The following is a 112,486-nucleotide window of genomic DNA, read 5'->3' on the forward strand; positions in this document are numbered from 1 at the left end:
GCCTTGGGCGGCGCGGGCGCAGGGCGCGGGCCGGGCGGCGGCGCTTCCTTCTTCTTTTCCTCGGACGGGGCCGGCGCTGGGCCGCCCTGCACCGCCTGCGCGAGCAGCATCGGCGCGGACGCGCTCTCGGCCGCCGCGGGATGACCGATCAGCGACCCGAGCGTCAGCGCCGTGGTCGCGAGCAGTGCAACATTTAGCTTCGTCATCAAACAGACCCTCAATGGAGCAGGCGGATGTCGCGCGACGCAGTCGAGCGGTGATCCGCCGTGTTCCGATGAACGACAAGGCGTGAGGCTCAATTGTGGCAACCGGCTTCAGCCGAGAAGAAAAAATTCCGCCGCGTGCGAGGCTCGAACGCGGCGGTATTCATCACGAGTTCAGGACTGGGATGAGCAGTACGGCGACAGGCGACTCGTTGGTACGCAGCGTACTAACACGCACGCAGTGACGGCCTGACGATTAGCGAGCGCCGACCTCACGCCACGCCAGGATTGGGAGCGCCGGGACCGGGAGGCGATCGCACCGGCAGTTCGTCCGGCATCTGTCCAGGGAGTTCATCCGGCTGCGGCGGCGCGCCCGGCTCAGTGATCGGCGGTGGGATATCCGGATTTGGATTTCCCGGCGGCTGCTCCAGCGGCGGCTCGGTCGGCGTACCGGGCGTGCTCGGCGGCACCTCCGGCGGAGGCGTCGCGGGTCCGGGATTGTTCGGGACTTCCTGAGGCTCGCCGGGCGCCATTTAGATCGCCACCTTGGCGTTTTCGCCGAGATCGGGCCGACCGCCGGTCGCAGCCGCCACCATCATCTTGGCGTAGCTCACCAGGGTGCCGGGCGAATCCCAATACTCGGCTTCCTCCGGCGTCACCTTGAGCACACGGATGTTTGGATCATCCGGGCTGTCCCACCACGCCTTGGCCTCGGTGCCGAACAGCTCCTTGATCTTGGCGCGGTCGTTGCTAATCGCCGCATATCCGGTGACCGAAACGTACTTTTGCGCGCTGGCGTTGGCGAAGCCGAGATTGACGTGGTGATCCTGCGCGATCTCCTCATCCTTGTGGCGACGGACGTCGGTGAGGAAATAGATCGCGCCTTCTTCGGGCCTCACATAGGCGGCCATCGGGCGCGAGCGGATCTTTTCGCCGTCGCGCGTCGCCAGCATCGCGAAGGTGATCTTCTTCATCAGATCCCAGGCATGCTGCGCATTGCCTTCGTTCATCGTCGCCGCCATCTCGCTCTCCCTTGTTCGTCAGCGGCGATAACGATCGCTTTGCGGCGATGTTCCGCGGGGGCGAGGCGACGAGGCTGCGCCGTCATTGCGAAGAGGCGAAGCCGACGAAGCAATCCAGAAGCCTCTTGCAAGGGGCTGGATTGCTTCGCTTCGCTCGCCATGACGACGGAGAGATCCGCGATCAAAACAAAACGGCCGGGCTTTGGCCCGGCCGTTGGTATCGACGATAACTTGCGCGCGTCAGATCTGGCGTTCGACCAGCTTGAGCTTGAGATTGGCGATCGCTTCCGACGGGTTGAGACCCTTCGGGCACGCCTTGGCGCAGTTCATGATGGTGTGGCAGCGATAGATCCGGAACGGATCTTCGAGGTTGTCGAGGCGCTCGCCGGTGGCTTCGTCGCGGCTGTCTTCGACCCAGCGGGTCGCCTGCAGCAGCGCGGCCGGGCCAAGGAAGCGGTCCGAGTTCCACCAGTAGCTCGGGCACGAGGTCGAGCAGCATGCGCACAGTATGCACTCGTACAGGCCGTCGAGCTTCTCGCGGTCGGAATGGCTCTGCCGCCATTCCTTCTGCGGGGTCGGCGTCACGGTCTGCAGCCAGGGCTGGATCGAGGCGTACTGCGCGTAGAAATTGGTCAGGTCGGGAACCAGATCCTTCACCACCGGCTGATGCGGCAGCGGATTGATCTTCACCGCATCGTCGCGAACGTCGTCCATCGCCTTGGTGCAGGCCAGCGTGTTCTCGCCGTCGATGTTCATCGCGCACGAGCCGCACACGCCTTCGCGGCAAGAGCGGCGGAAGGTCAGGGTCGGGTCGATGTTGTTCTTGATCCAGATCAGGCCGTCGAGAACCATCGGGCCGCAGTCGTGCTTGTCGACGTAGTAAGTATCGACGCTCGGGTTCTTGCCGTCGTCCGGATTCCAGCGATAGACGCGGAATTCACGAACCTCGGTCGCGCCTTCCGGCTTCGGCCAGGTCTTGCCGCCGACAATCTTCGAATTCTTCGGAAGTGCGAATTCAACCATCTCGTTGCCTCTGGCTCTGCGCGTCATTGCCGGGGTTGACCCGGCAATCCATCTTCTTGCGAAGATGATGGATGCCCGGGTCAAGCCCGGGCATGACAGTTCGTTCTCTGGCGATCAATACACCCGCGGCTTCGGCGGAATGTACTGAACGTCGTTGGTCATCGTGTAGTCGTGCACCGGCCGGTAATCGATCGTCACTTCGCCCTTATCACCGATCCAGGCCAGCGTGTGCTTCATCCAGTTGGCGTCGTCGCGATCCGGGAAGTCTTCGCGGGCGTGGGCGCCGCGGCTCTCGGTGCGGTTGGCGGCCGAGTTCATCGTCACCACCGCCTGGACGATCAGGTTGTCGAATTCCAGGGTCTCGACGAGATCCGAATTCCACACCAGCGAGCGATCCGACACGCCGACATCGCCGACGCTGCCATGGACGTTGGCGATCAGTTCCTTGCCCTCGGCGAGGACTTCACCGGTACGGAACACCGCGCAGTTGTTCTGCATCACGTGCTGCATCCGCTCGCGCAGCTTGGCGGTCGGGGTGCCGCCCTTGGCGTAGCGATACTTGTCGAGCCGCGACAGCGACATGTCGGCGGAGCTCGCCGGCAGCTCCGGCTGCTTGCCGTTCGGCACCAGCTTCTCGGCGCAGCGCAGCGCAGCGGCGCGGCCGAACACCACGAGGTCGATCAGCGAGTTGGAGCCGAGGCGGTTGGCGCCATGCACCGACACGCAGGCGGCTTCGCCGATCGCCATCAGGCCCGGCACCACCGCGTTGTCGTCGCCGTCCTTCTTGGTGACGACTTCGCCGTGGAAGTTCGTCGGGATGCCACCCATGTTGTAGTGCACGGTCGGCAGGATCGGGATCGGCTCGCGGGTGACGTCGACGCCGGCGAAGATCCGCGCCGACTCCGAGATGCCCGGCAGCCGCTCGTGCAGCACTTCCGGCGCCAGATGGTCGAGGTGCAGGAAGATGTGGTCCTTCTTCTTGCCGACGCCGCGACCTTCGCGCATTTCGATCGTCATCGCGCGCGAAACCACGTCGCGCGAGGCGAGATCCTTGGCCGACGGCGCGTAGCGCTCCATGAAGCGCTCGCCCTCGGAGTTGACCAGATAGCCGCCTTCACCGCGGGCGCCTTCGGTCACCAGACAGCCCGAACCGTAGATGCCGGTCGGGTGGAACTGAACGAACTCCATGTCCTGCAGCGGCAGGCCGGCGCGCAGCGCCATCGCGCCGCCGTCGCCGGTGCAGGTGTGCGCCGACGTGCAGGAGGCGTAAGCGCGGCCGTAGCCGCCGGTCGCCAGGATGGTGGTCTGCGCCTTGAAGCGATGGATGGTGCCGTCGTCGAGCTTCAGCGCCACGACGCCGCGGCAGCACCCCTGATCGTCCATGATCAGGTCGATGGCGAAGAACTCGATGTAGAACTCGGCCGAATGGCGCAGCGCCTGGCCGTACATCGTGTGCAGCATGGCGTGGCCGGTGCGGTCGGCGGCTGCGCAGGTGCGCTGCGCCTGACCCTTGCCGAAATCCATCGTCATGCCGCCGAACGGGCGCTGATAGATCTTGCCGTCTTCGGTGCGCGAGAACGGCACGCCCCAATGCTCGAGCTCGTACACGGCTTCCGGCGCGTTGCGGACCATGTACTCGATCGAGTCCTGGTCGCCGAGCCAGTCCGACCCCTTCACGGTGTCGTACATGTGCCAACGCCAGTCGTCCTTGTGCATGTTGCCGAGCGAGGCCGAGATGCCGCCCTGCGCCGCCACGGTGTGCGAGCGGGTCGGGAACACCTTGGTGATGCAGGCGGTGCGGAGGCCCGCCTCGCTGCAGCCGACCACCGCGCGCAGGCCCGCGCCGCCGGCGCCGACCACCACGACGTCATAGGTGTGGTCCTCGATCGGATAGGCGTAGCCGCCCGCCGCCGGGGCGCCGTTGACGTTCGCCGCCATGCCTTAAACTCCGGATGCCATTTTGAAGATCGCAAAGATCGCGGCCAGCGCCACGGCGATCGAGAAGAAGTTGTTGGCCATGATGGTGACCAACTTGAGCTTTTCGTTCTGGACGTAGTCTTCGATCACCACCTGCATGCCGATCTTCATGTGGATCGCGGAGGCAATGATGAAGAGGATCATGATCAGCGAGATCAGCGGCGAGCCGAGGATCTGCGCGGCGGCGGCTTGGTTGCGGCCGAGCAGCATCATGATCACCACGATGGTCGGCAGGATCAGCAGCGTCATGGCGACGCCGGTGATGCGCTGACGCCAGAAGTCCGAGGTTCCGGAACCGGCCGGGCCGAACTTGCGGACCTTGCCGATCGGGGTGCGCATCGAGGACGGCGTGCGCGCGCCGTGTGCGTCGCCGCTCATCGGGCCACCCCCATCGAATAGGCAATCACCCAGAGCAGAACGGTCAGCACGATGCCGCCGATCAGCGCCGCCCAGGTCAGCCACTCGCGGTCGGCGGTCTTGAAGCCGTAGCCGAGGTCCCAGACGAAATGGCGGACGCCGCTGAGCATGTGGTGCATCAGCGACCAAGTGTAGCCGAACACGATCAGCCGGCCGATCCAGGAGCCGGTAAAGGCCTGGACATTGGCGTAGGCGGTCGGGCCGGCGGCGCAGGCGATCAGCCACCACGCCAGCAACAAAGTTCCAGAATACAGGGCAACGCCGGTGGCACGATGGACGATGGACATCGTCATCGTCAGGCTCCAGCGGTAGGCCTGCATGTGAGGCGAAAGCGGTCGTTCGATCCTGGCGGTCATCGGCTCAATCGGTTGGCGGCGAGCGGACAGGGCCCCGGGGAGAGGCTCGCGAAGGTGCCTCTATTTACGGAGCTCATTGATTGAGCGCAACGATGAAATGACATCCACAGAATTTCAGTTCATTTTTTGAAGTCGCGTCGATGCAAGGCCCTGGCTGCCCTCCACAGGTGCCCAGGTGGTTCGAGCGCTGAAGGTCGATTCACAACCCGAGACCGGCGCCGAGTTGCCACGGCGAGCCAGCTGCTCGGCGCAAACTGGACGAATTCTGATCGGCAGCTTGCGAGCCCGCTTTCGCGACCAGCCGCCGCATGCGACAGTTTGGCCATCATCGCCGGGATTTCCCTGTCCCGCAGCACCGCGTTCAGTCTGCATGAGCCACGATCATCATCACCATCACGGGCCCGGTGCCGCACACGGCGCCGGCGGTCACAGCCACGCGCCACAAGATTTCGGCCGCGCCTTTGCGATCGGTATCACCCTGAATCTGGTGTTCGTGGTTGCCGAAGCGGCATTCGGTTACTTCAGCAACTCGATGGCGCTGATCGCCGACGCCGGCCACAATCTGTCCGATGTCGCCGGACTGGTGGTGGCGTGGATCGCGGCCGGGCTGGCGAAGCGACCGCCGTCGGCGCGTTATACCTATGGGCTACGCGGCTCCTCGATTCTCGCAGCGCTGTTCAACGCCGTCTTCCTGCTGCTCGCAGTCGGTGCGATCGGCTGGGAAGCGGTGGTGCGTCTGTTCACGCCCGAGCCCGTCGCAGGTATCACCGTGATGGTGGTGGCTGGCATCGGCATTGTCATCAATGCCGTCACCGCCTGGCTGTTCGCATCGGGCCGGCACAGCGACCTCAATATCCGCGGCGCTTACTTGCACATGGCAGCCGATGCGGCGGTGTCAGCGGCCGTGCTGGTGGCCGGCGTGATCATCCTGTTCACCGGCTGGTACTGGATCGATCCGGCCGTCAGCCTGGTGGTCGCGGTGGTGATCGTGTGGGGAACGTGGGGCCTGTTACGCGACTCCACCGCGCTGTCGCTCGCCGCGGTACCGCGCGGCATCGACCCGACGGCAGTTCGAGCGTTCCTGTCGAAATTGCCCGGCGTCACCCAGGTGCACGACCTGCACATCTGGGGGATGTCGACCACCGAAGTCGCGCTGACCTGCCATCTGGTGATGCCCGGCGGCTCACCGGGCGATCCGTTCCTGGTCGACCTCGCCCACGAACTCCAGCATGATTTCGGCATCGCGCACACCACCGTGCAGATCGAGACCGACCCCAACACCGTGTGCGCCCTGGCGCCGGATCACGTGGTGTAGGTGAGCTTCTGCTTCGCTCAGCCGACCTCCCGCACTGGGGAGGGCTTTAACGAGCCTCTCGCACCATCAAAGCCGTAGTTAGTTCGGCCGCCCCATCTACCGTCATTCCGGGGCGCTCGCGCCAGCGAGCGAACCCGGAATCTCGACGTGGTGGAAACGACTTGGTGCGCAACAGTCTCGGGATTCCGGGTTCGCGCTACGCGCGCCCCGGAATGACGGCGCGAGTTGTTACTTGTAGATGTCCTTGTAGGTCTCGCGCAGGACGTTCTTCTGGACCTTGCCCATCGTGTTGCGCGGCAGGTCGTCGACGAAGATCACCTTCTTCGGCATCTTGAACTTGGCGAGCTGGCCGTCGAGGCCCTTGATCACCTGCGCCTCGTCGATGCTGGCGCCCTTGTCGCGCACCACCACGGCGGTGACGCCTTCGCCGAAATCGGCGTGCGGCACGCCGATCACCGCGGACTCGACCACGCCCGGCATCGCGTCGATCTCGCTCTCGATTTCCTTCGGATAGACGTTGAAGCCGCCGGTGATGACCAGATCCTTGCCGCGGCCGAGGATGTGAACGTAGCCGCGCTCGTCGATCTTGCCGAGGTCGCCGGTGATGAAGAAGCCGTCGCCGCGGAATTCCGACTTCGTCTTCTCCGGCATCCGCCAATAACCCTTGAACACGTTCGGGCCCTTCACCTCGATCATGCCGATCTCGCCGCGCGGCAGCTCCTTGCCGGTTTCCGGATCGGTCACCCGCGCCGATACGCCGGGCAGTGCCGGCCCGACCGCGCCGGGGACGCGGTCGCCGTCATACGGATTCGAGGTGTTCATGTTGGTCTCGGTCATGCCGTAGCGTTCAAGCACGGCGTGACCGGTCTTTGCCGCCCATTCGCGGTGGGTATCGGCGAGCAGCGGCGCCGAGCCGGAGATGAACAGCCGCATATGGCTGGTCGTCTCCTTGGTCAGCCGCGGGCTCTGCAGCAGCCGCGTGTAGAACGTCGGCACGCCCATCAGCACGGTGGCGCGTGCCATCAGGTCCAGAATCTTGTCGGGATCGAACTTCGGCAGGAAGATCATCGATCCACGCGCGAACAGCGTGACGTTGCTGGCCACGAACAATCCATGCGTGTGATAGATCGGCAGAGCGTGAATCAGCACGTCGTCCGGCGTGAAGCGCCAGAACTCCACCAGCGTCAGTGAATTCGACGCGAGATTGTCGTGGCTCAGCATCGCGCCTTTGGAGCGGCCGGTGGTGCCCGACGTGTACAGGATCGCCGCCAGATCATCGGCGCCGCGTTCGACCGTGGCAAACGCCTCGTCGGCCTGCGCGGCCGCGTCGGTCAGCGAGCCCTGGCCGTCCGGTCCGAGCGTTTCGACCGTGGCGCCGACCTTGGCGGCGATCGCCGCGATGCCGTCGCGCTTGGAGGGATCGCATACTACGATCTTCGGCTCGGCATCGGTGATGAAGTAATCGAGCTCATGCAGCGTATAGGCGGTGTTGAGCGGCAGATACACGCCGCCGGCCCGTACCGTGGCGAGATACAGCACCAGTGCCTCGACCGACTTCTCGGTTTGCGCCGCAACACGGTCGCCGAGCTTCAACCCCCGCGCCACCAGCACGTTGGCGACGCGCCCTGCCCGCGCCACCAGATCGGCGTAGCTGATCTTGTCGCCTGCCGCGGTTTCGATCGCGAGTTTGTGCGGGTCGTCGAGCTTATCGAACAGGCGGGCGAACAGGTTGGCGTTCATGTCGATGTTCCGGTCGCGTCAGGTTGTCGGGAAAGCGCCGTTGATTAGCAAGAACGCTCCGACCAGCGCAACGCCAGAACCGGTCCGTGGCGCGCCTAAACGAACAAAGTCGCGTTCGGTTTCAGCCTGCGACAAAAAAGAATTCCTGAAACGGCGCTGAAAACCTCCCGTAGCTCGCCGCGACGAGGCGCCGAGCCCTTGAAGGTGCACGCCAGCGTCACTCAACCCGCCCGCGGCGATCGCGGGCTGCCATCACTCTCGGGAGACGAACCATGACGAAGCGAATTGCTCTGCTGACCGCCGCCGCCTTCAGCGCTCTGGCGCTCGCCGCCACTGTGAGCGTCCCGGCCTCCGCCGAATCCGGCAAGATGATGAAGAGCTCCGGCGACACCGTGATGGTCGGCGGCGCGCCGATGTATCCGTCGAAGAACATCGTCGAGAACGCCGTCAAGTCCAAGGATCACACCACGCTGGTCGCCGCCGTGAAGGCCGCCGGCCTGGTCAAGACGCTGGAGGGCAAGGGCCCGTTCACCGTGTTCGCGCCGACCAACATGGCGTTCGACAAGCTGCCGGCCGGCACCGTCGATACGCTGGTGAAGCCGGAGAACAAGAAGCAGCTCACCAAGATCCTCACCTATCACGTGGTACCCGGCAAGCTCGAAGCCGCGGACCTCACCGACGGCAAGAAGCTGAAGACGGTGGAAGGCGAGACGCTGACCGTGAAACGGATGGGCGATCAGGTGATGCTGATCGACGCCAAGGGCGGCAGCTCGACCGTGACCATCCCGAACGTCAACCAGTCCAACGGCGTGATCCACGTGATCGATACCGTGCTGCTGCCGTCGTAATCGCGGGCTCACCTCCGCGGCGCATGATGTCCCCCTGGCGCCGCGGAGGCTGCGGCAAGCTGCCGCGAGCGAGGGCGCGGGCCGGGCAACCGGCTCGCGCTTTCGTGATCCTGCTCGCGCGCGAAGCCGCAATGATCGATAATCGGCAGTAACGAAATCGGCGCATTGCCCGTAATGTCCGGTGCAACCGCTGGCTTCCAGGAATAGGGCCGATGTCTACCACCATCCTGAATGAACCTGCCCCGACCACCACCGCGATCGCCGAGCCCCGCGCCACCCTGCAGCCGGTGTGGGTGCGGGTGATGCATTGGATCAACGCCGCCGCGATGCTGGCGATGATCCTGTCCGGCTGGCAAATCTACAACGCCGCGCCGCTGTTCGACTTTCAGTTCACGCGGGCGCTGACGCTCGGCGGCTGGCTCGGCGGCGGACTGCTGTGGCACTTCGCAGCGATGTGGGTGCTGGTGATCAATGGCGTGCTGTATGTCATTCTCGGCTTCGCCACTGGCAGATTCCGGCGCAAGCTGTGGCCGATCACGTTGTCTGGCATCACCTCCGATTTGTCACAGGCAATCCGGCTGCGGCTCTCCCACGACGACCTCAGCCGCTACAACACGGTGCAGAAGCTGCTCTATGTCGGTGTCCTGATCGTCGGCGCGCTGTCGGTCGCATCGGGCCTCGCGATCTGGAAGCCGGTGCAATTCCATTCACTCACCGCGCTGCTCGGCGGCTACGACACCGCGCGCTACGTGCATTTCGGTGCGATGAGCGCCATCGTCGCGTTCTCGGCCATCCATATCCTGCTCGCCGCCCTGGTGCCGAAGGCGCTGCGGGCGATGATTATCGGGCGCTGACCACGAAGCCGTTTCTCCGTTATGACGAGTGCGGCGAAGAAGCCAGAACACGGTGCACTTCGCTCCGCCCACTGACGCCAAGAGGACAAGGATATGCTGCGCATCAACAAACTGCTGATCCCTGGCGTCGACAAGAAGCTGCTGGTCCGCGATGCCGCCAAGCTGATGCCTGACGTGTCGCGGCGGCGCTTCCTCGCCGGCGGCGCCAGCCTCGGGGCGCTGACGCTACTGACCGGCTGCGACGTGGTCGACGGCGCCTCGGCCGAAACGCTATTGGCCAAGGTGTCGAAGTTCAACGATGCGGTGCAGGCGGCGATCTTCAACCCGAACACGCTGGCGCCGACCTTCAGCGAGAAGGACATCACGCGGCCGTTTCCGTTCAACGCCTACTACTCGCTCGACGAGGCACCGACGATCGACAGCAGCGACTGGAAACTGGAGGTGTCGGGCCTGGTCCAGAACAAGAAGAGCTGGACGCTGCAGGAACTGACGCAGCTGCCCGAGGTGTCGCAGATCACCCGGCATGTCTGCGTCGAAGGCTGGAGCGCGATCGGCCATTGGAGCGGCGTGCGACTGCGCGACTTCCTCGAGCTGATTGGTGCCGACACCAAGGCGAACTACGTCTGGTTCCGCTGCGCCGACGACTACACCTCGCCGATCGACATGCCGACCGCCCTGCATCCGCAGACCCAGATGACCTTCAAATTCGGCGGCGAGGTGCTGCCCCGCGCCTACGGCTATCCGATGAAGATCCGGATTCCGACCAAGCTCGGCTTCAAGAATCCCAAATACGTCGTGTCGATGGAAGTCACCAACGACTACAAAGGCGGCTATTGGGAAGACCAGGGCTACAACTCGTTCAGCGGGTTGTAGTCGCCCTCGCACGTCGCGATTCCGGGTTCGCTCGCTGACGCGAGCGCCCCGGAATGACTCGTGGAAGTTCTGTCACGTCCCAACAGTCACAAATGGTTCCCGGCCTGATCCGCGGCCAATCGCGTGTTGGCGTCGCGGCGGCCGCGATGTTAGCGTCGCGCATCACGTTTCAGAACACGTCACGGGAGGTCCTGATGATCCTGCAAGCTTTGTTGTGCACCGGCGCGCTGCTCGGCGTCACCACGGCGGCGATGGCGGCAGACAGCGCCAAGGCGACGCTGAAGAATGCCGAAGGCGCCGAGGTCGGCACCGCACTGCTGACCGAGGGCAGCAAGGGCGTCACCATCAAGCTGGCGCTGAAGGGCCTGCCGCCGGGCGAACACGCTTTCCACATTCACGCGGTCGGCAAATGCGAGCCGCCGTTCACCTCGGCGGGCGGCCATTTCAATCCGGACAACAAGAAGCACGGCAAGATGGCCGAGGGCGGCGCCCATGCGGGCGACATGCCGAACCTCGATGTGCCGGCCTCCGGCGCGCTGAGCATCGACGTCGTCAACGACGCGGTGACGCTCGCCAAGGGCAAACCGAACTCGGTGTTCAAGGACGGCGGCACCGCACTGGTGATCCACGCCAAGGCCGACGACTACAAAACCGACCCCGCCGGCAACGCCGGCGACCGCATCGCCTGCGGCGTGATCGAACAGTAGCAGCCCGCACCGTCATCCCGGGGCGCGCGTAGCGCGAACCCGGGATCTCGATGTTCAGGGCACGCACCCAAGAGACCACGGCACAATAACATCGTCATTCCGGGTTCGCGCTGCGCGCCGCGGAATGACGATGTTAGTTACTTCCCTGCAGCGGCCGTTGAAAGGCCGACAGCAAGGCCCCGAGTGCCAAGGTCGCGGCCGACACCGCTAGCGCCGAGGACAGCGAGCCGATCGCGTCGGTGATGGCGCCAACCACCAGCGGGCCGAGCGTCTGGCCGATACCGAACGCGATGGTCATCGCGGCGATCGCACCGGGCCAGGAGGCCTGCGGATAGTTGAAGCGGACGAACGCGGTCGTCGAGGCCACCACCGCGAAGAACGACACCCCGAACACCAGCGCCGAGGTCGCCAGCATCACGGGCGACAGGCTGAACAGCGGCAGCACGGCGCCGACTGCATTGACGGCCAGGATGATGGTGGTCGACAGCCCGCCGCGATGCAGCGCCATCACCCGGCGCCAGACCCAGGGCGTGACGAAGGCGCTGATCCCGATCAGGCACCAGAACGCGCTCTGCGCCGCGGCGCCGCCGCCGGCGTCGCGCACATAGGCGATCATGAAGGTCATGTAGGCGATGTAGCCGGCGCCGAACATGAAGTAGCCGGCCAGATAGATCAGCACCGGGGCGATCCGGAACGGCGCGGCGCGGCCGCCGCCGAGCCCGGCATCGACCCCGATCGGCGCCAGCAGCACCGGCAGCGCCATCGCGGCCGATAGCGCCGCGAGCACCAGCCAGCCCAGCCACCACGAGCCCGGGCCGGCGGCCTGCAGCAGGAATGGCGCGATCAGCCCCGACGACAGGATGCCGATGCCGGGGCCGGCATAGAACAGGCTGAGCAGAAACGCCGACCGCGCCGGCTGCGCCTGGGCGATCGTGGTGGCGAGCGCCCCGCCGGCCACGAATGCCAGCGCCGCGCCGATGCCGGCAATCAGCCGGGCGGCGGACAGCAGCGCGAAATTGCCGGAGATCGCGCACAGCACCAGCGAGGCGACGCAGGCCAGCGTGCCGACCCGCACGATCGCCGCCATGCCGAACCGGGCGACCAGCCGGGACGTCACCAGCGCGCCGGCCAGATAGCCGGCCGCATTGATGGTGTTCATGAATCCGGCCGCCGAATACGACCAGCCGAGGCTGTCGCGCATGTCCGGCAACAGCAGCGAATAGGCGAAACGGCCGATGCCGAGCCCCACGGTCGGCGCGAGCGACAGGATCAGGATCAGGCGCGCGGGATGAGCGGGCGCCGCCTCGGTGCGGTCGAGCAGGGTCAAGGAAGGTCTCCGGCGCGGTCATTGTGACAGCGAATGCGCCCCACCCGCAACACGCACCGGCGGCAACACTGTCTTGCCAAGCCCGCACCGGCGATCTAGCACTCGGCCCGCGAATTCATTTCTTCCTGTCATGCCCGGGCTTGACCCGGGCATCCATCCTTCTCGAAACGATGGATCGCCGGGTCGAGCCCGGCGATGACGCTTGCAAGGACCCGATCATGGCAACGCACAAACTGCTTCTTCTTCCCGGCGACGGCATCGGCACCGAAGTGATGGCCGAGGTCAGCCGGCTGATCGACTGGCTCAACAAGGCCGGCATTGCCAGCTTCGAGACCGAGCACGGCCTGGTCGGCGGCGCCGCCTATGACGCCGACAAGGTCGCGATCACCGACGCCACCATGGCGCTGGCGCTGGCCTCCGACGCGGTGATCTTCGGCGCGGTCGGCGGCCCGAAGTGGGACGGCGTGCCGTACGACGCCCGCCCCGAAGCCGGCCTGCTGCGGCTGCGCAAGGATCTCGGCCTGTTCGCCAATCTGCGGCCGGCGGTGTGCTACCCGGCGCTGGCGGATTCCTCGAGCCTGAAGCGCGACGTGGTCGAAGGCCTCGACATCATGATCGTCCGCGAGCTAACCGGCGGCGTGTATTTCGGCGAGCCGAAGACCATCACCGACCTCGGCAACGGCCAGAAGCGCGCGGTCGACACCCAGGTGTACGACACCTACGAGATCGAGCGGATCGGCCGGGTCGCGTTCGACCTCGCCCGCAAGCGCCGCAACAAGGTCACCTCGATGGAGAAGCGCAACGTCATGAAGACGGGCGTGCTCTGGAACGAAGTGATCACCGCCGTGCACGACCGCGAATACAAGGACGTCCAGCTCGACCACCAGCTCGCCGACTCGGGCGGCATGAACCTCGTCAAGTGGCCGAAGCAGTTCGACGTCATCGTCACCGACAACCTGTTCGGCGACATGCTGTCCGACATCGCCGCGATGCTGACCGGCTCGCTCGGCATGCTGCCGTCGGCGTCGCTCGGCGAAGTCGACGCCAAGACCGGCAAGCGCAAGTCGATGTACGAGCCGGTGCATGGCTCGGCGCCCGACATCGCCGGCAAGGGCATGGCCAATCCGGTGGCGATGCTGGCCTCGTTCGGCATGGCGCTGCGCTACTCGCTCGACATGGGCGCGCTCGCCGACAAGCTCGACGAAGCGATCGCCGCGGTGCTGGCCAAGGGCCTGCGCACCGCCGACATCAAGAGCGAAGGCACCACGGTGATCTCGACCTCGCAAATGGGCGAAGCGATCGTCACCGAACTGCAGGCGCTGCACGCCTGACGGTCTCACTCGCGGGCATGGTCCGCGAAGCCGTCTTCAAGAAATCCGATGGACCGCCGGGCCAGCCCCGGCGGGGACGTCGAGCAAAACAAAAAACGCCCGCCGGATCCGGCGGGCGTTGTCGTTTCTGGCGCTGTCGCGGGCGGCGGCGGGTGCCGCGGGCCGATCAGTACAGCGGGAAACCGGTCGGAGAGCCGCCGAGATCGGAGGCCGGATTGAGCGGCCAACGGTCGAGCGGGCGCTGGCCGTTCTCGCGGGCGAACGAGTAGCCCGGCGGGAAAGCGTAGTCGGAGAAGTGGCGTTCGCCCGGCTGCACTTCGGTGCCGGCGTCGAGCCAGGACCGCTTGGTGACGTACACACGGGTGCGGGGGCCGGCCTGATAGACCACGTTCGGGCCGCGGGAGCCGTAGCGGATCTGGTCGGAGGTGCCGTAAACCCGCTTCTTCTTCGGCGCGGCATCGGCATTGCTGACGCCGATCACGGCGACAGCGGCTGCCGCGAGCAGCACCGGCAACAGTCTGGCGGCAGTGGATTTCACGAACATCGGGGTCCCCATCGGCAGGCGCATTCCAGGTTCGTCCTTTGTAGCCGCCGCCGCACACCGGCCACAAGATCAATCCGGCAACACCGGCCGACAATCATTCAATCCGGCCGTCGCCAAAATGTTGCATCAACTCCAGGACGTTACGCCGCCCCGGCAGGTCTCCAGCTCATAGCCGGCCGCGCAGCGACGGGTCCTGCGGACCGGTCAGCCAGTCGGCGGACGCCGCTGAAGCCGCGGACTGATTCGGCCCGCAGCTGCCGCGCCGCAGCTCGGCCTCGGCAAACGCGGCGGCCGTCGCCGCATCGCCGCTCAGCAACACCAGCCGGTCGAGCAGACAGGCCACCGCGGCCCGACGCTGCGGCGCGGTGTCGCCGCGGCAGGAGAAGCCGGAAATCCGCAAGCTTGCGGCGTCGATCGTTTTGACGAAGCCCAGACAGGAGCCGGACGGACGGTCGCTGCCCGCAAGGCTGAACAGCGGCACCGGGCCGAACTTGGTGTCGATCACGCCGGCGGTCTCGATCGTCGCGGTCCCGCTCGGGTCCATCCGGGCCGCCAGGGCGGCTTCGGCCGTGGCGCGGGACGTCTCGCTGCCGACCCGGTAGATCTCGATCTCGGCCGCCACCGGCTCGCCTGGCGTAGCGAGGCGCAGGATGTCTTTGCGGCCGCCATCCGGGTGACGCAGGATTTCGGTGGTCTCGGTCTTGCCCGGCCAATCGAGCTGACTGAGCGCGTAGGCCGGCTGCGACCGCGTCGCCACGCTCCAGCCCGGTCCGGCCTCGGCGGTGGTCGCCGCGGTGATCGCGGCGTCGGTCAGCGGATTGGCGGTGTAGAATACAATCAGGCTGATCAGCGCCAGCGCGCCCACATAGGCCATCACCCGCAATACCGCGTCACGGCACTCGTTAGCGAAGCTGTCCAGCGCCGGATGAATCCGGTGCCGGGAGGCTGCGGCGCGGAGGGCTGGGCTGCTTCGCATTGCGTGGGCTCGAACGGGTATTACGTTGTGTCCGAGGCGTTTCTCGCATAGAAGCGCTGACTTCTCCTTGCTGCGGCATGCCGCAGCGGAGCAAATTCCTTCGGAGAGTGAACGATGGGTTACAAAGTCGCGGTAGTGGGTGCGACCGGCAATGTCGGGCGTGAAATGCTCGCCATTCTGGACGAACGCAAGTTCCCGGCCGACGAGGTGGTGGCGCTGGCATCGCGCCGCTCGGTCGGCGTCGAGGTGAGCTACGGCGACAAAACCCTGAAATGCAAGGCGCTCGAGCACTACGACTTCAGCGACGTCGACATCTGCCTGATGTCGGCGGGCGGCAGCGTGTCGACCGAATGGTCGCCGAAGATCGGTGCGCAGGGCGCGGTGGTGATCGATAATTCCAGCGCGTGGCGGATGGATCCGGACGTGCCGCTGATCGTTCCGGAAGTGAACGCCGCGGCCGCCGCCGGCTTCACCAAGAAGAACATCATCGCCAATCCGAACTGCTCGACTGCGCAGCTCGTCGTGGCGCTGAAGCCGCTGCACGACGCCGCCAAGATCAAGCGCGTCGTGGTGTCGACCTATCAGTCGGTGTCGGGCGCCGGCAAGGATGCGATGGACGAGCTGTTCTCGCAGACCAAGGCCGTCTACACCAACGACGAGCTGGTGAATAAGAAATTCCCCAAGCGCATCGCCTTCAACCTCATCCCGCAGATCGACGTCTTCATGGAAGACGGCTTTACCAAGGAAGAGTGGAAGATGGTGGTCGAGACCAAGAAGATCCTCGACCCCAAGATCAAACTGACCGCGACCTGCGTGCGCGTGCCGGTGTTCGTCAGCCATTCCGAAGCGGTCAACATCGAGTTCGAGAACCCGATCACTGCCGACGAGGCGCGCGAAATCCTGCGCAAGGCGCCGGGCTGCCTGGTGATCGACAAGCACGAGCCAGGCGGCTACGTCACGCCGTACGAAGCCGCCGGTGAGGACGCCACCTACATCAGCCGCATCCGCGAGGATGCGACGGTGGACAACGGCCTGGTGCTGTGGTGCGTCTCCGACAACCTGCGCAAGGGCGCGGCGCTAAACGCGATCCAGATCGCCGAAGTGCTGATCAACCGCAAGCTGATCACCGCCAAGAAGCAGGCGGCGTAACATCGCCAGTCAGCACGAACCGCGCAGTTCGCTTTGCTCGAAATCAACAATGGCCGGGGCTCACCCCGGCCATTCGCGTATCAGGGCCATGATCGGTACTGACGAAGTCACGGCGAGACGCTAGGCTGGTTTCCGCTTCACCAGCCTTGATGCGTGCCATGACCGATCAACCTCATCCTGCAAGATCCCGCGCGCCCGGCAGCCGGGTCGAGCGCGGCTTCGAGACCGTGCTGTTCAACAGCCGCTGGCTGATGGCGCCGTTCTATTTCGGCCTCGTCATCAGCCTCGCGGTGCTGCTCTACAAATTCGTGATGCTGCTGTACGAATTCATCGTGCATGCCACGATCGCCAAGGAAGCCGATATCATCCTCGGCGTGCTCAGCCTGATCGACGTGTCGCTGACCGGCAATCTGGTGCTGATCGTGGTGTTCTCCGGCTACGAGAACTTCGTGTCGCGGATCGATCCCGGCAATCACCCGGACTGGCCGGAGTGGATGACCAAGGTCGATTTCGCCGGACTGAAGCAGAAGCTGCTGGCTTCGATCGTGGCGATCTCGGCGATCCAGGTGCTGAAAGCGTTCATGAACATCGACAGCTACGACCAGACCAAGCTCGCCTGGCTGGTCGGCATCCATCTGGTGTTCGTCGCCTCGACGCTGATCCTTGCGCTGTCGGACCGGCTCGGTCATCACGGCGACGACAAAGGCGGCCATTAGCCGCCTTCCGCTAGGCTCCTTCCGACACAGCGTCATGCGCGGGCCTGACCCGCGCATCCATCCCGCGCGCAGCGCGGTGAAGAGAGCTGAGAGCTCTTACGACGCGACGGATTGCCGAGCCGAGACCGGCGATGGCGTTGCATCCGCCTCACACCACCTTTACGGCCGGCACGAACTGCTTGCTCTCCTGATCGAGCACGAACAGATCGCCGTCGGCGACGCCGAAATAGGCGCCGTGGAGTTGCAGCTTGCCGCGCTCGACCAGAATCTTGACGCAGGGAAACGTCATCAGGTTCTCGATGCTGCGGAACACCGCGGCCTTTTCGATCCGGGTGCGGAAGTCCTGCACGGTTTCGTGGTCGCGCTTTTCGACCACTTCGCCCGGCTTGGTGAACATCTGCATCCAGCGGCCGATGAAGTCGCTTTCGGTCAGCGGCGGGGTCTTGTCGGTGAACGCCTTGATGCCGCCGCACAGCGCGTGCCCAAGCACCACGATGTGCTTCACCCTCAGCACCTGCACGGCGAACTCCAGCGCCGCCGAGACGCCGTGGGCGCCGCCGTCCGGCTCGTACACCGGCACCAGATTGGCGACATTGCGCACCACGAACATTTCGCCCGGTCCGGCGTCGAAGATCACCTCCGGCGAGACGCGGCTGTCGCAGCAGCCGATCAGCATCACTTCCGGCGACTGACCGCGCTCGGAGAGTTCGCGGAAGCGGCTCTGCTCGGTCGGCAGCCGCTGCGTCCGGAACGCCTCGTAACCGTCGATCAGTGACTTCGGAAAGGATGTCATCGGCGCAGTTCCCTCCTTCGGGGTGCGGGGGTGAGGCGCGTCAGCGAACGATACCGCCGTCACAGCGCGCGCGGCCAGATGCCGCTCGCATAATCACAGGACGGCGCCGCGAACAAGCCTTCCGACCGGATGATCCAGATGCTATCGGCTCGGACGTTTTTGTGACGCCGAAGGGGGAACCATGATTCGACCGCGCCGCAGCCTGTTGTTCATGCCGGGATCGAACGCGCGGGCGCTTGAAAAGGCCCGGCTGCTGCCCGCCGACGGCCTGATCCTGGACCTCGAAGACGCGGTGGCGCCGGACGCCAAGGATACGGCGCGCGATCAGATCGCCACGGCGGTGGCCGCCAAGGGCTACGGCAAGCGCGAGATCCTGGTGCGGATCAACGCACTCGACACCGCGTGGTGGCAGGACGACATCGCGATGGCGGCGAAGGCCGGGCCGGACGGCATTCTGGTGCCGAAGGTCTCGACCATCGAAGACATCGCCACTGTCGGCAACAAGCTCGCCGAGCTCGGCGCCGATCCATCGATCCGGGTCTGGATCATGATCGAGACCGCGCGCGGTGTGCTGCACGCCGAAGAGCTGGCGGCGCAGAAGCAAGATGCCAAGTCGCGCCTGGAAGGCTTCGTGTTCGGCCCGAACGACATTTCCCGCGAGACCGGGATCCGGATGCTGCCCGGCCGCTCCACCATGCTGTCGATGATCACGCATTGCGTGCTCGCCGCCCGCGTCCACGGCCTGATCGCGCTCGACGGTCCCTATAGCGACATCGGCAATGTCGACGGCCTCGCCGAGGAATGCGCCCAGGCCCGCGACCTCGGCTTCGACGGCAAGACGCTGATCCACCCCGGCCAGATCGACGCCTGCAACGCGGCCTTCACGCCGCCGCCCGAGGACATCGCCCAGGCCCGCAAGATCCTCGCGGCGTTCGAGCGGCCGGAGAACCAGGGCCGCGGCGCGATCCAGCTCGACGGCCGTATGGTCGAACGCCTGCATGCCGAAATCGCCAAGAAGACGATCGCGATCGCCGACGCGATCGAAACGGCGGGCCACTAAGCGCCACGGACATCACTCAGTCGGGAGTCATTCCGGGGCGCGAGCGATAGCTCGCGAACCCGGAATCCCGAGATTTTTGTGCGACCGGCGGTGCTTTGAACGTCGAGATTCCGGGTCCGCCGCTTCGCGGCGTCCCGGAATGACGGAGCTTGGGCCTAAGCCTTCCGATCAGGCCGCCCGCACTGACGCCAGGAAATTGCCGACCTCGGCGCGGAGGCGGCTGCTCTCGCTCGACAGCGATTTGGCGGCAGACAATACCTGCACCGAGGCAGCGCCGGTCTCGCGCGCGCCGGCCTGGACGCGGGCGATGTCCTCGTCGACCTGCGAAGTGCCATGGGCGGCGTGCTGGATGTTGACCGCGATGTCCTGGGTGGCCATGCCCTGCTCTTCGACCGCGGAGGCGATCGAGGAGGAGATCTCCGACATCTGGCCGATGATCGAGCAGATCTCCTTGATGGCCGCCACCGACTCGCCGGTCGCCGCCTGAATGCCGGTGATCTGCTGGCCGATCTCGCCGGTGGCCTTGCCGGTCTGCTCCGCCAGCGCCTTCACCTCCGACGCCACCACGGCGAAGCCGCGGCCTGCTTCGCCGGCGCGCGCGGCTTCGATCGTCGCGTTCAGCGCCAGCAGATTGGTTTGGCCTGCGATATTGCTGATCAGCTCGACGACGTCCCCGATCCGGGCCGCAGCGGCCGACAATTCGCTGACGCGTTCATTGGTCCGGCGCGCCTGATCGGCCGCCTCGTTCGCCACGTTCGCGGAGGTCTGCACCTGCCGGCCGATCTCGTGCACCGACGCGGTCAATTCCTCGCTGGCGGACGCCACCGACTGCACGCCGGCTGACGCCTCCTGCGACGACGAGGCGACGCCCACCGCCAATTCGAGCGAGCGCGCCGCGGTCGAGGACAGCGAGTGCGCGGCGGCTTCCAATTCGTTGGCGGCCGACGACACGGTCTTGATGATCTCGCCGACTGCGTCTTCGAAGCCATCGGCGAGCCGCGCCATATCGGCCTTGCGCTGCTCGGCGGCAAGATGCTCCTGCCGGCTCTTCTCGGCGGCCTCGTGGTTCGCCTTCTCCTCGGCGTTGGCCTTGATCGCGGTGATCGCCTTGGCCATGCCGCCGATCTCATCGCTGCGGCCAGCCCCCGGGATCACCACGTCGAGCATGCCGGCGGCCATCGCCTGCATGGCGGCTGTGAGCCGTACCAGCGGACGGACCATTCCGACTGCAAGGCCCGCGACGCCGAGCGCGATCAGCAGCGCCGCAAAGCCCGACAAAATCCACACGATGGTCGAGTAGCTGCCGACCTGACGTGCGGCTTCGGTTTCGAGTTCGGCGTTCTCGGCGTTGGCGCGTTTGACGATGTCGTCGATGATGGCACGGTGCGCCGCATAGCTTGAATCGAGCTTGGTGTAGGCGGCTTCGGCCGCCGCTTGGTCACCTGCGCTCAAGGCCGGGATCAGCTCCTGTTCGGCTGCTTTCCAAAACTTCTGCACCGCCGCGTCGGAGTCGACGGTCAGCCGCGTCTTCAAAGCCGGATCGAGTTGGGAGCCCGACCAGTATTTCTGCCGATCGAGATAGTCGCGGTGCAGCTGTCCGAGCTTTGCCGCATGGGCGCGCCATTCGGACGGACGGCGCAACGCCAGCGTCGCTTCCAGATAGGCTTCGATTACATAGGCCGGTGGCGGCAGGATGTCGGCGACCAGATCGTTGCCAAGCTTGATCTGCGAATACAAGGGCCCGCCGACCCGCAATTGATTGAGCGCCATGATGTTGGTGGTCAGCATCGCCGTGAGGCTCACCAAAACAACCACGGCGAAAGCGACGATCATCGATGTGATCGAAAGACGAATTTTCATGACGTTTAGTCTCGGGTGGATCAGTTTCGATCTGATTAGTTCCACCGACTTAAGACGACGTTACGCCACGGGAGAATCCGTATCCAAAGATCGTAATCACACGAGGCGAAAACGACATACTCCCGTCATTCAACAATCACGCGAAGGCACGATTCTACGCAACGCAGAACCGCTTTTAGATTACTTCCAATCAGATGAATCCGCGTCACATCTGCGTCGTTAGTTCGAGACGGGCGGGGTGCAGACAGCCGTCGTTACGAACGCAAATTTCGAGACGCGTAGCACGCATGCATTGCGACGATGCGGCGCGCGAGTCCATACGACCATCGTGGCAGGGTCGCGGATCGGATCCACGCCACGCTTGGCACCGTCATTGCTAACGATCAAAATCGAGGCAGCGCCTCAATCCGATGCAAGCGTCGGCATTGCGGGTTGAGAAGCTTGAAGTAAGCGGAGACGCAATTGCGTGGTCGCATAGCGCGCTTCATCGATGGATCGAAGCCACCGCTCCGCGGAGCCCGCGATGCCGAACGTCTGCTCTCGCCGCGTCACGCGCGGGCAATCCGAAAATCCACGCCTCGAGGCCGACGTGACGCCAAAAACGCAAATGGCCGGGTCGAACCCGGCCATCACGTAGCTTGATCAGCGAACCGTCCGACTGAGCAAAAGCAGCGACATTCATTCGCCGCTTGTCTCCCCGCGCCGGACCAGGAGGCCGGGGCGTTACGCCCAGGCGCGCTCGGTCTTCAGCTTGGTCTCGTAGGCGTCGATCGACGGCTTCTTTTCCAGCGTCAGGCCGATGTCGTCGAGACCGTTGATCAGGCAGTGCTTCCGGAACGGGTCGATCTCGAACTTGATCACGCCGCCGTCCGGACCGCGGATTTCCTGCGCCGGCAGGTCGATCGTCAGCGTGGCGTTGGAGCCGCGCTCGGCATCGTCGAACAGCTTGTCGAGCTCGGCCTGCGACACGCGGATCGGCAGCACGCCGTTCTTGAAGCAGTTATTGTAGAAAATGTCGCCGAACGAGGTCGAGATCACGCAGCGGATGCCGAAATCGAGCAGCGCCCAGGGGGCGTGCTCACGGCTCGAACCGCAGCCGAAATTATCGCCGGCAACCAGGATCTTGGCGCTGCGATAGGCCGGCTTGTTGAGGATGAAATCCGGGTTCTCGCTGCCGTCGTCCTTGTAGCGCTGCTCCGAGAACAGGCCCTTGCCGAGACCGGTACGCTTGATGGTCTTCAGGTACTGCTTGGGAATGATCATGTCGGTGTCGACATTGATGATCTTCAGCGGCGCCGCGACGCCTTCCAGCGTGGTGAACTTGTCCATCGTCAGGTCTCCGGGGTTTCAAATGGTCTTAACGCCCCTTGGCCGGCGGTCAAGCCGGCAAACTGCAGGGCCGCGCGCGGCAGGCTCAATCCTCGACCGGCTCGTCGGCTTTGGCCTCGATCGCTTCCATATCGTCGTCCGACAGGCCGAAATGGTGGCCGATCTCGTGCACCAGGACATGGCGGACGATTTCGCCCAGGCTGTCGTCGTGCTCGGCCCAATAGTCGAGGATCGGCCGGCGATATAGCCAGATCATATTGGGCATCGGGGCGACGTCCTGGCTGGAGCGCTGCGGCAGGCCGATGCCCTGAAACAGCCCGAGCACGTCGAATTCGGTCTCGGCCCCGAGCTCGTCGAGCACCTCCTCGGTGGCGAAATCGTCGACCCGGATGATGACGTCCTCACACAGCGACCGGAACTCGCCCGGCAGGCGGGCGAACATCTCGTGTGCCATCTGTTCGAGCTCGGCGAGGGAGGGGGCTTTGGCATTGATCCACATACCGGCCGTTGTACGCGATCGGGTGGGGGCGGCAAGCGGCTTGCGGTTGACGACGGCGCCGTGATCGGGGACGTTGCCGCGGGGCTTTGAAGGGGCGGATGGCATGGACCAGCGCAGCAAGGGGCGGATCACGATCGCAGCGGCAACGCTGGGACTGGGGCTGGCTGTCAGCCTGCCGGCGACCGTGCCGGCTGGGGCCCAGCAGGCGGTGGCGACCACCTCGCGCCCAGCGGCTGATCGCCTCACCGACGTGTCGTCGCAGGAGCGGGTTCGCCGGGCGCCGCGGCGAGTGCCGGTCTATCCGCGCGACGAGGGCGACGACGTCATCCCGCGCTACAACCCGGGCCCGAACGCGGTCCGTGACTGTACCGCCAGCTACGTCCAGGAATATCGCCCGAGCGGCACCGTGATCGTGCCGCGGATGAATTGCTTCTGGCGGCGCGGCTGAGCCTCGCCTCCGCCTGAAAGCTTCGCAGCGACGCCGCGTTGGTACGCCAAGTACCAAGCAAATCCGAGGTCTTTCCGGAACTTCGCGCGCTGATCGCGCATTGCTGTGCGGCGAGTGGCGCATTCACTCCGCATTCACGTCGTGCCCGTCAGCCTGATTGTCAGGGGGTCATGCCGAGCGGCCCGCCGACCGCCAGCAAGCGGCCGGACGCGCGTCGCCAACCAAGGAGCTGTTGGATGAAGATTCTGAAATGGTCGGGCCTGGCTGCGATCGCCGGTCTGTTGCTGATCGCTGCCCCCGGCGAACGCGCCGAGGCGGCGCCGCTGTCGACCCCGGGTATCGCCGCCGCGGTCCAGCGGGACGCCATCCCGCAGGCGACCGAGGTGCAGTACCGGCATCACCGGCACATGCACCGCCATCACTACCGTGGGCACCGTCACCACCACATTCGTCGGCACTACGGCCACCGGCACCACCATCATCATTACCGGCATCATCATCACCGCCACTGGCGCTGATACGGATCGGTTACCAACGGGCCCGCAAACGCGGGCCCGTTTTCGTTGCGGCGGTTGCATTTCGACGGCTTACGCCGACATGATGGCCAGCAACAGCCGATGGAGGTGACGATGCGGACATGGATCGGAGCGGCCATTGTGGCGACGGCGCTCGGCGCCGCCGGTCCCGCGGGCGCAACTCCTGTGAGCGCCGCCCAGACACCCAGGGTGACGGCACCCAGCGTGACGACACTGCAGGCGACCGATATCAGCGCGCGGCAGCGCAAGCCGCAGGCCAGACATCGCCACGTCCGGCGGCATCATTCGGCGCCACACCGCACCTATGTGTATGGGCCGCGCGGCAGCTACGACTACGACGCCCGCCCGCATTGGTACCGGCCCGATCCGGTGTCGCCGTTCTTCCCGTTCAGCTACGGCTGGGGCCTCGGGCCGTCGTGGTAAGCGCCGCGGTGCTGCCGCTGCAGGCGGCCTTCGGCGCATTCATCACGCGTTCAGTCAGCCAGCCCTAGCGTCGCACTCCTGGTGCAACGACAATGCGCCGCCTGCGGCGCAGGGAGAGGCGAGATGGCGGATCTGCGCGTGATCCATTTGCCCGCAACTCAATCCTTGCGACCTGCGCCCGGTCCTCTGCGGCTGGTTCGCCGGATCGGTGCGGCGGCGCTGATGGCAGCCGCGGCGCTTTCGATTTCGGCAATCACACCGCGTCCGGCCCTGGCGCTGTCCCCTGCTACTCCCGCGACCAAATCCATCAGCTCTGCTGCTGCAACACAGCCGATCCAGGTGCAGCATCATTTCGGCCATGGCGGCGGTCCCCGCGTCGGCGGATTCCATGGCGGCGGATTCCGCGGCGGTCATTTCCGGGGAGGACCTGCATTCCATGGCGGCCTCCGCGGCGGGCCGGCGGTTGGACCACGGTTCTATGGCGGCGGACGGCATCTCTACGGCGGCCCGCGGGTCTATGGCGCACCGCGCTTCTACGGACGGCCGCGCTATTTCGGCGCTCGTCACTACGGCTTCCACCGCCGTTACTACCGGCCGCGCGTGTACGGCTATTACGGGCCGGCCTATTACGGCTCCGCCTACTACTACCCTGCCTATTACGGCTACTACCGGCCGCGGGTCTGCCGCGTGGTGTGGACCTATTACGGCCCGCGCCGGGTCTGCCACGTCCGACATTGGCGGCACCACTGGCACCGGCACTGGCGGCATCATCACCGCCACCATCATCACCATCGCCACTGGCGCGTTTACTGACCGATCTCAAAAGCAAAACAGGCGCCCCGGGGGGCGCCTGTTTCGTTGTTAGTTCGACCGGTGCTCAGTGCCAGTCGCGGATGTCGACGAAGTGGCCGGCGATCGCGGCGGCGGCGGCCATCGCGGGCGACACCAGATGGGTGCGGCCCTTGAAGCCCTGACGGCCCTCGAAGTTGCGGTTTGAGGTCGAGGCGCAGCGCTCTTCCGGCGCCAGCTTGTCGGGGTTCATCGCGAGGCACATCGAGCAGCCCGGCTCGCGCCATTCGAAGCCCGCCTTGATGAAGATCTTGTCCAGCCCCTCGGCCTCGGCCTGCTCCTTCACCAGGCCGGAGCCCGGCACGATGATGGCGTTGACGTTGGCGTTGACGGTCTTGCCCTCGGCGACCTTGGCGGCGGCGCGCAGGTCTTCGATGCGGCCGTTGGTGCAGGAGCCGATGAACATCCGGTCGATCTTGATGTCGGTGATCTTGGTGCCGGGCGTCAGGCCCATATAGGCCAGCGCGCGCTCCTTGGAGAGTCGCTTGGCCTCATCGGCGATGTCGGCCGGGTTCGGCACGCGGCCGGTGACCGAGATCACGTCCTCGGGGCTGGTGCCCCAGGTGACGATCGGCGGCAATGCAGCGGCGTCGAGCTTCAGCTCGTGATCGAAATGCGCCCCGTCGTCGGAGCGCAGCGTCTCCCAATAGCGCAGCGCGGCGTCCCAGGCGGCGCCCTTGGGCGCCAGCGGACGGCCCTTCAGGAATTCGTAGGCGCGCTCGTCCGGCGCAATCAAGCCGGCGCGGGCGCCGCCTTCGATCGACATGTTGCAGACCGTCATGCGGCCTTCCATCGACAGCGACCGGATCGCGTCGCCGGCGTATTCCAGCACGTAGCCGGTGCCGCCCGCGGTGCCGATTTCGCCGATGATCGCCAGGATCACGTCCTTGGCGGTGACGCCGTCCGGCAGCTTGCCATCGACGGTCACGCGCATGTTCTTGGCTTTCTTCTGGATCAGCGTCTGGGTCGCCAGCACGTGCTCGACCTCGGAGGTGCCGATGCCGTGCGCCAGCGCGCCGAACGCACCGTGTGTCGAGGTGTGGCTGTCACCGCAGACGATGGTGGTGCCGGGCAGCGTGAAGCCCTGCTCCGGGCCGATGACGTGGACCACGCCCTGACGCTTGTCGAACTCGTTGTAGTAGGTGATGCCGAAGTCGCGGGCGTTCTCGGCCAGCGCGGCGATCTGCTCGGCGCTTTCCGGATCCGGATTCGGCTTGGAGCGATCCGTGGTCGGCACGTTGTGATCGACCACCGCCAGCGTCTTCTCCGGCGCGTGCACCTTGCGGCCGGCGGTGCGCAGACCTTCGAACGCCTGCGGCGAAGTCACTTCGTGCACCAGATGGCGGTCGATATACAGCAGGCAGGTGCCGTCTTCGGCCTCGTGGACCAGATGGTCGTTCCAGATCTTGTCGTACAGCGTGGTGGGCTTAGCGGACATGGTGTCGGTCCTTCGGAAGGATCTTTGATTTGTCGAAGTGAGTAGGATCGCGCGGCGCCAATGCGCCGTCGGCTGATCAGCTAATCAGCGCGGCCGTGGTCAGCCGGCCGAAGAACCGCCACGGCAGGCGGCTGCGGTCGTCGAGCACAATCTTCGAGGCGCGGCGGCGGTTTGGAAACATTCCATCCATATAGCACGTCGCGGCAGGGCCACAACGCTTCGCCGAGCAGACAGGCGCACAGCGCAGGCGCAACAAAAAAGCGCGACCCGAAGGCCGCGCTTTCGAAATCCGAAATATCGAAGCGCCGATTACTCGGCCGCAGCAACCGCAGCGGTGCGGTCCTGCTTCTTCTCGACGATGCGGGCCGACTTGCCGCGCAGGTTGCGCAGGTAGTACAGCTTGGCGCGACGCACCTTGCCGCGGCGCACAACCTTGATCGAGTCGATCATCGGCGACAGCAGCGGGAACACGCGCTCCACGCCCTCGCCGTACGAGATCTTGCGCACGGTGAAGCTCTCGTTGATGCCGCCGCCCGAGCGGCCGATGCAGACGCCTTCGTAGGCCTGCACGCGCGAACGCTCGCCTTCGACGACCTTCACGTTGACGATCACGGTGTCACCGGGACCGAACTCCGGAATCGTCTTGCCGGCCGACAGCTTGTCGAACTGCTCTTTTTCGAGCGTCTGAATCAGGTTCATCGATAATTCTCCATCGGCGGCGCGCCCGACCATCCCGGCGCGGGCTGCGCAAAGATCCATTGTCCTGCCATTGCACGGATTTGGCGGTGCTATACGGCAATCTTGGGGGTTTGTCACCCGTCCGTCTTGTTTTTTGGCGATTTTTGCGATTCGCCCTTTGCCCGAATGGTTTGCGCCGGCTTAGCAGCCCACAAATCCGGTCGCCGGGCCTTGGTCAGGGCCTCCGCTTCGCCCAGACGCCACGCCGCGACCTTGCCGTGATCGCCCGACAGCAGCACCTCGGGGATCAGCCGGCCCTCGAACGTCTGCGGCCGAGTGTATTGCGGATATTCCAACAGACCGGCCGAAAAGCTCTCGTCGGTCGAGGATTCCAGCTTGCCCATCACGCCCGGCAGCAGCCGGACGCAGGCATCGATCAGCGCCATCGCGGCGATCTCGCCGCCTGACAGCACGTAATCGCCGATCGAGACCTCCTCCAGCCCCCGCGCGTCGATCACCCGCTGGTCGATGCCTTCGAACCGGCCGCAGACGATCAGCGGCCCGGGGCCGGCCGCCAGCTCGGCAACGCGTGCCTGGGTCAATGGCCGACCGCGCGGGCTCATCACCAAACGCGGACGGTCCGCGGATGCGTCCACGGCGTCGATTGCGGCCGCCAGCACGTCCGCCCGCAGCACCATGCCGGGGCCGCCGCCCGCCGGCGTGTCGTCGACGCTGCGGTGTCGGTCAGTGGCCGAGTCCCGGATATCGCGCGCCTCCAGGCCCCACAGCCCGGACGCCAGCGCCCGCCCCGCCAGGCTGACGCCGAGCGGGCCGGGAAACATCTCCGGAAACAGGGTGAGGACAGTGGCGCGCCAGGTCATGCAGGGCCTGCAACAGGTGAGGCGTCATGCGCGGGCTTGACCCGCGCATCCATCATCTTCGCGAGACGATGGATCGCCGGGTCAAGCCCGGCGATGACCACAGAGAATGTAGCAGCGTTCGGCCGGACCGATCGACGCGCCTTCACGCCTCCGGATGGTTCGGCGTGTCGCCTTCGATCTCGTTCGGCGGCTCGATCACCACCTGGCCGACGGCGAGGTCGACGGTCGGCACCACGGCGTTGGTGAACGGCAGCAGCAGCGTCGGACCTGACGGCGGCGCGATTTCGATGATGTCGCCGGCGCCGAAATTATGGATCGCCACCACCTTGCCGAGGGGATCGCCCGTCGTGGTGACCGCGGCGAGTCCGATCAGGTCGGCGTGGTAGTACTCGTCGGCCTCGGTCGGCGGCAGCTTGTCGCGTGCCACATAGAGCTCGACGCCGTTGAGCCGTTCGGCCTCATCACGCGTGGTGACGCCTTTCAGCGTCACCACCAGATGGCTCTTGGCCTCGCGCGCGCTCGCGATCTCGAACTGGCGCGCGCCGTCCTTGGTCACGAGCGGACCGTAGTCGCTCACGGCGAACGGATCGGCGGTGAAGCTCCACAGCCGCACCGCACCGCGCACGCCATGCGGCGCGCCGATCCGGGCGACGCAGATGAGCCCGGACGGCATCAGCCGCCCCGCTTACTTGCCGTCAGCGGCCTTGCGCTCCTTGCGCGGCACCGCCTTCTCGGGGTTGTTGCGGGCTTCACGCTTGCGGACACCGGCGGTGTCGAGGAAGCGGGCCACGCGGTCCGACGGCTGCGCGCCCTTGGCGAGCCAATCCTTGACCTTGTCGAGGTCGAGCTTGAGGCGGGCTTCGTTGTCCTTCGCCATCAGCGGATTGAAGTAGCCGAGACGCTCGATGAAGCGGCCATCGCGCGGGAAGCGCGAATCGGCGACGACGACGTGATAGAACGGGCGCTTCTTGGTACCAGCGCGCGCGAGGCGGATGACGACGGACATTGCGGATCTCCTAGGTGGGGGTTCGTGTGTGTTGGTATTTCTAAAGTCGTCAGCTCGTCATTCCGGGGCGCGCGCTAAGCGCGCGAACCCGGAATCCCGAGGTGTTCTGGAAGCCGAGATTCCGGGTTCGCGAGCTGACGCTCGCGCCCCGGAATGACGACGAAAGCAAAATCCCGCGGCTCATTTCTTCTTCCCGAGGAAGCCGCCGAGTCCCGGCAGCGTCGGCTTGCCGGACAGGCCGGTGAGGCCGGGCAGATTGGGCATGCCGCCGCGCAGCGACGCCGGCAGATCCTTCGGCAGCTCCGGCAGCCCTTCGGGCATGTCGCCGCTCTTCATCTTTTCCTGCATCGCCTTGATCTCGTCCGGCGAGGGCAGGCCGCCGCCGAAGCCCATCGCCTTGGCGAAGCCGGCCATCGGGCCGCCCTTGCCGCGACCCACGGCCTTCATCATGTCGGCCATGTTGCGATGCATCTTCAGCAGCTTGTTGACGTCCTCGACCTTGATGCCGGCGCCGGCGGCGATGCGCTTCTTGCGGCTGGCCTTGAGGATGTCGGGGTTCTTGCGCTCCTCGCGGGTCATCGAATCGATGATCGCAACCTGGCGCTTGAGCACCTTGTCGTCGATCCCGGCAGCCGCGATCTGGTTCTTCATCTTCGAGATGCCGGGCATCAGGCCCATCAGGCCGCCGATGCCGCCCATCTTGGTCATCTGCAGCAGCTGATCGCGCAAGTCCGTCAGATCGAACTTGCCCTTGCGCATCTTCTCGGCGACGGCGGCAGCCTTTTCGGCATCCAGTGTCGCAGCAGCCTTTTCGACCAGCGAGACGATGTCGCCCATGCCGAGGATGCGGCTGGCGATCCGGCTCGGATGGAAGTCTTCCAGCGCATCGGTCTTTTCGCCGGTGCCCATCAGCTTGATCGGCTTGCCGGTGACGGCACGCATCGACAGCGCGGCACCGCCGCGGCCGTCGCCGTCGATACGGGTCAGCACGATGCCGGTGAGGCCGACGCGCTGATCGAACGCGCGCGCGAGATTGACGGCGTCCTGACCGGTCAAGCTATCAGCGACCAGCAGCACTTCGTGCGGATTGGCGGCGGCTTTGATCTCGGCCGCCTCGGTCATCATCTCTTCGTCGAGCGTGGTGCGGCCGGCGGTGTCGAGCAGCACCACGTCGTAGCCGCCGAGCTTGCCGGCTTCCATCGCACGCCGGGCGATATCCGGCGGCTGCTGACCGGCGACGATCGGCAGCGTGTCGATCGAAAGATCGCGGCCGAGCACCGCGAGCTGCTCCATGGCGGCCGGACGATAGACGTCGAGCGAAGCCATCAGCACCTTGCGCTTGTCGCGCTCGGTCATGCGGCGCGCCAGCTTGGCGGTGGTGGTAGTCTTACCGGAGCCCTGCAGACCGACCATCATGATCGGCACCGGCGGCACGGCGTTGAGGTCGATCGACTGAACTTCGGACCCCAGCGTGGCGATCAGCTCGTCATTGACGATCTTGACCACCATCTGGCCGGGCTTGACCGACTTGACGACGGTGGCGCCGACCGCCTGCTCGCGGACCCGCTCGGTGAACGAGCGCACCACTTCGAGCGCGACGTCGGCTTCCAGCAGCGCGCGACGGATTTCGCGCATCGCCGCATCGACATCGGCCTCGCTGAGCGCACCGCGCCCGGTCAGCCGATCGAGAATGCCACCCAGCTTTTCCGACAGATTGTCGAACATCGGCCCAATTCCAGCGACGGCCTTCCGGCGAAAGGCCTACAAAACCAAACACTTATGGCGCCCGAGGGCGCATCGCGCTGTCGGACGTTGACCTCCGGCCTCTTAGGACCGGGCGGCGGATCGAAAGACAAGCCTTTCGAGAATTTGGCGATCCATACGCGCTCGACGGGCGAAGCGCAAGGCTGGTCCGCCGGCGCGCGGTTTCGGTCGCACGCAGGGCACCGGTGCGCAAGGCAGAAAGCTCGCTCGACGACGGTATTATTCTGCAGGCTAGCGACCTCCGGGTCCCATCGCGTGACAGGCAGGTCGAATTCGCAAGGTCCGCTTAAGGCGAATTTCGGCAAGTCGGCGCCCACGCCGCCGCTCCCCGTAGTTCTACAAGCTCCCGGACCTCGGGACGGCTGCTATAGGGCCGCCCCGCTCCGAAGTTGCTGCTTTCCGGTTAATCTCGACATGAAATTCGTGAAGCTTGCAGATGCCCGCGCCGCGATCGAGCAGCTGCTCGACGAGGTCGAACGCGGTGAGACGATCATCATCACCCGCGGCGTCCTGCCGCGCCGCAAAGCCGGCGAGCCGCAGGAGCAATGGCGGACCGCGATGCAGGACCTGCGCGATCTGAAGAAGGGTGCCGGCCTCGCCTCGATTGAAGACCTGCTGCAATGGCGCGAGGAACAGCGAAAGGCTGCCCGCAGCCGGCGGACCGCGCCGATCCGGTGGATCTGACGCCCGGTAAACCTTGCCGTACGAGCGACCGCGCTTAGATGACCAGTCCACACACGGGTCAAGCGTGATGAACCTTCGCAAGGCAGCCGGAACAACCGGCGCCAATCCTGACTTCTCCCTCCATCAGCCCTTGACGATCGTTTGCCTGCCGGACCGGGCTCCGTGATGCGCTTGGCGAAGCTTCACAAACTCGCGGCTCGGTTGATCGGCGCGTGACTGTATGACGTTGATCACGCGCCGCCGCCTGCTGGCGACCGCTGCCGGCCTTGCCGCCACGGCCGGGCTTTCCTCCCTCTGGATCTCCCGCATGAGCTATTACCAAGGCCCGGTCACCGATCACTTCGATGGCACGCGCTTCTTCGATCCCGATGGGGCGCCGCCGAAGAGCTTCTGGGAGGTGATGCGCTGGCGATTCAGCCACAAGCCGGCGCAATGGCCCGAATGGGCTCCGAGCCCGTTCGCCGACACGCCGCCGCCGCGTGTCGACGGCGCCGGCGTCAGGCTGGTTTATGTCGGCCATGCGAGCTGGCTGATCCAGACCGCCGGACTGAACATCCTGATAGACCCGGTATGGTCGGAGCGGGTGTCGCCGGTCAGCTTCGCCGGGCCCAAACGGCACAACGATCCGGGCATCGCGTTCGACCGCCTGCCGAAGATCGACGTGGTGCTGGTGTCGCACGGCCACTACGACCATCTCGACCTCGCTACGCTGTCGCGGCTTGCTGCCGCGCATGCGCCGCGGGTGATCACGCCGCTCGGCAACGATCTGACCATGACGGCGCACGATGCCACGATCCGCGCCGAAGCTTATGACTGGAGCGACCGCGTCGAACTGAATGATCGCGTCGCGGTGACGCTGGTGCCGACCCGGCATTGGACGGCGCGCGGCCTGTTCGACCGCAACCGCGCACTGTGGGCCAGCTTCGTGCTCGAAACGCCCGCCGGCAAGATCTACGTGGTGTGCGATTCCGGCTATGGTGATGGCCGGCACTTCCGCCGCGTCCGCGACGCCCATGCGCCGCTGAAGCTGGCGATCCTGCCGATCGGCGCGTACGAGCCGCGCTGGTTCATGCAGGATCAGCACATGAATCCGGCTGACGCCGTGAAGGCGCTGGCCGATTGCGGCGCCGAGCGGGCGCTCGCCAATCACCACGGCACCTTCCAGCTCACCGACGAGGCGATCGACGCACCCGAGCAGGCGCTGTATGCGGCGCTCGATGCCGGGGGCGTCCCGCGCGAGCGGTTTCCGGTGCTGAAGCCCGGGCAGGTGTTCGAGCTGTGAGCGCCGCGCTTACTGCGCCTTGATACCCCAGTTCACCGTGACCGACACGTTCAAGGTCTGCTCGCCCGGCGCAACCTGAGCGCCGGTCGACAGATCGGCAGCCATCTTGCGCATCGGCACCATGCCGGGGGCGGAATCTTCGGCAATCGACAGCGGCGCACCGAGCGTGAGACCGGCGGCGCGCGCGTAAATCTCGGCCTTGCGGCGCGCATCGGCGACCGCTGCGGTCCGCGCTTCGTCGAGCAGCTTGGATGCATCGCTGACGGTGAAGCTGATGCCGCGCACCTCATTGGCGCCCGCCACCATCAGCCGATCGAGAATCCCCGCCACCGCCGCGATGTCGCGCACCCGCACCGACACGATGTTCTTGGCGACGTAGCCGGTGACTTCGCTTGGACCGGGGCGGTCGGCATATTGCGGCTGCAGCGACAATTGCGAGGTCTGGATATCCTTGCCGTCGATGCCGGCGTTCTTCAACTCCAGCAGCACTTTGCCCATTGCCAGATTGGTAGCTTCCGCCGCCGCGCGGGCCGACTTGGCGAAGTTCGACACCCCGGCTTCGATCATGGCGGTGTCGGGCGCGACCGACTTCTGCGCTTCGCCGCGCACGACGATACCCGGCGGCGGGGCGTCCTGGGCACGCGCCGGCAGCGCGACGAGCAGGCAGCAAGCGGCAGCAACGGAAACAGAGCGGAGCATGTTCATTTCATCGGCACGTAAACGTTGATCACCAGCTTGTCTTCGGCGGTCTTCAGCGGGTCGGTGATGTATTCCTCGATGAAGGTGTCCTTGGCCTCGAGCTTCTTGTCGTCGAGGAAATTGGTGATCGCCTCGTAGGTGTTGTCCATGTTGTCGTAGGAGCCGCGATGGACGAACTTGAGCGCCTTGCCGTCGGGCGACTTGCCGATGCTCATCGACTTGGCGAGGTTCTTCGGCTCCTGCGGCACCGGCACCTGGGCCTGGAAGGTGAAGCCGGTATCGTCGGTCGAGGTGTAGACAATCATCGGGTTGCCGTTCGGCGCGATGCCCTGCTTGTCGAGCAGCGCGGTCAGCGACTTGAACGCGTCCATCAAACTGTCGAACGCGTTATCCCAGTTCGCCTTGCCCTTCAGGATCACCACCGTCTTCGGCTCCAGCGTGGTCTCCTCGCCGAACGGATCGGCGGTCTGCACCGGCGCGGGCGTGGACGGCGCCGCGGGGGTCTGGGCCGCTGACGGGGGCGTGGCGGGAGCCGGCGTCGCAGCCGGTGTTTCGCTCGCCGTCGGCGGCGTCGCTGGGGCAGAGGTCGACGGCGCAGAGGTCGACGGATTTGCCGGGGTGGCAGGCGCAGGCGTCGCCTGAGCCGGCGCCGGTTGGGTCGGCGCAGTCTGAGCTGGCGTCGGTGCTGCGGCTGCCGGCTTGTCCTTGGCGTCCTTGCTGGCGTCGGGGGCGGTCTGGGCTGATGCGCCGGCGATGCCGAGCGTCAGCACCAGCGCCGGCATCAGCCCGACGCGCGTCACACCAAACAGGCAGGGGCGTTCCATTCCATCTCTCCCAAGGCCACCGCGAACGTCGCCCGACCTTCCCGGGTGGCGCAGCATCGGACTTGCGCCAGTCACCGAGTCGAGCGGCTCCTCATAACATCCGATCCGCGATTTCGTCCCGTCCTGGCGAGCCATGCGATGGCGGTGTGGCTTCCCTGTGGCCGCGCGCCGCTGCGGGCGGCAGACTGGCCAAACCGGGCCGGGTTCGCCATATAGGCGCGGCGAGGACGAGAGCATGAGCGCGCTGGACAACCGCCTGTTCGCCAAGATGAACGGCATCGGCAACGAAATCGTGGTGGTCGACCTGCGCGACCAGCCGGCGCCGGTGACGCCGGCCGATGCGCGGGCGGTGGCGGCTCACGTGCCCTACGATCAGTTGATGCTGCTGCAGCCGGCCCGGCTGTCCGGCACCGAAGCCTTCGTCCGGATTTACAACAATGACGGCTCCGAATCCGGCGCCTGCGGCAACGGCATGCGCTGTGTCGCGCGGCAGATGTTTGCCGGCAGCGACCAGAACGGTCTGACCTTCGAGACCCGCGCCGGCCTGCTCAATTGCTGGCGCGGCCCGGCCGATGGCCTCTACACCGTCGACATGGGCGAGCCGAAGTTTGGCTGGCAGGACATTCCGCTCGCCGAGGAATTCCGCGACACCCGGATGATCGAATTGCAGATCGGCCCGATCGACGCGCCAGTGCTGCACACGCCGTCGGTCGTCAGCATGGGCAATCCGCACGCGATCTTCTGGGTCGACGATGTGAACGCCTATGATCTCGGCCGGTTCGGACCATTGCTCGAGAACCATCCGATCTTCCCGGAGCGCGCCAACATCACGCTCGCCCATATCGTCGATCGCCAGCACATCACGATGCGGACCTGGGAGCGCGGCGCCGGGCTGACCAAGGCGTGCGGGTCGGCCGCCTGTGCGACCGCGGTCGCGGCCGCGCGGCTGAAGCGCACCGAGCGGACGGTCGACATGACGCTGCCGGGCGGCCAGCTCACCATCGAGTGGCGCGAGAGCGACAACCACGTGCTGATGACCGGCGGCGCCGAATTCGAGTTCGAAGGCCGGTTCGATCCGGCGCTATTCGCCGGCGCACTCGACCCGACCGGCGCCTGATGGCCGTCGAGGTCGTCACCTTCGGCTGCCGCCTCAACGCGTTCGAGTCCGAGCTGATCCGGCGCGAGGCTGAAGGCGCCGGCCTCGCTGACACCATCGTGGTCAACAGCTGCGCGGTGACCAACGAGGCGGTGGCCCAGGCGCGGCAGCAGATCCGCAAGCTGAAACGCGCGCGCCCCGAGGCCCGGATCATCGTCACCGGCTGCGCGGCGCAGACCGAGCCGGCGACATTCGCCGCGATGGCCGAAGTCGACCGGGTGATCGGCAATGATGATAAGACCCGCAGCGAGGCCTGGCACGCCGCCAAGGGCGCGCTGAAGGCCGGCCCGAGCTTCGGGCTCGACACCGAGCAGAAGATCGCGGTCGCCGACATCATGGCGGTGCGCGAGATGGCGCCGCATCTGCTGGACGGGTACCAGAGCGGACTGCCGCGGGTGTTCGTGCAGGTGCAGAACGGCTGCGACCATCGCTGCACCTTTTGCATCATCCCGTATGGCCGTGGGAATTCCCGCTCGGTGCCGGTCGGCGCAGTGGTCGAGCAGGTGCGGCGGTTGGCCGAGCGCGGCCACGTCGAGATCGTGCTGACGGGGGTCGACCTCACCAGCTACGGCGCCGACCTGCCGGGTACGCCGAAGCTCGGCACCCTGGTTAAGAAAGTGTTACGGCACGTGCCGGAGCTGCAGCGGCTGCGGATCTCGTCGATCGATCAGGTCGAGGCCGACCGCGAGCTGATCGATGCGCTCGCTACCGAACCGCGGCTGATGCCGCATCTGCACCTGTCGCTACAGGCCGGCGACGATTTGATCCTCAAACGGATGAAGCGCCGGCATGCGCGCGCCGACGCGGTCGCGTTCTGCAGGGAGGCCCGGCGGCTGCGGCCGGACATCGCGCTCGGCGCCGATCTGATCGCCGGGTTTCCGACCGAGACCGACGAGATGTTTCAGCGCTCGCTCGACCTGGTCGAGGAATGCGGCCTGACGTTTCTGCATGTGTTTCCGTATTCGCCGCGGCCCGGCACGCCGGCCGCGCGGATGCCGCAGCTCGATGGTCGCGTGATCCGCGATCGCGCCGCCCGGCTGCGCGCAGCCGGCGATGCAGCGCTGCAGCGGCGGCTGGCCGCCGAGATCGGCACGACCCGCGCGGTGCTGATCGAGAGCCCGACGCAGGGCCGCACCGAGCACTTCCTCCTGGTCGCGATCTCGGGCGCGACGCCCGCAGATGTGCAGACCCTGCGGATCACCGGGCACGACGGCGCGCGGCTGACCGTATAGCGGCGCCAATTACTTCAGCGTCCACACGCCGGTGTGTTTGATTTCGGAATCTTCCAATTCGCGCGTCACCGGGACGCTATAGCTCGCAAGCTTCACGAGTTGATCTTTCGGCAAGTAGTAGCGTCCAGGATCGCCGATCAGCACCTGCGCGCCCTGTGCTGCACGGCCTTGCAGGAAGGTGAAGGCAAGCCCGGCGATGTCCTGCTGATAGAAGATATCGCCAGCCAGCACGGCTTGCGCCGGCAGCGGATGCGGCCCAGCGAGCAGATCGTCGCCGCAGACCTCGATCACGACGCCATTGGCCGCAGCATTGACCAGGATCGCCTCGCGCGCAAACCCATCGATATCGAACGCGGTGACCTTGCGCGCGCCGGCCTTCATCGCCGCGATCGCCACCAGCCCGGAGCCGGAGGCCAGATCGATCACCTCTTTGCCGGCGACGTCCTGCGGATGATCCAGCACATAGCGCGCCAGCGCCTGCCCGCCGGCCCAGGCGAACGCCCAGAACGGCGGCGGCAACCCGGCTTCGCCAAGCTCTTCTTCAGTCTTGCTCCACAGCGGCAGCGCCTCGTCGGCGACATGCAGCATCACCTCCGGCACGAGCGGCACCTCGCGCAGCCGGGTATTGGCATGGATGAAGGCGATGGGATCAGTAATGGCGGAGCTGCTCATCGCGCGGTGATGGGCGAGCGGTGGAGAGATGTAAAGCGATCACCATCCTCATCCTTCGAGACGCGGCCAAATGGCCGCTCCTCAGGATGAGGTGCCTAGGCTCCAGGCAAGGCCCTCATGGTGAGGAGCCCGGCGGAGCCGGGCGTCTCGAACCATGATCTGTCCTGCTGTCCGTCCCCTAAAGCCCACCCATCTTGCAGACCAGTTTCCATTCCTCAGCGGTGACCGGCTGCACTGACAGGCGCGAGTATTTCAGCAGCGCCATTTCGGCGAGGCGGGGCTCGGCCTTGATGGCGGCAAGGGTCACCGGCGTCTTCAAGGGCTTCTCGGCCTTGAGATCGACGCAGACGAATTTGCCGCTGGCATCGGTCGGATCTGGGTAGGCTTCGCGGATAATCTCGGCGATGCCGACGATCTCTTTGCCCTCGTTGGAGTGATAGTAGAACGCGCGGTCGCCGCGCCGCATCGCCACCATGTGCAACTTGGCGGAGTGATTGCGTACGCCGGTCCAGGCTTCGCCCTCGGCACCCTTGGCGACCTGCTGGTCCCACGACCACACCGACGGCTCAGATTTCACCAGCCAATACGCCACCTCTATTCCTCCGCCTTGAGCGGCCGCGTCAGCAGCCCTTCGATCGCGGCATCGACGCTGAGCTTGCCGCTGAGCACCGCCGCCACCGCGGTCGAGATCGGCATGTCGATGTCCTTGGCCTGCGCCATCTCCAGCAGCACCGGCGCGGTGTAGTAGCCTTCGGCGAGCTTGCCATGCGCGGCGGTCTCGATCTGCTCGCCGCGGCCGAGCGCCATGCCGAACGAGAAATTGCGCGACTGCGGCGTCGAGCAGCACATCGTCAGATCGCCGAGCCCCGACAGGCCGTGCATGGTTTCGATTCGCGCCCCATAGGCCTTGCCGAACCGCACCAGCTCGACGAAACCGCGCGTGGTCATCGCCGCCCGCGCGGACGCGCCAAGCTGGCGGCCCTCGACGATGCCGGCGGCGATCGCCAGCACGTTCTTGGTGGCGCCGCCGAGTTCGACGCCACGCACATCGGTCGAATGATACGGGCGGAAGCTGCCGGAATTCATCGCCTGGGCCAGCGCCTGCGCGCAGGCCGCATCGGTGGCGGCGATCGTCACCGCGGTCGGCAGCCCGCGCGCCACGTCCGCCGCAAAGCTTGGACCCGACAGGATCGCCGGGATCGCAGCCGGTGCCGCTTCGGCAACGATCTCGGTCATGAACCGGTGGGTGCCGTGCTCGATGCCCTTGGCGCAGGCGACCAGCGGGGTTCGCGGCGCGATCAGCGGCTGCAGCGACGTCACCACTTGGCGCAGCACCTGTGCCGGCACGACCAGCAACAGCGCGTCGGCGCGCGCCGCCTCGGCGAGGTCGCGCGTCACCTGGATCGAGGGTTCGAGCCGCACGCCGGGCAGGAAGCGGCTCTCACGCGCCGCAATCAGATGCTCGGCATTGCCGGCATCATGCTCCCACAGCGTCACGTTTCGGCCAGCCCGCGCGGCGGTCTGCGCCAGCGCCGTGCCCCAGGCTCCGCCTCCGAGCACGGCAATCGAATTCAACGAACTCATCGCAATATCATCCAAGCCACCGACTTGAGCCCGGCCTTAGAACCCGGCGCGCGTGTTGGCAAATTTGGCCGGCGCGGTGGCGTTGGCGTCGAGCAGCCAGCGCGCGCGCGGCGCGGTATCCATCGTGTCGGTGAGGCCGAGCGCCAGCCGTTCGGCGCCGGCCCAGGCGATCATCGCGCCGTTATCGGTACACAGCGCCGGCGGCGGCACGATCAGCGTGGTCTGCGCTTTCGCCGCGACCTCGCGCAGCATCCGCCGGATCGCCTGATTGGCGGCGACGCCGCCGGCCGCAACCAGCGCTTTCGGCGGACCGAACCGTTCCTTGAACAGCCGCAGGCCGGCGCCGAGCCGGTCAGCCACCGACTCCAGCACCGCCGCCTGGAAGCCGGCGCATAGATCGGCAATGTCCTGCGGATCGAGCGGCGTCAGCTTGCCGGCCTCGTTGCGCACCGCGGTCTTCAGGCCGGACAGCGAAAAATTGGCATCCTGGCGGCCGAGCATCGGGCGGGGGAATGCGAACCGGTTGGGATCGCCGGCTTCGGCCGCGCGTTCGACCTGTGGGCCGCCAGGGTAGGGCAGGCCGAGCATCTTGGCGATCTTGTCGAACGCCTCGCCGACCGCGTCGTCGACCGTCGTTCCCAGCCGGACGTAGTTACCGACGCCGAGCACGGCGACGATCTGGGTGTGGCCGCCGGAGGCGAGGAACAGGCAGTAAGGAAACTCCACCGCATCGGTCAGCCGCGGCGTCAGCGCGTGGGCTTCGAGGTGATTGACCGCAATCAGCGGCGTGCCGTGCACCAGCGCAATCGCCTTGGCGGTGGTCAGCCCGACAATCACGCCGCCGATCAGTCCGGGCCCAGCGGCCGCAGCGACGCCCGACAGTCCGGCGAATGCCACGCCAGCTTCGTTCATCGCAGCTGCAATAATGCCGTCGAGCACGTCGACATGGGCGCGCGCGGCGATCTCAGGGACGACGCCACCAAACGGGGCGTGTTCGTCGGTCTGGGAACGTACAATATTGGAGAGAAGCCGGCCGCTGCCGTCGGCGCGGCGCTCGACCACGGCGGCTGCGGTTTCATCGCAGGTGGTCTCGATCCCCAGCACCAGCAAGGCTTGTTCACTAGTCAAATTGAGCCCTTGCGTTTGCGCCCGAACCAGCGTTCTCCTTGCCTCGCGTAGCATTGCGGGGTCTTGGAATGCAATCATCCCCTTGGCGCCCTGCGGCCCCGGCAGATTGCGTGGGAGCGGCGAAGCGGGGTGCTGCGGCGCGACCGGTTTTCACGCGGCTCAGGGTCATGCGGCCGGGCTACTTCGGATTCACTCTCATCAATCGACAGCCGAGGACGTAACGCGTGGCTTTGCTCGTCACCCGCCCGCAACCCGACGGCGACGCGACTGCGAAGACGCTGCGCGCCAAAGGTTATGACGTGTTGCTGGCGCCGATGCTGCGGTTCGAGCCGGTGCCGTTTCCCGACGATCCCGACGCGCACTACACCGGCGTGATCGTCACCAGCGCCAATGCGCTGCGTGCGCTGGACGATCAGCCGGTGCTGGCGCGGCTGTTGAAACTGCCGCTGTTCGCCGTCGGCAAGCACACCGCCCGCAAGGCGCAGGACGCCGGCTTTAGCGACGTGATCATCGCCGACGGCGATGCGGCCAAGCTCAGGATCAAGATCCGCGACACCTTCAGCGGGAAAGACAAGCGCGCTGGCGCGTTGCTGTATCTGGCGGGCGCCGATCTGTCGCGCGACCTCGCCGGCGAATTGCGCGAAGATGGCTTCGAGGTGGTGATGCAGACCGCCTACCGGATGATGCCGGTGCCGAGCCTGCCTGCCGAGGTGTGCGACGCTTTCGCGGCTAATCGCATCGAGGCTGTGCTGCATTACTCGCGGCGCAGCGCCCGGGCGTTCATCGACGCGACGCGGAGCTCCGGCATCGAGATTTCGGCGCTGGCGATTCCGCAATGCTGCCTGTCGGAGGCGGTCTCCGAGGTGGTGCGTGAGGCCGGCGCCAACCAGGTGATGGTGGCGCGCAAGCCGGACGAAAAGGCGCTGCTCGAAGCGCTGGATCGGGCGCTCAGCCCGGCCAAAGTGAATTGATGCCGCGCCGGACCGCCGGCGCCGACAGGTAGCGACGAGGAAAATCCAGGGATGGTCCAGAACAGGCCCGAACACGAACAGGCTGCGGAACCGGCCGAGCTGGCTCAGCCGACCGGCGAGGAGATCAGCGCCGCGCCCGCCGGCGCCGAGGCGGAAGCCGCAGCGGAGACAGCACCCGAGGCCGAACCGGCGCGGGGACCGGAGCAGGCGTTCGACATCGCCGCCGATCAGCGCGAGCAGGCCGAACAGGCTGCCGGGCTGCCGGAACCGGAATTTGCCACCACCACGGCTGCTGCCGATGCGTCGGCGACCGCGCAAAGCTCCGCAGCACCGCGCAACAGCATCGCGTCGCTGATCCTGCCGCCGGTGCTGACGATCGCGATCGCCACCGGCCTCGTGGTCGGCGCCGCCAAGATGGGGCTGTTGCCGCAGTTCCTGTCGTCGACCAGCGTCACCGCCCCGCAGGCCGACCCGACGGCCCTTGACGCGCTGAACGCACGGATCGCCAAGCTCGAAGCCGCTCCCGCAACCGGCGGCGCCGCAGCCGCGCCGAGCGACACCGCGGCGCTGGAAGCGCTCGCGATCCGGATCACCAATCTCGAAGCCCGGCCGAAGGCGGCGGCCGATGGCGCTGCCACTTCCGATCCCGCCGCTACCGGCCGGATCGACGCGCTGGAGAAGTCGGTGGCATCACTGCGTGACGATCTGACCGCGCTACGCGGCCAGACCGAACAGCTCGCCGCGACCATCAAGGAGCTGAAGGCGTCTCCGGACGCCAGCGCTGGCGAGGCCAAGCCGACTGCGGACGCCGCCGCCGCCGACAAAACGGCCGCGCTGGAGCAGACCACCGCCGCAATGGCGGCGATCGATCGGCGCCTTGGCGCACTGGAAACTGCCGCCAAGGCCGAAGCCGAAAGACCCGCGCCGAAGACGGCCCCCGCCGAAGACGGCGCGCTGCGCCGCGCGGTCGCCGCCACCTTGCTCGACCTCGCGGTCACGCAAGGCCAACCGTTTCAGGCACTGCTGAAGGCCGCGGCGCCGCTGGCGCCCGATGCTGGTGCGCTGAAGCCGCTCGACCGCTTCGCTGCGACCGGCGTGCCGAGCGCCCGTGCGCTCGGCCAGGAGCTGGTCGATCAGCTGCCCGGCCTGCTGCCCGACAAGAGCACCGCGAACGCCAACTTCATCGACCGGTTTCAGGCCAACGCCGAGCGGCTGGTGAAAATTCAGCGTTCGGACGCGGTCGAAGGCATCGATCGCACCGCGATCGTCGGCCGGCTGACCGCGGCCGGCAAGCAGGGCGACATCGCCGCCGCGCTGAAGGAGCTGAAAGCGCTTGCGCCGGGTGACCGCGCTCCTGTTCAATCCTGGATCGACAAGGCCGAGGCGCGCGACCAAGCGCTCGCCGCGTCCCATCAATTCGCCACCGCAGCGCTCGGGGCGCTGCAAAAACCGTCGCCATAGGTCTGCCCATGCTGCGCATCGTTCTGTTTCTCGTGATCATCGCGCTCGCGGCGGCGGGCGCTGCCTGGGTGGCCGAACAGCCCGGCGAAGTGGTGCTGTCGTGGAACGACTGGAAGGCGTCGATGACACTGCCAGTGTTCGCGCTGGTGCTCGGCGCCGGCGTGGTCGCCGTGATGCTGGCCTGGGCGGTCATCCTCGGCGTGCTGCGCGCACCCGGCTGGATGAAGCGCGGCCGCAGCTCGCGGCGTAGCGCCCGCGCCCGCAACGCCATCACCCAGGGCCTGCTCGCCGTCGGCCATGGCGACAGCAGCGCCGCTCGTGCCCACGCCAACGCGGCGCGCCGACATGCCCCGCACGATCCGCTCGCTCTGCTGCTGCAGGCGCAGTCGGCACAGCTCGAGGGCGACCGCGAAGGCGCCCGTCGCGCGTTCCTGGCGATGGCCGCCCGCAAGGACACCAAGTCGCTCGGCATGCGCGGGCTGTATATCGAGGCGCAGCGCGCCGACGATCCCTATGCGGCCCTGGCGATCGCCGAAGAAGCGCTGCGGCTGCAGCCGACCTGTGCCTGGGCGTCGCAGGCGGTGCTCGGGTTCCGCTGCGCCCGCTCGGACTGGACCGGCGCCCTGGAAATTCTCGAGCGCAATCTGTCGGCTGGCCTGATCGATAAGAAGGCGTTTCGCCGGCAGCGTGCGGTGCTGCTGACCGCGCGGGCGACCGATCTGGAAGAAAGCGACGAGAGCCTTGCCCGCGACAGCGCGCTGGAAGCCAACAAGCTGGCGCCGACCCTGGTGCCCGCGGCGGTGCTGGCAGCCAAATATCTGGCCGACGCCCATCAGGTTCGGCGCGCCATGAAGGTGATCGAGGCAGCCTGGCAGGCGCAGCCGCATCCGGACCTGGCCTCGACCTACGCCAACCTGAAGCCGGGCGACACCGCGACTGCGCGGCTCGGCCGGGTCGAGAATCTGGTCGCCAAGGGTCCGCAGCAACTCGAGAGCGCCGTTGCGATCGCACGCGCGGCGATCGACGCTGGCTCGCTCAGCCGCGCCCGCGCCGCACTGCAGCCCTATCTCGACATGCCGACCCAGCGCGTCGCGATGCTGATGGCCGAGATCGAGCACGGCGATCGCGGCGACACCGCGAAGGCGCGGGCCTGGACGCTGCGGGCAGTGCGCGCGCTGCACGACCCGGTGTGGACCGCCGACGGCTATGTGTCGGATCACTGGCGGCCCGTTTCGCCGGTCACCGGACGGCTCGACGCGTTCCAGTGGCAGGTGCCGGTGTCGGCGTTGCCATCCAACAAGGTCGAGGTGATCGACGACAAGTTCCACGACGCCCTGATCGCCTCGGCGGCCGGCGAAGCGCTTCCCGCCAGCACGACGGCGGAAGCCGTCACCGTCACGGTGGAGGCGGCCCCGGAAGCCCCGATCGTGACGCCGAAGGAAACCACCGTTGTGGCCGATGAGCCCGCCAAATCGGACAAACCCGCCAAGGCGACTGAGGCTCCCACTGAGGTGGCGGCCGGGCCGGCGTCGTCTGCGGCGCCGCTGTTCCACCGCCGCAAGGAGGCGGCCCCGGTGATTCCGATCGTGCGGGCTCCCGACGATCCAGGCGTCGACGAAGACGCGGCACCTGAAGAGTTCGCCGAACGCTCGCAGGCGCCGGCGGCCGGGCAGAGCAGCGGCTGGCGGGGTTACCGACCGCCGCGCTGAGCCCACGGCGCGCTTCTGTTGTTGGGACGACGTTCAACAAAACCACACCGGCGGATGCTCCGACCGCCGGTTCAGGCGCCCTGGTTCTTGCCAATCAGGCCGCCGCCCGATATCAGGAGCCGACGTTTCGGGCCGCTTCGTCAGCGCGCTCGCGGTCGCCGCAATAGCTCAGCTGGTAGAGCACGTCATTCGTAATGACGGGGTCGGGGGTTCGAATCCCTCTTGCGGCACCACCCTTTCTTCCTTCACCGGCACCGATCCTGATCCGCCACGCCACGCGTGAGTTCGGGCGCAGCCAGGCCTCGGCTTCAAGGGCTTCGTCGGGACGCTTCCGAAGCAAGCGCGTCCAGCGGACCATCTTGTTGTCTCCGGGTGTGATCTGACGCCGAGCATGTCTCCATCCAGGCTCGCTCAAGCACTTGGCACGACCAGCATGCCTTGGAGCGAACACCTGTCTGGCTGCATCGAACGTCCAGCCGAGCGTTCGGAGACATCGCCGACACATGGGAGTGCGTTGGACGGGGCTGGGGGGCGATGCTCCGTATCTTGGCCAGGCACAACCTCAAGACGTTCGCCTGCCCCAAATAGAAAAGCCCGCGCGATGCGCGGGCTTTTGTTGGTACCGGCTCACCCGCCTGGGTGAGCCTCGATGTCATGATCTCAACGCTTGGTTTTGATCGTCGCGCCTTCAATGACTCGAGGAGGCGCGTTCAGGGTCGCGGAAGAGGCGCCGATCAGGCGCGCTTCGGAACGCCCAAACCGTTGTGCAGCCAGCTGCTCCACGATCGCGACAGCGTCTCGCTGACCGTCCGGCCATCCGTGAACAACATCTCGCGGGCATTGCTGACGGCCCCCTTCAGATCCATCCACATTTCCTTGAGATTGGCCAGAATACCGTTCGTGCCGTCGAGCACGCGATGGCTCTTCAGCTTGGCCAGCTCGATCAGAGACTGCTGGATCTTGGCGATCGACCGCGCGATCCGGCCGATTTCATCCGAGCGGCTCAGCGCATGGATGCGAACGCTGGTGTCGCCAGAGGCGAGGCGTTCCACGTCCTTCTCCAGTTCGCCGAGCGGGGCGAGCAGGCCACGCGAAATCCGGGTGCCGACCAGACCGACCACCGCGAAGACCACGACACCGGCGAGCAGCAGCATGGTGCGGGCAGCGCCGACACCGTAATCCGGAGTCGAGGTGACCACCGTCTCCGAAGCCTGAACCACCAGACCCTGACCTTCGTACGACGCCGGCATCACCACCGGCCCGGCATCCTGCTGCATCACCAGCATGCCGACGATGCTGCCGTCCGCGGCGCGGACTGGCGACAGCGTCGCTCCCCCTTGGCCGACCAGGCGGTCGAGCGACGCAACGCTCGCAGCCTGCTTGGCATGGCTATCGGTGACCTTGTGCAAGACCATTTCGCCGACACCACCGATGGCGACCGAGGCGAACAGCGTAATTCCCAAGACGAGGATCGAGATCTTCTGGGCTAGGTTTCGGTTGGACAGATCGAATTGCATCGTAGTTCTCCAGCTTTCTTCAATTAGGGGCGGCTTGCCCCCTAAGGTGAACAGCGTGAACAACGCTTTACTTATTAACGTTAACGATTTGCTAACTCCCGCGTAGACCTGCTTGGGACCACGCTAAGAAAACGCCTCACGCTGGAACGGTGAACGAGCGCTGGTAACCAGGCACTCGTTCGAGAGAATCGCGAATCACCATGAGCCAATTAGCCGTCTAACTCTTTGATTAAACAGGTAGTTGCTCAGTAAAACACGATCCGTGGAATCAGTTTTGCTCCGATTCGCGCGGCTGTAAATATACAGAGAAGTCAGTACCGGCGCTTGCCCCGCGACAATGGGAGTACGCGAGCTTCACTCTTTTAACGGAGCGATGATCGAGCGGTGTTCGTTTACTAATTCCCGACACCAGACATACCGCCCCGCCGGTCACCGGTCATGCCGAAGTAACAATCAGCGACAGCGCTGCCTCGCGGCTTGCGCAGTCGCGCGAAGCTCATGGTCATCGCCTGGACGCCGATCCGGGCGACTTCATCCGGCGAACGTTCCGCCCGCGCAGGCCAGCTGACGCGCCGCGACCCTATGCCGCTGGCCATGCTGCGCCGCGGTCCGGCGCCACCGCCCGAACGTGGCGACAGATGCGAATGCTTCGTTTTGATCCAGAGCAAAGACGAGTCTCCGTTTCCGGGGCTCCCTTCGCACCGCGGCAACGGCGCTGCCGGCTTTTCGACGGGCCAACAGCCGCGCGAGGCGATCCAATCCCTGCTTCCCCTCGGCAGCGGCCATGGTCTCATCGCACTCGTTCAGCAATCTGCTTTTTTGGTCGAGGGCAACCAGATCGAGTGCGTGCCGTGCATACTGAAAGCATTGTCTCGACTGTTATTCCGCATCTCGTCGTCAAGCACACCTCCGCCAGGACCCGCGTTGCGCAGGATCCGGCGGAAGCTCGCGCCGCGGAACTCGCCCGACTCCTGATCGCGCCGAACCTCGCCGACGCGTTCGACCTGATCGACAAGTCACTGGCGCGGGCGTCGTCGCCGACCGCGTTGTTCACCGGACTGTTCGAACCGACCGCCCGCAGCCTCGGCAATCTGTGGAGCGAAGACGCCTGCAGCGAATTCGAAGTCACGATCGGCCTCTGCCATCTACAGACGGCGATGCGCCGCATCAGCTTCGATCTGTTGTCGGCGCCGCTGGCGCGCTCGCAGCCGCGCAGCGTGCTGCTGGTGTCGCAGCCCGGCGAGCCGCACTCGTTCTGTGCGGCGCTGCATGCCGAACTGCTGCGACAGGCCGGTTGGAACACCGTGAGCGAATTCCCCGACACCGATCGCGCGCTGTCGGATCTGGTCGCCAACGGCTGGTTCGATGCCGTCAACATCTCACTGTCGCCAGCGCTGCGCCGCGAGCACTGGCTGCCGCGGATGGCCGAGACCATCCGCAAGCTGCGCGCCGCATCCCGCAATCCGGCGCTCGCAGTGGTCGCCAGCGGCCGCGTATTCGCTGAACGCAGCGACGCCGTTGCTCTCGTCGGGGCCGATGCCGCGACAATCTCGTCAGTGCAGATCGAGCGCTGCCTGATGCGCTCGTTGCTCAATCGCACCGCGCGTCCGGCGGCAAACTTCGCCTGGATCTGATCTCCGCCGCACCTTTCGTTCATCTCGCGGCCGCTTCGGATACCGAGGCGGCCGTTGCGTTGAGTCGCACCTGGCCTCTGTGTTGGCCGGATTGCCAACTCGCCCGACTCGCGCCCCACCGCCATATTCCAATCGTGCGTCCGTGCTATCGGTGATGCCTTCAGAGGGGCTGGTCATGCAATCCGAAACGAAATCCTATCCGTTCGATCACCTGCCGATGATCGACTACGACGCCCACCCGGCCTATGGGCGCGTGATGTCGATGCCGATGCTCGGTGCGCGGCTGAAGGCGATCACGATTTTCGGTTACGGATTCTGTCTCACCACCGCGCAGCGGATGATCGACGTCGAGCACCTGCCGCGCCCCGCCGAGGCCGGCAACCGCTTCGTCACCACGCTGCGCAGCCTGCCGACCTATCTGCGCCTGATCATGCTGCAGCGGCTCGGCCGGTTCAGTGCGGGCTCCGCCTACGCGCCGAAGACCGAGCGCGGCACCGCGGTGTTCGTCCCGCTCGCCCGCGACGGCTTTGCCGCCGTGCAGCTCGGTCCCGACAAGATCGTCGAACTGCGCAACCAGCTCGACGCCGCGTTCAAGACACTCGAACATCGTGTGGCGATTCCGGGCGATCCGGATTCGACGCGCGTGGTGATCGATCCGGCTGCTGCTCCCGACCTTTACAAATGGCTCAACCAGATCGCCGCCGACGCCGGTCTGACCGAGGCGGCCAGCGGCTATCTGAAGCGTCCGGTCGGCATCGGCCGGATCGCCGCCGAAGTGACCGAAGCATCGAGCGGCGCGCTGTCGAGCCCGTTCGCCGATGTCAGCGTCGACGCCTCGCCATGCGACGGCTTCAAGGTCGACACCGGCTACAACGTGCTGAAGATGGTGGTGTATCTCGGCGAGACCGGCGCCGCGAACGGCCCGCTCACCTATGTGGCGGGCAGCAATCGTGCCGGCCGCCGGTTCTGGGACGCGATGATCCGCCGCGCCAATGATCTGTGCGGCCTGTCGTCGACGCTGCCGGCCGCACGCGAGACGTTCTACGCGCTGCCGGCCGGCCTGCAGCGCAAGGCGACGTTCGGCACCGATCTCGTCGCCGACAGCAATTTCACGGCAGCCATCGCCGAGAACCAGGTTGCGGTGACCAGCAGCCAGGGCAATGCGGTGATCTACGATCCGGCCGGCATTCACCGCGACGGCGCGCCGAGCCAGGGCCGGCGCAGCGCCGTGATCGTCACCTTCACCGAACTGCCCCGCTAAGGCGCGGACCAACGCGGCGGGGGCTGATCAGCGCCCGCCGAAAGCTTTCAGCGCCGCCGCCAATTCAGGATGGCTGGCGGCGTGATCAGCTACCGGGATGCCCGCGGCGATCGCGTCCCAAGCCTGCCGGATCGACGACGCCCCCGCGGCCGGGCCCATCGGGTGGCCGAACACGCCGCGGCCAGGCACAAAGCCGAAATCCGCGCTGCCGACCTTGCGATACACAGTCTCCAGCGTCGCCGCAGAGTCGCTGCCGCCCGGCACCGGCAGACACGGCTTGATCGGTCCCATCGGCTCCAGGCAGGCGCGGATGCAGTCGAGCACCTCGTGCTCCGGCGTCATCATCCGTGGACCGAAGCCCGGCATGATCACGACGTCGAAGCCCGCCAAACGCTGCAACCGCGTCATCACCCGCGAATGAATGCCGTAATTCGCCAGCCGGCTGAACGCGGCGATGAACGGGAAATGTGCCATCAGCGGCACGGTCGCGTGCTTACGCAGCATCCGCACTGCGGACAGCCCGACAGGCATCGCATTGACCAGCAGCGCGCCGGCTCCCTTGGCGACCGCCACATCGTGCAGCTCGGTCAGCCGATCAACCTCGTCAGTGATATTGGCGAGATAGATTTTTGGCACACCGGTTTCGTCAGCGGCCCGACGGCAGGCATCGCCCAGCAGCGCGGCGCGCTCGGCCAGCGGACACCAATCGACATCCGCCAGCATCTCATCGTCCTTGGCGATATCGAGACCGCCGGTCCAGCTCTGATAGCCGAGCTCGGCGAACGGCTGCGGCGGCAGGCCGATATTCGGCTTGATCACGCCGAAAAAGATCGGACGATCGAACGCCTGCAGTCGCTCGCGTAAGCCTGCGATGCCGAAGCGCGGACCATCGAACGCTGCGAGATACGATTCGGGGAAGCGGATGTCCTGCAGCCGGATCAGCGGAATGCCCGGCGAGAAGAACACGCCCTCGCCGCACACGGCCGACAACAGGTTGGGAATCTTTGCGCCGAAATTGCCGTGCGGATGCGCAATGGTGACGCGGCAGGCATGCACCTCGCCGCGCGCGGCGCACTCCACCGGAATGCTGAAGCCCGACGGACGCGGCTCCGCCGACAGCTCCAGCACCTTGGCGGCGAAGCGCGGACGGAAATCTTCGTCGAAGCCGACGCGACGCCACTGCGCCGTCGACTGCTCGCTGCACAGATGCGCCGCGGCCTCACGCGGATCGCCGGCGCATTCGAAATCGAAATCCAGCTCGATGTATTGGTCGAGGTCGAGATCCGTGCGCTTGGCGTAGAAGCCTGCGATGTCGTCCGGCGTCATGGCTGATGACCTGTTTGGTGATACCGCTGCGGTCATACGCGGGCGCGGCCCGCGTATCTATCCGGAATACCCCGTTCTTTCGGTGGAGGCGCAGGCGCGCGAAGCGCCTAGCTTAACCGATGATCTGCAGCTCGACGCCGCGACGCTCGCGCGGACCGTCGAGCTCGATGAAGAACACCGACTGCCATTCGCCGAGCACCATGGCGCCATGCGCCACCGGGATCGTCTCCGACGAATTCATGAACAGTCCGATCAGATGCGAGTGCGCGTTGTCGCGGCCGTCGACCGGATCGAGATTGTGCAGATAGTCGCCGTCGCGCGGGGCGAACCGCTTCAGAAACGTCAGCATGTCGCGCTCGAGCTTCTCCTCGCGCTCGTTGACGTTGATCCGCGCCGTGGTGTGCAGGCAGCTCACTGTGACCAGACCATCCTTGATGCCACTGGCGGTGACGAAGCGGCGGACCTGATCGGTGATGTCGATCAGCTGGATCGGCGCGGTGGTGGCGAGTTCGATGCGGTGACGTTGAATCTGCATGGCGACGTCCTGACTGGAACCACATGAGTGTTAGCCCGGTGCCCACGTCGGGGCAACGCACGGCGGTGCCGCATGCGCGACATGCGATCCGGTCGCAACCTGGCACGACCGTAACTTGACAGCGCGGGAGGCCTTCGCGATGACGCGCTGTTTGCATCCCTGCGTGTTGACGGAGCCCGCAGCGCCCAGTTCGATCTTCTTGCCCCGCCAGGACCACGATTCCCGATGAGACCGGCCTATCGCAGCGATATCGATGGCCTGCGCGCGATCGCAGTGCTGCTGGTGGTTGGGTTCCACGCCTTTCCGGCCGAGATCCGCGGCGGCTTCATCGGCGTCGACGTCTTCTTCGTCATCTCGGGCTTTCTGATCACGTCGATCATCTGCCAGGCGCTCGACCGCGGCGACTTCAGCTTCGCGACGTTCTACGCCCGCCGCATCAACCGCATCTTCCCCGCACTGCTACTGGTGCTGGTGGCCTGCGCGATCGGCGGCTGGTTCCTGCTGTTTCCCGTCGATTATCGCGACGCCGGCAAGGCGATCGGCTTCGGCGCTGCATTCCTCGCCAACATCGCGCTGCTGCATGACGCCGGCTACTTCGACACCGCCTCCGAGCTGAACCCGCTGCTGCATCTGTGGTCGCTCGGCGTCGAGGAGCAGTTCTATCTGCTGTGGCCGCCGGTGATTATTCTAGCTTGGCGCTGGAAGAACGGCGCCGTGGTGGCTGCAGTGGTGATCCTGCTGGCTTCGTTCGTCACCAATCTGCTGCTGACACCGGCGCATCAATCCGCCGCGTTCTATCTGCCGGTGACCCGGTTCTGGGAGCTGATGACCGGCTGCCTTCTGGCGATCGCCACGGCGAACCGCGCGGCGCCATTCGCGCAGCACGCCGTCACGCTGCGCAACATCGGGGCGATCGCCGGTCTCGCGCTGATTGCTACCGGTGCTGCCTTGATCGACCGCAGCCGCGCTTTTCCGGGCTGGTGGGCGGTGCTGCCGGTGCTCGGCGCCGCGCTGCTGATCGGCACAGGCCCTAGAACCTGGGTCGGACGGTGGCTGCTCGGCAATCGTGCCATGGTTTATGTCGGGCTGATCAGCTACCCACTGTATCTGTGGCACTGGCCGGTGCTCGCCGCGATCCGGATCGTGCGGCTCGGCGAGGAGCCGCCGCCGCTGATGAAGCTGATCGCGGTCGTGGTGGCGTTCGGGCTCGCCGATTTCACTTACCGGTTCGTCGAGCCGAAGATCCGCTATCGGCCGACCCGCGCCAAGACCGCCACCGCTTTCGCCGGCGTCGCGCTTGTCGGACTTCTCGGTGCGGGTATCTACTTGGCGAGCGGCTTTCCGGCGCGCTTCAGCCCCAGCGTCCAGATCGTCACCCGCGATCACCAGGCCGAGGCGATGCCGGCGTATCGGCTGAAGAGCTGCTTCCTCAGCTCGGGCTCGACCTTCGCACGCGAGTGCGATGACGCTGCATTGCCCGGTGTACCGAGGATCACACTGTGGGGCGATTCCCACGCCGCGCATCTCTATCCCGGGCTGCGCGCCTGGCAGGAGAGCGAAGGCGGCTTTGTGCTGTCGCAATACACCACCGCGGGCTGTCCGCCGATCTTCGGCTACGTCAGCGTTCAGACACCGGGCTGCACCGCCGCCAACGCCAATGCGCACGAGCGGCTGAAAGAGATCAAGCCGGACACAGTGATCCTGGTGGCACGGCAGTGGCACGACTACGACGGCGCCGACCGCGATCCCGCGGCGATCGACGCGATGATCAAGGCGACGCTCACTGAACTGCGTAGCATCGGCATCCAGCGGATCGTCGTGGTGGGGAAATTTCCGAGCTGGCGAACACCGCCGAAGCGGATTTTGGCGCAGGCCTACCGGTCCGAGGCCGCCGGCCTGATCTCCGCATCCGAGATCCCTACGCGCGACGGCCCACCCCGGCTGGATCGCTCAGAAGCCGAATCCAATGAACAGCTGCGCGCTTTCTTCGCGGCGCAAGGCGTCGAGTTCATTTCGCCGACGCCGGTCTATTGCAACGATCAGGGCTGTCTGCTCGCCGTGCCCGGCAGCGGCACGCCGGTGACGTTCGACGGCAGCCACCTGACGATCGCGTCCTCGCAATTCTTCGTCAGGCAGATCGCGAAAGAGCTGCTTGGCCGCTAGTCTAATCCTCAGGCCGGCAGGACCGCCGCGCAGGCACGGCCCGCGACATCGGCCGCCGACGGATCGCGCGTCACCAGCGCCATCACGATCGCGCCGTCGATGACCAGACCGAGCGTGTGGGCGACTTCGGTCGGCTGTTCGATCCCGGCTTCGGCGCACAGAGCGGTGAGACGATCCAGCACGATCGTCTTGTGCGCGATCGCCAGACTCCGCATCCGATCGTCGTTCTTGTCGGATTCGCCGACCGCATTGATGAACGGGCAACCGTAGAAGTCGCCGCGGGTGAACCATTCTTTCAGCGCCGGGCCGATCCGTCCCAGCCGCTCGCGTGCGGTTCCGCCTGGCCCATCGATCGACTCCAAGAACCAGCTACGCCAGCTCTGGCCCTCGCGCTCCAGCACGGCTTCGACGAGGCCATCCTTCGAGCCGAACAGCTTGTAGAGGGTGGTCTTAGCGGTGCCGGCTTGTTCGATGATCGCGTCGACGCCGACCGAATTGATGCCGTAGCGGCAGAACAGACTGCGGGCGCTGTCGATCAGCCGCTCGCGCGGCGACAGCTTCGCCTCGAGGGCGGGATCGATCACGAGGTTCGCAGCGTCTGCCATGGTTCGGCACATAGCGTGACATTTCGGACTGCGCAATCGAGGAAACCGAATGGTCTGTTCACAGCCCCGGATTTGCCGCTGAAGCAGGCAGTTGCCGCGTCATGTGATCGCGAATGCGTCGCGCCTCAGGAATAGGCACCTGCCCCCGACGCCTCCTCTCTTGATTCCGCTGCGGTTTTTGCAGTGCGGGACTTTGGCACGGTTCGTGCTGATACAGAACGGTCTGTATCCAAAAGCGCTGTCAGCCGAATGGCAGCAGAGGAGATCCCATGACGAAAGCCGCTACCGCCGTGACCGCCTGCCTAACCCCCGACAGCCCGACCGCCCTGACCGGCTGCCTTACGCCGATCGACAAGGCCGGCCTCGACGATCTGATCGCCAAGGGCAAGGCCGACCCGACGGTGATCAAGACGCTGAAGTGCAAGACCATCGCCGAGGGCCGCTTCCGCCACCTCAATTTCATCCGCTCGCTGCCGCCCTACGTGGTCGATGAGCCGCCGGGCCTGCTCGGCGACGACACCGCGCCGAACCCGTCCGAAGCCTCGCTCGCCGCGCTCGGCTCGTGCCTCGCAGTCGGCATCCACGCCAACGCCGTCGCTAAGGGCATCACCGTCTACAAGCTCGAGATCGAGCTCGAAGGCGACCTCAACATCACCGCGGTGTGGGGCACCGGCGACCTGTCCGACAAGCCAGTCGGCTTCACCGATGTGCGCGCCAAGGTGAGCTTCGAAGCCGACCGTCCGCGCGAAGAACTGGAAGCGCTGGTCGCGCATGCGCGGCTGTGGTCGCCGGTGGCCAACACCTTCTCCCGCCCGGTCAATCTCGACGTCGCGATGGCCTGACCAAGCAGCCCCACCAAACGGACGAGAACAACGATGTTGGATGTCCAGTCAGTGAGTAAAGGCGACGCCACGGTGCTGCCCGGCGCCGAAGTCGTCGAGGCGGTGCGCGCGCTGGCGGCGCGCGAACTGCCGCCGCTGGTCAACACCATCGACGTCGACGGCCACTATCCGGAAGCTCAGATGCGCGCCTTCGGGCGTCTCGGCGCCTACGCGCATCATTTGCCGGGAATGAGCCCGAACGTCGATCTGATGACCGCGATCAACGCGATGGCGGCGGCCGGCGAGCACTGCCTGTCGACGTCGTTCTGCATGTGGTGCCAAGACGCGCTGGGTTGGTACATCTATGCGTCCGACAATCAGCATCTGCGGACCAGTGTCGGCCCGCAGATCGCCAGCGGCGCAGCACTCGGCGGCACCGCGCTGTCGAACCCGATGAAATCATTGTTCGGGATCGAGCCGATGCGGCTGAAGGGCCGCCGCGGCGACGGCGGCTACGTCGTCAAGGGCTTGTTGCCGTACGTCTCCAACCTCGGCGCCGACCATTACTTCGGCGCGATCTTCGAGGTCGAGGACGGCGACAACACCCGCAACGTGATGGCGGTGATTCCTTGCAACGCGGAGGGCGTGAGCCTCGCCGACAATGCGAAGTTCACCGCGCTCGACGGCACCCGCACCTTCGCGGTGCAGATGCGCGACGTGGTGGTGCCCGAAGCTTGGGTGCTGGCCGATCCGGTTGATCCGTTCATCAAACGGATCCGCGCCGGGTTCATCCTGCTGCAGGCCGGCATGGCGTTCGGCCTGATCCGAGACTGCCTGCGGCTGATGCAGCAGACCAAGGCGCCGCTTGGCCACGTCAACAAATACCTCGACGTGCAGCCCGAGCCGATTGCCGAACAGCTCGAAGCAATGGAGGCCGAGGTCGCGCGCCTCGCCGCGACCCCGTTCGAGGACGACCTCGGCTATTGGCGCGCAGTGATCGAGGCACGGCTCGCCGCTGGCGATGCCTCGGTCGCGGCGGCGCATGCGGCGATGCTGCATTGTGGGGCGCGCGGCTATGTGGCCGGTGCCGCCGCGCAGCGCCGGCTGCGCGAGGCTTACTTCGTCGCCATCGTCACTCCGGCCACTAAGCAACTCCGCAAGATGCTCGCGGACATGGCGCACTAGCCCGCGAGACGCCATCGCGCGGCCCGCGCCAGGCGCGGGCTGCACCTTCAACGCTCGGCTCCAGGGAACCGCCCTGGAGAGCACTCAGACAACGACGTCTTGACCCAACAACGAGCACTGGAGCGACTGATGACTGACAAGGTTCTTGTATCGCCCGTCGAACTCTCCGAGATGATCGCCGCCGGCAGCACCGTGGTGATCGACACCCGCGACCCGGCAACTTACGCGGCAGGGCACATTCCCGGCGCCGTCAATATCCACGACATCTTCACCTATCTCGCCACTTCGACCCCAGAAGGCATTGCCGAGATGCGCGACAAGTTCGCGGCGATCTTCGGCGCCGCCGGCCTGTCCGGCGAAGAGACCGCGGTGATCACCGAGCAGTCGATGAACACCGGCTTCGGCCAGTCGTGCCGCGGTTATGTGCTGCTGAGCTACCTCGGCTATCCTAAGGTCAAGATTCTGCACGGCGGCACTAGCGCCTGGGGCGCCGCCGGTCTGCCGACCACCACGGACGTGCCGACACCGGCGCCGAAGACCTTCAAGGTCGACCCGGCCGCCGCATCGATCCTGGTCGATCTCGAAGGCATGAAGGCGGCGGTCGGCGATTCCAGCAAGGTGAAGCTCGATACCCGCGACGTCGACGAATGGGTCGGCGAAAGCTCCTCGCCCTACGGCAAGGATTTCTGCCCGCGCAAAGGCCGCATCCCCGGCGCGGTGTGGATCGAGTGGTACCGAATGATGAAGCCGTCGGCGGCCGGTCCGATGTTCAAATCACCGAACGAGATCCTCGCCGAATGCGCCACGGTCGGCATCACGCCGGACACACCAGTGGTTCTGTACTGCTTCAAAGGTGCGCGCGCCTCCAACACGCTGGTCGCCTTGAAGGAGGCCGGCATCAAGGACGTCAGCCTGTACTTCGGCTCCTGGAATGAATGGTCGCGCGATCCGTCGCTGCCGATCGAACAGGGTCTGCCCTACGCGGCACAGCCGCTGATGGCAGCGGAGTAATCGCGCCCCGGCACCGGCCGCGTCTACCGTGGCCGGTGCCGTCCCTTCCCGATCTCCACGATACGAAGGAGCGGCGGCCGCATGCCGGCATATCAGTCGAAGAAGTCCTGGCCCGGCGCACACATCGCGATTCAGGGAGTCAGCCATCGCTATCGCCGCTCCAGCAGCAACGTACTCAACACCATCGATCTCGAGATCAAGCCGTGCGAGCAGCTCGCGCTGGTCGGCCGTTCCGGCTGCGGCAAGTCGACATTGCTGCACATCATCGCGGGCCTGACCAAACCGACGACCGGCGAGGTCCGTATCGACGGCGCGCTGGTCGAAGGCCCATCACCGCACTGGATCGTGATGTTCCAGCAGCCCAACCTATATCCATGGATGAGCGTGGCGCAGAACATCGGGCTCGGCTTGAAATTCGCCGGCCGCCCGAAGAAACAGATTGCCGCCCGCGTCGATGAGTTGCTGCACCTCGTCGAACTCGATGGCTACGGCAGCCGCAACGCGCAGGATCTGTCCGGGGGGCAGCAGCAGCGCGTCGCACTGGCGCGGTCGCTCGCCGTCGATCCCGAAGTGTTGCTGCTCGACGAGCCGTTCTCCGCACTCGACGCCGTCACGCGCCGCGCATTGCAGCGCGACGTCCGCCGCATCGCCGAGGAGATGAAGATCACTCTGGTGATCGTCACCCATGACATTCCCGAAGCAGTGGCGATGGCCGACCGCGCCGTAGTGATGGCGTCCGATCCCGGACGGATCGCCGAGACGGTGGCGATCGAGATTGACCGCCGCGATTCAGATCCGGAGCTCCGCGCAACCGGCGTGCAGGCCGCGCAGGCCAAGCTTCAGGTCGCATTCGAGCGCGCAACCGGCCGCGCGCTGCACGGCGGCCCAAGCCCGGCCCTCGCTGAATCCGCCCCGCTCAAGATCGTCGCCGCCGGCGCCCGCTAACAGGAGACCTCCATGTGCATCAATTGCGGAGATGACATCGTCCATCCCGAAGACGACCGCTTTCGGATCACCCGCCGACAGACGCTCGACATGCTGGCCGCGGGCGGGCTAGCCGCGTTTGGAACGATGCTGGGCGGCTTCGGCCAGGCGGCGCGCGCGGCCGACGATGACGTGGTTCGGATCGGCTATCTGCCGATCACCGACGCCACCGCACTCCTGGTCGCGCACGGCATGGGTTACTTCAAAGACGAAGGACTCGAGGCCGAGCGCCCGACGCTGATCCGCGGCTGGTCGCCGCTGGTGGAGAGCTTCGCGGCCGGCAAGTTCAATCTGGTGCATCTGCTCAAGCCGATCCCGGTGTGGATGCGATATAACAACAATTTCCCGGTCAAGATCATGGCTTGGGCTCATACCAACGGCTCCGGCGTCGTGGTCGGCAAGGAGGCCGGGATCGAGTCGTTCAAGGACCTCGGCGGCAAGCAGGTCGCGGTGCCGTTCTGGTACTCGATGCACAACATCGTGCTGCAATACGCGCTGCGCAAATCCGGCATCAAGCCGGTGATCAAGAGCCAGGGCGAGCCGCTCGCCGCCGACGAATGCAATCTCCAGGTGATGGCGCCACCCGACATGCCGCCGGCGCTCGCCGCCAAGAAGATCGACGCCTACATCGTCGCCGAACCGTTCAACGCGCTCGGCGAAACCAAGGCCGGCGGCCGGATGCTGCGCTTCACCGGCGACATCTGGAAGAACCACCCCTGCCGCGTCCTGTGCATGAACGAGGAGGTGACGAAGAAGAAGCCGGAATGGACCCAGAAGGTGATGAACGCGCTGGTCCGCGCCGAGATCTACGCAAGCGCCAATAAAAAGGAGGTCGCCAAGCTACTGTCGAAGGACGGCGCCGGCTATCTGCCGCTGCCGGCCGAGGTGATCGAGCGGGCGATGACCTATTACGACGACAAGGCTTATGGCGAGACCAACGCCATCACTCACCCCGAGTGGAAGCTCGGCCGCATCGACTTTCAGCCGTGGCCGTATCCATCGGCCACCCGGCTGATTGTCGAGGCGATGAACGACACCGTCGTGGCCGGAGATACGACGTTCCTGAAAAAGCTCGATCCGGATTTCGTCACCAAGGATCTGGTCGACTATGCGTTCGTCAAGCAGGCGATGACCAAATATCCGGACTGGAAGAGCTCGCCGAGCGTCGATCCGGCCGACCCGTTCACCCGAACCGAGGTGCTGGCGCTGTGAGTCTCGACCTGACCCTCGACGACACCGCCGCGATTGAGCCATCGCGGCGAGCCGACGGACACCTCGCCGGCCATGCACGCAGCTTCGGCTATGTGCTGCTCGGCATCGCCGCGCTGCTCGCGGTATGGTGGATCGGCGGGGCGCTCATCGCCGCCAATCCTCGCACCGCCAGCTTTGCCGACTTTGCGCCGCTCCCGACCTTTCAACGGCTGTGGTCGATGCTGGCGTCGGGCGAAGCAGCCAAGATGGCGCTGCCGAGCTTGGCGCGGATCGGCGGCGGGCTGGCTTGGGCGATCGTGCTCGGCGTGCCGCTCGGCATCCTGGTCGGGCGGTTCAAAGGGATGCGGCAAGCCAGTTCGGTGCCGTTCCAGTTTCTGCGGATGATCTCGCCGCTCGCCTGGATGCCGATCGCCGTGATGGCATTTTCGAGCTGGAACGGCGCGATCGTATTCCTCATCGGCGTCGCGGCGATCTGGCCGATTCTGTTTTCGACCGCGCACGGCTTCCGGCGAATCGATCCGGCCTGGTTCAAGGTCGCCCGTAATCTCGGCGCCCGACCCTGGCACATGCTGTTTACCATCATCGTGCCGGCAATCCTGCAGGACGCGCTCGCGGGAATCCGGCTCGCCGTCGGCGTCGCCTGGATCGTGCTGGTGCCGGCCGAATTCCTCGGCGTCACCTCCGGGCTCGGCTACGCCATCAACGACGCCCGCGATACGCTGGAATATGACCGGCTCGCCGCCACCGTGGTGATCATCGGCCTGATCGGTTTCACGCTGGATTTCCTCTGCGAACGTGCCGTCCGCCGCGCGAGCTGGGCGCGGGAGGAGTAATTCGGATCGGCCGAGCGGCACACGCCCGGCCACCGATTATCGCCGGGTCCCTGCGCCGGCGATGCAGCGGGCTCCGCGCGGTATCATCCGTGCGAGGCCCGATTTCGTTGCGGCGATCTAAAGTTCAGGGCGAGCGTCGGGCAAATCACAAGTCTGCTCGGCGCATTGCGCGCGCGAACAACTGCCGTCACGACAAGTGGATCAATAGACTGGAAAAGCAATCGCCTAGTCTGGCGGATCTCTGGAGCGGGCGAAGGGATTCGAACCCTCGACCCCAACCTTGGCAAGGTTGTGCTCTACCCCTGAGCTACACCCGCATCCGAGAAACGGCGCGCCGTGGGCACGACCGTGGGCAGTCGTATGCCAAATGCCGCGAGCGATTGCAACAGCCGTTCGACATTTCATGTGCCGGCTTTTTGCGGATCGATGACCGCCTGAGAGATTTTGCCTCAAATGCGACCAAGCGCGCGGCGTACGGCGCCGACAGCCACCGCATAAACGATCCGGCCGGCTCGCTGGCGAACACCGACGGAGCACCGGTTCCCGTTGCAAATTGAACTTCTGGCGCCATCTAGAGCGGGGGCCGTGCTAAAACGGCGAACCCGACGGACAACAGCGAGGACGACGTGACGATTTTGGAGCAGGGCAGCGGTGCGGCGCCTCAGGCCGCCGATCTGATCAAGGACACCACGACCCAGACCTTCGTCCGCGATGTGATCGAGGAATCCAAGCGCCAGCCGGTTCTGATCGACTTCTGGGCGCAGTGGTGCGGTCCGTGCAAACAGCTCACCCCGATCCTGGAAAAGGCGGTTCGGGCCGCGAACGGCAAGGTCAAGCTGGTCAAGATGAACATCGACGAGCATCCGTCGATTCCCGGCCAGATGGGCATTCAGTCGATTCCGGCGGTCATTGCCTTCGTGGACGGCCGTCCGGCCGACGGCTTCATGGGCGCGGTGCCGGAGAGCCAAGTCAACGCCTTCATCGAGAAACTGACCGCCGGCATGCCGGGCGGTGCGCCGACCGCCGCCGAGCTGCTGCAGGAAGCCGAAGCGGTGCTGGCGGAGGGTGATGTCCAGACCGCGGCCTCGATCTATGCCGAAGTGCTGCGCGCTGACGGCACAAACATCCAGGCCATCGCCGGACTGGCCCGCTGCTATATGCAGACCGGCGCCACCGAACAGGCCAAGAAGACGCTCGGGCTGGTGCCCGAGGCTAAGCGCGAGGATGCCTCCGTCAAGGCCGTGCAGGCGATGATCGATCTTGCCGAACAGGCACAGTCGCTCGGGCCGATTGCCGAACTCGAACAGAAGGTCGCGGCCGATCCGCTCGATCATCAGGCGCGATTTGATCTGGCGATCGCGCTGAACGCCGCCGACCGGCGCGAGGATGCCACCACGCACCTGCTCGACATCGTCAAGCGCGACCGTAAATGGAACGACGACGGCGCCCGTAAGCAGCTGGTGCAGTTCTTCGACGCCTGGGGACCGACCGACGACGCCACCGTCGAAGGCCGCAAGCGGCTGTCGACGATTCTGTTCTCGTAATCGAAATTCAAAGCGCGGAGCCGGCGATGCCGATCAATGCCGCCTATCGCGGGCCAGCCGACCTTCCCGAAGTGATTCCAGTGTTTCCGCTTGCGGGAGCGCTGCTGCTGCCGCGTGGCCAGATGCCGCTGAATATCTTCGAGCCACGCTATCTGGCGATGATCGACGATGCGCTGCGTGACGGCCATCGGCTGATCGGCATGATTCAGCCGGATACGGCGCATTCATCCGAGACCGCCGAGAAGCCGTCGCTGTTCAACGTCGGCTGCGTCGGGCGAATCACCCAGCTCGCCGAATCCGGCGATGGCCGCTACATCCTCGAACTGACCGGCGTCTCGCGCTTCAAGGTGGTCGAGGAGCTGGAGGTGCTGACGCCGTACCGGCAGTGCAAGGTCGACTATTTCCCGTTCGTCGACGATTTTACCGCTCGCAAGGGCGAGGATGAGGTCGATCGGGAGACCCTGCTGTCGGTACTGACCGACTTTCTCAAGGCCAACAACCTCAAGGTCGATTGGGACGGCGTCGAAAGCGCGCCAAACGAAGCCCTGGTCAACGCACTGGCGATGATGTCGCCCTATGGGCCGGCGGAGAAGCAGGCGCTCTTAGAGGCGCCCGACCTCAAGACCCGCGCCGAAATCCTGATCGCCGTCACCGAGATGGACCTCGCCAAGAAGCGCACCAGCGGCGACCCGCCGCTGCAGTGACGACACAGCAATTTGCGCGGGCGCGTTGACGGCGCCGCTCTGCTGTCCGATCAAGCCCGACGCGAGCCCGTTGTTCTGGAGCCTGAAGCTATGACCATTTCGCCGTCCGAGCGGCCCGACACCGTCGACCGCAAGCTGCTCGACATCCTGGTCTGTCCAGTCACCAAGGGACCGCTTGAGTTCGATGCCGCCCGCCAGGAGCTGATCTCGCGGGGCGCCAAGCTGGCCTACCCGATCCGAGACGGTATCCCGATCATGCTTCCGGAAGAGGCACGTCGACTCGACTAACGCCCCGCCGCGAGTGCCGCGAGATCCGGCGCCGTCACCCCGCGCTGAAACGCCAGCAGATCCAACGTCGGCGGCTCGGCTCCGGTCAGGATCGACAGGCAGGCGTGCGCCTGGCCACGGTGGTGCGTCTGGTGATTGAAGACGTGACAGAGAATCTCGGCGCGCGGCTGATGGAAGGATTTGCCTGAGGTCGTCGCGTAATCGACCATTCCGGCAAACGCGGCAGCATCGTGGCCGTCGATCATCTCAATGATGCGCTGGTCCTCCGCGGCACGGGCACCCGCCAGCGCACGAAGATCTTTGAACAAGATCTCATCGAGGCGGGTTGGCGCCTCGCCCGCGCCGGTCAGTCGCTTCAGCCAGATTCGGTCGGCCACCAGCACATGATTCAGCGTGCCGTGCAGGCTGCCGAAGAACACACCGACGCTGCGGCGGTAGACGTCATCGGGCAGCGCCAACGCGGCCTGATAGAGCCGGGCGTTGGCCCAGCGGTTGTAAGCAGCGAATTGTGCAAAATGGCATCCATCCATGCCCTGATTCCCTGCGGCAGCACCGTAGCCACGAGGCTCGTGCGGCACGGCTGAGGTATTTTCAGCTTTTTGCAACACGCGAGGGGCGCCGCGTGGCCTGAGCCGTCGGGTGAACCTGGGAAGGGCGCCGCCTTACAGCGCCTCGCCCTTCAGCAGCCGCGGCGTCTCGCCGGTGAGGCCGGCGGCCTGGCGGATGAAGGCCCCCTTCAGCGGCGGCAGGCGGTCGACCAGACCGAGGCCGATGTCGCGAATCCCGCGCAGCAGCGGCGAGTTGTTGGAGAACAGGAAGTTGAGCCCGTTGGTGGCGACGCCCATCGCCATGGTGTCGAACCGCCGCCAGCGCTGATAGCCCTCCAACACGTCGACCTGACCGGGATCGATTCCGAGCCGCGCCGCATCGACCACCACCTCGGCCAGAGCCGCGACGTCGCGCAGGCCCATATTGAGGCCCTGCCCTGCGATCGGATGGATCACGTGCGCGGCGTCGCCGATCAGTGCGAGTCGCGGCGCGATGAACGACTGCGCGACGAAATAGCCGAGCGGAAACGATTTCGGCTTGTCGAGCGGCTTGACGTCGCCGAGCCGCAGCCCGAACCGCTTCTCCAGCTCGCGCTGGAATTCCTTCTCGGGCAGCGCGACGATCCGCTCGGCATCGCGGCGGCTCTCGCTCCACACCAGCGACGAGCGCCGGCCGGTGAGCGGCAGGATCGCGAACGGACCGGCGGGTAGGAAGTGTTCTTCGGCGCAGCCATTGTGGTCGCGCTCGTGCTCGACCGTGACGACGATGCCCGACTGGTCGTAATCCCAGCCATAGGTGGCGATGCCGGCACGCTGGCGCAGTCGAGACTTGGCGCCGTCGGCGGCGACCAGCAGGCTGGCATCGATCACGCTGCCGTCGCCGAGCGTGACGCCGATCGCTTCGGTGCGGGCGTCGTAGGAGGTGACCGGGGTGGCGCGCAGCTCGACGCCTTCGGCCTCGGCGCGCTTGGCCAGCGCCTCGACCAGATATTTGTTCTCGACCATGTGGGCGAACGGCTCGCCGGGCTGCACTTCGCCCGCGAACGTCAGGAACACCGGCCGGGTCGCATCTTCGAGATGGCTGTCGGTGACGATCATGTCGACGATCGGCTGGGCGGTCGGCGCCACCTCGTCCCAGACCCCGAGCGCTTCGAACAGCCGCCGGCATGCCGCCACGATCGCGGTGGCGCGCGGGTCGCGGCTCGGTCGCAGCGCGAGCGCCGGATCGGCGACGATCACCGGCACCTCGGGCCCGAGCCCTTGGCGCAGCGCCAGCGCCAGCGCCAAGCCGGCGAACGCCCCGCCCCCAATCACAATGCTTCGCGGTGCCGTCATATTTCTCACTCTCGCGCCATGATCCTTGCGCCCGGATCGGAGCTGGGCGAAACAGGTTTCAAGGACCAACCCGCTGTTGCTGGGGCGGTTTCTAACAGACAACGCTGGCGGTGGGAAATCACCTGCATGGCCGCGCGGCATTCCGCCCTGGTCGCTGTTGCGACGGGCCAACTTGTTGTTTCGACGCTTTGTTGCGCGTTGTTCCGCCTCGCACGAACGCCCTGAAGGAGCTCGACCGGTGTCCAAGAGCCTGATCGATCTGATCTCGATTCTCGATCTCGAACCGCTCGAGGTGAATCTGTTCCGCGGCACCAGCCCGAAGACCAGCTGGCAGCGGGTGTTCGGCGGCCAGGTGATCGGCCAGGCGATGGTCGCCGGCTGCCGAACCGTCGAGAACCGGCTGCCGCATTCGCTGCATTGCTACTTCATCTGTCTCTTATACACCTCTCCGAGCCCACGAGACGCTCATGAATCTCGTATGCCGTCTTCTCATTCTGCCGGGCGACCCGCAGGTGCCGATCATCTACCAGGTCGAGCGGCTGCGCGACGGTCGCAGCTACACCACCCGCCGGGTCACGGCGATCCAGCACGGCAACGCGATCTTCTCGCTGATGATGTCGTTCCACGACGACGAGCCGACCAACTTCGACCACCAGGACAAGATGCCCGACGTGCCGCCGCCCGAAGCGCTGTCGGCCGAGGAGATCATCAAGCAGCCGTTCTTCAAAGAGATGCCGGACTTCATCAAGCGCTATTACGAGAGCGACCGGCCGATCGAGCTGCGCCCGGTCGAGCTGTCGCGCTATTTCGGCCAGAAGATCGACGACGGCCGCATCCACGTCTGGATCAAGACCGCCGCCAAGCTGCCGGACGATCCGGCGCTGCACATGTGCGCGCTGGCCTATGCGTCGGACTTCTCGTTGCTCGACGCGGTGATGGCACGCTACGGCCGCACTTTGTTCGACAAGCGGATGATGCCGGCCAGCCTCGACCACGCGATGTGGTTTCACCGCCCGTTCCGCGCCGACGAATGGCTGCTGTACGCCCAGGACTCGCCGTCGGCGCAGGGCGGCCGCGGCCTGACCCGCGGCCAGATCTTCAAGACCGACGGCACCCTGGTGGCCTCCGTCGCCCAAGAAGGCTCAGTGCGCGAACGCCGCGAGGCGCCCAAGGGCTGACGGCCACTCCGGCGCTGCGGCCCCACCCCTCGGCTGCCAGCAATGACGACCTCTGGCAGTCAGCCTTCTCGCTGAGCAGTCAATCAGCTTATTTTCTGCGCGCCTTGCCGCTAAACCCGGCATATACACGGGACCGGAGCACCGCTGCGGCGGTGTCAAATGGCTTTGCGCGAATGAGGGGCTAACGCATGAAACTGGTCGTCGCCATCATCAAACCTTTCAAGCTGGACGAAGTCCGCCAGGCGCTGACCGAGATCGGCGTTCACGGCATGACCGTCACCGAGGTCAAGGGCTACGGCCGCCAGCGCGGCCATACCGAGATCTATCGCGGCGCCGAGTACATTGTGAATTTCCTGCCCAAGCTGCGGATAGAGATCGCGGTCGATTCCGCGCTCGCCGACAAGGCGGTCGAAGTCATCACCCGCGGCGCCCGCACCGGTCAGATCGGTGACGGCAAGATCTTCGTCACGCCGATCGACCGCGCGCTGCGGATCCGCACCGGCGAGACCGACGTCGACGCGCTGTAAGCCGGCCTTCGACAGCCATTTCCCAACCCCGCGGAGCCGGGGGGCGCCGCGCACAGTTCCAACAGGACGGGCATCATGACCTTGTTGCTACGCCGCGCGGCGTCGGCCGCGACGGGCTACATCTTTGCAACATTCGGCCTTGCGGCAGCCGGCGTGACGCCGGCGCTGGCGCAAGGGACGGCCACGGCGGCGCCGGGTATCAGCCCGGCCGACACCGCCTGGATGATGGTCGCGACCGCCTTCGTGCTGATGATGACCATCCCCGGTCTGGCGCTGTTCTACTCCGGCATGGTGCGCAAGAAGAACGTGCTGGCCACGATGGCCCAGAGCCTCGCGGCCGTGGCGTTGATTTCGATCCTGTGGGTGGCGTTCGGCTATTCGCTCGCCTTCACCGGCAGCGGCAGCCTGATCGGCTCGTTCGACCGGATCTTCCTGGCCGGCATGACCATGGACAGCGTCAACCCGGCGGCCAAGACTATCCCGGAAGCGCTGTTCATGCTCTACCAGATGACGTTCGCGGTCATCACGGTGGCCCTGGTCGCCGGCTCGGTCGCCGACCGGATGCGGTTTTCCGCCTATCTGTTGTTCTCGATCGGCTGGTTCATCTTCGTCTATGTGCCGCTGGCGCATTGGATCTGGGGCGGCGGCTTTTTGGGCGCGATGGGCGTGCTGGATTTCGCCGGCGGCCTGGTGGTGCATCTGTCGGCCGGCACCGGAGGCCTGGTGGCGGCGATCGTGATCGGCCGCCGCCACGGCTACGGCATGGAAAACCTGTCGCCGTTCGACCTGTCGCTCGCTGTCATCGGCACCGGCCTGCTGTGGGTCGGCTGGTTCGGCTTCAATGGCGGCTCCGCCCTGGCGGCGGATTCCCGCGCGGTGTTCGCCATCACCGCCACCCACCTCGCCGCCTGCTCCGGCGCGCTGACCTGGGGTGCGATCGAATGGATGGCTCGGCGTAAGCCGTCAGTGCTCGGCATGATCTCCGGCGCCGTCGCCGGTCTCGGCACCATCACGCCGGCGTCGGGCTATGTCGAACCCTGGCATGGCGTGGTGATCGGTATCGTCGCCGGCCTGATCTGCTACTGGGCCTGCACCTGGCTGAAGCACAAGCTGCGCTACGACGACTCGCTCGACGTATTCGGCGTCCACGGCATCGGCGGTCTCACCGGGACGTTCCTGGCCGGCATCTTCGCCACCGCCTCGATCGGCGGCGTCTCGGGCGCCCTTGAAGGCTCCTGGATGCAGCCGCTGACCCAGCTTGCCGGTATCCTGGTCACCTTCGTCTGGTCAGCCGTGGCCACCTATGTGCTGCTGAAGGCTGTCAGCCTGTTCGTGGCGCTCCGCGTCTCCCGCGAGCACGAGATCGAGGGCCTGGATATTTCGCAGCATGGCGAGGCGCTGCAGTAAGCCAGCGCCCGACTTTAGACTAAGCGTTATGCCCTTCGGTTGGGCAATCATTGTGTCCGCAAGCTGGCATGCCTGATTTTTGATCAGGCATGCCCACCTGTTGAGCGCGACCGAATAGCGCAGCTGGTGCTCCAGTGCCGCACCGCGAAAAAGGCGCTGATTCCGAAACGATTCCAAAGCCCCGCCCGACTGGCACGGCATTTGATTCTAAGGGGCCGGCTGTGCCCGCGTAGTGATGCTCCGCGTGGGGATTTTCAGTCGAGATCATTTCCCGGCCAGTTCGGTCGGGACCTAGCGGGGATAGGACCCATGAAAATTGTTATGGCGATCATTAAGCCATTCAAACTCGAAGAAGTCCGTGACGCCCTGACCGCCATCGGCGTTCACGGTTTGACGGTGACGGAAGTGAAGGGATACGGCCGCCAGAAAGGCCACACGGAGATCTACCGCGGCGCTGAATACGCGGTGAGCTTCCTGCCCAAGATCAAGATCGAGGTCGCGATCGCCAACGAGCAGGTCGAGAAGACCATCGAGGCGATCACCAGCGCCGCCAAGACCGGCCAGATCGGCGACGGCAAGATCTTCGTCATCGGCCTCGACCACGCCGTGCGCATCCGCACCGGCGAGGCCGACGCGGCCGCCCTCTGATCCCCTCACCTTCATTGCTTCACTCAGGAGACGACAAATGACGTTCAAACGTCCCTACGGCGCGGGACTGGCGGTCCTTGCGGCCGGCATGTTCGCCGCAACCGCGGCCTACGCCGAGCCAACGGTCAACAAGGGCGACAACGCCTGGATGCTCACCTCGACGGTGCTGGTGCTGTTGATGACCATCCCGGGCCTGGCGCTGTTCTACGGCGGTCTGGTCCGCTCCAAGAACATGCTCTCGGTGCTGGCGCAGGTGTTCTACACCGTGTGTATCGCCTGCATCATCTGGGCACTGTACGGCTACAGCCTCGCCTTCACCGGCGGTTCGGACTTCATCGGCGGCTTCTCCAAGGCGTTCCTCGCCGGCGTGACCACCGACTCCAAGGCCGCGACCTTCTCGGTCGACGCCAACATCTCGGAGCTGGTGTACGTCTGCTTCCAGATGACCTTCTGCGCGATCACTCCCGCGCTGATCGTCGGCGCCTTCGCTGAACGCACCCGCTTCGCCGCCGTGGCGCTGTTCATCCCGCTGTGGATCACCCTGATCTACCTGCCGATGGCCCACATGGTCTGGTACTGGGCCGGTCCGGACGCGATCAACGACGCCGCCAAGGCGCTCGCTGCCGCTGCCGACGAAGCCGCCAAGACCGCCGCGCAGGCCAAGCTCGACGAAATCAACGCCGACGCCGGCTTCCTGTTCAAGAAGGGCGCGATCGACTTCGCGGGCGGCACCGTGGTGCACATCAACGCCGGTATCGCCGGTCTGGTGGGCGCCCTGCTGGTCGGCCGTCGCACCGGTTACGGCAAGGAGCTGATGGCTCCGCACTCGCTGACCATGACCATGATCGGCGCCTCGCTGCTCTGGGTCGGCTGGTTCGGCTTCAACGCCGGTTCGAACCTCGAAGCTTCGGGCGGCGCTGCGCTCGCCATGACCAACTCCTTCGTCGCAACTGCGGCGGCGGCGCTGTCGTGGATGTTTGCCGAGTGGATCTTCAAGGGTCATCCGTCGGTGCTCGGTGCGCTGTCGGGCGCCGTCGCCGGTCTGGTCGCGGTCACCCCGGCCGCCGGCTTCTCCGGCCCGATGGGCGCGATCGTGCTCGGCCTGGTGGTCGGCGTGGTCTGCCTGTTCTTCTGCACCGTGGTGAAGAACGCGCTGAAGTATGACGACTCGCTCGACGTGTTCGGCGTCCACGCGGTCGGCGGCATCGTCGGCGCGATCGGCACCGGCATCCTGGTGAACCCGGCTCTCGGCGGTACCGGCGTGTACGACTACGTGGCCGGCAAGGTCGGCGACTACGACATGACCACCCAGCTGATCTCGCAGTGCTGGGGTGTCGGCACCACCGTGCTGCTGTCCGGCATCGGCTCGGCGATTCTCTACAAGGTCGTCGACGTGATCGTCGGTCTGCGGGCCCCGGTGGAAGTCGAACGCGAAGGCCTCGACCTCGTCGAGCACACCGAGCGCGCTTACAACATGTAAGTTCTCCCGAGGGCGCGGCGTTCTCCAGACCGCCGCGCCCAGACCTACGGTTCGGGCAACTACCCGGCAATGTCCGAACCGTCGAGGGGTCCCAGCGCAAGCTGGGGCCCCTTTCTTTATGGTCGCGGCGACGCGTCGACTGCGCCAAGACGACTAGTGGCCGTCCGGAACGATCAGCTCGACGGTGGGAAAGTACGTGCGGTAGTGACGGATATCGCGCGTCAACAGCGGCAATTGCGCGTTCGCGGCATGTGCCCCGATAAAGAAATCCGGCAAAACGCCGGTCCTCACTCCGCCCGCGCGCCGATATTGGACAAACGCCTTCCCGGCAAGAAACAGAGCTTCGCGCGGGATTGGGACGGTCTGAACTCCGAGAGTCCTCAAGCCAGCTTCGACAGGCTCGAGGCTCTGAAAACTGGCAGAGACTTCCGCAAAGATCACATCGTTGATCAGCAACGGTCCACGGCTCGCGGCCTCGCGCAATTTGGTCAGGGACCATCCTGACCAAACGGGATCATCGGTGAAGAAGTCGATCAGCACATTGGAGTCGACCAGCGTCACAGCTCAATCGTCGCCGCGTAGCAGGTTCATCAACTCATCGCTCGACAGCCCGGCATCGGCGGACCCGCGCGCCTTGCTCCAATCGCTCTCTAAGCGGGACGGATGGGCCTTCTCAACGACGACACGACCATTCGCGGCCCGCTTGAAGTCGACCTCGCCGCCAGGACCAACCCCGAGCGTTTCGAGGATGTCCTGCGGGATCGTCACTTGGCCCTTGCCGGTGATCTTGCTCGCCATACCGACCTCCGCCTGCTCGCGAGGCACTCCCATAATCTAGGCACGCCGCCCCCAACCGTCGATGGTTAATCGCGTCTTAACCTCGCCGTATCTATGGTGGCTGATCTGTTTCCGCTCGATCCACCACGGCGATCGGGTGCGGTGAAAACTGGCGTATTTCGAATGGCTTTGTCCGCTTCCACCACACCGGCGCGTGCGGCCGGCAGCGTCGACGCTACCGGGCAGAGCGAGCGCTCACCGTTCGCGCGGCTGACCGAACTGCTGGCGCCGTATCAGCCGGGCCAAAGCCTGATCAATCTGTCGGTCGGGGAACCGCAGCATCCGGTCCCGGATTTCGTAGGCGCCGTGCTGGCGCGGCACACCGCCGAGTTCGGCCGCTATCCGCTTGCCAAAGGCATCGAGCCGTTCCGCAAAGCCGCATCCGCTTGGCTGACCAAGCGCTTTGCGCTCGGTCGCGCGCCTGATCCCGAAACCGAAATATTGGTGCTGAACGGCAGCCGCGAAGGGCTGTTCCTCGCTGCGATCGCTGCCGCGCGCTACGTGCCGAAGCGCGACGGCACGCCGGCGATCCTGATGCCCAACCCGTTCTATCCGGCCTATGCGGCCGGCGCGCGCGCCGCCGGCTGCGAGGCGGTGTTCCTCCCGACCACACTCGCCAATGGCTTCCTGCCGGATCTCGATCGGCTCGACGAGGCCACGCTGAAACGCACGGTGGCAATCTATCTGGCTTCGCCGGCGAACCCGCAAGGCTCGGTCGCCTCGCGCGATTACTTCGTGCGTCTGAAGCAGCTCACCGATCGCTATGGCTTCATGATCCTCAGCGACGAGTGCTACTCGGAGATCTACACCCAGGTCGCGCCCGGCAGCGCGCTGCAGGTCGCAGGTCCCGACTTCCGCAACGTCGTCGTGTTCCAATCGCTATCGAAGCGATCGAACTTGGCCGGCATGCGGGTCGGCTTCGTCGCCGGCGATAAGGACTTTCTCAAAGCCTACCACGAGCTGCGCAACGTCGCGGGTCCGCAGGTGCCGATCCCGCTGCAGCATGTCGCAGTCGCCGCATATTCGGATGAAGCGCATGTCGAGGAAAACCGGCGGCTGTATGGACTGAAATTCGATCTCGCCGACCAGATCCTCGGCGCCCGTTACGGTTATCAGCGGCCCGCCGGCGGCTTCTGCCTGTGGCTCGACGTGTCCGCCCATGGCGGCGACGAGGCCGCGGCGGTGAGCCTGTTCAAGGACGGCGGCGTCCGCGTGGTGCCGGGCAGCTATCTGGCCCGGCAGCAGAACGACGGCAGCAATCCGGGCGCCGGCTATATCCGCGTCGCGATGGTGCAGGACAGCGAAACCACCGCAGAGGCGCTGCATCGCCTGGTGCGGATTCTCGGATGATGCGCAGGGCCCCATGAGCATGCCGGCGATCGAACGAGCCTTTCCTCTGGTCGGACACCTGCCGCCCTCGGTGCGCGAGGTGCTGACGCGGCGGCTGCGCGAACTCGCCGGCTTCAGCCTGATCGCGATCGCGGCGGTGGCGGCGGCTGCACTCGCGACCTGGTCGGTGCAGGACCCCAGCCTCAGCCACGCCACCTCGCGGCGCATCCATAATCTGCTCGGCTATCCCGGCGCGATCGGTGCCGATCTGGCGATGCAGATCCTCGGCCTCGGCGCGATTGGACTTTTGATGCCGGTCGCTGTGTGGGGCTGGCGGATGCTCAATCACCGCCCCTTCGACCGCACCGCGCTGCGGATGGGCGCGTGGTTCCTGTGCACGATCTTCGCCGCCGGCTTCGCCTCATCGTTTCCGCATGACACCGCGTGGCCGCTGCCGACCGGACTCGGCGGCGTGGTCGGCGACGCGCTGGTGCGGGCGCCGTCGCTGGTGTTCGGTCCCGGCCTGATCTTCCGCGTCATCCTCAGCTTCATCCTCGGCGCCGCGGTGCTGGCGACATTCCTGATCGCAGGCGGTTTCGGATCGCGTGAACGCGAACCCGATGAGGCAACGTCCGATGAGGATCTGCCGCTCGAAGACGAAGAAGAATCCGACCGCGGCTCGGTGTCGCTCGGCTGGCTGGTGCACGCGATGCTGAGTGCAAAGGCCCGGCTGTGGCGGCTGGCGAAGCTGTCCTATCAGGGCCTCGTCAGCAGTGCACCCGCGGCCGGCAAGCAGGGTTTTGAACGGCAGGAGCCGCGGCTCGGCGGCCGCTCCGCGCCGCCGATCGCGCCGGACGTCGATCACCACGACGACTACGAACCCGAGCCGGTCGACGAGATCGAAGACGAGGACGACGAAGAGGAGGAAGCTCCTCCGGTCGCCCGCGCGCCGCGCAAGAAGGCGGCGCCGAAACCGGCCACCAAGAAGGCGCGGTTCGACCTGCCCTCGGTTAACGTTCTATCTGCCCCGAAGGCCTCGGATCGGCAGCCGCTCAGCAAGTCCGAGCTCGAAGCCAATTCGCGCGCGCTGGAAGGCGTGCTGCAGGACTTCGGCGTGCGCGGCGAGATCATCAAGGCGAGCCCGGGCCCGGTGGTCACGCTGTACGAGCTGGAGCCGGCCCCCGGCATCAAATCGTCGCGCGTGATCGGCCTCGCCGACGATATCGCCCGCTCGATGAGCGCGCTGTCGGCGCGCGTCGCGGTGGTGCCCGGCCGCAATGCGATCGGCATCGAACTGCCCAATGCGCACCGCGAGAAGGTGTATTTGCGCGAACTGCTCAGCGTGAAGGACACCAACGAGACGGTGCACAAGCTGCCTCTGTGCCTCGGCAAGAACATCGGCGGCGAGTCGATCATCGTCGACCTCGCCCGGATGCCGCATCTGCTGATCGCAGGTACCACCGGCTCGGGTAAGTCGGTCGCGATCAACACCATGATCCTCAGCCTGGTGTACCGGCTGCGGCCGGATCAGTGCCGGCTGATCATGGTCGATCCGAAGATGCTCGAACTCTCCGTCTATGACGGCATCCCGCATCTGCTGACGCCCGTCGTCACCGATCCGAAGAAGGCGGTGGTGGCGCTGAAGTGGGCGGTGCGCGAGATGGAAGAGCGCTACAAGCGCATGGCCAAGCTCGGCGTCCGCAACATCGACGGCTACAACACCCGCCTCGGCGAAGCCAAAGCCAAGGGCGAAGAGCTGACCCGCACGGTGCATACCGGCTTCGACAAGGAGACCGGCAAAGCGATCTACGAGGAAGAGAAGCTCGACCTCGAACCGCTGCCCTACATCGTCATCATCGTCGACGAAATGGCCGACCTGATGATGGTCGCCGGCAAGGACATCGAAGGCGCGGTGCAGCGCCTTGCCCAGATGGCGCGCGCTGCCGGCCTCCACGTGATCCTCGCGACGCAGCGCCCGTCGGTCGACGTCATCACCGGTACCATCAAGGCCAACTTCCCGACCCGCATTTCCTTCCAGGTGACGTCGAAGATCGACAGCCGCACCATCCTGGGCGAGATGGGCGCCGAGCAGCTGCTCGGCCAGGGCGACATGCTGTACATGGCGGGCGGCGGCCGCATCAGCCGCGTCCACGGCCCGTTCGTTTCGGACGAGGAAGTCGAGAAGGTCGTCAAACACCTCAAGGCGCAGGGCGCGCCCGAGTATCTCGAGGCGGTCACCGCCGAAGAGCCGAGCGAAGAAGACGGCGCGGTGTTCGACGCCACCGGCATGGGCGGCGACGGCGGCGGCGATCTGTTCCAGCAGGCGGTGGCGATCGTCAAACGCGACCGCAAGGCCTCGACCAGCTATATTCAGCGCCGGCTGCAAATCGGCTACAACCGCGCCGCGTCGCTGATGGAGCGAATGGAGCTCGAAGGCATCGTCGGCCAAGCCAACCATGCCGGCAAACGCGAGATCCTGGTGGCGGAAGAGGATTCGAACTTTTGAAGCGCGCGATCAGGGTCATGCAGGCGGCCGGGGCGGGGTCGCGAAATCGCCACAGCGCCCCTGTAGCGGCAGACCGGCACCGCGACGACGCCGTCGCGGCCGTGCAGGACATGAGCTTGATCAAACAATTCAACGACTTGATGCCGAATTGGGCGACCGGGATCGGGCTGCGGCAGCTCTGCGTCGCCGCCGCTGCGGCCACCCTCGTCAGCGTCGCAGTCCAGCCGGCGACCGCCGAGCCGGTGCCGGCTCCGAAGCCGTCCCCGCGCGCGACCCAGCTCAGTGCCGCCGAGCCGAAGCAGCGCTCGCCGCAAGCTCCCGCCCAGCCGCCGGTCGCAAAGCTGACCACGCCGCCCGAGCCGGTGATTCCCGATCCGCGGCGCAACGTGCCGGCATCAATCTTCACCACCTTCGATGCTGCTCAAAAGGCGGAGGCCGCCAAGGCCAGCGCGTATCTGTCGTCGCTGCAGACATTGGTCGGCCAATTCGTTCAGGTCGGGCCGGACGGCAGCAAACTCACCGGCGACTTCTATATCATGAAGCCCGGCCGGGTGCGGTTCGAGTATGACGATCCGAGTCCGATCTCGATGATCGCCGACGGCCAGTCGGTGGTGGTGCGTGATCGCAAGCTGGCGACCCAGGACGTCTATCCGCTGTCGCAGACGCCGCTGCGCTATCTGCTCAGCGACCGGCTCGATCTGCTACGCGACACCAACGTCGTCAGCATCACCTCCGACGACCTGTATTCGAACATCATCATCGAAGAGAAGAACGCCGTCATCGGCACCAGCCGCTTGTTGCTGATGTTCGGCACCAAGGACGGTCAGCTCAAGCAATGGACCGTCACCGACCCGCAGGGCTACGACACCACCGTGGCAGTGTACAATCTCGACACCACGAGGCGCCCTGATCCGTCGATGTTCAAGATCGACTACACCAATTACGGCACTCCACCGGGCTAGAGACTTTCCATCGGGCCGTTCTCGATGGTCGCTCCACGGACGGTGGATGCGCGGGTCGAGCCCGCGCATGACGCGTAGGTGAAAGCGCAGCCTAAATGCTCGGCCGGTTGTTCACACCGTCGACTTGCGTCCGACCTCATGCCGCGCAACAACGATGCGTCATACGTCTTTCGGCGCCGTCCTGCCCTCCTGCGACCGAGCTCCCATGCGTCTCACGCTTACGACTTGGAACATCAACTCGGTGCGGCTTCGCATCGAGCTGGTGGCGAAATTCCTCAAAGCCCAGCGCCCGGACATCCTGTGCCTGCAGGAGACGAAGTGTCCGGACGACGCGTTTCCGCTGAAGCGGTTCAAGCGCCTTGGCTACGAGCACATCGCGCTGAACGGACAGAAGGGCTACCACGGCGTCGCGGTCATTTCGAAGCTGCCGTTTGTCGCCACCGACATCCGCACCTTCTGCGACATCATCGACAGCCGCCACATCTCGGTTTCGGTGAAGACCGACGAGAACGCGCCGCCGCTGGTGCTGCACAATTTCTACGTTCCGGCTGGCGGTGATATTCCCGATCCGGCCGTCAATCCGAAGTTCAAGCACAAGCTGTCGTTTCTCGACGAGATGAAAGCCTGCGAGCCGCTGCATCCGTCCGGCGATCAGCGGCACATCCTGGTCGGCGACCTCAACGTAGCGCCGCACGAGCACGACGTCTGGTCGCACAAACAGCTTCTGAAAGTCGTGTCGCACACGCCGGTCGAATGCGAGAAGCTGCTCGGGGTGCTGCGCGCCGGCAACTGGGTCGACGTCGCGCGCGATCGCATCCCGCTCGATCAGAAGGTCTATACGTGGTGGAGCTATCGGGCTGCCGATTGGACGGTCGGCGACCGCGGCCGGAGGCTCGACCACATCTGGGTGTCGGAAGCGCTGAAGGACCGCGTTATCGACTTCAAGATCCTGCGCGACGCGCGTAGCTGGGAGCGGCCGAGCGACCACGTCCCAGTGACGATGACGATGGAGCTGTAGTTAGTTGGTTCGGCCCGTGGTCGTCGCGCGACCCGGTCATCCAACTCGCGGTGAAGTCGCTACGACGTCAGCTTGCTGCCGACCATGACGATGTCGTTGGCAACCTGGGTGGTGCGGGCGGCGAATTCGTCGCGAAGCCGCAGCGCTGCGCCGGGATCGCTTTCGAGCACCCGCTGAAACAGGCTGCGGGCGATCCGGATCGCCGAGGAATATTCCAGCGCCACCGCGGTGGTCGGCCGCCGCATCGGCATCACCAGCGCGAGTTCGCCGATCAGGTCGCCCGGCCGCGCCACCATCTCGTGCAGGCCGCCGTCTTCCATCGTGATCTGAAACGCGCCGCGCTGAACCACATAGCCGGCGTCGGCCGGCTCGCCGGCATTGAACATCACGTCGCCGCGCGCGAAGTCGCGCTGCTCGGAGCCGATTGCCAGCATCCGCAGCGCCTGCTCGCCGAGCAGACGCAGCGTCTGAACGCGCGCGAGCAGGGCAACATCATCTTCGATCGACATGCGGGACCGGGAAACGAGTGAATCGGCCCCTTATTGGTATCACGGCACGAGTTTGTAGCCACCGGCCTCGGTGACCAGAATCTCCGGATTCGCCGCGTCTCGCTCGATCTTTTGGCGGAGCCGGTAGATGTGGGTCTCGAGCGTGTGGGTGGTGACGCCGGAATTGTAGCCCCACACCTCCTGCAGCAACGTCTCGCGCGACACCGGCGCCTGACCGGCGCGGTACAGGAAGCGCAGGATCGCCGTTTCCTTCTCGGTCAGCCGGACCTTCTTGGCGTTGGCGCCAGTCAGCATCTTCGAGCCGGGGCGGAACGAATACGGCCCGACCGTGAACACCGCGTCCTCGCTGGCTTCGTGCTGGCGAAGCTGGGCGCGGATCCGCGCCAGCAGCACCGCGAACCGGAACGGCTTGGCAACGTAGTCATTGGCGCCGCTTTCCAGGCCCAGAATGGTGTCCGAGTCGGTGTCGTGGCCGGTCAGCATGATGATCGGCGCCTTGAAGCCGCCCTTGCGCAAGCTGCGCACCACTTCGCGGCCATCGGTGTCGGGCAGGCCGACATCCATCAGCACCAGATCGGGCGACAGCGCTTTGGCGGTCTGCACGCCCTTGGCACCGGTATCGACCGCGGATGCCTCGAACTCTTCGTGCAGCGACAGCTGCTCGACCAGCGCGTCGCGCAGATCATTGTCGTCGTCCACGATCAGGATCTTGCGGGCGTTCGGCATCGGCGCTGTCCTTCCGTCGTCTGGCGGCGCGGCTCTCGTGGGGGCGCGCACGCAAATCACGCGCGATTGTATCGCAGATCAGCAGATAGGGAGCGATTCCGCGGAATTTAACTGCGGCGACCTAAATTTGCCGCCATGATGCCTGCGGCAAACCTTCCGGACGCATGAAAAAGACAGCCAGATCAGCACCTTCGCGAAAATCGCCGCAGACCGGGCCACTGCTTCGGCTGATCGTGCGCAGGGCTGCAGGCGAGCTTAGCCGCGGCTGGCTGGTCGCTGGTGGGCTGACCATCCCGGTGGCGCTCGGTCGCGGCGGCATTCTAGCCAATAAGCGCGAAGGCGACGGCGGCACCCCGCGCGGCACGTTTCGGCCACTGCGGCTATGGTGGCGTGCCGACCGGGGCCCACGCCCCCGCACCCATCTGTCGATCCGCATCATCGGTCCTGACGATGCCTGGTGCGAAGACCCGCAAAGCCGGCACTACAACCGGCCGATCCACCGGTCACCGGCCGGCGAAGGCGACCGTCTGATGCGTGACGATCATCTCTACGACCTGATCGTCGAGATCGACCACAACACCCGGCCACGCGTCGCGGGCCGCGGCAGCGCGGTCTTTCTGCATCTGGCCCGCGATAATTTCGGCCCCACCGCCGGCTGTGTGGCAATGACCCGGCCGAACCTCACCCGCCTGCTGGCCCGGCTCGGCCCCAACACGAAGATCGTGATCGGGTAGCCGAGGTTTCCTGCCGTCATCGCCTGCACAGCAGACCGAAGCTTCGATCAGATCGAGGCGCCCGCCCTCGCCGGTTCAGCGATGTCCGAAGATCGCCGACCCTACCCGGACGTGGGTGGCGCCGAATTGGATCGCGGTGGCGAAGTCCGCGCTCATGCCCATCGACAGCTTCGCAAGTCCATTGCGCTTGGCGATCTTGGCGCACAGCGCGAAATGCGGTGCAGGAGCTTCATCGACCGGCGGAATGCACATCAACCCGCCGATCGCCAGCCCCCAACGCTCACGGCACGCGACCAGAAAGGCATCGGCATCCTGCGGAGCGATGCCGGCCTTTTGCGGTTCTTCACCGGTGTTGATCTGCACGAACAACTCGACCTTGCGTCCGGCCTGCGGCAGCACTTTGCTCAGGGCTTCGCACAGGCTGTCGCGGTCGACCGAGTGGATCGCATCGAACAGCGCGACCGCGTCCTTGGCCTTGTTGGACTGCAGCGGTCCGATCAGGTGCAGTTCGGTGCCGGGATACTCTTCGACCAGCGCCGGCCATTTGCCCTTGGCTTCCTGGACACGATTTTCACCAAACACCCGCTGACCGGCCGACAGGACCGGACGGATCGCCTCCGCCTCGAAGGTCTTCGACACCGCGATCAGCGTCACCTCGCTGCGCTCGCGCCGTGCATCCTTACAGGCATTGACGATTTCGGCCTCGACGGCGTCCAGATTGTCGGCGGCGCTCATCGGCTCGAAGCTCCAGATGACAGTGGGCGGCGGGTGAAAAGCGACCTTGGCGGCGCGCTCAACGCTGCGAGTTTGTGCACGGTTCCGGCTTCGCTCAAATTGTAATGAATCGAGGAAAGGCTTCTTGAAGCCTTCCACCTAGGATGATTGCGGGGGGTCGAGGGGCAACGATGTCACGCATCGCAATCGTCCGCAAGAAAGCCAAACTGAGGGCCTTGCTCGGCATCCGGGCCAGGCTCGTGGTGCTGGCACTCATCCTGGTGTGTCCGCTGATGCTGGACCGAGTGCGTCTGCTTGAAGAGACGCGCACCGCTCAGCTCGCCGCCATGGCCAATGAACTATCGACGCTAGCGCAGCGCACCGCGGACGCCGAGCGCGAGGTGATTTCGTCGGTCGAAGCGGTGCTGAAATCGGCCGCCTATGTGCACGCCGCTGCCGCCCAGGCGGGGCGAAGCTGCAGCATTCTGCGCGCCAGCCTGCGGGTCGATCTGCCCTCGATCCGGATGCTGCTGGTCGCCGGCCCCGACGGCGTGGTGCACTGCTCGACCTCTTCGATGTTCGTCGGCAGCAACATCAGCGACCGCCCTTATTTCCGTAAAGCGTTGGAAACACACGACTTCGTCGTCAGCGACTTCCTGGTCGGCCGGCAGACCCAGAAGGGCACGATCCTGGCCGCCTACCCGGTGTCGGCGATCGATACCGGCGAAGAGGCGGTGATCGTCGCCGGCATGAATCTGGACTGGCTGTCCGACATGATGAGCAGCCTGGCCGGCCGCGTCGGCGTCAACGCCGCCCTGATCGACGGCGAAGGCACCGTACTGGCGGCGCCGCCGGACGAGCGCAGCCTGATCGGCAAGAAGCTCGACCGTCTGTCGCTGCTGCCGGCAATGGCGGAGACGCCGCAAGGCCGCGGCAGCATCACCATGCACGACGATGCCGGGCGGCTGATGACCGTGAGCCGGATTCCTGGAACCAGCGCCCGGCTTGTCGTGACCGTCGACGAGAACAAGGTCTCCGCGGGAATCAATCGCGACATCCGCACCGCCTATCTGCAGCTGGCGCTGGTCTGCCTGTTCGTGCTGCTCGGCGCTCTGATCGCGGCCGAGCGGCTGATCGTGCAGCCGATCTCGGTGCTGACCGGGGTCGCCAAGAAATTCGCCGAAGGCAACTGGTCGGCCCGGGTCGCGCGCAAGCGCCTGCCGTCCGAATTTGTGCCGCTGGCGCGGGCATTTAACGCGATGGCGGCGCAGCTCGGCCAGCGCGAACGCGAGCTGGTCGCCAGCAACAGCCGCCTGACCGTGATGGCCTCGATGGACCTGCTATCCGGCCTCGCCAACCGTCGCGGCTTGCAGAGCCGGCTCGATTTCGAATGGATGAAGGGCCAGCAGACCGGGCACCGCCTGGCGCTGATGATGATCGACGTCGACCATTTCAAGCTGTTCAACGATTCCTACGGCCATCCCGAAGGCGACGCCTGCCTCAGCCGGATCGGCGAGACGTTGGCGGCGGTGGCCGACCAGACCAGCGGGTTCGCGGCACGTTATGGCGGCGAAGAGTTCTGCCTGCTGCTGCCGGAAACCGGCATGGGCCGCGCCCTGCAGGTCGGCGAGCTGGTCCGCACCGCCGTCGAACAGCTCGATCTGCCGCATCGAACCAGCGCGTTCGAACGCGTGACCGTCAGCATCGGCGTCGCTTGCACGCTGCCGAGCGAACACGCCACCCCGGCCGAGTTGATCGAAGCCGCCGACGCGGCGCTGTACGCGGCCAAACATCGCGGCCGCAACAACGTCGTCGAGCACGGCTTCATCCGGGCCAGCGACGGCCCCGTGGCCATGGCGAGCTGAGGCCACCCAAGGGCCGCCCGGCGAGCTGCCGGGCTTGCGCCATCCCATTGACCCGACACCATGTTTCATGGCCTAGTCCGCGCGCTTCGCGCGCGATTTGACCCGAGCCCCCGCACCGGTTGGCGACCTCGGCCGCGCCCCGTTTTTCCGCCCTGATCCGCGCTCGAACCGGCCGGCCGTCTTCTGATCTTTCGAATCCTGATCTCATGAGCAACGAACGATACAACGCCCGCGAATCCGAGCCGAAGTGGCAGGCGAAATGGGACGAGGCGAAGATCTTCGCCACCCGCAACGACGACCTGCGCAAGAAGTATTACGTGCTGGAGATGTTCCCGTATCCGTCGGGACGGATCCACATGGGTCACGTCCGCAACTACACCATGGGCGACGTGGTGGCGCGGACGATGCGGGCACGCGGCTACAATGTGCTGCACCCGATGGGGTGGGACGCATTCGGTCTGCCGGCCGAGAACGCCGCGATCGAACGCAAGGTCGCCCCGAAGGCTTGGACCTACGACAACATCGCGGCGATGAAGAAGCAGCTCCAAACCATGGGGCTGTCGCTGGACTGGGCGCGTGAATTCGCGACCTGCGATCCGTCCTACTACAAGCACCAGCAGAAGATGTTCCTCGACTTCCTGAAGGTCGGGCTGGTCGAGCGCGAGAAGCGCAAGCTGAATTGGGACCCGGTCGACATGACCGTGCTGGCCAACGAGCAGGTGATCGACGGCCGCGGCTGGCGCTCGGGCGCGGTGGTCGAGCTGCGCGAGATGAACCAGTGGGTGTTCAAGATCACCAAATACGCCCAGGAGCTGCTCGACGCGCTGGATACGCTGGATCGCTGGCCCGACAAGGTGCGGCTGATGCAGCGCAACTGGATCGGGCGCTCCGAAGGCCTGATGGTGCGGTTCGCGCTCGATAGTGCGACGACGCCGGCCGGCGAGACCGAACTGAAGATCTTCACCACCCGCCCCGATACGCTATTCGGCGCCAAGTTCATGGCGATCGCGGCCGACCATCCGCTGGCGCAAGCGGCGGCGGCGAAGGACCCGAAGGTCGCGGCGTTCATCGAGGACTGCAAGAAGCGCGGCACCGCGCAGGCCGAGATCGACACCGCCGAGAAGCAGGGCATCGACACCGGCATCCGCGCCGTGCATCCGTTCGATCCGAGCTGGAAGCTGCCGGTCTATGTCGCCAACTTCGTGCTGATGGAATACGGCACCGGCGCGATCTTCGGCTGCCCGGCGCATGACCAGCGCGACCTCGACTTCGTCAACAAGTACCAGCTCGGCAATACGCCGGTGGTCTGCCCCGAAGGCCAGGACCCGGCGAGCTTCGTCATCACCGACACCGCCTATGACGGCGACGGCCGGATGATCAACTCCCGCTTCCTCGACGGCAAGACGATCGCCGAGGCGAAGGAAGAAGTTGCCAAGCGGCTCGAGACCACGCAGCTCGGCGGCGCGCCGGTCGGCGAACGCAAGGTCAACTTCCGCCTGCGCGACTGGGGTATCTCACGTCAACGCTATTGGGGTTGTCCGATCCCGATCATCCACTGCCCGACCTGCGACGTGGTGCCGGTGCCGGACGCGGAGCTGCCGGTGGTGCTGCCGGAAGACGTGTCGTTCGACAAGCCGGGCAATGCACTCGACCATCATCCGACCTGGAAGCACGTCACCTGTCCGAAGTGCGGCGGCAAGGCCGTGCGCGAGACCGACACCATGGACACCTTCGTGGATTCGTCCTGGTACTTCGCGCGCTTCACCGATCCGTGGAACACCGAGGCGCCGACCACGCCGGACGTCGTCAACCGGATGATGCCGGTCGATCAGTACATCGGCGGCGTCGAGCACGCGATCCTGCATCTGCTGTACAGCCGGTTCTTTACCCGCGCGATGAAGGCGGCGGGTCATATCGACATCAAGCATGACGAGCCGTTCGCCGGCCTGTTCACGCAGGGCATGGTGGTGCACGAGACCTATCGCGATAAAGCTGGCAAGTGGGTAAACCCAGCGAACGTTGAGATTACCCTGGTTGGCAATGAACGCGTCGCCAATAGCACTTTCCAAGTCCTCGACGTCTCAAACGTGCCAGCTGACCACATCATCACGGCCCCAGATGGAACGTTGAGGTACAAGGTCGACATCGGCTCGATTGAGAAGATGTCAAAATCGAAGCAGAACACCGTCGACCCCGACGATATCATCGGGACCTACGGGGCCGACACCGCGCGCTGGTTCATGCTGTCGGATTCGCCGCCGGACCGCGACGTGATCTGGAGCGAGGAAGGCGTCAGGGGCGCGTCGCGTTTCGTGCAGCGGCTGTGGCGGATAGTGAACGATGCGGCCCCGATCGCCGCGTCGGCTCCGGCCGAACGGCCGGCGAGCTTCAGCGCCGACGCGCTCACCTTGCGCAAGGCCGCACATGGTGCGCTCGACAAGGTGCTGTCCGGCATCGAGCGGCTCGCCTTCAACGTCAGCCTGGCGCACATCCGGGAGTTTTCGAATACCCTCGGTGATGCGCTGGCCCGTTCGCAGACGCCCTCGCCCGATCTCGCCTGGGCGATCCGCGAATCGACCGTGATCCTGGTGCAGCTCTTCCACCCGATGATGCCGCACCTCGCCGAGGAATGCTGGACCGTGCTCGGCCAGACCGGCCTGGTCTCCGAGGCGCTGTGGCCGCAGATCGAACCGGATCTGTTGGTCGAGGACAGCATCACCCTGCCGGTTCAGGTCAACGGCAAGAAGCGCGGCGAGGTGACGGTACCGCGCGACGCTCCGACCAGCGAAATTGAGGCTGCCGTTTTGGCGCTCGATGCGGTAAAACAGGCCCTGGGTGACAAGCCCGTTCGCAAGGTGATCGTCGTCCCGCAGAGGATCGTGAATGTCGTCGGCTAAGCCCGCGGAGCTCAAGAAGTTCGTCGTCCGGTTGGCGCTGGCGGTTGCGCTGGCCGCCCCGGTCGCCGGCTGCTTCCAACCGATGTACGCCGATCGCGGCGACGGTTCGCCGACGCTGCGCGATAAGCTGAACGCCATCGAAGTCCCGCCGCTCGATATTCCGAACGGGTCGCGTAACTCCCGCCTTGGCGTCGAGCTGCGTAATAAGCTGATGTTCAAGCTGTACGGCAGCGCCACCGGCGCGCCGCCGCTGTACACCCTGAAGATCTCGATCTCGACTTCGCGGTCGTCGCTGATCGTCGATCCCAGCACGCAGCTGCCGACGATCGAAAACTACGCGATCGATGCCAGCTATCAGCTCAAGGACATCGCCACCGGCAAAACGGTGATGAGCGGCAACACCTTCTCGCGCGTCGAATACGACGTGCCCGGCCAGTCGCAGCGCTTTGCCCGCACTCGCGCCGGCCGCGACGCGGAAGATCGCGCCGTGCAGGAGATCGCCGAGAACATCAACACTCGGCTCGCCTCGTTCTTCTACGCCGGGATGTGATCGGCGATTCCGCCGAGCACGCGGTGTTGGTTCACATTCGGCTCTGGCGCTGAGTGATGGTTGCGCTTCGCGGCAAAGATGCCACCTCGTTTCTGGCCCGGCCCGATCCCGGCCGGCCGATCGTGCTGCTGTATGGGCCTGATGCGGGGCTCGTGCGCGAACGCGCAGATGCGCTGATCGCGGCCTCGCTCGACGACCCCAAAGATCCATTTGCATTGGTCCGGCTCGACGGCGACGAGCTCGCCGCGGAGCCGTCGCGGCTGGTCGACGAAGCCCTCGCCATTCCAATGTTCGGCGGACGCCGCGCGATCCGCGTTCGCGCCGGTTCGCGCAGTTTCGTCGCCGGCGTCGAAGCGCTGATCTCCTCGCCGCCGAAAGAATGCCGGGTTGTCATCGAAGCCGGCGACATCAAGCCGGACAATGCACTGCGCAAGGCCTGCGAAAAGGCGACCACCGGCGCCGTCGCGATCGGCTGTTATCCGGATGCGGAAGCCGACATCGCCCGGCTGATCGACGACGAACTGCGCGGCTCGAATCTGCAGATCGCCAAGGATGCGAAGGCGGTGCTGACGACGCTGCTCGGTGGCGATCGCCAGGCCTCACGTAATGAGCTGCGGAAGCTGGCGCTGTACGCGCACGGCAAGGGCGAAGTCACGCTCGACGACGTGATCACCTGCGTATCGGATGCGTCCGATCTCAAGCTCGACGCGATCGTCGATGCTGCATTCTCGGGCAAGCCCATCGTGGTCGAGACTGAATTCGCCAAGGCGATGGTGGCCGGCACTTATCCGGGTCAGATCATCCTCGCGGCGCAGCGCCACGCGGCGTTTCTGCACAAGACCAGCCTCGTGGTCGAAGGCGGCACGCCAGCCGCCGTGGTTCTCGATTCCGGATTTCCGCGGCTGCATTTCTCGCGCAAGGCCGCAGCCGAGACGGCGCTCCGCAATCTCTCAACGACGCGCCTCGGGCAGATCATCGAACAGCTCGCCAGCGCCGCGCTCGAAACTCGTCGCCAAGCCACCCTCGGCGCCGCAATCGCACAGCGCACGCTGCTGTCGATCGCGGTCAGTGCGAGGCGGCGGAGTTAGTCTCGTTGTTGCGATCCGCGCGGACTTAGCGTAGCGCAGGTCACGCGCACCTCGCGGCACAACCACCCTTTCGTTCGTCATTCCGGGGCGCGCGGAGCGCGAGCCCGGATTCCATAACCCCTGCGCCCTCGGCGACGAGAGATAGTCGCCTCAAGCGACCAAGAACAACGCGAACTAGAGCAGTTCCGCGTTAGATAGAGTCGGGACATCGCGTCGGAGTACTTACGACAAGCACAACCTCATGGTGAGGAGGCGCGAAGCGCCGTCTCGAACCATGTGCCGCGAGCCAAGGGCCCCTCATCCTTCGAGACGCCCGGCTTTGCCGGGCTCCTCAGGATGAGGACTCCAGAACTCATGGCGAGGGCCAAATCCGCTTCAATCAACGAACAACGCGAACTAACCGCCGGCCTCGAGCCGGCGGATGATGTCGTCGAGCTGATCAAGATCGGTGTAGCGGATCTGGACTGCGCCGGTGCCTTCGTGATCGTCGATCGTCACCTTCATGCCGAGTGCGTCGCTCAGGCGTTTTTCCAGCGCCACGGTGTCGGCGTCCTTCACCGCCTTGGCACCCGAGGCGGCGCGGGGCTTCTGCGGCTTGCGCTCCGGCACGCCTTCTTCATGCGCCAACGCTTCGGTCTGACGGACGTTGAGACCTTCGGCGACGATCCGCTTGGCGATCGCCGACGGGTCGGGCAGACCAATCAGCGCACGCGCATGGCCGGCGGTGAGTTCGCCCGAGGCGATCAGCGACTTGACGTCGTCGGGCAGCTTGATCAGCCGCATCATGTTGGCGACATGGCTGCGGCTCTTGCCGACGATCTTGGCGATCTCTTCCTGGCTGCGATTGAACTCGGCCGCCAGCGCCTGATAGCCGAGCGCCTCTTCGAGCGGATTGAGATCTTCGCGCTGAACATTTTCGACGATGGCGATTTCGAGCGCCAGCGCATCCGACACGTCGACCGGAACGATCGGCACTTCGTGCAGACCGGCGCGCTGCGCCGCGCGCCAGCGCCGTTCGCCGGCGATGATCTCGTAGCGATCGGCGGTGCCCTTCACCGGGCGGACCACGATCGGCTGGATCACGCCGTGCTGCTTGATCGAGTCCGACAGTTCACCAAGCTCGGCGTCGGTGAAGGTGCGGCGCGGGTTGCGCGGATTGGCCTTGATGAATTCAATCGGCACCTTGCGCTGCGCCCGCGGCCGTTCGGTCTGCGTAGCCTCGCCGCCGACATCGCCGATCAGACTCGCCAAGCCGCGCCCCAGTCGCGAACGGTGCTCATCGGCCATCGCCAGCTCCCTTGGATTCACGTCGCTACTCCGCACTGATGAAATGAAAGTTGTTAGTTCGCATCGTCACTGAGAAGCGGCATCGCAAACAAGCCGGCGCCCTGCCCGGCTCTGGATCGCGTTGCTTCGCCCGCAATGACGAGGCCTGGTAGGCGCCGCCGGCCACGCACCTCAATGCGTGGTGCGGAGTTCGCGCTCGCGCTGAATCACTTCGGTGGCGAGCTTCAGATAGGCTTCGCTGCCGACGCATTTCAGATCGTAAACCAGCACCGGCTTGCCGTAGCTCGGCGCTTCAGAGATCCGCACGTTACGCGGGATCATGGTGTCGTAGACCTTCTTGCCCATGAACTGGCGCACGTCGGCGACGACCTGGCTCGACAGATTGTTGCGGCTGTCGAACATCGTCAGCACAATGCCGTGGATCGTCAGGTTCGGATTGAGGTTGGCGCGGACCTGCTCGACCGTCTGCAGCAATTGCGACAGACCTTCGAGGGCGAAGAACTCGCACTGCAGCGGCACCAGGATCGCATCCGCGGCCGCCATCGCATTCACAGTCAGCAGGTTCAGCGACGGCGGGCAGTCGATCAGCACGTAGGTGTAGTCGAGCGGCGGATCGATGTCCTTGTTGAGCACGCCGATGGCGTCGCGCAGTCGGAACGCGCGGTCGCCGCGATGACCGAGCTCGAGCTCGAGGCCCGAGAGATCCATCGTCGAAGCTGCAATGTGGAGCCGCGGCACCGCGGTGGCGACCACCGCGTCGCGCAGCGGCGCTTCGCCGGCCAACACGTCGTAAGTCGAAGTATTGCGATCGCGGCGATCAATGCCGAGCCCGGTCGAGGCGTTGCCCTGTGGATCGAGATCAACGATCAGCACCCGTTCGCCGATCGCGGCCAGCGCCGTGCCGAGATTGATCGCGGTGGTGGTCTTGCCGACCCCGCCCTTCTGGTTGGCGAGCGCGATGATGCGCGGACGCCCGGGCTCTGAATTCGACCTATCCCCTTGATAAATCTCGTCAATTACGGTCATGGCAGGTTCTTCGGCTGGTTGGTGGCGGTTATGTGCGTCGTTCGATGTGGTCGATTTCGACGATCCAGCCTTGGCCACCGGTCACGCTGGCATGCAGCTTAGGCTGGAATTTCCAATATTTAGTAGCTTCCGTCAATTCTGCATCTACATCTTGACCCTTCAGGAACAACGCCTTCGTGGTTCCGGAGGTCATCAGAGGTTCGGCAAAACCGATGAGCTGGTGTAGCGGAGCAACCGCACGGGCGGTGATGCAATCGAGCGCCTGTGGGAATCTATCCACGTTATCCCCGATGTCCGCGAGCATCACTGTGCCCGGCGCGGCCGCCACGCGGAGCGCCTCGCGCAGGAATGCCGCCTTCTTGGCGATCCTCTCCACCAATGTGACGTGCCCACCGACGTCCGCCATCGCGCAAGCGAGCACCACGCCGGGGAATCCGCCTCCAGATCCAAAGTCGAGCCATCGCCGGGCATGGGGCATGAGGCTGACAAGCTGCAGCGAATCCGCGACGTGACGGGTCCAAAGCTGCGGCAGGGTCGATGGAGCGACCAGATTAGTCTTAGCCTGCCATTGCTGCAGCAAGGCGACATAGGCATCGAGCCGCGCTTCGAGCGCCGATGAGATCGGGACGAGCTTCAGCGCCGCCGCCTTGTCGGCGTCGAGATCAGAGAGAGAAACAAGAGGTTTGGCAGCGCGCTGCATGGAACTTCACTGCGGGGAGACAGGCGGCTACAGGCCTGTTCTGATTATATTCTTGCAAACCGATTCCGGCCATCGAATACGGCACCGATTTGGAATCGAGGGCTCAAGTTTCACGTGAAACACGACGGAACTTAGAGATGGTGTGTTTCACGTGAAACACTGGGCCCCCGCGCTTACCCCGTCGATTTCCGCTTTCGTTGTTCACGCCTTAGATAGGCGGCCAGAATTCCGAGGGCCGCCGGCGTCATCCCGTCCAGCCGACCCGCCTGCCCGACGGTGTGGGGTCGATGCCGTTCGAGGCGCGTGCGAGCCTCGTTCGACAGGCCGGGGACCGCGGCATAATCGACATCGGTGAGCCGCAGACTCTCATCCCGACGAAACGCCTCGACGTCCGCAGTCTGCCGCTCCAGATAGACATGATATTTCGCGTCGATCTCGACATGCACGGCTATCGCCGGATCGACCTTGCCGAGCTCCGGCCAGATCGCGCAGACCTGAGACCACTCGATCTCCGGATAGGACAACAGATCGAACGCCGATCGTCTCTGGCCGTCCCGGTTCAGCGCCAGTCCATACTTGGCGGCTTCGTTCGGGGTGATCGACAGCGACTGGGCGAGCGCTTTCGCCGCAGACAGCGCCGCCATTTTATCCTGATGGAAGGCCGCCCGCTCCGTACCGACGCAGCCGATCGCCAGCCCTTTGTCGGTGAGGCGCTGGTCCGCATTGTCGGCTCGAAGGGTCAGGCGATATTCGGCCCGTGAGGTGAACATCCGGTACGGCTCGGTGATGCCACGGGTCACCAGATCGTCGATCATCACGCCGAGATAGCCGTCGGCTCGATCGAACACCGCCAAGTCGCCGCCTCCGGCAGACAATCCGGCGTTGAGACCCGCAACCAAGCCCTGGGCGGCGGCCTCCTCATATCCGGTCGTGCCGTTGATCTGCCCGGCCAGAAACAGCCCGCGCAATCTCTTGGTCTGCAGCGTGGGTTCCAGTTCCCGCGGATCGACGTGGTCGTATTCGATCGCGTAGCCCGGGCGGAACATCTCGGTCCGCTCCAGGCCAGGAATCGTCTTCAGGATCGCACGCTGCACATCTTCGGGCAGCGAGGTCGAAATCCCGTTGGGATAGACCGTCGGATCGTCGAGCCCTTCCGGCTCCAGGAAGATCTGGTGGCCGTCGCGGTCGCCGAATTTGACGATCTTGTCCTCGATCGACGGGCAATAGCGCGGGCCGGTGGACTGAATCTGCCCGGAATACATCGGCGAGCGATGCACATTGGTGCGGATCACCTCGTGGGTGGCTGTCGTGGTCCGGGTGATGCCGCATTCGATCTGCGGCGTGGTGATTGCGGGCGTCAGCACCGAAAATGGCTCCGGCGGATCATCACCGGGCTGCATTTCGACCGCGCTCCAGTCGATCGTCCGGCCGTCCAGACGCGGCGGAGTGCCGGTTTTGAGCCGGCCGAGGGCAAAACCGAGCGCTTCGAACGATCCAGAGAGCCCCATCGCCGGCGCCTCGTCGATCCGGCCTGCCGGCCAGCTTCGCTCGCCGAGGTGAATGAGGCCCCGGAGGAAGGTCCCGGTGGTGATCACGACCGCCGCGGCCGCAAACTCCCGGCCGTCGCCGAGCCGAACGCCGGTCACGCGGCCATTCTGCCAGAGAAGTGCGTCGGCCTCTCCTTCGATGACCGACAAGTTCGGAATGGCCTGGATCGCGGTCTGCATCGCGGCTGCATACAGTTTGCGATCGGCTTGGGCGCGGGGACCACGAACAGCGGGGCCTTTACGGCGGTTCAGCATCCGAAACTGAATGCCGCCAGCGTCGGCGACCCGGCCCATCAGGCCGTCCAAAGCATCGACTTCGCGGACCAGATGGCCTTTGCCCAGTCCTCCGATCGCCGGATTACAGGACATTGCGCCCACGGTGGCAAACCGATGGGTGACCAGAGCGGTAGCCGCGCCGATCCGGGCCGCCGCAGCCGCAGCTTCGCAGCCGGCGTGGCCGCCGCCGATGACGATGACGTCGAAAGAGGTGCGCATGGTGGGGTTGTAGCTCAGCTCCGGGGAGCTTTGAAGGCGAGTCCGCCGACCTTGATACCGGCTAAACCTCACCGGACTGTTTCACGTGAAACAGCAGTGCCGAAATCCCGGTATCGTGGTTAACCAATCGTAACCACCGCCACTGATCGGCGACCGGTGAGCCTATTTGCCGATGCAGAACCGGCTGAAGATCTCACCGAGGACGTCCTCGACGTCGACCCGCCCCAGCAATCGGCCAAGACTGTGAGCCGAAGAGCGGAGTTCTTCGGCGACGATTTCTTCGGCCAGTCCCGACACCAGACTCCGCTCCAGCGATGCCGAAGCTTCGGCAAGCAACAGCCGATGGCGATCCCGCGTGATCAATCCGGCTTCTGCAGACCCAAAATACTGCGCAGCAAATCGCGTCAGCTGGCGCAGCAACTCCGAAAACCCCTCGCCCGTCGCCGCTGAGATCCGGAAAGCGGGCTGTGAGGGGCCGGCTTCTGCCTCGCCGACCGTCAGATCGATCTTATTCCGGACTCGCCAGACTTCCGGACCGCTCACATCCGGATCGGAAGCATCCGTGGCCGTGCTCAGCCACAGCACCAGATCCGCCGAAGCGGCGCGCGCGCGGGCGCGTCGCACCCCCTCCTGCTCGACCGGATCGTCACTGTCTCGCAGTCCTGCGGTATCGATCACCGTCACCGGATAGCCGTCGAGATCGAGTTGGACCTCGATCACATCCCGAGTGGTGCCGGCATGCGGCGACACGATCGCCACCTCGCGGCGGGCGAGACGATTGATCAGAGTGGACTTGCCTACATTCGGTGGCCCGGCGATCGCCACCACCATTCCGTCGCGGAGCTTTTCGCCCCGGCCCTGCTCAGCCAAGACCTCGGCGATCTCTGCGGACAGCTCCGCGATTCTCGCCCGCGCCGGCCCCATCAGCTCATCGGCAACGTCGCCCTCGTCGGAAAAGTCGATCCCCGCTTCGACGAGCGCCAGCGCTTCGATGATCTGGTCGCGCCATCTCCGCGCACGGTCGCCAAGCACCCCGCCGAGCTGGCGCAGCGCCTGACGACGCTGCGCGTCGGTGTCCGCATGGATCAGATCGTCGAGACCTTCGGCTTCCGTTAGGTCGAGCTTGCCGTTTTCGAATCCCCGCCGGGTGAACTCGCCAGGCTCCGCCGGCCGCACACCGTCGAACGCCGAGAGGGTTTTGATCAGCGCCGCCGCCACCGCGCGGCTGCCGTGGATGTGCAATTCGGCGACGTCTTCGCCAGTCGCGGACGCAGGCGCCGGAAACCACACCGCCACGCCGTCATCGATCAACTCGCCATCGCGGGTCCGAAGATCACAGCGCACGGCGCGCCGCGGCGACGGCAGAGATCCGGTCAGCGCTGTCAGCACGTCGCCCGCTCGCGATCCGGAGACTCGCACGATGGCGATTGCCGCCGGCAGCGGTCCGGTCGCAAGGGCGAAGATGGTCTGGTCGCTCGGATGCATGGCGCTTGTCTTGCCGAGGCCCTGTTCCGAACGCAAACAAAAAGGGCGCCCGCTGGGGCGCCCTTGATGGCCGGATATCCAACTCGCTCAGGTGTTCATCGAGTCGAAGAATTCGGAGTTGTTCTTGGTGTTGCGCAGCTTGTCGAGCAGGAACTCGATCGCGTCCATCGTCCCCATCGGGTTGAGGATACGGCGCAGCACGTACATCTTCTTCAACAGCTGCGGATCGGTGATCAGCTCTTCCTTGCGGGTGCCGGAGCGCGAGATGTCGATCGCCGGGAAGGTGCGCTTGTCGGCGACCTTGCGGTCGAGGATCAGCTCCGAGTTGCCGGTGCCCTTGAACTCTTCGAAGATCACTTCGTCCATACGCGAGCCGGTATCGACCAGCGCGGTGGCGATGATGGTGAGCGACCCACCCTCTTCGATGTTACGGGCGGCGCCGAAGAACCGCTTCGGCCGCTGCAGCGCGTTGGCGTCGACACCGCCGGTCAGCACCTTACCCGAAGACGGCACCACCGTGTTGTAGGCGCGGCCGAGACGGGTGATCGAGTCGAGCAGGATGACGACGTCGCGGCCGTGTTCGACCAAGCGCTTGGCCTTTTCGATCACCATCTCGGCGACCTGGACGTGGCGAACTGCCGGTTCGTCGAAAGTCGAGGAGATCACCTCGCCCTTCACCGAGCGCTGCATGTCGGTGACTTCTTCGGGCCGCTCGTCGATCAGCAGCACGATCAGGTAGCACTCGGGGTGATTCGCCGTGATCGAGTGCGCGATGTTCTGCATCAGCACGGTTTTACCGGTGCGCGGCGGCGCGACGATCAGCGCGCGCTGGCCCTTACCAATCGGTGCGACGATATCGATGACGCGTGCCGACAGATCCTTGCGGGTGGGATCGTCGATCTCGAGCCGGAAGCGCTCATCCGGAAACAGCGGCGTCAGATTGTCGAAATTGACCTTGTGCTTCGACTTCTCGGGATCTTCGAAGTTCAGCGAGTTGACCTTGAGCAGCGCGAAGTAGCGTTCGCCTTCCTTCGGGCTGCGGATGTGGCCTTCGATGGTGTCACCGGTGCGCAGGCCGAAGCGGCGGATCTGCGAAGGCGAAACGTAGATGTCGTCCGGGCCTGGAAGGTAATTGGCATCCGGCGATCGCAGAAAGCCGAAACCGTCGGACAGCACCTCGACGACGCCCTCGCCGATGATGTCGGTTTCTTTGGCCGACAGCTGCTTCAGGCAGGCGAACATCAGCTCCTGCTTGCGCATCGTGCTGGCGTTCTCGACCCCGAGCTCTTCCGAAAACGAAACGAGTTCGGCCGGCGTCTTGGCCTTCAGGTCTTGAAGTTTGATTTCCCGCATGGGGGTGGTCCTGTGGAAACGAGACTGGGGATTCGTCAGCGGAAGAAAAAGCGGGAGGAAATAACCGGAGTCCGCAGGTCTTCAGGTCGACGGTGTCTTGAGCAAGGAAGGTGCGGGAGGTTTCAGACCCGATGCGGCGGCCGGTTCAGAAAGGAACCTGATCGCAACCACATTCGCCTGCTTTAGGTGGGACGAATGCCAGTATAGAAAATCCGTTGCGTCCACGCAAGACGATCGACGCCGTACCGTCATCCAGTGCCGTCAGAACGGCTTGACGATCACGAACAGCACCGCCGCGATCATCAGGAGCGTCGGTATCTCATTGATAACGCGATAGAATTTGTGAGATCGGTTATTCCGGTCGGCGGCGAAGTCGCGCACGTAGCGGCCGAGCAGCAGATGAATCACGGTCATCAGCACCACGGCGGCGAGCTTGGCGTGAAACCAGCCCGAGGTGAAATAGCCCTGCTCCCAGGCGATCGCCAAGCCAGCGACCCATGCGACCATCATGGCAGGATTCATGATCGCCCGGTACAGCCGGCGTTCCATGATCTTGAAAGTCTCGGACTGCGTCGATCCGACTTCGGCAGTGCAGTGGTAGACGAACAATCGCGGCATATACAGCATGCCGGCCATCCAGGAGATCACCGCCACCACGTGCAGGGTCTTCACCCACGGATAGACATCCACCCAGTCGATCATTCGATCTTCCATTCCGCTGTGCCGCGAAGCTGCCAGACGATCCGGAACGCAGGACCCGCATCGCGCGTTGATCGAATGCTCGAATGCGGAGATTTCCGCAAGCGCCCGCTTTCTTATCAATATTTATAGATTCTTAAGGTTTGAGTCTAAGTGGCCGTGGATTTGACTCACCCAACGGCATTCCAGAGTTCTTCCGCATCGACCCACATCTTCACAGCCATCCCCAACTGCTCGTCTGTTCGTCGGGCTCTTGCAGGATCAGAGGGTTGCGCCGGATCGTCGCCGCATTACCGAGAGACAAATCCACATTCACCCGCTAACCTCACTGCCATCCCGAAATGCTTCTCTCACCCGACGCCTGTGAAGAAAAAGCCGGGTTATCCCGACCGCGACGGCCGGGGGTCAGCTTTGGTGCGATTCTCGCCCCGTTGTTCACAGGTTACACAGGGCTACGATGCTGACCGACGGCAGCTACTTTCACCTTCATCTGGTCTCGGACTCGACCGGCGAAACTCTGATCACGGTGTCGCGTGCGGTGACGGCGCAATACGCCAACGTCACCCCGGTCGAGCATGTCTATCCGCTGGTGCGCAGCCAGAAGCAGCTCGATCGCGTGCTGCAGGAGATCGAGGAAGCGCCCGGCATCGTCCTGTTCACGCTGCTGGAGACCGAGCTGGTCACCCGGCTCGAGGCGAAGTGCCAGGAGATCAACAGCCCGAGCCTGTCGATCATCGGTCCGGTGATGCAGCTGTTCGAAGCCTATCTGGGCGCGTCGACGATGGGCCGCGTCGGTGCGCAGCACACGCTCAATGCCGAATATTTCCAGCGCATCGATGCGCTGAACTATTCGATGATGCACGACGACGGCCAGCACGTCGAAGGGCTTGAAGAAGCCGACGTGGTTCTGGTCGGTGTGTCGCGCACTTCGAAGACGCCGACCTCGATCTATTTGGCCAATCGCGGCATCCGCACTGCCAATGTGCCGCTGGTCGCCGGCATTCCGATTCCGCATCAGCTCGAGACGCTGAAGAAGCCGCTGGTGGTCAGCCTGCATGCGTCGCCGGAGCGTTTGATCCAGGTGCGGCAGAACCGGCTTCTCAGTCTCGGCGCCGGCACGGGCAATGACTCTTATATTGATCGCCAGGCCGTGACCGACGAAGTGCTGCTGGCGCGCAAGCTCAGCGCCAAATATGGCTGGTCTCTGCTCGACGTTACCCGCCGTTCGATCGAAGAGACTGCCGCAGCGATCATGAAACTGCTTGCTGATCGGCAGCGCCAGAAGGTGCCGGAATGACGCTGTGGCTTGGGCCGCAGCCGCTGGTGCTGGCTTCGCAGAGCCGCGCCCGCCAGACGGTGCTTAGCAACGCCGGAATTCCGTTCGATGCGATTCCGGCCGATATCGATGAGCGAGGCATCGCGGACGCATCTGGCCTCAGTGCGCCGGGGGAGATCGCCGCGCTGTTGGCGCAGCAGAAGGCGGCGTTCGTCAGCAACCATCATCCCGGCCGCCTGGTGCTCGGCGCCGATCAGACGCTGGCGCTCGGCGCGCGTGGTTTCAACAAGCCCGCTGATCGCACCGCCGCTGCCAAGCAGCTCCGCGAACTGGCCGGCCGACGCCATGAATTGCATTCGGCGATTGCTATCGTCCGCAACGGCATCACGTTGTTTGCCGATGTGTCGATCGCGCGGATGACGATGCGGCCGCTCACCGAGGCGGAGATCGACGCTTATCTCGACGTGGTCGGCGACAAGGCCACCACCAGCGTCGGCGCCTATCAGATCGAAGGCCTCGGCGTGCACCTGTTCGACGGCATCCACGGCGATCATTTCACCATCCTGGGTCTGCCGCTGTTGCCGTTGCTCGGTTTTCTGCGTAGCCAGAACCTGCTGGCGGTCTGACGCGCGGGCGACGAACCAAACAACAAGCGAGACGCAGGACCGATCGGGATCGGATCTGAAACGTCTCGCGCGGAAGAAAAAGACGGAGGCAACGGAATGCTGGTGCTCGGACTGACTGGTTCGATCGGGATGGGCAAATCGACCACCGCCAAGCTGTTCGCGGAAGCCGGTGTGCCGGTCTACGACGCCGACGCCACCGTGCATAAGATCTACGAAAACGAAGCCGTGCCGGCGATCGAAGCGGCATTTCCCGGCACCACGGTCGGCGGCAAAGTCGATCGCGCGCTGTTGTCGGCGAAGGTCGTTCATGATCCGGCCGCGATGAAGCGGCTCGAAGGAATTGTGCACCCGATGCTGCGCGCTCATCACCAACAGTTTCTCGACGATGCCGAATCATCGGGCGCGCCGGTCGCGGTGGTCGATGTGCCGCTGTTGTTTGAAACCGGCGGCGAAAAGCGCGTGGATGCGGTGGTGGTGGTGACGACCTCGCCGCAGGTGCAGCGCGAACGGATTCTCGCCCGCGACAACATGACCCCTGAAAAACTCGATGCGATTCTGGCCCGCCAGATGCCCGATGCCGAGAAGCGCAAGCGCGCGGATTTCGTGGTGGATACCTCCAACGGACTCGACCCGGTGCGGCTTCAGATCCGCGAAATCCTCGAGGCCGCTGCTAAAATACCGCGCCGGCGCGACTGATTCGCGCGGCCACCAAGACAGCCTGATCAGAACCGATGCGTGAGATCGTCCTCGATACCGAAACCACCGGCCTCGATCCGCTGCGCGGCGATCGGCTGGTCGAAATCGGCTGCGTCGAGATCTTCAACCGGATGCCGACCGGCCGCACCTATCATCGCTATCTCAATCCCGAACGGGACATGCCGGCTGAAGCCTTTGCGGTGCATGGGCTGTCGAGCGAATTCCTCGCCGACAAGCCGCTGTTCGCGCATGTGGCGGATGAGTTTCTCGAATTCATCGGCGATGCGCCGCTGGTGATTCACAACGCCTCGTTCGACATCGGCTTCATCAATGCGGAGCTGTCACGGCTGTCGCGCGCGCCGGTGCCGCGCGATCGCCTGGTCGACACCCTGCTGCTCGCCCGCCGCAAGCATCCGGGCGTGTCGAACCGGCTCGACGATCTGTGCTCGCGTTACGCGATCGACAATTCGCGCCGGACCAAACACGGCGCATTGCTCGACGCCGAGCTGTTGGCCGAAGTCTATATCGACTTGATTGGTGCCCGGCAGTCGCAGCTCATTCTGGCCGATGTGCCAGCCGAGGTGGTCGGAGCTGCCAGCGAGAACCGTCGCCGCCAGCGACCCGCGCCGCTGCCGAACCGGCTGACCGACGCCGACCTCGAAGCCCACCGCGCCTTCATCGCCACCATGGGCGACAAGGCGATCTGGCCGGACTATCTGGCCGCCGGCGCCTGACCATTTGTCTTCCCGAAACGACAATGCCCGGCGCGTCGGCCGGGCATTGCAGAAAGTCGTGAGCGTGAGCGGCGAGCGGATCAGCTCGGCTGGCCCTGCTGCTGGGCGCGCTCGAGGTTCTGGCGATACAGGCCGATGAAATCGACCGGGTCGAGCATCAGCGGCGGGAACCCGCCGTCGCGCACGGCGCTGGCGATGATCTCGCGGGCAAACGGGAACAGCAGCCGCGGGCATTCGATCATGATTAGCGGATGCAGGTTCTCCTGCGGCACGTTCAGCACCCGGAACACGCCCGCATAGGCCAGCTCGAAGCTGAACAGCACGCTGCTGCCGGATTCGGCCTTGCCTTCGATCGACAGCGTCACTTCGTATTCGTTCTCGCCGACGTTGTTGGCGCCGACATTGATCTGAATGTTGATCGCGGGCTGCTGCTGCTGCGGGGCGAGCGACGCCGGGGCGTTCGGGTTCTCGAACGACAGATCCTTGGTGTACTGCGCCAGCACATTGAGTTGCGGAGGAGCACCCTCGGGAGGCGTGCCGTTACCGTTGGTCATCGATGGTTCTCCTGGAAGCGGATTTGGATGGCGGCCGCCGACTTGCAGAGGGCGTCGCAACAATGGGCAGGTGCTTTGGCGAGTGGCTATCATACGCCCCCGGCGTTCCACAAGGTAGACAGAGGCTGCGGCCGCAGCCCGGCAGGCGGGTGCTGGATACCGCGCCCACAGCCTAAAGGTCCCGGGACGGCCCGCCGAAACCTCTCCTTAACCGCCCACCGGCCAGGTTTTCGGGCCTCTCACCGGTTTCCGGCGGGGCGCGAAGCGCGTAAGCTCGCCGGGCCACAGCTCCCAAGATCGCTGTGTGGGGGTTGCCAACCCCACCGGCTGTGCCAAAACGCGCCATTGGCGCGCCGCGGTTGATGCCTACATGGTGCAAACCGGCTCTCTGCCGCGTTGGCGTCGCGAGGCCGGAGACCAAAGCGCGCCGGCAGGCCCCGGCCCGATCAGAAAGTGAATGCGACGTGGATATTTACACCATCATCTTCCTGGCGCTCGCGGTGTTCATCTTCCTGCGTCTGCGCAACGTGCTCGGCCAGCGCACCGGCAGCGAACGGCCGCCGTTCGATCGCGCTGCCGCGCGGGACATGATTCCCGGCAAGCAGGACACCAACGTGATCTCGATGCCCGGCACCGTGATCGACCAGGCGCCGATGGCGCCGAACGCGGACGTGGTGCCGCCCTCCGATCGCTGGAAGGGCATCGCCGAGCCGGACTCTGAACTTGAGCACGGCCTCAACGCCATCGCCCAGAACGATTCCTCGTTCGACGCGCAGCACTTCATCGCCGGCGCCAAGAGCGCTTATGAGATGATCGTGATGGCGTTCGCCAATGGCGACCGCCGCTCGCTGCGGGATCTGCTGTCCAGCGAGGTCTATGAGAGCTTCGATGCGGCGATCAAGGATCGCGAGAAGAACGACCTGAAGGTCGAGACCCGCTTCGTGTCGATCGAGAAGGCCGAGCTGATCAGTGCCGAGCTGCGCGATCGCACCGCGATGCTGACGCTGAAGTTCGTGTCGCAGATGATCTCGGCGACCCGCGACAAGACAGGCGCGGTGGTCGACGGCTCGCCCGACAAGGTCGCCGACATCACCGACGTCTGGACCTTCGCCCGCGACACGAGCTCGCGCGATCCGAACTGGAAGCTGGTTGGGACCGGCAGCGGCAGCTGACGCACGCGGCGCGCGCCGCGCCGCCCTGGCCGGCTGCGTTCTCGCAGCCGCGCTATTGTCTGCGCCGAGTGAGGCGGACGCGCGCAGCCGGCATCACCATTCTGGCGCCCGATCCGTCTCGAAATTCGCCGAGCATCACGCAAAGTATCGGAATCCGCTGTGGCCGCTGGAAATCCCGGGCGGCCAATATCTGCCGGTCGCCTGGTCGGACGTCCCTGGTTGGGACGCCGACGATCAGCTCGCCGCCCTGAAAACCTTCCGCGTCAGTTGCCGGCCAATCCTGGCGGCGGGCCGAGCGCCCTCGATCGACAAGCCGCTTGGCGGCTCGTTGTGGGAGCCGTGTCATGCGGCGCGCTCGGCGCACGTCACCACCGCGGCCGAGGCTCGCGCGTTCTTCGAACAGCATTTTGTGCCGCTGCAGATCTCCCGTCTCGGCGAGCCGCTCGGCTTCGTCACCGGTTATTACGAGCCGGTGATCGAAGGCTCGCCGGTCAAGACCGACGACTACACCGTGCCGGTGTATCGCCGCCCCTCGAACCTGTTCGTCCGCGGCTACAAGCAGGATGCGGCCCTGCCTAATGGCGGGCCGGTGTTTCGCAAGATCGGCCGGCGCAAGCTGGTGCCGTATTACGACCGCGGAGAAATCGAAGACGGCGCGATCGACGGCCGGGGTCTGGAGATCTGCTGGCTGAAAAGCCAGACCGATCTGCTGTTCGCACAGATCCAGGGGTCGGCGCGGATCAAACTGCCCGACGGACGGGTGATTCGAATCAATTACGACGCCCACAATGGTTTCCCCTACACGCCGGTCGGTCGCATCCTGATCGAGCGCGGCATCATCCCGCGCGAAGAGATGTCGATGCACCGCATCCGCGATTGGATGGATGCCAATCCCGAGGGCGCCAAGGAGCTGCGGCGGGCGAACCGCTCGTACGTGTTCTTCCGTAAGGTCGAGCTGAAGGACGACGATGAAGCGATCGGCGCCCAAGGCGTGCCGCTGACCCCAGGCCGCTCGATCGCTGTCGACAAGGGGCTGCATGTCTACGGCACGCCGTTCTTCATTACGGGCGAGCTGCCGATCGATTCCCCGACCGCGAAGACAGCGTTTCGGCGGTTGATGATCGGCCAGGACACCGGCTCGGCGATCGTCGGCCCGGCGCGGGCCGACCTGTATTTCGGCGCCGGGGCCGAGGCAGGTGCAGTGGCAGGACGGATTCGGCATCCGATCGCGTTCGCCATGCTGGTGCCGAAGAGCCTCGATCCGGTTGCGCGCGCCCGCAGTCTGCCGGTGCCCGAGCCGCGGCCGCCTGCCAAAACCAACAAACCCGCAGCGACGCCGTCGAAGTCCGGTGGTAAAGACGGAGCCACGACTGTCCCGACACCGGATAGCCGGCCGGCTGCGGCGCCGTCACGGCCGCCGGCTCAACGGCATCGCTCCCACCACTCGCGGCACCATCGCTACCTGCGCTGATCTCGATGAAACGCATCATCCCGCCGCTCGACCCGCCGATGTCGCGCCGCAAGCGCAGCCTGACCGAGGACGAGCGGGCGCTGTGGGATGGCGTGGCCCGTCAGATCAAGCCGCTGCGCGGCCGGCCGCGGCTGATCAAGGTCGAGATTGCCGATCCGCAGGTCCCTGCACCCGCGATCAAGTCGGCGCCGGTGGCGCCGCCGCAGCCGCTCAAGCGTGCCGCGAAACCATCGCCCCCAACTGCCCCCCCGCCGCTCGCCACGCTGGGCCGCCGCGAACGGGCGCATCTGTCGCGTGGCCGCAAGGACATCGACGCGCGGATCGATCTGCACGGCATGACCCAGGCGCGCGCGCATCACGCGCTGCTGTATTTCCTGCAGCGCGCCAGTCATGACGGGCTCGGCTTCGTGCTGGTGATCACCGGCAAGGGCAAGAGCGGCGACACCGAACGCGGCATCCTTCGCCGCCAGGTGCCGCAGTGGCTCGCCCTCCCTGAATTCCGCGCCTATGTGGTCGGCTTTGACGAAGCCCACATCGGCCACGGCGGCGAAGGCGCGTTGTACGTGCGGGTGAGACGAGCGCGCGGTTAGTTCACCGGCCCATCAGCAACACCCACCGTCATCACCCGCGAATGCGGGTGATCCAGTAGTCCAGAGCGGGTGTTACTTAGCCACAGAAGCTCTGCGATACTGGGTCGCTCGGTCAAGCCGGGCGATGACCTTGGAAGGTGGGGCGGTGGCCCATGATGAGCCGCGACGGATCAGTACTTCACGCCCGTCATTGCCGGGCTTGACCCGGCAATCCATCATCTCACGAGAACGATGGATGCGCGGGTCAAGCCCGCGCATGACGTTTGTTGGCGTAGCTGCGGTCGGTGAACAAACGAAGTGCCTTATGGCCAACTACAAAATAAACCGGCTCAGATCGGTGTTCTTGGCCAGATCCCCGACATTGGTCTTCACGTAGTCCGCATCGACCTGGAAGGTCTCGCCGTGACGGTCGGGGGCGACGAAGGAGATCTCGTCGAGCACGCGCTCCATCACGGTCTGCAGTCGGCGCGCGCCGATGTTTTCGACGGTGGAGTTCACCGCGACCGCGACATCGGCCAGCGCGTCGATGGCGTCGTCGGAGAAGTCCAGCGTCACGCCCTCGGTCTTCATCAGCGCCACATACTGCTTGATCAGCGAGGCTTCCGGCTCGGTCAGGATCCGGCGCATGTCGTCGCGGCTCAGCGCGTTGAGTTCGACGCGGATCGGCAGTCGGCCCTGCAGTTCGGGCAGCAGGTCGGAGGGCTTGGCGATGTGGAACGCGCCAGAGGCGATAAACAGGATGTGCTCGGTCTTCACCGCGCCGTGCTTGGTCGACACCGTGGTGCCTTCGATCAGCGGCAACAGATCGCGCTGCACGCCTTCGCGCGAGACTTCGCCGCCGCTGCGGCCGTCGCGTACGCAGATCTTGTCGATCTCGTCCAGGAACACGATGCCGTTGTTCTCGACCGCAGCGATGGCTTCCTGCACCAGCTGATCGGTGTCGAGCAGCTTGTCGGCTTCTTCGTTGACCAGGATCTCGTGCGAGTCGGCCACCGTCAGCCGCCGCTTCTTGGTGCGGCCGCCCATCTTGCCGAAGATGTCGCCGAGCGAGACCGCGCCGATCTGCGCGCCCGGCATGCCGGGAATTTCGAACATCGGCGAGCCTGACCCGGCCTGGGTCTCGATTTCGATTTCCTTGTCGTTGAGCTCGCCGGCCCGCAGCTTCTTGCGGAACGAGTCCCGCGTCGCCGGACCCGAGCCGGGCCCGACCAGCGCATCGAGCACGCGCTCTTCGGCGGCAACCTGGGCGCGGGCCTGTACGTCCTTGCGCTTCTTCTCGCGCACCTGCGCGATCGCGACCTCGACCAGATCGCGGATGATCTGTTCGACATCGCGGCCGACATAGCCGACCTCGGTGAACTTGGTCGCCTCGACCTTGAGGAACGGTGCGCCGGCAAGCTTCGCGAGCCGCCGCGCGATCTCGGTTTTGCCGACGCCGGTCGGGCCGATCATCAGAATGTTTTTCGGCAGCACTTCTTCTCGCAAGGACCCTTCGAGCTGCAGCCGCCGCCAGCGGTTGCGGAGCGCGATGGCGACCGCGCGCTTGGCGTCGGCCTGGCCGACGATGAAGCGGTCGAGTTCGGAGACGATTTCACGGGGGGAAAAGTCGGTCATGGGGCCTACGTAAGGTCGGTCGAACGAGGGAACAAGCGGGGTCAGATGATCGGAGGTCCCGCCTGCCATTGCCGGATGGCATCGAACGGATGAATCAGCATGATCACGTTGAGGGTCAGATTGTCGCGGATGTGCAAGCCGACCAGCACTTCGAACAGCACCGCGATCGCGACGGTGGCGGCAATCGGCAGCCAGCGTGCGAGCAGGAAGCCAGAGATCATCGCAAGCGTATCGGCGACCGAATTGACGATGCTGTCGCCGTAGTAATCGAGCGAGATCGTGCCGGCGCGGTAGCGCTCGATGATGAAGCTCGAATTCTCCGCCAGCTCCCAGCCGCCTTCGATCAGTGTCGCCACGATCAGCCGCGCGGTCCACGACCAGCGCCGCAACAGCAGCCACGTGCCGGCATAGAACAGGAAGCCGTGGATGATGTGCGAGAACGTGTACCAGTCGGTGAGGTGCTGCGAGTTCTCCGAACTCTGCACCACGCCGTGCCACAGCTTGACGGTGCCGCAGGTGCAGATTGGCACCCGTCCCATCGCAAACAGCGCGGTCGCCTGGACGGCAAGCAGAGCCAGGACGACGGCCAGTGCCCAGCGGACCGGCAGGCCGGCCGCTGACGACATCAGCCGTTCGGCCCCGGCCGCGCTCATGCGGTCAGCGTCTCGAGCGTGAGATTGCCGTTGGTGTAGACGCAGATGTCGGCGGCGATGCCGAGCGACTTGCGCACGATGGTCTCGGCGTCCTGATCGGTGTCGATCAGCGCGCGGGCGGCGGCCAGCGCATAATTGCCGCCGGAGCCGATCGCCATCACGCCGGCCTCGGGCTCGAGCACGTCGCCGGTGCCGGTCAGCACCAGCGACACGTCCTTATCGGCCACGATCATCATCGCTTCCAGCCGGCGCAGATACCGGTCGGTGCGCCAATCCTTGGCGAGTTCGACCGCCGCGCGGGTGAGCTGGCCGGGGTACTGTTCGAGCTTGGCTTCGAGCCGCTCGAACAGCGTGAAAGCGTCGGCGGTGGCGCCGGCGAAGCCGCCGATCACGTCGCCCTTGCCGAGCTTGCGGACCTTCTTGGCGTTGGCCTTGATCACGGTCTGTCCGATCGAGACCTGGCCGTCGCCGCCGATCACGACCTTGCCGCCCTTGCGCACGGTCAGAATGGTGGTGCCGTGCCAGACCGGGGGGCCGGCGTCTGCCGAAGAGCTATGAGGTGCCATGGAGTTCCTTTCGCGAGCGCTGATCTAGGCACGGCCGGGCGGCGATGCAATTGCTCTCCGGGAGGCCGCCGGAGCGGCCAATCCGCTCACCATAGGACGAAGATCGGCCCCGCTCCGCAGCTGGCGCAGTAGCGAAGGTGTCACCGGCCTGTTAAAAGACCGGCGTTTTTACCGGAGAGCCCGCTTCATGCGCACGGCGACGATCAAGCGCAAGACCAAGGAGACCGACATCGAGGTCACGGTCGACCTCGACGGCACCGGTGTGGCCAACGCCGCCACCGGGATCGGCTTCTTCGACCATATGCTCGATCTGCTCGCCAAGCATTCGCGGATCGACATCACCGTCAAGGCGGTGGGCGACCTCCATGTCGACTTCCACCACACCACCGAGGACGTCGGCATCGCGCTCGGCCAGGCGGTCAAGCAGGCGCTCGGCAATATGGCGGGCATCAGCCGCTATGCCAGCATCTTCATGCCGATGGACGAGACCCTGACCCGGGTGGTGGTCGACGTATCGGGCCGGCCGTTCCTGGTGTTCAAGGCGGACTTCCCGCGCGACAAGATCGGCGAATTCGACACCGAGCTGGTGCGGGAGTGGTTTCAGGCCTTCGCCATGAACGCGGGCGTGACTCTGCACGTCGAGACCCTATATGGCGAGAACAGCCATCACATCGCCGAATCCTGCTTCAAGGGATTGGCCCGGGCGCTGCGCGCGGCGGTCGCGATCGATCCCAAGACGGCCGGCGAAGTGCCCTCGACCAAGGGGCAGCTCGGCGGCTGATCGCCGTCGGGCGGCGGAGACAAGTCCATGCCGGTGTTCACTGTTCATGCCCCGCGGGCGGACGACGACGAGCTGCAGCAGGCTGCGCCCGATCAATTCCGCTTTGTCCGTGATGGCTTTTACGTCTGGGCCTTCGTGTTCGGCCCGTTCTGGCTGCTGTACCGCCGGCTCTGGCTGGCGACGCTCGGCTATGTGGTGGTGATCGCCGTCTCCGCGGTGGGGCTCACGGCGCTGCATGCCGGAAGCGGCACCCGGTTCGTGGTCGCACTGCTGCTCGCCAGCCTGCTCGGGCTCGAGGCCGGCAGCCTGTGGCGCTGGACCCTGGCCCGCCGCGGCTGGCAGTCCGTTGGCGTCGCGGTCGGCGAGGACCGCGAGATCGCCGAACGGCGGTTCTTCGATCGCTGGGTCGCAGGCCAGCCGCAACCGGTCAGCTTCACCCTTCCGGTCGACCGCGGCGCGCCGCCGCCGGCGCGCAGCATTCCGCTGCCGGCGTCGTCGATCCATGGCGACATCTTCGGCTCGTTCCCGAATCCCGGAGGCTCGCGATGAGCGTCGCGATCATCGACTACGGCTCCGGCAACCTGCACTCGGCGGCGAAAGCATTCGAGCGCGCGGCACGGAGCATGGAAAACCCCGAACCGATCCTGGTGACCCGCGATCCGGACCAGGTGTTTCGGGCCGATCGCGTCGTCCTGCCGGGCGTTGGCGCCTTCGCCGACTGCCGCAAGGGGCTGGATTCGATCGACGGTATGGTCCAGGCGCTGAACGAGACGGTGCGGGTCAAGGCCCGGCCGTTCTTCGGCATCTGCGTCGGCATGCAGTTGATGGCGACCCGCGGCAAGGAGCACGTCACCACCGACGGGCTGAACTGGATCGCCGGCGACGTCGTCAAGATCGCGCCCAATCGCGAGGATCTGAAGATCCCGCATATGGGCTGGAATACGCTCGATCAGATCCGCGAGCACCCGGTGCTGGACCGGCTGCCGCTCGGTTCGAAAGGCCTGCACGCCTATTTCGTGCACTCCTTCCACCTCGCCGCCGAACATGAAGGCGACGTGCTGGCGCGCGCCGATTACGGCGGGCCGGTCACTGCCGTGGTTGGCAAGGACACCGCGATCGGTACTCAGTTTCACCCCGAGAAGAGTCAGCGCTTCGGCCTGGCGCTGATCTCGAACTTTTTGAAGTGGAAGCCGTGATTCTCTTCCCCGCGATCGATCTCAAGAACGGCCAGTGCGTGCGGCTCGAACAGGGCGACATGGCGCGCGCCACGGTGTTCAATCTCGATCCCGCCGCGCAGGCGCAGAGCTTTGCGGCTCAGGGCTTTCAGTACCTGCACGTGGTCGACCTCGACGGCGCCTTCGCCGGCAAGCCGATGAACGCGCAGGCGGTCGAAGCGATGCTGAAGGTGGTGTCGATGCCGGTGCAGCTCGGCGGCGGCATCCGCGACCTGAAGACGATCGAAGCCTGGCTGTCCAAGGGCATCGCCCGGGTCATCATCGGCACCGCCGCGGTGCGCGATCCGGCGCTGGTGAAGGAAGCCGCCAAAGCCTTTCCGGGTCGTGTCGCCGTCGGTCTCGATGCCCGCGACGGCAAGGTCGCGGTCGAGGGCTGGGCCGAGAGCTCGCAAGTCACCGCGCTCGACATCGCGCAGCGGTTTGAAGACGCCGGCGTGGCCGCCATCATCTTCACTGACATCGCCCGCGATGGCCTGCTCAAGGGCATCAATTGGGACGCGACCATTGCGCTGGCCGAGGCGATTTCGATTCCGGTGATCGCCTCCGGCGGTCTCGCCTCGATCGAAGACGTCAAGACGCTGCTCAGCCCGCGCGCCAAAAAGCTCGAAGGCGCGATCGCCGGGCGGGCGCTGTATGACGGCCGGCTCGATCCCACTGAGGCGCTGGCGCTGATCGGCGCCGCCAAGGCGGCCTAAGGAGCCGGCGATGTTCAAGGTCCGCGTCATTCCCTGCCTCGACGTCAAGGACGGCCGAGTCGTCAAGGGCGTCAATTTCGTCGACCTGCGCGATGCCGGCGATCCGGTCGAGGCGGCGATCGCCTATGACGCTGCCGGCGCGGACGAACTCTGCTTTCTCGACATCACCGCCACCCATGAGAACCGCGGCATCATGCTGGACGTGGTCCGGCGGACGGCGGAAGCCTGTTTCATGCCGGTGACGGTCGGCGGCGGCGTTCGCACCGTCGACGACATCAAGACCCTGCTGCGCTCTGGCGCCGACAAGGTCTCGATCAACTCCGCCGCGGTGGCGCGGCGCGAATTCGTCAAGGAAGCCGCCGAGAAGTTCGGTGACCAGTGCATCGTAGTGGCGATCGACGCCAAGCGGGTGCCGGGCCGCGACCGCTGGGAGATCTTCACCCATGGCGGCCGCAAGGGCACCGGCATCGACGCGATCGAATTCGCCCAGGAAGTGGTGTCGCTCGGCGCCGGCGAGATCCTGCTGACTTCGATGGACCGCGACGGCACCAAGTCGGGCTTCGACATTCCGCTGACCCGGGCGATCGCCGACAGCGTCGGCGTCCCGGTGATCGCCTCGGGCGGCGTCGGCAATCTGGACCACCTGGTCGACGGCATCCGCGAAGGCCACGCCACCGCGGTGCTGGCGGCCTCGATCTTCCATTTTGGTGAGTACACTATTCGTCAGGCCAAGGATCATATGGTCCAGGCCGGGCTGCCGATGCGGCTCGATCCCTAGCGTAACGCGGCGAGGGGCGGTACTCTCGCACCAAGAACCGGCAGAGTTAGCGTATGGCCCGTTTCACCCTTCATGATCTCGCCGCGACGGTCGATGCCCGCGCGGCGTCCGGCGGCGAGAGCTCCTACACCAAGAAGCTGCTCGACAAGGGCCCTGAGCACTGCGCCAAGAAATTCGGCGAAGAGGCGGTCGAGATGGTGATCGCCGCGGTCGAGAACGATCGCGGCCATCTGATCTCCGAGACCGCCGACGTGCTGTTTCACATGCTGGTGCTGCTGAAGTCGCGCGGCGTGAAGCTCGAGGAAGTCGAGGCCGCGCTGGCGCAGCGCACCTCGATGTCGGGCTTGGAGGAAAAGGCGTCGCGCAAGCGCGACTGACGGCATCGGCCGCACAGGGCGGCCGCAATAACAATAAATCCCGCCACTCAAAACCAAGGCGAAGGGCCCGCGAGATGGACGCAAGGTCGGATCTGCACCACTACAACCCGTACCGGGTGTTCTCGCGGGCGGAATGGGCGAGCATGCGTGAAGACACGCCGATGACGCTCGATGCCGCCGAGGTTGCGGCGCTCCGCTCGATGCACGACCGGCTCGATCTCAGCGAGGTCGAAGAAATCTATCTGCCGATGTCGCGGCTGTTGTCGATCCATGTCGCGGCGATGCAGCAGCTGTACTACGCGCAGCGCCGGTTCCTCGGCGTGGTCGAGCGCAAGATGCCGTTCATCATCGGCGTCGCCGGATCGGTGGCGGTCGGCAAGTCGACCACCGCGCGCGTGCTGCAGGCGCTGCTGGCGCGCTGGTCGCCGCGCCCGACGGTCGATCTCGTCACCACCGACGGCTTCCTGCATCCCAACGCGGTGCTGGAGCGCGCCGGACTGATGCAGAAGAAGGGTTTTCCGGAAAGCTACGATCTGCCGGCGCTGCTCGGCTTTCTGTCCGACATCAAGTCGGGCCGCCGCAAGGTCAAAGCGCCGATCTACTCGCACCTCACCTACGACATCGTGCCGAACAAGTTCACGGTGATCGACCGCCCCGACATCCTGATCGTCGAGGGCGTCAACGTGCTGCAAACCGGCCGGCTGCCGCGCGACGGCAAGGCGGTGCCGGTGGTATCTGACTTCTTCGATTTTTCGGTGTATCTCGACGCCGACGAGCCGGTGCTGCGCGACTGGTACGTCCGGCGCTTCCTGGCGCTGCGCGACACCGCGTTCCACGATCCGCGGTCGTACTTCCATCGCTACGCGGTGCTGTCCGACGAAGAGGCGACAGCGACCGCGATTGCGATCTGGGAACGCACCAACTTGGCCAACCTCGAAGACAACATCCTGCCGACCCGCCCGCGCGCGACGCTGATCCTGAAGAAGGGCGCCGACCACGTCGTGGATTCGGTGGCGCTGCGAAGGTTGTAGTCCTCGCCGGTTACTCAGCGTCATCCGCGGGCTTGACCCGCGGATCCATCGCGCGCGCAAGCGCGCGTGACGATGTGTTTTCTCGAAGACGATGGATTGCCGGGTCAAGCCCGGCAATGACGGACGTGTCGGGTGGATGCACCCTGCTACGCCGCGTGCCGTGAAGCATCGGCGCCGAAATGCTCGATGTATCGGGCGCTGATCGCCGAGACCGGCAGGATGATCAGCACGTCGGTGGTGCCGAACTGATAGTCGATCACCGCGCCTTCGCCGATCGTGGCGCCGAGCCGCAGATAGCCTTTGATCAGCGGCGGCAGTTCGCGCAGCGCGGCCTTCTGGTCGATCGCGTCTTTGGGCAGCCGGTTCATCTCGACATAGCGCGACGGATGTGCGCGGGCGCGCCAAGCCTCAGGCGCCGGCGCGTAGTGATGCAGGAACGACAGCGGCAGCGCCAGGCGATCCGGATCGGTGCCGTCGAAGCTGGCGCAGCCGAGCATCACGTCGACGCCGTGCTGGCGGACGTAGGTCCAGATGCCGTGCCACAGCAGCTCGACGGTGCGCTTGTTACGATACGGCGGCAGCACGCAGGAGCGGCCGAGTTCGAGAAAGCGCAGCTCCGGATGCCGGGTGATCAGTCCGCCGATATCGAATTCGCTCTCGGTGTAGAAACCGCCATTGCGATTGGCGACGTCCTGACGAAGCAGCCGATAGGTGCCGACCACCGGCTGCTTGCCACTCAGCGACGGCTTGGCGGCGTGATCGACCACCAAGAGGTGATCACAGATCGGATCGAAGGCGTCCTTGTCACGCCGGGCCAGCATCGTCGGCGCATCGGCGATCGCGGTGCCGTCCTTGTAGAACACCCGGTAGCGCAGCTTCTGGGCGCGCTTGACGTCCTGCTTGGTCTGCGCGAGCCGAACTTCGAGCGGCCCGAGGCGGCCGAGCGTCGCCGGCGACGGGCCGATCGGCTTGCCGGTCTCGGCCAGCTTGAGCGCGGGCTTGAACCAAGTAATTGCGGTTTGCGCGGCGGCTCCGGCGGTCTCCGGGCGCAGCAGCTTAATGAATTTCTTCGAACGGGCGAGATGGTCGGTGTGCATGGCGTCCTCGCGACCGCACCCGTCCCGTAACGGAATCGCCGCGGCCTGATCGCACCAACAATCATGACCGTTCAACAGCGATGTGACGCGATGATTGCCGAACGATGACATCGCCACTGACTTTGTTGTTAGCAGCGGCATTCGGTATTTACTTGCCGCGTCAGGCGGTTTGGTGCGCGGCGGATACGTTCGCCAGAATTTCGGCGAGCTTGTCGGGATCGACCGGTTTGATCAGGAAGCCATCCATCCCGGCCGCCAAACAGGCTTCGCGATCCTCCGCCAGCGTGTTGGCCGTCAGCGCCAGGATCGGCACCCGCTGCCTTGCGCGTTCGGCTTCCAGCGTCCTGATCTGGCGGGCTGCTTCCAGCCCGTCGAGGATCGGCATCTGCACGTCCATCAGCACCAGATCGAATGGCGTGCCGGTCTTGTCAGCAGCACCCCACGCCTCTACGGCACGGCGGCCGTCACCGACGATCTCGGCGCGGTGGCCGAGCCGGTGCAGCAGCGCGCGAATCAGCAACGCGTTGATGTCGTTGTCTTCGGCGACAAGGATGGCGAGCGATTCACGCGTGACTACTGGCGGCGTGTCTTGGAGCGTCGGCGGATCGCCGTCCGCGATACTCGGCGCCGCGACCTCGACCGGTGCGCCGAGCCGTGCGGCCAGCGTGGCGGCGCGGAGCGGCTTCACCAGATAGCCGGTGAATGCGGCCGGAAGGTTCGGTAGCAGCTCGTGCCGTGCCGCCGGCGTCAGCATCACCAGGCGATGGGTCGCGTGCGGCTGAGCTTCGCGCGCGAGGGTCTCGATCGCGTCCGGCCCGAACGCATGATCGATCAGCACCGCGTGCCAGTCGCGCTCCGGCAATCGGGTCATTGCGGCGGCGATATCATCGCATAGGCAGGTCTCGGCGCCCCAGCGTCCCAGCCGCCGCGCGCCCAGCGAAGCTTCGACCCCATGCGGCGAGACGATCATCACCGAGCTGCCATGCAGATCCGGCGGCGCGAAGGTCGCGGCTGCGCGATCGTCTTCGGCTGCGCTCAGCGGCAGCGTGATGGTGAAGGTCGAGCCCTGCCCCGGCTGACTGTCGAGTGCGATGCGGCCGCCCATCGCCGTGACGATGCGGTCGCTGATGCTGAGGCCGAGACCGGTGCCGCCGAAATTGCGGGCGATGCCGGCGTCCGCCTGCTCGAACTCGCGGAAAATCCGCGCCTGGGCCTCCGGCGCGATCCCGATCCCGGTGTCGCGCACGATCACGCGCCATTCGCCGGCCTCGCCCGGCTCGGCGATCAGCGCCACCCCGCCGGATTCGGTGAACTTGATGGCGTTGCCGCACAGATTGAGCAGCACCTGCCGCAGACGCGCCGCATCGCCGATCAGCCGCGCCGGCAGCCGCTCGTCGACATCGGCGGCGATCTCCAGCCCGCGCGCCTGTGCCCGCGGCGCCAGGAGTTCGGCCACGTCTTCGATCAGGCTGCTCAACACAAACGGATCGGAGTCGAGTTCGATTTTGCCGGCCTCGACCCGCGCGTAGTCGAGGAGTTCGTCGGTCAGGGCCAGCAGCGCCTCGCCGGAGGTCTTCACGGCCTTGGCGTAAGTTGTCTGTTCGGGGCTGAGCGGCGTATCGAGCAACAGCCGGCTCATACCGATGATGCCGTTCAGCGGCGTGCGAATTTCGTGCGACGCCATCGCCAGCAGCCGCGACTTTGCGCGGCTCTCCGCCTCGGCGCTATCGCGAGGCTCAATCACCGCATTCCGGCCGCCGTGCTCCGGCGACCTCGCTGTGGCCGTGTCACGTAAATCGGTGAGCAGGCGCAGGCGGCTGCGCATCCGCCGCAGCCGCATCGTCTGGATCGCCAGCGCCAGGCAGGCCAGCGCGAACAGGAAGCTGGTGCCGATCGCGAACGTATGCGGATCGTAACCTGAGATCTCCGGACGGCTGCTGAAGAGTAATCCATAGGCGCCGCCGAAACCGGCGGAAAACGCTGTGACGGCGCGGCCCGCCATCGCGATGCGCGGATGCCGGCGCGTCCATAAGCGCAGCCTCGACCTGATCCGCAGCTTCCCCGTCATCGCCGCTCCAACATTTGCCGTTGTCCGGCAACGCGGAAACATGCGCTTGGGGTGCTGCCATCAGGTTGAAAGTTGCGCAGAATCGAGTTGGTGCTCCCAACAAGGTTGATGGTGCGTTAACCGCGCTTAAGCCGCGCGACGCTGATCGTCGGCCAGCGCGCGATACGACAATGCTTCGGCCAGATGGACGCGGCCGATGCGGTCGCAGCCGTCGAGATCGGCCAGCGTGCGGGCGACCCGCAGCACGCGGTGATAGCCGCGCGCCGACAGCCGCATGGTTTCGGCGGCGTCATGCAGCAATTTCAGCCCGGCCGTATCCGGCTGTGCGGTCGTCTCCAGCACTGCGGCGGGGGCTTCCGCATTGGTGCGGATCTGCGGCAGCCCGATCGATGCGTAGCGTGTCCGCTGCACCTCGCGCGCCGCAGCGACACGCGCTGCGACGTCGGCTGAGCCTTCGGCCGGCGGCGGCAGGATCAGGTCGGCAGCACTCACCGCCGGCACTTCGATTCGCAGATCGATGCGGTCCATCAACGGACCGGAGATGCGCGATTGATAGTCCGAGGTACAGCGATCGATCCGGCCGCGCTTGCACGCAAAGCCCGGTTCGAAGGCGTGGCCGCAGCGGCATGGATTCATCGCCGCCACCAGCATCACCCGCGCCGGATAGGTGACGCGATGGTTGGCGCGCGAGACGGCGACTTCACCGGTTTCGAGCGGCGCCCGCAGCGAATCCAGTACGCGGGGATCGAACTCCGGCAGCTCGTCGAGAAACAGGACGCCTTGATGCGCGAGTGAAATCTCGCCCGGGCGCGCCTTGATGCCGCCGCCGGTCAGCGCCGCCATGCTGGCGGAGTGATGCGGCGCGCGAAACGGCCGCCGCGCCGTCAACGCGCCATCGCGGATTTCGCCGGCGACCGAGGCGATCATCGAGACTTCCAACAGCTCGGCTGGTGACAGCGGCGGCAGGATCGACGGCAGCCGCGCTGCCAGCATCGATTTGCCGGCGCCTGGTGCCCCGATCATCAGCAAATGATGCCCACCGGCCGCGGCAATTT

Annotated in this window: 110 protein-coding genes, 2 tRNA genes and 2 pseudogenes (1 of these 114 cut by a window edge); 61 read left to right on the top strand and 53 right to left on the bottom strand. The window is 65.6% G+C overall.

The window, feature by feature from the left end; genetic code table 11:
• From DY467_RS12120 to sdhC, 7 genes and pseudogenes are all read right to left on the bottom strand, one after another.
• Positions 1-206 (bottom strand): annotated as a pseudogene (locus DY467_RS12120) (OmpA family protein); the annotation flags it as partial.
• A 269-nt stretch (positions 207-475) separates the two neighbouring features.
• Complete coding sequence (locus tag DY467_RS12125) at positions 476-736, bottom strand: hypothetical protein (protein WP_164636313.1); 261 nt, start codon at positions 734-736, stop codon at positions 476-478.
• Entirely contained in the window at positions 737-1,225 is a 489-nt protein-coding gene (locus tag DY467_RS12130; RefSeq protein ID WP_107342465.1) for a pyridoxamine 5'-phosphate oxidase family protein, read from the bottom strand.
• A 240-nt stretch (positions 1,226-1,465) separates the two neighbouring features.
• Positions 1,466-2,248, bottom strand: a complete 783-nt coding sequence (locus DY467_RS12135; protein ID WP_011155784.1) for a succinate dehydrogenase iron-sulfur subunit — start codon at positions 2,246-2,248, stop codon at positions 1,466-1,468.
• A gap of 114 nt (positions 2,249-2,362) precedes the next feature.
• Entirely contained in the window at positions 2,363-4,186 is a 1,824-nt protein-coding gene (gene sdhA, locus DY467_RS12140) for a succinate dehydrogenase flavoprotein subunit (RefSeq protein WP_107342466.1), read from the bottom strand.
• Positions 4,187-4,189: 3 nt separating this feature from the next.
• Positions 4,190-4,603 carry a succinate dehydrogenase, hydrophobic membrane anchor protein gene (gene sdhD / locus DY467_RS12145; protein WP_107342467.1) on the bottom strand — a complete coding sequence of 138 codons (414 nt, stop codon included), beginning with the start codon at positions 4,601-4,603 and terminating at the stop codon, positions 4,190-4,192.
• On the bottom strand, positions 4,600-4,998 hold the full coding sequence (gene sdhC, locus DY467_RS12150) for a succinate dehydrogenase, cytochrome b556 subunit (protein WP_107342468.1): 399 nt from the start codon (positions 4,996-4,998) through the stop codon (positions 4,600-4,602). Before sdhC ends, sdhD begins: the two co-directional genes overlap by 4 nt.
• Before the next feature lie 370 nt (positions 4,999-5,368).
• Between sdhC and DY467_RS12155 the strand changes: the two genes are divergently transcribed.
• A complete protein-coding gene (locus DY467_RS12155; protein WP_164636314.1) occupies positions 5,369-6,313 on the top strand; it encodes a cation diffusion facilitator family transporter in 945 nt (314 codons plus the stop codon).
• Between the two features lie 228 nt (positions 6,314-6,541).
• Here DY467_RS12155 and DY467_RS12160 read toward each other — a convergent pair whose 3' ends face one another.
• On the bottom strand, positions 6,542-8,053 hold the full coding sequence (locus DY467_RS12160) for a malonate--CoA ligase (protein ID WP_164636316.1): 1,512 nt from the start codon (positions 8,051-8,053) through the stop codon (positions 6,542-6,544).
• A gap of 272 nt (positions 8,054-8,325) precedes the next feature.
• On the opposite strand from DY467_RS12160, the gene DY467_RS12165 reads away from it, so the two are divergent.
• The 4 genes from DY467_RS12165 (at position 8,326) to DY467_RS12180 (ending at position 11,335) form a co-directional block, all read left to right on the top strand.
• Positions 8,326-8,901, top strand: a complete 576-nt coding sequence (locus DY467_RS12165) for a fasciclin domain-containing protein (protein WP_164636318.1) — start codon at positions 8,326-8,328, stop codon at positions 8,899-8,901.
• A 212-nt stretch (positions 8,902-9,113) separates the two neighbouring features.
• A complete protein-coding gene (locus DY467_RS12170; protein ID WP_164636320.1) occupies positions 9,114-9,755 on the top strand; it encodes a cytochrome b/b6 domain-containing protein in 642 nt (213 codons plus the stop codon).
• A gap of 93 nt (positions 9,756-9,848) precedes the next feature.
• Positions 9,849-10,628, top strand: a complete 780-nt coding sequence (locus DY467_RS12175) for a molybdopterin-dependent oxidoreductase (RefSeq protein WP_164636322.1) — start codon at positions 9,849-9,851, stop codon at positions 10,626-10,628.
• A gap of 194 nt (positions 10,629-10,822) precedes the next feature.
• Positions 10,823-11,335, top strand: coding sequence for a superoxide dismutase family protein (locus DY467_RS12180; protein ID WP_164636324.1), 513 nt, complete (start codon positions 10,823-10,825; stop codon positions 11,333-11,335).
• Positions 11,336-11,468: 133 nt separating this feature from the next.
• On the opposite strand, the gene DY467_RS12185 is transcribed toward DY467_RS12180, so the two are convergent.
• Positions 11,469-12,662 (bottom strand): YbfB/YjiJ family MFS transporter, encoded by a 1,194-nt coding sequence (locus tag DY467_RS12185; RefSeq protein ID WP_164636326.1) that lies wholly within the window; start codon positions 12,660-12,662, stop codon positions 11,469-11,471.
• A gap of 218 nt (positions 12,663-12,880) precedes the next feature.
• Between DY467_RS12185 and leuB the strand changes: the two genes are divergently transcribed.
• Positions 12,881-13,993, top strand: a complete 1,113-nt coding sequence (gene leuB, locus DY467_RS12190) for a 3-isopropylmalate dehydrogenase (protein ID WP_164636328.1) — start codon at positions 12,881-12,883, stop codon at positions 13,991-13,993.
• Positions 13,994-14,159: 166 nt separating this feature from the next.
• Here leuB and DY467_RS12195 read toward each other — a convergent pair whose 3' ends face one another.
• Positions 14,160-14,561 carry a hypothetical protein gene (locus DY467_RS12195; protein ID WP_012493995.1) on the bottom strand — a complete coding sequence of 134 codons (402 nt, stop codon included), beginning with the start codon at positions 14,559-14,561 and terminating at the stop codon, positions 14,160-14,162.
• Between the two features lie 142 nt (positions 14,562-14,703).
• Entirely contained in the window at positions 14,704-15,513 is an 810-nt protein-coding gene (locus DY467_RS12200) for a hypothetical protein (protein WP_164636329.1), read from the bottom strand.
• A gap of 114 nt (positions 15,514-15,627) precedes the next feature.
• Here DY467_RS12200 and DY467_RS12205 point away from each other — a divergent pair, with 114 nt between their 5' ends.
• Both DY467_RS12205 and DY467_RS12210 read left to right on the top strand, forming a co-directional pair.
• Positions 15,628-16,662 (top strand): aspartate-semialdehyde dehydrogenase, encoded by a 1,035-nt coding sequence (locus DY467_RS12205; protein ID WP_107342476.1) that lies wholly within the window; start codon positions 15,628-15,630, stop codon positions 16,660-16,662.
• A gap of 158 nt (positions 16,663-16,820) precedes the next feature.
• Positions 16,821-17,378, top strand: coding sequence for a TIGR00645 family protein (locus tag DY467_RS12210; protein WP_164636331.1), 558 nt, complete (start codon positions 16,821-16,823; stop codon positions 17,376-17,378).
• A gap of 148 nt (positions 17,379-17,526) precedes the next feature.
• Here DY467_RS12210 and DY467_RS12215 read toward each other — a convergent pair whose 3' ends face one another.
• On the bottom strand, positions 17,527-18,171 hold the full coding sequence (locus DY467_RS12215; protein WP_107342478.1) for a carbonic anhydrase: 645 nt from the start codon (positions 18,169-18,171) through the stop codon (positions 17,527-17,529).
• A 181-nt stretch (positions 18,172-18,352) separates the two neighbouring features.
• On the opposite strand from DY467_RS12215, the gene DY467_RS12220 reads away from it, so the two are divergent.
• On the top strand, positions 18,353-19,231 hold the full coding sequence (locus DY467_RS12220; RefSeq protein WP_164636333.1) for an HpcH/HpaI aldolase/citrate lyase family protein: 879 nt from the start codon (positions 18,353-18,355) through the stop codon (positions 19,229-19,231).
• A gap of 168 nt (positions 19,232-19,399) precedes the next feature.
• On the opposite strand, the gene DY467_RS12225 is transcribed toward DY467_RS12220, so the two are convergent.
• From DY467_RS12225 to DY467_RS12235, 3 genes are all read right to left on the bottom strand, one after another.
• A complete protein-coding gene (locus DY467_RS12225; protein WP_164636335.1) occupies positions 19,400-21,091 on the bottom strand; it encodes a methyl-accepting chemotaxis protein in 1,692 nt (563 codons plus the stop codon).
• A gap of 723 nt (positions 21,092-21,814) precedes the next feature.
• The gene (gene leuD, locus DY467_RS12230; RefSeq protein WP_107342481.1) at positions 21,815-22,420 is read right to left on the bottom strand and encodes a 3-isopropylmalate dehydratase small subunit; all 606 of its coding nucleotides are present in this window, start codon (positions 22,418-22,420) and stop codon (positions 21,815-21,817) included.
• Between the two features lie 85 nt (positions 22,421-22,505).
• A complete protein-coding gene (locus DY467_RS12235; protein WP_164636337.1) occupies positions 22,506-22,919 on the bottom strand; it encodes a metallopeptidase family protein in 414 nt (137 codons plus the stop codon).
• A gap of 103 nt (positions 22,920-23,022) precedes the next feature.
• Between DY467_RS12235 and DY467_RS12240 the strand changes: the two genes are divergently transcribed.
• The 4 genes from DY467_RS12240 (at position 23,023) to DY467_RS12255 (ending at position 25,139) form a co-directional block, all read left to right on the top strand.
• Entirely contained in the window at positions 23,023-23,367 is a 345-nt protein-coding gene (locus DY467_RS12240) for a hypothetical protein (protein WP_164636339.1), read from the top strand.
• Positions 23,368-23,603: 236 nt separating this feature from the next.
• Entirely contained in the window at positions 23,604-23,885 is a 282-nt protein-coding gene (locus DY467_RS12245; protein ID WP_107342484.1) for a hypothetical protein, read from the top strand.
• A 111-nt stretch (positions 23,886-23,996) separates the two neighbouring features.
• Entirely contained in the window at positions 23,997-24,326 is a 330-nt protein-coding gene (locus DY467_RS12250; RefSeq protein ID WP_205502315.1) for a hypothetical protein, read from the top strand.
• 123 nt (positions 24,327-24,449) lie between these two features.
• The gene (locus DY467_RS12255; protein WP_164636342.1) at positions 24,450-25,139 is read left to right on the top strand and encodes a hypothetical protein; all 690 of its coding nucleotides are present in this window, start codon (positions 24,450-24,452) and stop codon (positions 25,137-25,139) included.
• Between the two features lie 64 nt (positions 25,140-25,203).
• Here DY467_RS12255 and leuC read toward each other — a convergent pair whose 3' ends face one another.
• From leuC to ffh, 6 genes are all read right to left on the bottom strand, one after another.
• Positions 25,204-26,613 carry a 3-isopropylmalate dehydratase large subunit gene (leuC, locus tag DY467_RS12260; RefSeq protein ID WP_164573476.1) on the bottom strand — a complete coding sequence of 470 codons (1,410 nt, stop codon included), beginning with the start codon at positions 26,611-26,613 and terminating at the stop codon, positions 25,204-25,206.
• Between the two features lie 309 nt (positions 26,614-26,922).
• Positions 26,923-27,312: a 50S ribosomal protein L19 gene (gene rplS / locus DY467_RS12265; protein WP_011155809.1), complete on the bottom strand. Its 390-nt coding sequence runs from the start codon at positions 27,310-27,312 to the stop codon at positions 26,923-26,925.
• A gap of 113 nt (positions 27,313-27,425) precedes the next feature.
• Positions 27,426-28,172 (bottom strand): tRNA (guanosine(37)-N1)-methyltransferase TrmD, encoded by a 747-nt coding sequence (gene trmD / locus DY467_RS12270; protein ID WP_164636344.1) that lies wholly within the window; start codon positions 28,170-28,172, stop codon positions 27,426-27,428.
• 142 nt (positions 28,173-28,314) lie between these two features.
• Positions 28,315-28,845, bottom strand: a complete 531-nt coding sequence (gene rimM, locus DY467_RS12275) for a ribosome maturation factor RimM (RefSeq protein WP_011155811.1) — start codon at positions 28,843-28,845, stop codon at positions 28,315-28,317.
• A 12-nt stretch (positions 28,846-28,857) separates the two neighbouring features.
• A complete protein-coding gene (rpsP, locus tag DY467_RS12280) occupies positions 28,858-29,178 on the bottom strand; it encodes a 30S ribosomal protein S16 (RefSeq protein ID WP_011155812.1) in 321 nt (106 codons plus the stop codon).
• A 180-nt stretch (positions 29,179-29,358) separates the two neighbouring features.
• Positions 29,359-30,903, bottom strand: coding sequence for a signal recognition particle protein (ffh, locus tag DY467_RS12285; protein WP_164636346.1), 1,545 nt, complete (start codon positions 30,901-30,903; stop codon positions 29,359-29,361).
• 453 nt (positions 30,904-31,356) lie between these two features.
• Between ffh and DY467_RS12290 the strand changes: the two genes are divergently transcribed.
• Complete coding sequence (locus DY467_RS12290; protein ID WP_164573770.1) at positions 31,357-31,626, top strand: type II toxin-antitoxin system Phd/YefM family antitoxin; 270 nt, start codon at positions 31,357-31,359, stop codon at positions 31,624-31,626.
• 220 nt (positions 31,627-31,846) lie between these two features.
• Entirely contained in the window at positions 31,847-32,908 is a 1,062-nt protein-coding gene (locus DY467_RS12295) for an MBL fold metallo-hydrolase (protein ID WP_164636347.1), read from the top strand.
• Between the two features lie 9 nt (positions 32,909-32,917).
• Here DY467_RS12295 and DY467_RS12300 read toward each other — a convergent pair whose 3' ends face one another.
• Together DY467_RS12300 and DY467_RS12305 are read right to left on the bottom strand one after the other, a co-directional pair.
• Positions 32,918-33,613 (bottom strand): SIMPL domain-containing protein, encoded by a 696-nt coding sequence (locus DY467_RS12300; RefSeq protein WP_107342492.1) that lies wholly within the window; start codon positions 33,611-33,613, stop codon positions 32,918-32,920.
• On the bottom strand, positions 33,610-34,431 hold the full coding sequence (locus DY467_RS12305) for a GyrI-like domain-containing protein (protein WP_164636349.1): 822 nt from the start codon (positions 34,429-34,431) through the stop codon (positions 33,610-33,612). The genes DY467_RS12300 and DY467_RS12305 overlap by 4 nt, the downstream gene beginning before the upstream one ends.
• A gap of 235 nt (positions 34,432-34,666) precedes the next feature.
• Here DY467_RS12305 and dapF point away from each other — a divergent pair, with 235 nt between their 5' ends.
• Together dapF and mtaB are read left to right on the top strand one after the other, a co-directional pair.
• Positions 34,667-35,548, top strand: coding sequence for a diaminopimelate epimerase (gene dapF, locus DY467_RS12310; protein ID WP_164636351.1), 882 nt, complete (start codon positions 34,667-34,669; stop codon positions 35,546-35,548).
• Positions 35,548-36,819 (top strand): tRNA (N(6)-L-threonylcarbamoyladenosine(37)-C(2))-methylthiotransferase MtaB, encoded by a 1,272-nt coding sequence (gene mtaB, locus DY467_RS12315; protein ID WP_164636353.1) that lies wholly within the window; start codon positions 35,548-35,550, stop codon positions 36,817-36,819. Before dapF ends, mtaB begins: the two co-directional genes overlap by 1 nt.
• A gap of 9 nt (positions 36,820-36,828) precedes the next feature.
• Here the strand turns inward: mtaB and DY467_RS12320 are convergent, their stop codons facing one another.
• From DY467_RS12320 to tsaD, 4 genes are all read right to left on the bottom strand, one after another.
• Positions 36,829-37,491 carry a class I SAM-dependent methyltransferase gene (locus DY467_RS12320; RefSeq protein ID WP_164636354.1) on the bottom strand — a complete coding sequence of 221 codons (663 nt, stop codon included), beginning with the start codon at positions 37,489-37,491 and terminating at the stop codon, positions 36,829-36,831.
• 178 nt (positions 37,492-37,669) lie between these two features.
• Positions 37,670-38,083, bottom strand: coding sequence for an EVE domain-containing protein (locus DY467_RS12325; protein ID WP_164636362.1), 414 nt, complete (start codon positions 38,081-38,083; stop codon positions 37,670-37,672).
• Between the two features lie 2 nt (positions 38,084-38,085).
• Complete coding sequence (locus DY467_RS12330) at positions 38,086-39,075, bottom strand: NAD(P)H-dependent glycerol-3-phosphate dehydrogenase (protein ID WP_164636364.1); 990 nt, start codon at positions 39,073-39,075, stop codon at positions 38,086-38,088.
• A gap of 36 nt (positions 39,076-39,111) precedes the next feature.
• On the bottom strand, positions 39,112-40,185 hold the full coding sequence (gene tsaD / locus DY467_RS12335; RefSeq protein ID WP_107342498.1) for a tRNA (adenosine(37)-N6)-threonylcarbamoyltransferase complex transferase subunit TsaD: 1,074 nt from the start codon (positions 40,183-40,185) through the stop codon (positions 39,112-39,114).
• 242 nt (positions 40,186-40,427) lie between these two features.
• On the opposite strand from tsaD, the gene DY467_RS12340 reads away from it, so the two are divergent.
• The 4 genes from DY467_RS12340 to DY467_RS12355 all read left to right on the top strand — a co-directional run bounded on the left by DY467_RS12340 (position 40,428) and on the right by DY467_RS12355 (position 44,577).
• Positions 40,428-41,174: a uroporphyrinogen-III synthase gene (locus DY467_RS12340; RefSeq protein WP_164636366.1), complete on the top strand. Its 747-nt coding sequence runs from the start codon at positions 40,428-40,430 to the stop codon at positions 41,172-41,174.
• 51 nt (positions 41,175-41,225) lie between these two features.
• Entirely contained in the window at positions 41,226-42,635 is a 1,410-nt protein-coding gene (locus tag DY467_RS12345; protein ID WP_164636368.1) for a COG4223 family protein, read from the top strand.
• Between the two features lie 8 nt (positions 42,636-42,643).
• Positions 42,644-44,344 carry a heme biosynthesis protein HemY gene (locus tag DY467_RS12350; RefSeq protein WP_164636370.1) on the top strand — a complete coding sequence of 567 codons (1,701 nt, stop codon included), beginning with the start codon at positions 42,644-42,646 and terminating at the stop codon, positions 44,342-44,344.
• A gap of 157 nt (positions 44,345-44,501) precedes the next feature.
• Positions 44,502-44,577 (top strand) — tRNA-Thr (locus DY467_RS12355).
• 501 nt (positions 44,578-45,078) lie between these two features.
• Here DY467_RS12355 and DY467_RS12360 read toward each other — a convergent pair.
• Complete coding sequence (locus tag DY467_RS12360) at positions 45,079-45,861, bottom strand: HAMP domain-containing protein (RefSeq protein WP_107342502.1); 783 nt, start codon at positions 45,859-45,861, stop codon at positions 45,079-45,081.
• Between the two features lie 851 nt (positions 45,862-46,712).
• On the opposite strand from DY467_RS12360, the gene DY467_RS12365 reads away from it, so the two are divergent.
• Positions 46,713-47,495, top strand: coding sequence for a cobalamin B12-binding domain-containing protein (locus DY467_RS12365; RefSeq protein ID WP_234820061.1), 783 nt, complete (start codon positions 46,713-46,715; stop codon positions 47,493-47,495).
• A 175-nt stretch (positions 47,496-47,670) separates the two neighbouring features.
• Positions 47,671-48,756, top strand: a complete 1,086-nt coding sequence (locus DY467_RS12370) for a hypothetical protein (protein ID WP_164636372.1) — start codon at positions 47,671-47,673, stop codon at positions 48,754-48,756.
• A gap of 27 nt (positions 48,757-48,783) precedes the next feature.
• Here DY467_RS12370 and DY467_RS12375 read toward each other — a convergent pair whose 3' ends face one another.
• Together DY467_RS12375 and DY467_RS12380 are read right to left on the bottom strand one after the other, a co-directional pair.
• Positions 48,784-50,082 (bottom strand): RuBisCO large subunit C-terminal-like domain-containing protein, encoded by a 1,299-nt coding sequence (locus DY467_RS12375; RefSeq protein ID WP_164636374.1) that lies wholly within the window; start codon positions 50,080-50,082, stop codon positions 48,784-48,786.
• Positions 50,083-50,194: 112 nt separating this feature from the next.
• Positions 50,195-50,617 (bottom strand): secondary thiamine-phosphate synthase enzyme YjbQ, encoded by a 423-nt coding sequence (locus DY467_RS12380; RefSeq protein ID WP_164636376.1) that lies wholly within the window; start codon positions 50,615-50,617, stop codon positions 50,195-50,197.
• A gap of 225 nt (positions 50,618-50,842) precedes the next feature.
• Between DY467_RS12380 and DY467_RS12385 the strand changes: the two genes are divergently transcribed.
• Positions 50,843-52,780, top strand: coding sequence for an acyltransferase family protein (locus DY467_RS12385; RefSeq protein WP_164636378.1), 1,938 nt, complete (start codon positions 50,843-50,845; stop codon positions 52,778-52,780).
• Between the two features lie 8 nt (positions 52,781-52,788).
• On the opposite strand, the gene DY467_RS12390 is transcribed toward DY467_RS12385, so the two are convergent.
• Positions 52,789-53,385, bottom strand: a complete 597-nt coding sequence (locus DY467_RS12390) for a TetR/AcrR family transcriptional regulator (RefSeq protein ID WP_246701534.1) — start codon at positions 53,383-53,385, stop codon at positions 52,789-52,791.
• A 269-nt stretch (positions 53,386-53,654) separates the two neighbouring features.
• Here DY467_RS12390 and DY467_RS12395 point away from each other — a divergent pair, with 269 nt between their 5' ends.
• The 6 genes from DY467_RS12395 to DY467_RS12420 all read left to right on the top strand — a co-directional run bounded on the left by DY467_RS12395 (position 53,655) and on the right by DY467_RS12420 (position 59,431).
• Complete coding sequence (locus tag DY467_RS12395) at positions 53,655-54,227, top strand: OsmC family protein (protein ID WP_107342510.1); 573 nt, start codon at positions 53,655-53,657, stop codon at positions 54,225-54,227.
• A gap of 33 nt (positions 54,228-54,260) precedes the next feature.
• Positions 54,261-55,391 carry an acyl-CoA dehydrogenase family protein gene (locus tag DY467_RS12400; RefSeq protein ID WP_164636382.1) on the top strand — a complete coding sequence of 377 codons (1,131 nt, stop codon included), beginning with the start codon at positions 54,261-54,263 and terminating at the stop codon, positions 55,389-55,391.
• A gap of 129 nt (positions 55,392-55,520) precedes the next feature.
• On the top strand, positions 55,521-56,402 hold the full coding sequence (locus DY467_RS12405) for a sulfurtransferase (RefSeq protein ID WP_164636384.1): 882 nt from the start codon (positions 55,521-55,523) through the stop codon (positions 56,400-56,402).
• An 81-nt stretch (positions 56,403-56,483) separates the two neighbouring features.
• Positions 56,484-57,347 carry an ABC transporter ATP-binding protein gene (locus DY467_RS12410; RefSeq protein WP_164636385.1) on the top strand — a complete coding sequence of 288 codons (864 nt, stop codon included), beginning with the start codon at positions 56,484-56,486 and terminating at the stop codon, positions 57,345-57,347.
• Positions 57,348-57,359: 12 nt separating this feature from the next.
• A complete protein-coding gene (locus tag DY467_RS12415; protein ID WP_164636387.1) occupies positions 57,360-58,598 on the top strand; it encodes an ABC transporter substrate-binding protein in 1,239 nt (412 codons plus the stop codon).
• Positions 58,595-59,431, top strand: coding sequence for an ABC transporter permease (locus tag DY467_RS12420; RefSeq protein ID WP_164636389.1), 837 nt, complete (start codon positions 58,595-58,597; stop codon positions 59,429-59,431). Before DY467_RS12415 ends, DY467_RS12420 begins: the two co-directional genes overlap by 4 nt.
• Positions 59,432-59,673: 242 nt before the next feature.
• Here DY467_RS12420 and DY467_RS12425 read toward each other — a convergent pair.
• Positions 59,674-59,748: transfer RNA gene (locus DY467_RS12425), tRNA-Gly, on the bottom strand.
• A gap of 309 nt (positions 59,749-60,057) precedes the next feature.
• On the opposite strand from DY467_RS12425, the gene trxA reads away from it, so the two are divergent.
• The 3 genes from trxA to DY467_RS12440 all read left to right on the top strand — a co-directional run bounded on the left by trxA (position 60,058) and on the right by DY467_RS12440 (position 61,967).
• A complete protein-coding gene (trxA, locus tag DY467_RS12430) occupies positions 60,058-60,975 on the top strand; it encodes a thioredoxin (RefSeq protein WP_107342516.1) in 918 nt (305 codons plus the stop codon).
• Positions 60,976-61,001: 26 nt separating this feature from the next.
• Positions 61,002-61,679: an LON peptidase substrate-binding domain-containing protein gene (locus tag DY467_RS12435; RefSeq protein WP_107342517.1), complete on the top strand. Its 678-nt coding sequence runs from the start codon at positions 61,002-61,004 to the stop codon at positions 61,677-61,679.
• 90 nt (positions 61,680-61,769) lie between these two features.
• Positions 61,770-61,967 carry a Trm112 family protein gene (locus DY467_RS12440; RefSeq protein ID WP_107342518.1) on the top strand — a complete coding sequence of 66 codons (198 nt, stop codon included), beginning with the start codon at positions 61,770-61,772 and terminating at the stop codon, positions 61,965-61,967.
• On the opposite strand, the gene DY467_RS12445 is transcribed toward DY467_RS12440, so the two are convergent.
• Both DY467_RS12445 and DY467_RS12450 read right to left on the bottom strand, forming a co-directional pair.
• The gene (locus DY467_RS12445) at positions 61,964-62,497 is read right to left on the bottom strand and encodes a DinB family protein (RefSeq protein WP_164636479.1); all 534 of its coding nucleotides are present in this window, start codon (positions 62,495-62,497) and stop codon (positions 61,964-61,966) included. The genes DY467_RS12440 and DY467_RS12445 overlap by 4 nt on opposite strands.
• 132 nt (positions 62,498-62,629) lie before the next feature.
• Positions 62,630-63,991: a ubiquinone biosynthesis hydroxylase gene (locus DY467_RS12450; RefSeq protein WP_263991784.1), complete on the bottom strand. Its 1,362-nt coding sequence runs from the start codon at positions 63,989-63,991 to the stop codon at positions 62,630-62,632.
• A gap of 97 nt (positions 63,992-64,088) precedes the next feature.
• Here DY467_RS12450 and DY467_RS12455 point away from each other — a divergent pair.
• The 5 genes and pseudogenes from DY467_RS12455 (at position 64,089) to DY467_RS12475 (ending at position 69,090) form a co-directional block, all read left to right on the top strand.
• Positions 64,089-65,028: pseudogene (locus DY467_RS12455) on the top strand (acyl-CoA thioesterase).
• 188 nt (positions 65,029-65,216) lie between these two features.
• Positions 65,217-65,555: a P-II family nitrogen regulator gene (locus DY467_RS12460; RefSeq protein ID WP_011155840.1), complete on the top strand. Its 339-nt coding sequence runs from the start codon at positions 65,217-65,219 to the stop codon at positions 65,553-65,555.
• A 75-nt stretch (positions 65,556-65,630) separates the two neighbouring features.
• Positions 65,631-66,962: an ammonium transporter gene (locus DY467_RS12465; RefSeq protein ID WP_164636393.1), complete on the top strand. Its 1,332-nt coding sequence runs from the start codon at positions 65,631-65,633 to the stop codon at positions 66,960-66,962.
• Positions 66,963-67,271: 309 nt separating this feature from the next.
• Entirely contained in the window at positions 67,272-67,610 is a 339-nt protein-coding gene (locus DY467_RS12470; protein ID WP_011155842.1) for a P-II family nitrogen regulator, read from the top strand.
• Between the two features lie 37 nt (positions 67,611-67,647).
• Entirely contained in the window at positions 67,648-69,090 is a 1,443-nt protein-coding gene (locus tag DY467_RS12475; protein WP_164636395.1) for an ammonium transporter, read from the top strand.
• A 153-nt stretch (positions 69,091-69,243) separates the two neighbouring features.
• On the opposite strand, the gene DY467_RS12480 is transcribed toward DY467_RS12475, so the two are convergent.
• Positions 69,244-69,651, bottom strand: a complete 408-nt coding sequence (locus DY467_RS12480; protein WP_164636397.1) for a type II toxin-antitoxin system VapC family toxin — start codon at positions 69,649-69,651, stop codon at positions 69,244-69,246.
• Positions 69,652-69,654: 3 nt separating this feature from the next.
• A complete protein-coding gene (locus DY467_RS12485; protein WP_164571012.1) occupies positions 69,655-69,888 on the bottom strand; it encodes an AbrB/MazE/SpoVT family DNA-binding domain-containing protein in 234 nt (77 codons plus the stop codon).
• 162 nt (positions 69,889-70,050) lie between these two features.
• Here DY467_RS12485 and DY467_RS12490 point away from each other — a divergent pair, with 162 nt between their 5' ends.
• The 4 genes from DY467_RS12490 (at position 70,051) to DY467_RS12505 (ending at position 75,742) form a co-directional block, all read left to right on the top strand.
• On the top strand, positions 70,051-71,277 hold the full coding sequence (locus DY467_RS12490; RefSeq protein ID WP_164636399.1) for an aminotransferase class I/II-fold pyridoxal phosphate-dependent enzyme: 1,227 nt from the start codon (positions 70,051-70,053) through the stop codon (positions 71,275-71,277).
• Between the two features lie 13 nt (positions 71,278-71,290).
• Complete coding sequence (locus DY467_RS12495) at positions 71,291-73,762, top strand: DNA translocase FtsK (RefSeq protein WP_164636401.1); 2,472 nt, start codon at positions 71,291-71,293, stop codon at positions 73,760-73,762.
• A gap of 17 nt (positions 73,763-73,779) precedes the next feature.
• Positions 73,780-74,724, top strand: a complete 945-nt coding sequence (locus DY467_RS12500) for an outer membrane lipoprotein carrier protein LolA (protein WP_164636403.1) — start codon at positions 73,780-73,782, stop codon at positions 74,722-74,724.
• A 205-nt stretch (positions 74,725-74,929) separates the two neighbouring features.
• The gene (locus DY467_RS12505) at positions 74,930-75,742 is read left to right on the top strand and encodes an exodeoxyribonuclease III (protein ID WP_164636405.1); all 813 of its coding nucleotides are present in this window, start codon (positions 74,930-74,932) and stop codon (positions 75,740-75,742) included.
• A gap of 59 nt (positions 75,743-75,801) precedes the next feature.
• On the opposite strand, the gene DY467_RS12510 is transcribed toward DY467_RS12505, so the two are convergent.
• Both DY467_RS12510 and DY467_RS12515 read right to left on the bottom strand, forming a co-directional pair.
• Positions 75,802-76,251 carry a cyclic nucleotide-binding domain-containing protein gene (locus tag DY467_RS12510; RefSeq protein ID WP_164636407.1) on the bottom strand — a complete coding sequence of 150 codons (450 nt, stop codon included), beginning with the start codon at positions 76,249-76,251 and terminating at the stop codon, positions 75,802-75,804.
• Positions 76,252-76,290: 39 nt separating this feature from the next.
• On the bottom strand, positions 76,291-76,977 hold the full coding sequence (locus tag DY467_RS12515; RefSeq protein WP_011155851.1) for a response regulator transcription factor: 687 nt from the start codon (positions 76,975-76,977) through the stop codon (positions 76,291-76,293).
• A 164-nt stretch (positions 76,978-77,141) separates the two neighbouring features.
• Here DY467_RS12515 and DY467_RS12520 point away from each other — a divergent pair, with 164 nt between their 5' ends.
• Positions 77,142-77,711 (top strand): L,D-transpeptidase family protein, encoded by a 570-nt coding sequence (locus DY467_RS12520; RefSeq protein ID WP_164636409.1) that lies wholly within the window; start codon positions 77,142-77,144, stop codon positions 77,709-77,711.
• A gap of 75 nt (positions 77,712-77,786) precedes the next feature.
• On the opposite strand, the gene DY467_RS12525 is transcribed toward DY467_RS12520, so the two are convergent.
• The gene (locus DY467_RS12525) at positions 77,787-78,446 is read right to left on the bottom strand and encodes a YggS family pyridoxal phosphate-dependent enzyme (RefSeq protein WP_164636411.1); all 660 of its coding nucleotides are present in this window, start codon (positions 78,444-78,446) and stop codon (positions 77,787-77,789) included.
• A gap of 170 nt (positions 78,447-78,616) precedes the next feature.
• Here DY467_RS12525 and DY467_RS12530 point away from each other — a divergent pair, with 170 nt between their 5' ends.
• The 4 genes from DY467_RS12530 (at position 78,617) to holA (ending at position 84,825) form a co-directional block, all read left to right on the top strand.
• Positions 78,617-80,290, top strand: a complete 1,674-nt coding sequence (locus DY467_RS12530) for a diguanylate cyclase domain-containing protein (RefSeq protein ID WP_107342532.1) — start codon at positions 78,617-78,619, stop codon at positions 80,288-80,290.
• Positions 80,291-80,496: 206 nt separating this feature from the next.
• On the top strand, positions 80,497-83,187 hold the full coding sequence (leuS, locus tag DY467_RS12535) for a leucine--tRNA ligase (RefSeq protein WP_164636413.1): 2,691 nt from the start codon (positions 80,497-80,499) through the stop codon (positions 83,185-83,187).
• Positions 83,174-83,737: an LPS assembly lipoprotein LptE gene (gene lptE / locus DY467_RS12540; protein ID WP_107342534.1), complete on the top strand. Its 564-nt coding sequence runs from the start codon at positions 83,174-83,176 to the stop codon at positions 83,735-83,737. Before leuS ends, lptE begins: the two co-directional genes overlap by 14 nt.
• Positions 83,738-83,793: 56 nt before the next feature.
• On the top strand, positions 83,794-84,825 hold the full coding sequence (holA, locus tag DY467_RS12545) for a DNA polymerase III subunit delta (RefSeq protein WP_107342535.1): 1,032 nt from the start codon (positions 83,794-83,796) through the stop codon (positions 84,823-84,825).
• A 396-nt stretch (positions 84,826-85,221) separates the two neighbouring features.
• On the opposite strand, the gene DY467_RS12550 is transcribed toward holA, so the two are convergent.
• From DY467_RS12550 to hemJ, 7 genes are all read right to left on the bottom strand, one after another.
• The gene (locus tag DY467_RS12550) at positions 85,222-86,112 is read right to left on the bottom strand and encodes a ParB/RepB/Spo0J family partition protein (RefSeq protein ID WP_164636415.1); all 891 of its coding nucleotides are present in this window, start codon (positions 86,110-86,112) and stop codon (positions 85,222-85,224) included.
• A gap of 171 nt (positions 86,113-86,283) precedes the next feature.
• Positions 86,284-87,138 (bottom strand): ParA family protein, encoded by an 855-nt coding sequence (locus DY467_RS12555; protein ID WP_164636417.1) that lies wholly within the window; start codon positions 87,136-87,138, stop codon positions 86,284-86,286.
• Positions 87,139-87,166: 28 nt separating this feature from the next.
• Complete coding sequence (rsmG, locus tag DY467_RS12560) at positions 87,167-87,838, bottom strand: 16S rRNA (guanine(527)-N(7))-methyltransferase RsmG (RefSeq protein WP_164636419.1); 672 nt, start codon at positions 87,836-87,838, stop codon at positions 87,167-87,169.
• A gap of 173 nt (positions 87,839-88,011) precedes the next feature.
• Complete coding sequence (mnmG, locus tag DY467_RS12565) at positions 88,012-89,880, bottom strand: tRNA uridine-5-carboxymethylaminomethyl(34) synthesis enzyme MnmG (RefSeq protein WP_164636421.1); 1,869 nt, start codon at positions 89,878-89,880, stop codon at positions 88,012-88,014.
• A 162-nt stretch (positions 89,881-90,042) separates the two neighbouring features.
• The gene (mnmE, locus tag DY467_RS12570) at positions 90,043-91,365 is read right to left on the bottom strand and encodes a tRNA uridine-5-carboxymethylaminomethyl(34) synthesis GTPase MnmE (protein WP_164636423.1); all 1,323 of its coding nucleotides are present in this window, start codon (positions 91,363-91,365) and stop codon (positions 90,043-90,045) included.
• Between the two features lie 87 nt (positions 91,366-91,452).
• On the bottom strand, positions 91,453-92,718 hold the full coding sequence (gene rho, locus DY467_RS12575; protein WP_011155864.1) for a transcription termination factor Rho: 1,266 nt from the start codon (positions 92,716-92,718) through the stop codon (positions 91,453-91,455).
• Positions 92,719-92,979: 261 nt separating this feature from the next.
• A complete protein-coding gene (hemJ, locus tag DY467_RS12580; protein ID WP_164636425.1) occupies positions 92,980-93,420 on the bottom strand; it encodes a protoporphyrinogen oxidase HemJ in 441 nt (146 codons plus the stop codon).
• A gap of 454 nt (positions 93,421-93,874) precedes the next feature.
• Here hemJ and DY467_RS12585 point away from each other — a divergent pair, with 454 nt between their 5' ends.
• The 4 genes from DY467_RS12585 to dnaQ all read left to right on the top strand — a co-directional run bounded on the left by DY467_RS12585 (position 93,875) and on the right by dnaQ (position 96,749).
• Positions 93,875-94,714, top strand: a complete 840-nt coding sequence (locus DY467_RS12585) for a pyruvate, water dikinase regulatory protein (protein ID WP_107342542.1) — start codon at positions 93,875-93,877, stop codon at positions 94,712-94,714.
• Positions 94,711-95,319, top strand: coding sequence for a Maf family protein (locus tag DY467_RS12590; protein WP_107353891.1), 609 nt, complete (start codon positions 94,711-94,713; stop codon positions 95,317-95,319). The genes DY467_RS12585 and DY467_RS12590 overlap by 4 nt, the downstream gene beginning before the upstream one ends.
• Before the next feature lie 96 nt (positions 95,320-95,415).
• The gene (gene coaE, locus DY467_RS12595; protein ID WP_164636427.1) at positions 95,416-96,015 is read left to right on the top strand and encodes a dephospho-CoA kinase; all 600 of its coding nucleotides are present in this window, start codon (positions 95,416-95,418) and stop codon (positions 96,013-96,015) included.
• A gap of 35 nt (positions 96,016-96,050) precedes the next feature.
• Positions 96,051-96,749 carry a DNA polymerase III subunit epsilon gene (dnaQ, locus tag DY467_RS12600; RefSeq protein WP_107342545.1) on the top strand — a complete coding sequence of 233 codons (699 nt, stop codon included), beginning with the start codon at positions 96,051-96,053 and terminating at the stop codon, positions 96,747-96,749.
• Positions 96,750-96,829: 80 nt separating this feature from the next.
• Here the strand turns inward: dnaQ and secB are convergent, their stop codons facing one another.
• A complete protein-coding gene (secB, locus tag DY467_RS12605) occupies positions 96,830-97,303 on the bottom strand; it encodes a protein-export chaperone SecB (RefSeq protein ID WP_011155870.1) in 474 nt (157 codons plus the stop codon).
• A 464-nt stretch (positions 97,304-97,767) separates the two neighbouring features.
• Here secB and DY467_RS12610 point away from each other — a divergent pair, with 464 nt between their 5' ends.
• The 3 genes from DY467_RS12610 to DY467_RS12620 are packed head-to-tail and all read left to right on the top strand — an operon-like array spanning position 97,768 to position 100,536.
• The gene (locus tag DY467_RS12610) at positions 97,768-98,475 is read left to right on the top strand and encodes a Tim44/TimA family putative adaptor protein (RefSeq protein WP_164571205.1); all 708 of its coding nucleotides are present in this window, start codon (positions 97,768-97,770) and stop codon (positions 98,473-98,475) included.
• Positions 98,453-99,946 (top strand): murein transglycosylase A, encoded by a 1,494-nt coding sequence (gene mltA / locus DY467_RS12615; RefSeq protein ID WP_164636429.1) that lies wholly within the window; start codon positions 98,453-98,455, stop codon positions 99,944-99,946. The genes DY467_RS12610 and mltA overlap by 23 nt, the downstream gene beginning before the upstream one ends.
• Positions 99,947-99,951: 5 nt before the next feature.
• Positions 99,952-100,536, top strand: coding sequence for a Smr/MutS family protein (locus DY467_RS12620; protein ID WP_164636430.1), 585 nt, complete (start codon positions 99,952-99,954; stop codon positions 100,534-100,536).
• A gap of 312 nt (positions 100,537-100,848) precedes the next feature.
• On the opposite strand, the gene hslU is transcribed toward DY467_RS12620, so the two are convergent.
• The 3 genes from hslU to hslV are packed head-to-tail and all read right to left on the bottom strand — an operon-like array spanning position 100,849 to position 103,369.
• The gene (hslU, locus tag DY467_RS12625; protein ID WP_012494055.1) at positions 100,849-102,150 is read right to left on the bottom strand and encodes an ATP-dependent protease ATPase subunit HslU; all 1,302 of its coding nucleotides are present in this window, start codon (positions 102,148-102,150) and stop codon (positions 100,849-100,851) included.
• 41 nt (positions 102,151-102,191) lie between these two features.
• Positions 102,192-102,803: a DUF2585 domain-containing protein gene (locus DY467_RS12630; protein ID WP_164636432.1), complete on the bottom strand. Its 612-nt coding sequence runs from the start codon at positions 102,801-102,803 to the stop codon at positions 102,192-102,194.
• Positions 102,800-103,369, bottom strand: coding sequence for an ATP-dependent protease subunit HslV (gene hslV / locus DY467_RS12635; protein WP_011155876.1), 570 nt, complete (start codon positions 103,367-103,369; stop codon positions 102,800-102,802). Before hslV ends, DY467_RS12630 begins: the two co-directional genes overlap by 4 nt.
• 187 nt (positions 103,370-103,556) lie before the next feature.
• Here hslV and hisB point away from each other — a divergent pair, with 187 nt between their 5' ends.
• The 7 genes from hisB (at position 103,557) to coaA (ending at position 108,266) form a co-directional block, all read left to right on the top strand.
• On the top strand, positions 103,557-104,150 hold the full coding sequence (gene hisB / locus DY467_RS12640; RefSeq protein ID WP_107342551.1) for an imidazoleglycerol-phosphate dehydratase HisB: 594 nt from the start codon (positions 103,557-103,559) through the stop codon (positions 104,148-104,150).
• Between the two features lie 27 nt (positions 104,151-104,177).
• Positions 104,178-104,699, top strand: a complete 522-nt coding sequence (locus tag DY467_RS12645) for a DUF2628 domain-containing protein (protein ID WP_164636434.1) — start codon at positions 104,178-104,180, stop codon at positions 104,697-104,699.
• Positions 104,696-105,346 carry an imidazole glycerol phosphate synthase subunit HisH gene (gene hisH, locus DY467_RS12650; protein ID WP_107342553.1) on the top strand — a complete coding sequence of 217 codons (651 nt, stop codon included), beginning with the start codon at positions 104,696-104,698 and terminating at the stop codon, positions 105,344-105,346. The genes DY467_RS12645 and hisH overlap by 4 nt, the downstream gene beginning before the upstream one ends.
• Positions 105,343-106,080, top strand: a complete 738-nt coding sequence (hisA, locus tag DY467_RS12655) for a 1-(5-phosphoribosyl)-5-[(5-phosphoribosylamino)methylideneamino]imidazole-4-carboxamide isomerase (protein WP_164636436.1) — start codon at positions 105,343-105,345, stop codon at positions 106,078-106,080. Before hisH ends, hisA begins: the two co-directional genes overlap by 4 nt.
• Positions 106,081-106,090: 10 nt before the next feature.
• Positions 106,091-106,858 carry an imidazole glycerol phosphate synthase subunit HisF gene (gene hisF, locus DY467_RS12660; RefSeq protein WP_011155881.1) on the top strand — a complete coding sequence of 256 codons (768 nt, stop codon included), beginning with the start codon at positions 106,091-106,093 and terminating at the stop codon, positions 106,856-106,858.
• 53 nt (positions 106,859-106,911) lie between these two features.
• Entirely contained in the window at positions 106,912-107,235 is a 324-nt protein-coding gene (locus DY467_RS12665) for a phosphoribosyl-ATP diphosphatase (protein WP_011155882.1), read from the top strand.
• 74 nt (positions 107,236-107,309) lie between these two features.
• The gene (gene coaA, locus DY467_RS12670; RefSeq protein ID WP_011155883.1) at positions 107,310-108,266 is read left to right on the top strand and encodes a type I pantothenate kinase; all 957 of its coding nucleotides are present in this window, start codon (positions 107,310-107,312) and stop codon (positions 108,264-108,266) included.
• Between the two features lie 146 nt (positions 108,267-108,412).
• On the opposite strand, the gene olsB is transcribed toward coaA, so the two are convergent.
• The 3 genes from olsB to DY467_RS12685 form a co-directional block, all read right to left on the bottom strand.
• Positions 108,413-109,363 carry a l-ornithine N(alpha)-acyltransferase gene (gene olsB / locus DY467_RS12675; protein ID WP_107346383.1) on the bottom strand — a complete coding sequence of 317 codons (951 nt, stop codon included), beginning with the start codon at positions 109,361-109,363 and terminating at the stop codon, positions 108,413-108,415.
• Between the two features lie 160 nt (positions 109,364-109,523).
• Positions 109,524-111,431, bottom strand: a complete 1,908-nt coding sequence (locus DY467_RS12680; RefSeq protein WP_164636438.1) for an ATP-binding protein — start codon at positions 111,429-111,431, stop codon at positions 109,524-109,526.
• A gap of 126 nt (positions 111,432-111,557) precedes the next feature.
• A protein-coding gene (locus DY467_RS12685; RefSeq protein WP_164636440.1) for a YifB family Mg chelatase-like AAA ATPase crosses the window boundary here: on the bottom strand, positions 111,558-112,486 show its 3' portion. Its footprint extends 610 nt past the window's final position; only the last 929 of its 1,539 coding nucleotides appear in the window; its start codon lies beyond the right edge, outside the window; it ends in the stop codon at positions 111,558-111,560.

Source organism: Rhodopseudomonas sp. BR0G17 (assembly GCF_010907025.1).
GTDB lineage: Bacteria > Pseudomonadota > Alphaproteobacteria > Rhizobiales > Xanthobacteraceae > Rhodopseudomonas > Rhodopseudomonas palustris_H.

Coding starts and splice junctions, on each gene's coding strand:
- DY467_RS12125 (WP_164636313.1), bottom strand. CDS start 736: ATGGCGCCCGGCGAGCCTCAGGAAGTCCCGAACAATCCCGGACCCGCG.
- DY467_RS12130 (WP_107342465.1), bottom strand. CDS start 1,225: ATGGCGGCGACGATGAACGAAGGCAATGCGCAGCATGCCTGGGATCTG.
- DY467_RS12135 (WP_011155784.1), bottom strand. CDS start 2,248: ATGGTTGAATTCGCACTTCCGAAGAATTCGAAGATTGTCGGCGGCAAG.
- sdhA (WP_107342466.1), bottom strand. CDS start 4,186: ATGGCGGCGAACGTCAACGGCGCCCCGGCGGCGGGCGGCTACGCCTAT.
- sdhD (WP_107342467.1), bottom strand. CDS start 4,603: ATGAGCGGCGACGCACACGGCGCGCGCACGCCGTCCTCGATGCGCACC.
- sdhC (WP_107342468.1), bottom strand. CDS start 4,998: ATGACCGCCAGGATCGAACGACCGCTTTCGCCTCACATGCAGGCCTAC.
- DY467_RS12155 (WP_164636314.1), top strand. CDS start 5,369: ATGAGCCACGATCATCATCACCATCACGGGCCCGGTGCCGCACACGGC.
- DY467_RS12160 (WP_164636316.1), bottom strand. CDS start 8,053: ATGAACGCCAACCTGTTCGCCCGCCTGTTCGATAAGCTCGACGACCCG.
- DY467_RS12165 (WP_164636318.1), top strand. CDS start 8,326: ATGACGAAGCGAATTGCTCTGCTGACCGCCGCCGCCTTCAGCGCTCTG.
- DY467_RS12170 (WP_164636320.1), top strand. CDS start 9,114: ATGTCTACCACCATCCTGAATGAACCTGCCCCGACCACCACCGCGATC.
- DY467_RS12175 (WP_164636322.1), top strand. CDS start 9,849: ATGCTGCGCATCAACAAACTGCTGATCCCTGGCGTCGACAAGAAGCTG.
- DY467_RS12180 (WP_164636324.1), top strand. CDS start 10,823: ATGATCCTGCAAGCTTTGTTGTGCACCGGCGCGCTGCTCGGCGTCACC.
- leuB (WP_164636328.1), top strand. CDS start 12,881: ATGGCAACGCACAAACTGCTTCTTCTTCCCGGCGACGGCATCGGCACC.
- DY467_RS12195 (WP_012493995.1), bottom strand. CDS start 14,561: ATGCGCCTGCCGATGGGGACCCCGATGTTCGTGAAATCCACTGCCGCC.
- DY467_RS12200 (WP_164636329.1), bottom strand. CDS start 15,513: ATGCGAAGCAGCCCAGCCCTCCGCGCCGCAGCCTCCCGGCACCGGATT.
- DY467_RS12205 (WP_107342476.1), top strand. CDS start 15,628: ATGGGTTACAAAGTCGCGGTAGTGGGTGCGACCGGCAATGTCGGGCGT.
- DY467_RS12210 (WP_164636331.1), top strand. CDS start 16,821: ATGACCGATCAACCTCATCCTGCAAGATCCCGCGCGCCCGGCAGCCGG.
- DY467_RS12215 (WP_107342478.1), bottom strand. CDS start 18,171: ATGACATCCTTTCCGAAGTCACTGATCGACGGTTACGAGGCGTTCCGG.
- DY467_RS12220 (WP_164636333.1), top strand. CDS start 18,353: ATGATTCGACCGCGCCGCAGCCTGTTGTTCATGCCGGGATCGAACGCG.
- DY467_RS12225 (WP_164636335.1), bottom strand. CDS start 21,091: ATGAAAATTCGTCTTTCGATCACATCGATGATCGTCGCTTTCGCCGTG.
- leuD (WP_107342481.1), bottom strand. CDS start 22,420: ATGGACAAGTTCACCACGCTGGAAGGCGTCGCGGCGCCGCTGAAGATC.
- DY467_RS12235 (WP_164636337.1), bottom strand. CDS start 22,919: ATGTGGATCAATGCCAAAGCCCCCTCCCTCGCCGAGCTCGAACAGATG.
- DY467_RS12240 (WP_164636339.1), top strand. CDS start 23,023: ATGGACCAGCGCAGCAAGGGGCGGATCACGATCGCAGCGGCAACGCTG.
- DY467_RS12245 (WP_107342484.1), top strand. CDS start 23,604: ATGAAGATTCTGAAATGGTCGGGCCTGGCTGCGATCGCCGGTCTGTTG.
- DY467_RS12250 (WP_205502315.1), top strand. CDS start 23,997: ATGCGGACATGGATCGGAGCGGCCATTGTGGCGACGGCGCTCGGCGCC.
- DY467_RS12255 (WP_164636342.1), top strand. CDS start 24,450: ATGGCGGATCTGCGCGTGATCCATTTGCCCGCAACTCAATCCTTGCGA.
- leuC (WP_164573476.1), bottom strand. CDS start 26,613: ATGTCCGCTAAGCCCACCACGCTGTACGACAAGATCTGGAACGACCAT.
- rplS (WP_011155809.1), bottom strand. CDS start 27,312: ATGAACCTGATTCAGACGCTCGAAAAAGAGCAGTTCGACAAGCTGTCG.
- trmD (WP_164636344.1), bottom strand. CDS start 28,172: ATGACCTGGCGCGCCACTGTCCTCACCCTGTTTCCGGAGATGTTTCCC.
- rimM (WP_011155811.1), bottom strand. CDS start 28,845: ATGCCGTCCGGGCTCATCTGCGTCGCCCGGATCGGCGCGCCGCATGGC.
- rpsP (WP_011155812.1), bottom strand. CDS start 29,178: ATGTCCGTCGTCATCCGCCTCGCGCGCGCTGGTACCAAGAAGCGCCCG.
- ffh (WP_164636346.1), bottom strand. CDS start 30,903: ATGTTCGACAATCTGTCGGAAAAGCTGGGTGGCATTCTCGATCGGCTG.
- DY467_RS12290 (WP_164573770.1), top strand. CDS start 31,357: ATGAAATTCGTGAAGCTTGCAGATGCCCGCGCCGCGATCGAGCAGCTG.
- DY467_RS12295 (WP_164636347.1), top strand. CDS start 31,847: ATGACGTTGATCACGCGCCGCCGCCTGCTGGCGACCGCTGCCGGCCTT.
- DY467_RS12300 (WP_107342492.1), bottom strand. CDS start 33,613: ATGAACATGCTCCGCTCTGTTTCCGTTGCTGCCGCTTGCTGCCTGCTC.
- DY467_RS12305 (WP_164636349.1), bottom strand. CDS start 34,431: ATGGAACGCCCCTGCCTGTTTGGTGTGACGCGCGTCGGGCTGATGCCG.
- dapF (WP_164636351.1), top strand. CDS start 34,667: ATGAGCGCGCTGGACAACCGCCTGTTCGCCAAGATGAACGGCATCGGC.
- mtaB (WP_164636353.1), top strand. CDS start 35,548: ATGGCCGTCGAGGTCGTCACCTTCGGCTGCCGCCTCAACGCGTTCGAG.
- DY467_RS12320 (WP_164636354.1), bottom strand. CDS start 37,491: ATGAGCAGCTCCGCCATTACTGATCCCATCGCCTTCATCCATGCCAAT.
- DY467_RS12330 (WP_164636364.1), bottom strand. CDS start 39,075: ATGAGTTCGTTGAATTCGATTGCCGTGCTCGGAGGCGGAGCCTGGGGC.
- DY467_RS12345 (WP_164636368.1), top strand. CDS start 41,226: ATGGTCCAGAACAGGCCCGAACACGAACAGGCTGCGGAACCGGCCGAG.
- DY467_RS12350 (WP_164636370.1), top strand. CDS start 42,644: ATGCTGCGCATCGTTCTGTTTCTCGTGATCATCGCGCTCGCGGCGGCG.
- DY467_RS12360 (WP_107342502.1), bottom strand. CDS start 45,861: ATGCAATTCGATCTGTCCAACCGAAACCTAGCCCAGAAGATCTCGATC.
- DY467_RS12370 (WP_164636372.1), top strand. CDS start 47,671: ATGCAATCCGAAACGAAATCCTATCCGTTCGATCACCTGCCGATGATC.
- DY467_RS12375 (WP_164636374.1), bottom strand. CDS start 50,082: ATGACGCCGGACGACATCGCAGGCTTCTACGCCAAGCGCACGGATCTC.
- DY467_RS12380 (WP_164636376.1), bottom strand. CDS start 50,617: ATGCAGATTCAACGTCACCGCATCGAACTCGCCACCACCGCGCCGATC.
- DY467_RS12385 (WP_164636378.1), top strand. CDS start 50,843: ATGAGACCGGCCTATCGCAGCGATATCGATGGCCTGCGCGCGATCGCA.
- DY467_RS12390 (WP_246701534.1), bottom strand. CDS start 53,385: ATGGCAGACGCTGCGAACCTCGTGATCGATCCCGCCCTCGAGGCGAAG.
- DY467_RS12395 (WP_107342510.1), top strand. CDS start 53,655: ATGACGAAAGCCGCTACCGCCGTGACCGCCTGCCTAACCCCCGACAGC.
- DY467_RS12400 (WP_164636382.1), top strand. CDS start 54,261: ATGTTGGATGTCCAGTCAGTGAGTAAAGGCGACGCCACGGTGCTGCCC.
- DY467_RS12405 (WP_164636384.1), top strand. CDS start 55,521: ATGACTGACAAGGTTCTTGTATCGCCCGTCGAACTCTCCGAGATGATC.
- DY467_RS12410 (WP_164636385.1), top strand. CDS start 56,484: ATGCCGGCATATCAGTCGAAGAAGTCCTGGCCCGGCGCACACATCGCG.
- DY467_RS12415 (WP_164636387.1), top strand. CDS start 57,360: ATGTGCATCAATTGCGGAGATGACATCGTCCATCCCGAAGACGACCGC.
- DY467_RS12435 (WP_107342517.1), top strand. CDS start 61,002: ATGCCGATCAATGCCGCCTATCGCGGGCCAGCCGACCTTCCCGAAGTG.
- DY467_RS12440 (WP_107342518.1), top strand. CDS start 61,770: ATGACCATTTCGCCGTCCGAGCGGCCCGACACCGTCGACCGCAAGCTG.
- DY467_RS12445 (WP_164636479.1), bottom strand. CDS start 62,497: ATGGATGGATGCCATTTTGCACAATTCGCTGCTTACAACCGCTGGGCC.
- DY467_RS12450 (WP_263991784.1), bottom strand. CDS start 63,991: ATGCCGCGCGGCCATGCAGGTGATTTCCCACCGCCAGCGTTGTCTGTT.
- DY467_RS12460 (WP_011155840.1), top strand. CDS start 65,217: ATGAAACTGGTCGTCGCCATCATCAAACCTTTCAAGCTGGACGAAGTC.
- DY467_RS12465 (WP_164636393.1), top strand. CDS start 65,631: ATGACCTTGTTGCTACGCCGCGCGGCGTCGGCCGCGACGGGCTACATC.
- DY467_RS12470 (WP_011155842.1), top strand. CDS start 67,272: ATGAAAATTGTTATGGCGATCATTAAGCCATTCAAACTCGAAGAAGTC.
- DY467_RS12475 (WP_164636395.1), top strand. CDS start 67,648: ATGACGTTCAAACGTCCCTACGGCGCGGGACTGGCGGTCCTTGCGGCC.
- DY467_RS12485 (WP_164571012.1), bottom strand. CDS start 69,888: ATGGCGAGCAAGATCACCGGCAAGGGCCAAGTGACGATCCCGCAGGAC.
- DY467_RS12490 (WP_164636399.1), top strand. CDS start 70,051: ATGGCTTTGTCCGCTTCCACCACACCGGCGCGTGCGGCCGGCAGCGTC.
- DY467_RS12495 (WP_164636401.1), top strand. CDS start 71,291: ATGAGCATGCCGGCGATCGAACGAGCCTTTCCTCTGGTCGGACACCTG.
- DY467_RS12500 (WP_164636403.1), top strand. CDS start 73,780: ATGCAGGCGGCCGGGGCGGGGTCGCGAAATCGCCACAGCGCCCCTGTA.
- DY467_RS12505 (WP_164636405.1), top strand. CDS start 74,930: ATGCGTCTCACGCTTACGACTTGGAACATCAACTCGGTGCGGCTTCGC.
- DY467_RS12510 (WP_164636407.1), bottom strand. CDS start 76,251: ATGTCGATCGAAGATGATGTTGCCCTGCTCGCGCGCGTTCAGACGCTG.
- DY467_RS12515 (WP_011155851.1), bottom strand. CDS start 76,977: ATGCCGAACGCCCGCAAGATCCTGATCGTGGACGACGACAATGATCTG.
- DY467_RS12520 (WP_164636409.1), top strand. CDS start 77,142: ATGAAAAAGACAGCCAGATCAGCACCTTCGCGAAAATCGCCGCAGACC.
- DY467_RS12525 (WP_164636411.1), bottom strand. CDS start 78,446: ATGAGCGCCGCCGACAATCTGGACGCCGTCGAGGCCGAAATCGTCAAT.
- DY467_RS12530 (WP_107342532.1), top strand. CDS start 78,617: ATGTCACGCATCGCAATCGTCCGCAAGAAAGCCAAACTGAGGGCCTTG.
- leuS (WP_164636413.1), top strand. CDS start 80,497: ATGAGCAACGAACGATACAACGCCCGCGAATCCGAGCCGAAGTGGCAG.
- lptE (WP_107342534.1), top strand. CDS start 83,174: ATGTCGTCGGCTAAGCCCGCGGAGCTCAAGAAGTTCGTCGTCCGGTTG.
- holA (WP_107342535.1), top strand. CDS start 83,794: ATGGTTGCGCTTCGCGGCAAAGATGCCACCTCGTTTCTGGCCCGGCCC.
- DY467_RS12550 (WP_164636415.1), bottom strand. CDS start 86,112: ATGGCCGATGAGCACCGTTCGCGACTGGGGCGCGGCTTGGCGAGTCTG.
- DY467_RS12555 (WP_164636417.1), bottom strand. CDS start 87,138: ATGACCGTAATTGACGAGATTTATCAAGGGGATAGGTCGAATTCAGAG.
- rsmG (WP_164636419.1), bottom strand. CDS start 87,838: ATGCAGCGCGCTGCCAAACCTCTTGTTTCTCTCTCTGATCTCGACGCC.
- mnmG (WP_164636421.1), bottom strand. CDS start 89,880: ATGCGCACCTCTTTCGACGTCATCGTCATCGGCGGCGGCCACGCCGGC.
- mnmE (WP_164636423.1), bottom strand. CDS start 91,365: ATGCATCCGAGCGACCAGACCATCTTCGCCCTTGCGACCGGACCGCTG.
- rho (WP_011155864.1), bottom strand. CDS start 92,718: ATGCGGGAAATCAAACTTCAAGACCTGAAGGCCAAGACGCCGGCCGAA.
- hemJ (WP_164636425.1), bottom strand. CDS start 93,420: ATGATCGACTGGGTGGATGTCTATCCGTGGGTGAAGACCCTGCACGTG.
- DY467_RS12585 (WP_107342542.1), top strand. CDS start 93,875: ATGCTGACCGACGGCAGCTACTTTCACCTTCATCTGGTCTCGGACTCG.
- DY467_RS12590 (WP_107353891.1), top strand. CDS start 94,711: ATGACGCTGTGGCTTGGGCCGCAGCCGCTGGTGCTGGCTTCGCAGAGC.
- coaE (WP_164636427.1), top strand. CDS start 95,416: ATGCTGGTGCTCGGACTGACTGGTTCGATCGGGATGGGCAAATCGACC.
- dnaQ (WP_107342545.1), top strand. CDS start 96,051: ATGCGTGAGATCGTCCTCGATACCGAAACCACCGGCCTCGATCCGCTG.
- secB (WP_011155870.1), bottom strand. CDS start 97,303: ATGACCAACGGTAACGGCACGCCTCCCGAGGGTGCTCCTCCGCAACTC.
- DY467_RS12620 (WP_164636430.1), top strand. CDS start 99,952: ATGAAACGCATCATCCCGCCGCTCGACCCGCCGATGTCGCGCCGCAAG.
- hslU (WP_012494055.1), bottom strand. CDS start 102,150: ATGACCGACTTTTCCCCCCGTGAAATCGTCTCCGAACTCGACCGCTTC.
- DY467_RS12630 (WP_164636432.1), bottom strand. CDS start 102,803: ATGAGCGCGGCCGGGGCCGAACGGCTGATGTCGTCAGCGGCCGGCCTG.
- hslV (WP_011155876.1), bottom strand. CDS start 103,369: ATGGCACCTCATAGCTCTTCGGCAGACGCCGGCCCCCCGGTCTGGCAC.
- hisB (WP_107342551.1), top strand. CDS start 103,557: ATGCGCACGGCGACGATCAAGCGCAAGACCAAGGAGACCGACATCGAG.
- DY467_RS12645 (WP_164636434.1), top strand. CDS start 104,178: ATGCCGGTGTTCACTGTTCATGCCCCGCGGGCGGACGACGACGAGCTG.
- hisH (WP_107342553.1), top strand. CDS start 104,696: ATGAGCGTCGCGATCATCGACTACGGCTCCGGCAACCTGCACTCGGCG.
- hisF (WP_011155881.1), top strand. CDS start 106,091: ATGTTCAAGGTCCGCGTCATTCCCTGCCTCGACGTCAAGGACGGCCGA.
- DY467_RS12665 (WP_011155882.1), top strand. CDS start 106,912: ATGGCCCGTTTCACCCTTCATGATCTCGCCGCGACGGTCGATGCCCGC.
- coaA (WP_011155883.1), top strand. CDS start 107,310: ATGGACGCAAGGTCGGATCTGCACCACTACAACCCGTACCGGGTGTTC.
- olsB (WP_107346383.1), bottom strand. CDS start 109,363: ATGCACACCGACCATCTCGCCCGTTCGAAGAAATTCATTAAGCTGCTG.
- DY467_RS12680 (WP_164636438.1), bottom strand. CDS start 111,431: ATGACGGGGAAGCTGCGGATCAGGTCGAGGCTGCGCTTATGGACGCGC.